Source organism: Marinomonas sp. G8-14 (genome assembly GCF_055808935.1).
This window is the reverse complement of sequence record NZ_CM147891.1, coordinates 57,672-173,014: the sequence shown is the minus strand read 5'-3', so window position 1 is coordinate 173,014 and position 115,343 is coordinate 57,672. Positions and strand designations below refer to the sequence as shown.

The following is a 115,343-nucleotide window of genomic DNA, read 5'->3' as shown; positions in this document are numbered from 1 at the left end:
AATCGCAGCCGAGGTTGATATACTTAAAAAATATGCCATCAAACTAAGCAGTGGACTGGTTTAACCTTCCTCTAACAAGCTATTAAAAAAGGCAATATGACTGAAAACCATACTGCCTTTGCTTCATAGATATAATGTGAATGCCTCTAATACTATTGTTTTACCTCAATAGCATTAGATGTAACAACATCTTTCTCTTCGTCTTTCTTATCAGAGAAACCGGCACCTGCTCCAATAGCGATTTGCAGCGACGCCCACTCTTTTATCGCTGAATTATGAACGGATGCGGCATTAATTTGTGCGGACGCTTCAGAACGAACAGTGTCCAACAAGTCTAAAAGTGTCATCGCACCATTGCGGTAGTTATTACGACCTAAGGCTAACGCTCTCCCGTAAGAAGCGGCTGCTTTATTTAATAGCTCTGTCTGTTCTTGGTATAAAGTGAAATTCGATTGAGCAACCTGCACATCTTCTACTGCTCCTATAACACTTGCCCGCCAGTCAATTTCAGCTTGTTTTGCCACTGACACTTGGGCGTCACGCTGTGCATGAAGTGCGCCACGATTGAATATGCCTAGTGAAATAGATGGACCAAAGCTCCAGCCATTCACTGAGTCTGTATTAGAAACCGTACCGTTCAGGCTTATCGATGGGTAAAGTGATGATTCATCAACACCAACCGTTGCAACCTGTTGATGAAGAATAGCTTCGTAATATCGAACGTCTGGTCGATTTCGTAATAAATCGGCAGGTACACCTATGTTAATGCCAGTGGGCATGACCAACTTCTGAGAGGTTTGTTGCATTTCTGCCATCAAGGGTCCCGCAGGTTCATCCAATAACGTCGCGATAGCAAACACTGTCGCTTTAAACTGAGCCTGATAACTTGGTAGCTCAGCCTGCGCAGCTTGCAATGCCGCTTCAGCTTGCGCTAATTCATACTGAGTAGAAGCCCCTGCAGCCACTTCCTTTTTAGTAATGTCAAGCGTCTCTTTGCGTGTTGCAATGGTATCGCGAGTCAGTTCTAACGCTTGCTGGTAATAGCGGGCATTAGAGTAATCTGCAACTAACTCCGCAAGCCAAGCTAGCCGCTCAGTTCCGACATTCGATTGAATAGCAGCAAGGTTTGCAACTGCAGCCTCACGCTCTCGACGAATGCCACCAAATAAGTCAATAACAAAACTTGCGCCTAAACTACTTTCTGAACTAATGGTTGAGCCTTGTCCTTCGGTTCCCGAACGTAGTCGTTCAAAACTCGCAGAGCCACTTAAAGCAGAGTTAATACCTTTCCCCCTAAGCTTTGCATTGGCTTCATTGATGCGCTCTTTTGCTTGCAAAATACTAAGGTTTTGCTCGAATCCTCGTTCGACTAATTTCGTTAAAAGTGGATCATTAAAATCGCGCCACCAAGCTCGATAAGCGACATCATCAATATGAGCTACATTTCCATCTGTAAATGTGGCGGGAAGAGGCGTTGTTGGCACTTCCCAATCTGGCCCTACCGCAGCACAACCTGCTAATAATAAAAAAGGCGCCATTTTTAATAATTTTATCATTCAGATATCTCCTTACGGCTCAGTTTTTTAGAAAACTGAACTGCTTTCAATACAGCTACATACAAAACGGGCACCATTAATATTCCAAAAACAGCGGAGAAAGCGATCCCTCCAAGCATACCTGTACCAATAGAATTTTGTGCATTAGCACCTGTGCCACTTGCCAGTGCTAAAGGTAAAACACCAAACGCAAACGCAAAGGTGGTCATTAAAATTGGACGAAGACGCATTTTGGCCGCCGCAATAACCGATTCGAGCAGGTCATTTCCTTGCTTCCTCAAGCTTTCTGCAAACTCTACAATCAGTATGGCGTTCCGAGCAGCAAGACCGATAGTAGTTAACATACCGACTTTAAAGTACACATCATTTGATTGACCAAATACCCATGCCGTTAACAATGCACCCAGCAAGCTAATAGGAACCGCTAGCATGACGGCAAGGGGCACCATCCAACTTTCATAAAGCGCTGCAAGCGCAAGAAATACAACAACCACGGAAAGGATATACAGCAACATTTCTTGGTTTCCTGAAAGTTTTTCCTGATAGGAAAGCCCAGTCCAAGCAAGATCGTAACCCCCACCCATGTTTCTAACCTGCTCTTCCATCACATTCATAGCATCTCCTGAGCTAACGCCTTCAGCAGCAGAGCCTTGCAACTCAATCGCGTTTTCCCCGCCATAATGCGTAATAGAAGTAGCAGCCTCTTCCCAAACTTGTTTACTAAATGCCGTCATTGGCACCATGTCGCCATTACTATTGCGCATATACCAATCATTAATGTCTGACGGCTGCATACGATAAGGTTGATCACCCATTACTCGCACATCACGCAATTTGCCATCCAGTATGAAGTCGTTAACGTAATCGCCAGCAAAAATAGTCGTTAGATTACTATTAATATCGGATAGCGTTAGACCTGTTGCCTGTGCTTTTTGTGAATCTATATCAATGGAAAGCTGTGTTTGAGTGTTAGACTCATAACCCCGAATGGAGGTTACCTTACCTGTCTGTTGTGCCGACATAGCAAGCATTTGAGCTTGCTTTTGTAGCTCCACAAGCCCCTTGCCACTAGAGTCAGTTAAATACATATTAAAGCCGTTCGATGTCCCCATACCCTGTATAGCAGGAGGCTGAAGAAAGAAAACCTGACCATATCGCCCGCCGAAAAAGTGCATGTTGGCTTGGTTGGCAATCTGCTCAGCAGAGACACCATTTCGTTCATCCAAATCCTTTAAACTAATAAACATCATGGCAGTATTCTGGCCAGATCCACCAAAACCATATCCAATAGCAGCAAAGGCACTATTAACGTATTGCCCTTGGTCTTTAAGAAGATAATTTTCTATTGCGGTCACAGTCTTTTCTGTCTGACTACGTGTAGCATTATTTGGCAGCGAAACCGATGCCATCAGTATGCCTTGGTCCTCCACTGGAACAAAACTTGTAGGAAGACGATCGTACACAAAGACAATGGCGACCCCAACCGCGACAACCATAGCAACCATTCGAAAAGGTCGACGCAGCAGTTTACCCACAGTCCCCGTGTAACCTAAATTTAACTTATCAAGACCCGCGTTAAACTTACGTGCAGGCCAAGCATTAGATTGGCCATGAGAAGGCTTCAATAACGAAGCACACATAGCTGGCGTTAATATTAAAGCGACAAAAAGAGACAATACCATCGCAGAAACGATCGTAATGGAAAACTGTCTATATATGATCCCTGTAGAACCGCTCATAAATGCCATAGGCAAAAATACAGAAGTCAACACAACGACGATACCAATCAAAGCAGGAGAGATTTCCCTCATACTTTTCTCTGTCGCTGCCATTGGGCTTAAACCTTCTTCTTCCATCACCCTTTCAACGTTTTCTACAACAACGATGGCATCATCAACCAGCAAGCCAATGGCAAGTACTAAGGCAAACATAGTTAATGTATTTAAGGAGAAACCTGTAATAGCCAGTACACCAAAAGTACCAAGCAACACAATGGGAACCACAAGCGTTGGTATGAGAGTCGCTCGCCAGCTTTGTAAAAAAACCAATATCACGATAAAAACCAGTGCGATGGCTTCAATTAATGTGTGGAAAATTTGCGTTATAGACTCTTGAATAAAAGGCGTCGTGTCATAGGGATAAACAACACTTATGCCTTCTGGAAGCTTCTTCGCTTGAGCATCAATAGCAGCATGAATTAACGTAGAGGTATCAACGGCATTGGCTCCCGTCGCTAAATTAACACTAAAGCCAACTGCATTTTTCCCATTGTATTTTGAAAATACAGAATAGTCGTCACTGTCTAACTCGACACGTGCAACATCTGCAAGAAACACAGATGAACCATCATCATTGGTAGAAATAACAATCTTTCTAAAGTCATCAACAGACGTAAGTTGTGATTGTGCCTTAAGAAGAATTTTTACTTGTTGACCCTTTTCGTTTGGAATTGCACCAAGCGATCCAACCGTTACATTGGTATTTTGTGCCGAAATAGCACTTGTTACATCACTGGGTGTTAACGAGTATTTATAAAGCTTGTTAGGATCAAGCCAAATACGCATCGCGTATTCTGAGCCAAACGTGTTTACTTGACCCACACCTTCTACACGCTGAAGCCTCTTCTTCATCTGCTGAGAAAATAAATTCCCCAATTCAACACCAGAGTATCGGCCATCTTCAGACACCAAGCCACCCACTAATAAGATTGAACTAGTAGAACGGGTAACAGTGACGCCAGTTTGAGTAACGACAGAAGGTAAAGAGCTTTCTACGACTTTTAGTTTGTTTTGGACTTGTACTTGAGCAGTATCTGGATCAACGCTACTGTCAAAAACAAGCGATATGCTAGAGCTACCTTCACTGGACGTGGACGTCATATAAAGAAAACCGTCCAAGTCTGTCATGCCATCCTCAATGACAGAAGTCACAGAATCGGCAACGATTTGTGCTGATGCTCCAGTGTATGTGGCACTAATTTGAATAGTTGTTGGAGCGACTTCGGGATACTGAGAAATTGCCAAACTTTTTAGACCAAAAGCGCCCCCTATCATCAGCGCAATGGCAAGTACCCAAGCAAACACCGGACGATGTATAAAAAACTGTGTCATAGGGTATTACTCCGACAGAGACGTTTGTGAATGGCTAGGAGACAGTTTCATATCGTTAGCTTGAGATGGCGCAATGTCTTGAGTTGTACCATCACTATTAATGGAGACTTCTACAGGAGTAACTGCAACGCCCTCTGACAAATTCTTCTGCCCATCAACAATCACTTGTTCGTTAGCAGAAATCCCTGAACGTACAATCCAATTATTCTGATAACTACCATAGGTTTTTAAGCTAACTTTTTTAGATTTGCCGTCGCTATCAACGACGAAAGCGGAAAATAAACCATCGGCGCCATGAGACCCTGCTCTTTGAGGAATAAGAAAGGCTTTCTGACTACCAAGTTGCAATATTCCACGTACAAACATCCCAGGCAGAATGATATGATCGGGATTATCAAACTGGAAACGGACGGTTACCGAACCAGTGGAAGTAGAAACCGTTGGTGAATAAGTAACCAGTGCACCAGAACCTTCTAAAATATCATTGTCGCCGACCTGTAACTGAGCAGAAAGTTTCTCTCCAGTCTGTACGGCACCTTGCTCGATCTGACGACGAAAACTCAACATATCTTCTACAGGAGCAACCATATCAATAAAAATAGGATTTAGTGTCGTCACTGTTGTAAGGGAATCAGTTTGTCCTGAAGAAACCAAATCACCAAGAGAAACATTGGAGACGTCTACAATCCCGTCAATAGGCGAAACAATAGTCGTCCAGCCCAATTGTATTCTTGAATATTTCAAAGCTGCTTCTGCAGACAATAGCGTCGCTTTAGCGGAAGCGAGCCTCAGATTCTGCCGTATCAACATCAGCAGCTGTATAGCCTGAGCCTTCTAGTTTTTTAGCTCTATTATAAGCGGACTGTTTAACTGGTAAATTTGCCTGAGCCTCCGCAACAGTGGCCTCATCGGCTGCCACTGTTGCTTGATAACTTGAATCATCTAATCGAAAAAGCGGGTCACCTTTTTTAACTTCGGCACCCGCTTTATATAATTTATCAATGACAATACCAGTCACTCGAGGTCGAATATCAGCTTTTTCATAAGCAACAGCCCGACCTGGAAGCTCAACGATAATTGGCACTTCCTGTTGCTTCACTGTTATCACGCCTACTTGCTGGGGAGGTAAAGAAGGTGGTTGTTGAGCCAATGCACTAAGAGGTAGCGCTGCAAACAAAAAATTTACTAACAAGTGATATGGTTTAATTTGTTTCATACAAATTCCCTAAGTTAAAAAGGATCTATAGCTACCAACAACATAAATTAATGAGTCATAGATGATTAAGAAGATCATACGGAAAAGAAAAATATTGCACAATGCGCAACATTTTCATTGCAGGCAATAATTGTCATTTATATTTTTAATTCCTTAAAATATGCACTTTTTTTTATTTTTTAAAATAACCTAGAGAGCTGTTAACATAACGTTATTTACTATTTGGCGTACATTAAGAGAGATAGCGATGTTAGGTCTTAGAGAGCGTAGGCGTATTGAGATGGCTCGCGATATACATAAAGCAACACTTAAGCTCGCTTGCAAAGATGGCTTTAGTGCTGTTACAACCCAGGCCATAAGTAAATATGTTGGTATTAGCCATAGAACTTTTTTCAATTATTACGAAAATAAAGAGTCCGCTCTGATGAGTGGAGTACCTGACATATCAGAGGAATCGATTGAACGTTTCTTGAAAAGTGAACTTCCTATAAAAGAAAACCTTCGTCTATTAATGTTTGATTTCATGCAAGCTGCAACAACAAATAAAGAGGAACTACTTATTGTATTAGAAATTGTTCGTACCCATCCCAAGGCAGGACAAATTCAGTTAGCCAGAATGTCAGAAGCAAGGAGTCATTTAAGCCAACTACTCGCGATGAAGATCGAAAACAGCTCGGCATTGGTACTCGATATCTTAGCTGAAATGCTTTTATTCAGCGGATGGACTGGTATTTTACGTTGGTTAAAGGAGCCAATAGAGCTCGAAGAAGCATTTGATGTTTCTTGGGAAGCGCTAGGAGAAGTCACCAAGATTTTAACCGTTTAATTATCTAAAGAACTTGAAGGTGTTAAAAAAATTGACGACTTTCGTTCATGAAGCAATTGTCTTTATTCGCTATCTGCATGCTTTAACCACCCTCACTAATCACAATAACACCATCTACAACAATATTTAGCCCAAAAATAAAGCCACTCACTAGTCACACTGGCGAGGGGCTCCAGCTCTGGTAGTCAAGTAAAACATTGATTACAAAACATAAAGAGCCTCAGGTGAGACTCTTTAAACTTCACAGATTAATATAACAGGATGCAGGTGATTACCTTACACACTATTCTTGGCCGATCGTATTGATGAGCGTACCCATAGGACCAATTTCAACCTCAATTATATCTCCAGGTTTCATCCAGACTGGAGGTGTACGTTTTGCGCCAACGCCACCGGGTGTGCCACTGACAATGACATCTCCAGGGGATAATGGAGTAAAGGCTGAGACATACGCAATAATCTGAGCAATAGGGAAAATCATGTCGCCAATCGGTTGATCTTGCATGACTTCACCGTTTAAGCGTGTAATAACATGGACGTGTTCTAGGTTGCCTGCCTCATCTGGAGTCACCATGTAAGGGCCAAATGGCCCAGTTGTTGGGAAGTTTTTTCCTGGTGTGAACTGTCTTGTATGCCATTGCCAATCTCGTATAGAGGCATCGTTAAAACAGGCATATCCTGCCACATGATTCATTGCTTCCGCTTCGGCAATGGCGCGACCACCTTTGCCAATGATCACGGCAAGTTCTCCTTCATAGTCTAAGCTTGTGGATACGTTAGGCATCAGAATTTCTGATTTATGAGCCGTTAAACTGTCGGCAAAGCGTATAAATATAGATGGATTAGCCACTTCATCGCGTCCGGTTTCTTTGCGATGTGATTCATAATTATGGCCAACACAAAATATTTTATTCGGATTGGGAATCACAGGAAGTAAGGTGACTTGTGAATAGGCAAACGTTTCGTGTGTTTCTAGCGTTGTCAGTGCATTGTTGGCTATCGCTGTTTTCAGATCCGTGGGAGCTGACGCAGTTTTTAGGTCGTATACGATATCGTTTTCTAAACGACCATAACTTGCGGTGCCATTTGGACGTAAAAAGCTGAGATATTTCATATTATTGGCTCTCTTTATTTGTGTTTTTTATCCGTTGTTCGGGTTCCCATTGGCGGCGAAATCTGAAGTTCTCTTCTGCTTGTCTCAAGCCTTGGAAGTCTTTGTCAGATGTTCCCCATTGGTCGATTCGGTTTGCCGGCCATGTCCAATCTTCAGGCGCTCCCACAGGGTAGTCTTCGGTTATTTTTTCAACGGCAGTGGAAAACTCAATAACAGCGCCAAATGGTGCAATAAAATAAGCAAATACATTGGCACCAGGGCCGTGGCGACCAGGTCCCCAAGCGGGTGTCATTTGGTGATCTCTGAGTCGGCCAATGCCGCGCATGACGCCATCTAGGTCCGCCATTTCAAAAGCAATATGGTTTAGTGAACTAAAGCCTGCTCGAGCAAAAGCGGTGCTGTGATGTGAGTCGTTACAGCGTACAAACACCATGCCTTTGGTACGGTCTGAAACACGGAAGTTAAGTACTTCCTCTGCAATGTCTGCGGTTTTTTCTGCATCTGTTGAATTGAACACCACATGGGTTAATTTGACGGGAAGATCCTGCCCTTGCATGGCTGGAACATCCGTTGCCCCAACGAGAAAGCGAAATAATTCCCCCTCTGGCAGTTCGACAATGACACCTTCACCACCGCCTAGGTCAGCTGATACTTCACGTTTTGCCTTCAAACCACGCTCATGAGACTTTGTCACAATGTGCTGCAGTTCTTCTTCATTACAAACAAAGGTCGTTGAGCGTACAAAGCGATCTTCACCTTCTTCTAAGGCGACCAAGTACGGGAAGGTGCCAGCGCCCCGAATATAATAGGTGTTGCCTTTTTGGCCTCCAGAAGCAGCACCCCAGATGTCTATTAGAAAGTCATGGGCCTCTTTGGCTTTGGGTAAAACGAGTTCAACACTGCGTAATTTCATGCGCTTTTCTCCAAGTTAACATTCATCTGCATATGGTCTAATAAAGAAGTGAGCAAACCCGATACGTCATTCAGTGCCGTTCCGTAAACATAGAAATCAGGGCGAATAAGTACGCTATCGACTTCCGCTTCTTTCAACCAATTTAAAATGGCGCCCTTGTCGTCCAGTGTAGTGACGTCAGTAATGCTAATGTCATAACGGGGCATGTTTTGGTCTATGAAGTGCTTGGCGGCCTTTACTGCTTTTTTGCCTGTCACAAATAACCGCCATTTTTCTTTGATCACGTTGTCCATTAAATTCCCATTAATGTGAGGCTGGATAAAACGTACTCCGGCTTTCGTCGTTTCTGTTGCAATCACTCCTGACTGAATCGCTGGTATTAACTCTGCCGCGGTATTGGGGAGTTCGTTTTGCGCTGCTTTTCTTCGCACTGTGGCGTCACGTTCAGAGGCTTTTTGAGGATCCAAAATGCAGATATATTTTCCTGCCTCTATGGCAGAGGAGATAACAGATCGAACGTGAGGATCCCGCTCTATTTGGTAGGTATCCAATAAGGCTTCGTGACTTAATCCCTGCGTAATCGCTGACATTTTCCAGGCCAGATTAGCGACATCTCGCAATCCATGGCACATTCCTTGACCGAAGAAAGGCGGAGTTTGATGGGCTGCGTCACCCGCCAAAAATACCTGACCAAGCCTCCATTGTTCTGCAATCAGACCATGAAAACGATAGGTTGCGGCACGAACAATCTTATGCGGCACACCGTTTAAATACGGTCCTACGAGCTCTAGAACTTTATCTGGCTGCATCATTGATTGATCATTTTCCCCAGGCAGCAGCATCATTTCCCAGCGGCGATGATTACCACGACCTGGGACAATCGTGATAGGGCGTTTGGGATCACACAACATGACTGAAAGTTGTTGTAAATCTGCTTCGTCTGGCACGCCAGTAAAGTTGGGAAACTGCACGTCTCCGTCTACTTGCGCATCCACCACTAACCAAGGCTCTTCGAATTGCAAATCCTCAAGTTTGATGCCTAAGGATTTGCGCACCTTACTGCTTGCTCCATCACAGGCAATCACCCAGCGCGTTTTTTCGCTTGTGACTCCGCTTGATGTTTTTATATTTAGCGTTACGCTTGAATCTGTCTGTGTCAGGCTGTCAAATTCAGAGCCTAACCGTAAAGCAACATTAGAGTATTGCTTAAGCGCTTGACGCAGATGATTTTCAAGCTCTGGCTGGTAGAAAAAATAATCATTAGACCAACCATATGGACGAGGTTTACCCACCGTCCCCATATAACGCATGACGCCGTAGTCTGCACCAATATGTAAATGACCCTGAGTGTCACGCATGTCATTTAGCACATCGTTGATGACTCCCGCGGACTGAAATAAACGCATCATTTCATGGTCAAGATGTACTGCTCGAGGTAAAGGAAATGGATTAATTTCTTTTTCCAGAACCAAGACTTTTAATCCAGATTTGCCAAGTAAATTGGCAGCCAAAGCACCTACTGGTCCACAACCAATAATCGCTACATCGAACATGGAGTAACCTCATAAGACAATAAAAAATGAAACAAAAGAACGTGTGTACCCGATCATGAATCACTAGGTATCACGCATACCAACGCTTCAACTGACAATACCGTTGGCAGCGATAAATCCGTTTTCCTCAATACCTGAGATGGCACATATTTCGTCGTTCTCACCGATATCACCGGAAATGCCAATCGCGCCGATAATGGCTTTTTCATGATCCAGAATTAAAACCCCGCCAGGGGAAGGCACCATTCGGCCCTGACTGATGGTGGTTAATGTATTGATGAACTGAGGGTTCTTCTGGCTGCGTCTGGTTAATTCACTAGAACCGAACCCCATTCCAAGGGATCCCCATGCTTTACCAAAGGCAATATCAAATCTCGCAATCCCGGCACCATCTTCGCGTTTAAAAGCAATTAAATGTCCACCTGGGTCTAAAACGGCTATGGCGAGCGGGGAAAAGTTGTTTTTCCTCGCTGCTTTTAAAGCGGAATCTATAATGTTTGAAGCATTAATTAGTGTCAGTGAACTCATTTTGGGGCCTCTACTTAATAGAAAAGTAAACGTTTTAATAGAAAAGTAAGCGTTCTAATTTCAAGTCACACAAACATGGCAAGCATGCCTAAGTGGGAGTCAGGACGAGGGATGGTAAAACTAACGTGTTTCCAATCGTCCGCAGCGGGGCGTTCTAGGCATTTGTGTAGCCAAGCTTGCATATTGGGCCAAGCAGAAATATCAATATTGGCCGTAGGAACTAAGGTCATTACTGCCGCGACATTTAAATCCGCTGCACTAAAGCGATCGCCTAGTATGTATTCTTTATTTTCTAGGTGTTTGTTTAACACATCCCAGGGACGCGATAGCTTTTTCACGGCTAGGTTAAACTCTTCAACATTGCGTGATTCTGGCGCAAACAGTAAATTATTGGCCGACGCCAGTAACAAAGGTTTTTCTATTTCGGTGATGGCCCAAATGGTCCACTGCATCATCAATGCGTCTTCTTGCAAACTTTGGGGCGCTAGCTCACCGCCGACTTTTTTGGCCAAATATAAATTGATAGCCAGCGATTCGAATAAGGTAAGACCACCGTCTTCAAGAGCGGGAATACGGCCATTGGGATTTATCTTTAAAAATTCAGGACTATGGGTGCTGCCATCTAAGAAATTAGTTGGCTCATGATGAAAATCTATTCCCAGCTCTTTTAGCATCCAAGCGCAACGGTTGGCTCTTGAATGCAGGGATCCATATAACGTTGTCATAAGAAACTCCTTAATGATGGCGTTATTGCGTCCTTAACGTAGAGGCAATAACGCTGTTAATTGTTGTTTTTATTTCTGTGTGGACGGAACCCAAATGCCATGGAAGCCTTCGTGCACACGACAGGGAAATTTCACGATGGCAACAGGGCCTTGGCTGAGATTTCGAGCGTCTAAAATCACCAAATCAGTACGGTTTTCATCCCGTCGGCCAACCATAGATAACAGCCAACCATCACCTTCTTCAGCATCTGGGCTGCGCGGAACGAAGCAGGGTTCTTCTGGGGAAGAGTTTGGCCCGGCATAGTAAAAGTCGAGCTTGTTTTCTTGCTCGTCGAAATGGCCAAGACAGGTAAATGGAGGCCCCTTCGGACCAGGTTCTAGCATTGGTCCTAATTCTGTATTATTGGTGCCAAACCAAAAATGACGCGTTCTGCGCATGGCAAAACGGGCATCGATAACGGGCATTTCGCCAATGTGATTAATGAAGCGTTTGATTTCAACGGAATCGCTATCATTACTAAGGTCTACAGTCCAGCGTTCACCGAAAGGAGGTAATTCATGAGCATCTGGATTATGAATGTCAGGAAATTGGCTTAACCAGCCGGACTCGGTGACAAATTGATCCAGTATCAGTTTAGAACCGTCTTCCCAAGCATTAAATGTGTGGGTTTGCATGACAGACTTATTGACGTTAAACCAGCGAATTGCTTTTACACCACGGTCTCGAGGGATCACTCCGACATGGGTTGTCTTGCTGCTATCCCAATGCCAGTAAGGTTCACCTTGTTTTACTCTGTCCCAATCACATACCATCGGGCAAATGACGAAAGCGATATAGTTTTCTGAGACTAAGAAGTCGTGCACCATGGAACAGTAAGGCGCTTTGAATCTTTCAGAGCGAGTGAATTTGCCTTCTTTGTTGATGATGTAAATTTCTATTTCATCACTGGCTACCCCTTCGCAGTTATAAGCAAAGGCAATGCATTCTCCGGTTTTTGGATCAAATTTTGGGTGCGCAGTGAAGGTTTGGCTAGTGAGCTGCCCATCAAAATCGGTTTCACCTAGGGTAGTTAAATCATCTGGATGAATTTCATAAGGACGCCCCGACTCTTTCAGTGCGTACAATTTTTTGTTAAGCAACATCACTGACGTATTAGCCGTATTGTGGTCTTCTTCTCTCACCGCGTCTGAGCTGGTAAAAGGGTTACGGTATGAACCAAAAAGTGCGCGACGGGCTTGTCTTTCAAGCTCAAACTTTTTGGTGCGAACAAACCTAGTGGTTAAGTCTGCATGGCCTTGCTCAAATCTCACCATATGTACCATACCATCCCCATTTAAGAAGATGTCATTAGGGTGGCGTGGTCTATATGTGTGATCAGCACTGTTTCGGTAATAGGTTCCCTCTAATTCAGCAGGGATACTACCTATGACTTCAAGGTCATGCACATGTCCTTCTATACGAACAGGAGCTGCGTAACCTTTAAAAGTCAACTCATCAGGAAATTGCATTCCAACGTTATTGTGACTCATGATTTTACTTCCTACTTCAATTACCATTGTTATTCATGACTTTTATATTTGCGTAAACTTGGCCTGCTTGATCTACACCATGCTTGGTATACTTACCGTAACATCCGCTTTTTTTAATAGGCTCTGAGCCTTTATCACTAAGGTCACTGCGATGGCGCTAATGATGACAGTTGCCCAAGCTAGTCCCTGATAGCCAACCGTCGCAACGATAACGCCGCCCAGTAGAGGCCCTATTGCGGACCCAATCATCATCATGGCTGGTGTAGCCGCTACTGCGCGACCAGTTGGATCTATTCTGGCCAATAGGCCAAACACAAAAGTGTGGGTAAAAATTACGAGCGTGACGTAAAACGCGACGGGAATGGCATACAACAAAAAATTGGATGATGCATGCGTAATAGACAAGGCAAACAGGGCTTGTAAACAAGGGCCAGCAATAGCAACCTTGATAGGTGATAACCTCTTTTGCAGTAATGAGGCAACTATCCCAGGGGTTAAGTTGATGAAACTCATGACAATTAAAACGGTTTCCACTTGCTTTCTATCAAAATTGTGCAAGTCGCCAATCCTGTCAACAAATGAAAACACCATTGCTTGATTCAATGTTAGACAGCTAACAACACAAATAAACATCCATACTGCGGGTTTGGATAAAATTTTTGCGGTGACTTTATTCGCTTGATTTTCATCTTTATTATGATTTGTTGTTTCATCAGAAACCTTAGGAAAAAAGAAAAACATAACGATAGCGGCGCATGCCATTAGGGCAAAAAAGGCAATAAAAATAGCTATGCCACCAATTTGTTTTGTTGCCTGAGGAAGCAGTGCAAATAGCACAATGGCTAAAACCCCTAAAGCAACATTTACTAAGCCAAATAAGCGATGAGGATTCTCTGTTTTTCCTATGGTTCCATGAACGGATGAAAGGGCTGCCCCCGCCCCCAACCCCGCAATGACATGTAATATTATGAGCATCGAAAAGCTTTCTGAAACTACAGACAGTTTTGATGCCGTAAAGAATGAAGCCGATGCAACTGCAAAACCAAAGGCTGCAACATAGCGATGGTTGAGCCGAGTATATTTAGGCGATAAAATAATACTTGAGATCACGATACCGACAAGAAACAAAGTCACAGTAAGCCCAGCTTGCTGTGGAAGTAAGTGGTAATCTTGCATTAACACACTTATCCAAAGGGGAGCGCGGCTAAATCCACCATACCAGCCATATGGCCTATCCCCAGTACTATTTTGCTTTGTGTACTATTTAATTTGATCATTTTTATTCTCTCTTATTATTGTTATTTGAAGTGTTAAATCATTGCCGCACCTAGCTTATAAATTCCAAGTGGCTGTTAAGACAACGGCTTCAATTGAGCGGTTTTGTTTAAGACCTTGATGACGTAAATAAGACAATTCATATCGATTGCCAGATTGTTGCATGATGGATATCCCCCCACCGAAGACGGCGTATGTTGGTTCATCAACGTATTCGTCTAAGTCGTTGACGTATTCTTGCTCTATGCCGATAACAACACTTGGCGATAAGGTGTTTGGTCGAGCTTCTTTTTCAAAACGTAAATGCCCCCAAACCGTGCCATAATTTTCAGTACTACCCACTTCACCGGAAGAGACCGTGCCAAAACTGTCCGCTGTTGCTTCAAGGAAATTGCGTTGGAATTGCATGCCTAAAACAGGATGTAATACCCAGCCTTCTGGGATTTTGTCGAAATCATTATTGTGGTAATTACCAACGAGTTCCGACTGTAGATAAAAGTGATCATCGCCAGGTTTATGTGTCCGTATGAATGGGCCAGCGGCCACCTTCAGTTCTTGTTTCCCCCAAGAATATTCTGTACGTAATGTGGCCCCCCAGTGATCGCTGAACTTATTGATCACATCAAAACGTAAACCAGCACCATGTCGCTTAATGGTTCCCGCGTCCACAATATCTAAATCCGTTTGTTCACCAAATACACCAAAGCTCAACATGGTATTGACATCAAGAAAGCGTATGTACTGAGCATCCATCCTTCCAATATCACCATCTAGTTGCACTTCATTATCGCCACCATTGGATAAAGTGCCGGTAACATTGAAACGCAGAAGAGATCTTCCATCCGACAACATGTGTTGAACAGTAAGAGGCGCTACAATGTCAGAGGTATCATCTTTATAGTCTGCACTAGATGAAGCGGATTTGGCTTTGCCTATAGTTGTTCTCGCTTGCCCTATACGCCACTGCACGCCACCAAAGGTATCGCCATTGCTAAAAGAGCCTCATCAGTCCAGCTTGTCCAAGGTTCATTTGCGCTTGTATAGAAAGAGGGAGTGAGTGTGTATCACGGGATGTCTCTTCACCAATCGCATGAGGCATGATGAACATTGCTGAAGTTGCACTAGTGTAAAGAGCTAGTAACTTATATTTCATTTTCATAATTTCACCTGCATTTTTATTTTTATTATTTGAGTTGTGATTAGTTATTAATCACAGCGCCACTATAATGCGTCTGAATTAAAGTGATGAAACAGATTGTATTAATGATTTCCATTGATATTATTAATACCTATAGTTGGAAGTTAAGGAGCTCCTATGCGTCTAGATAAATTTGACTTGAATTTATTGATTGTGCTTGATGTATTGCTTGAGAAGCGCAATGTCACGAGAGCAAGCGAGCACTTGCATATTGGGCAGTCTGCTACGAGTGCCGCATTGGGGCGATTACGAGAGTATTTTGATGACAGCTTACTGGTGCCCGTTGGACGCACGATGGAACTCACACCACTAGCAAAAAGCTTGGTAGTACCTGTTCGAGATACCTTGATGCGAGCAAGGGCAACCATTTCTTTACGCCCCGTTTTCGAACCAGAAAACATTGTGCGTAATTTTACCGTGGCTGCATCAGACTACATGATCGATATATTGATCGCTCAGTCTTCTAGAGAGCTTGCTAAGAGTGCGCCTAGTATGCGGCTGGATATGATCATCCCACCAAAGGATGTATTTGATGCATTTGAGCGAGGTGAAATTGATTTATTATTTTTACCAAAGCAGTATTCAGATCGATTTCAACACCCTCAAACAGAAGTATTAACCGATATTCAAACATGCATGGTGTGTGAACACAGTGAACTCAATGAACTTAGCATGGAACAATATTTGGATATGGGGCATGTTGCCATTCGTTTAGGTGATGAACACAGTATTACCCATGAAGAATGGTTTTTACCGCGTTATGGTAAACAGCGTAGAATAGAATGTACGGTAGACCATTTTAGTTCCGTTCCTTTATTAGTAATAGGAACAAATCGCATTGTGACCTTACATAGACTTATTGCTGAAGAAATGGCTCAACGCTTCCCAGTTAAATTGCTGCCAGCGCCATTTGAAATGGAACCTGTGACTGAAATTATGATATGGCCACGTTACCTCAACGACGATCCAGCACATATGTGGCTAAGAAATACGGTTTTAGCACAAGCAAAGAAAATGCTAAACAAACCAGTCGATACTAGTAATGAAACTGTCGGAACTAATAAATAACACAATAAATGATTTGATTGCTTATTTTTCCCAAACGAAGAGCTATACCTAAAATAGATAGTTCTACCTGATCATTCACTAGATATCGACAGACTTTGTCAGACTAGCCTCCATCACTAATCACAGTACCACCATCTACAACGATATTTTGCCCAGAAATAAAGCCACCCGCCCTACTTGCCAGCATCACCGCGACACCGGCAATTTCCTCTGGTTCCCCCACTCTACGAAGTGGAGTGGCGAGTAATCGGCGTTGCATAAACTGCTCGTTTTCAAGTAATTCTGTGGCTAACGGTGTTCGGATCAATCCGGGAGAAATGGCGTTCACTCGCACGCCTTTAGGCCCCCATTCGACGGCTAGATTGCGCGCTAGCTGCGCCAATCCGGCTTTAGATAAACCATACAGGCCAATGGCTTTATTGCCTCTTAGTCCAGCAATACTAGACATTAAAATCACCGATCCTTGACCTCGTTCCGCCATATCAGGAATCAGTGCAGAGCAAAGTCGTAATGCACTTTTTAAATTGATTGACATGACCAAATCCCAGTCATCATCAGTGATTAACTCTATTGGCCCAGCCGGCCCTTGTACGCCAGCATTCGACACAAAAACATCAATACGACCGTAAACCGCTTTGGCTTGTTCAACCAGCTTATCTATGTCCTCGTTACAACTTAGATCACAGGCAATAAAAAACGCCCCACTTTTTTCGGTATTCGAATCCGTTCTATCTGATGCAATTACCTTGGCGCCATGAGCGATCATGGTATCGACAATAGCCGAACCTAGTCCACCGTACGCGCCTGTAACCAGTACCACCTTATCTTGTAGCGAAAATAGTGAACTCATTGTAATAAAGCCCGCTCTACTAACTGATGTAAACTCCCATCATGTTGAAAACCCACTTCATCGGCAGCAGGAGTTTCTAGCGGTGGAAAGCGTCCAAACAAGTTTTCGATCATGGAATTTGGCTCATAGCTCACCAGTTCTTTCGCGTTCTGCTGATAAACCGAGCCGATAGCATCGACCATGTCTGCCATGCTGAAACAGAGTGTCGGTAAGGTAAAAGTCCGATTCTCTTTTAATTTGCTCTCTTCTACCGCTGCGCCATGGATAAGGTTTTCGACTATATTTGGCAAAGACGATGCCCATGTTTTTGCTTGTGGAGACATGGGGCAAACGAAAGTATGCCCCTGAGAGACTTCACGAATAATATCGCTCAAAAAAGCCGACAATTGACCCGTTTCTGCTGGCGGGCGAGCCAACACTCCGGGTAAACGTAATGAACGCCCATCGACCCAGCCTCGGCGACTAAAGTCGTTGATCATCACCTCGCCCACGACTTTGTGCGCGCCATAACTCATCTGAGGTTTCAGTGGCGTATCATCGGTGACCAAATCTGGCATGGTGCCGAAAACCGCAATGCTACTAGCGAATACCAATACAGGTTTGTGCCCTGTCGACTCGGTTTGTGCTTTGCAGATTTCCAGCAAGGTCATGGTGGCATCAATATTGACACGACGACCGAGCTGATCATTTTTTTCCGCCATGCCACCGGGAATACTGGCCAGATGGTAAATAACATCCATGGGGAAACGCCCTAGAGTGTCTTTCAACCATTGATCGTCTGCAAGATCGCCGCTCTGTTGCTCAACCACTAAATCCAGTGATGAACTATCCACAACAGGCTCATCAAACTGGCGATCTAATAAGGTCAAACGCGAGACCTTGCTTTCTCCAACTCGGCCTTGTGAAAGAATATGGTTTGTCAGTGCTTGTCCAACAAAGCCATTTGCGCCCGTAATTAATACATGCATCTGACAACCCTTATTTATTTGTTCGCGATGACTTTTTGCGCGATCACTCCGAAAGGACCATCACGGCCATCATCAAATTTGGCTTGCATACGGACAGTGTCACCAAAACGCATATACTGAGTTTTGATTTCACCAAGATCAATTTTCTCAATCACTCTTCGCTCTGCTATACACGCTGATCCAGCATCACGGGATTTATTAGAAACCGTGCCAGATCCGATCACACAACCTGCGCTTAATTTGCGCGTTCGTGCTGCATGAGCAATCAATTGCGGAAAAGAAAAGTTCATTTCGCTGCCATGAGGCTCGCCAAAGCGCTCACCATTCCAGGTGACATTAAGATGCATATTAAAACGGCCATTTTTCCAAGCCTCACCCAATTCATCTGGGGTAACAGCAACTGGCGCAAAACTGGATGACGGCTTGGCTTGTATAAAACCAAATCCCGTTGCCATTTCACGAGGTCCAAATGAGCGTAAACTCCAGTCATTAATCTGCACCAACAAACAAATCGCCTGAGCCGCTTCGTCCAGAGTCGCCGCCATAGGAACTGGCCCAGTAATCACCCCAAACTCGCCTTCAAAATCGATACCATCCTCTTCACTGGGCATAAGAATGTCAGCGGTTGGCCCTTGAAAATCATCGCTCGCCCCTTGGTACATCACCGGAATCGTGTCGAAATCGGGAATAGGTTTGGTATTAAACGCCTCTTCCATCAATTTACCGTGATTGATAAACGCAGAACCGTCTAACCATTGCGGGCTTCTTGGCAAGGGTGCAAGGCAAACAGACGAATCGAAATCAAAGGCTGTATCTACTTTGTCTGCATTTAATAAATCGTACAAAGCCTGAAGATCCGCTACTTTTTCTTGCCAGTTTTGTACCGCTGACAATAAGTTAGGCGCGATAGCCGTGGCATCCACCGCTTTGGTTAAATCTTTTGAAACAACAACAAGACGACCATCTAAGGTGCCATTGGGTAAGGCTGCGAATTTCATTATATGACTCCTTATTTAGCCAAGGCGTTAGCCAATTGATCGTCGTACTGCCCACCGACGAGAATAAATAACATGCGACACATTTTCCCAGAACGATTCGCCCACGCATGGTTGGTACCACGCTGAACAACCACACTACCGGGTTTTAAAATGGCTTCGCCTTTGTCCACAATTAGGGTCAACTCACCCTCAATAACAATGCCGTAATCCACTGACTCAGTACGATGCATCAAAGGATGAGGCGAATCCTCTTTGACGGTAGAGGCATCTTCATCACCGACTTTGGAAAACATATCTTTCATCTTGCCTTTGCCCTGAGCCAAAAACTCCTCAGTGTCTGGCGGAATATCAACAAATCGAATTCGAGTGCCAGATTTCATTGGCGGCAAAACAACTGGCCCAAGAGTTGGGTCTGATTGTGTGTGAGTAATCTGAGCCGGAGTCTCGCTGGTATTCCATACTTCATGAAATCGAGTGCCCGGCACCGCTTCTAAATCCATTACAGTATTAAGTGGGCCATTTTCTAAAATAATCGCGTTACCCTGTTCATCATGTCCCGTGACCACACGGTAAATATCGGGAAAACTCATGGAAAAAACCTCTCTCATTATTAAAAGGTACATACGGAACAAATAAAAAAATGGCAGTGAACACAAGCGCATTACACTGCCCAAGGGAGTTTTAAATAGGCTGGCTTAACGCTATTAGAGACTGTCCCATAATTTTTGAGTGTTCAGCTTTATCGCCACCATTGATCTCGATATGGCACAAGCGAGCTGAGTTTTCGACCACCATGCGGCAACGATCCCAACGGCGATCATGAAATTTGTCCAACGCAGCTTGAAGGTCATCGTTCGCGGCTAATTCATCAGCCAAGACGATACCGCTTTCAATACCAATTCCTGCGCCGGAGGCAAGATGAGGGGTGGTCGCCGCAACCGTATCACCTATCATCACGAGACGACCTCTGTTCCAAGGGGCTGGAACCAACAAATTCGCAAGCGGACGGTAATCAATATTCGCTTCCGCCTTTAAGGCATGAGGAATCAATGCCTTAATGATTGGATTAGGAAACTGCGCCATCAAACCTGCAAAAACTTGTGGCCAAGTCTCTTTGTCGATGTGTTCTTTCGTCGGACGATCTTCGGTAATAAACATGTACATGTGAGTGTCGGATACTGGGTTTACACCAAGCTTAAGGTGATCTCCCATCCACATGGTCACGCGATTGATCTCTGCGGGACGAGGCATAATGGCACGCCATACCCCTTGCCCTATGTATTCTGGATCAGGCACTTCTGGGAAGAATTCTTTGCGTAGTTTAGAGTGTACGCCATCTGCACCAACAACAAGATCATAGTCGTGTGTACTTCCATCGGTAAAAGTGACAACGGCACCAGATTCAGTCTGTTGAATATCTGTATAGGTGCAGCCTAGGCGAACATTGACACCCGATTCAAGGGTTGCATTCGACATAATGCGAGCAAGAGTAGGACGGAAAATACCACCACTGCCGCCCACTGAAGAGCCAACAGGGCTTGGTGTTGGCAATTCCATAATTAAAGGGCCATGAGCTAAGTGAATCGCAACGCCATCGGTCACACACCCTTGTTCAACCACTTGCTGATAAATCCCAAGGCTTTCTAATGCACGCATAGACGCGCCATTGATGCTGATACCCGCACCCAACTCACACCACTCCGGATCAATCTCAACAAGATCAACTTGAATGCCATGACTGCGCATTCTGATTGCTGTGGCCATACCGGAGAAACCACCACCAATGACCAATACTTTGTTTACTGCAGCCATTTAATGACTCCTTATTTTTGTTGTTAGTAGAATGAATTAATGTCTGTTAATAAAATTGAAACCATGCCCATCGAATTAACAAAAACGGGGACTTTTTCTAATGTCTTACCAAGGCAAGGCCCCTGAATACACAACCCCGTGTCAGGTTCAAATAAAGCGCCATGAGCATGACAAGCCACATGTTGCTTTTTAGCATCCATGTAAGCATCTTTACGCCATGCCATGGGTGCGTTACGCACATGAGGACATGCATTGCGCCAACCATAAAATTCATTGTTAAATTTCACCACGAACAGTAAATCTTGCCCGGCTTCGTTTTCTAAAAAGCCTCTCGTTTCGCCTTCTTTAAGATCATCAACGTGACAAAGCTCAACGGTGTTTTCAGTCAACATCATCACAACACCTCATTTTTAACGTCGTCACTATTCGCGTATTTTGGCTTAAGCAGAAAATGCGCAAGAGCAGGTAACAAAACCAGCGCTCCTAACATGTTCCAAATGAACATAAACGCCAGTAATAACCCCATATCTGCTTGAAACTTAATCGGGCTAGCAATCCAAGTAATGACCCCAACAGCCAAGGTTACACCGGTTAACATCACCACTTTACCGGTGAAATTTAGCGCTCTTAAATAGGATTGAGATAAGCTGGTACCTTGACGTAATCCCACCAAGGTAATAGACAAAATATACAAGGCGTAGTCGATACCAATGCCAACACCTAGAGCAATAACGGGTAAGGTAGCGACTTTCACACCCATGCCTAATTGCACCATCAAGGCTTCGACCATAATAGAGGTCAACATCAAAGGCAGAAGCGCCACAACAACTGCTTTAAAAGAGCGGAAAGTAATAAGAGAGAGTAAAGCCACTGCACCATACACCAAGAACAGCATTTGATACCAAGCCGCTTTTACCGAGATATTAGTGGCCGCTTGAATACCAGCACTCCCTGCCGCCAATAAAAACTGAACATCGTCGGTATTATTGTCTTTAGCAAAAGCTTCCACATGATTAACAATGTTACTCAAGGTATCTGCTTTGTGATCTTGCAGATAGACATAAACCGTCAATAGATTACAGCTGCTGTTGTACAAACCTCTTGGTGCGCCCGCCGTGATGTAATTCAACATACTTTGATTAGGTAAAAATTCGTACCATTTAGGATTACCTTCATTTAAGCCAGACAACACACGACGAGATAATAGAGCCAAAGAATTTGTCGATTCCACACCAGGAAGCTGGCGTAATTGCCATTCAAGTGCGTCTATTTTCTTCAGAGTTTCGTATTGAGAACACTGACCGTCAGGGGTTTTTACCATGATCGCCATGACATCACTGGATGCACCATAATGCTGATTCATAAAAGCAATATCTTGATTATAACGACTGTCTTGACGTAACTCAGGCGCCCCTTGATCGAGATCACCGATCTTCAATTGGGTACTTAAAGAAAACGCCCCAACGGCCAGCACAGCACCTGCTATCAAGGCGCCAGTTGCCCATTTACGCTGGGTGAACTTATCTAAGAACAACCATAATGCTGGTATCTTTTTCGTACTGGTTTGATCAATATCATTCACCACACTACGTTGTGCGGCTTTTTTACCGACCCCAACATAAGACAGCATAATGGGCAAAAGAATAAGGTTAGTGAAGATCAGTACAGCAACCCCGATAGAGGCTGCAATCGCCAATTCTTGAATGACCTTAATATCGATCACTAACAACACAGCAAAGCCAACGGCATCGGCTAACAAGGCCGTCAACCCTGCAAGAAATAAACGTCTAAAGGTAAAACGTGCCGCCACTAGCTTGTCAAAGCCACGGCCAACATCCTGCATAATGCCATTCATTTTCTGCGCGCCATGGCTCATACCAATCGCGAAGACCAGAAAAGGCACTAAGATAGAGTACGGATCTAAGACATAACCTAGCGTAGGCAAAATACCCAACTGCCATACCACCGCTAATAAAGAAGCAAATACCACTAAGAAGGTTGAGCGTACACAACGGGTATACCAAAACACCATGATAGTCGCGATCACCACCGCCAATGCGAAGAACCACAAAACCGCTTGAACACCTTCAATCAAGTCCCCCATTACCTTGGTAAAACCGGTAATATGGATTTCCAAACCTTCTGCTTGATACTTAGCCCGTAGATCTTCAAGCACCTTGGAATACTTTGCGTAATCTAAGGCTTCGCCAGTGGCATCTTGATTTAATAATGGCATGTAGATGATAGTGGATTCTTCATCCGCGGCAATCAATTGACCAATTTGCCCAGAACGCGCTACGTTAGCTTTTAGAATTTGCAAACTAGCAGGAGAGCCATCATAACCTTCCGGAATGACAGGACCGCCATCCAAGCCTTCTTCAGTAACACCAATCCAGCGTGTTGACGGTGTCCACAGCGATGCCATTTGCACCCGATCCACACCAGGAAGGAGAAATATTTCATCACTAAATTGACGCAATAACTCTAAGTAATGAGCGTCATAAATACTGCCATTAGGATTCACTACGGCAATCCGTAACGCATTACCCAGACCCGTTAACTCATTTTCATATTTCAAATAGTTTTGAATATACTCTTGATGAGTAGGTAAGGTTTTTTCAAAGCTCGCATTAATAGTTAATTTGGTTGCTTGCCAGCCTAATATCCCCGTCACTAGAGCACAAATAATCATAACGACGAAACGATGATTGAATAACACTCGCTCAATAAAAGAGCCAGATCTAGGATCAAAGATCTCTTCAGGTGAGGCTAAATTAGTAGACTGTTGTTTCATTTGAAATCTCCAACATCAATGGAGACAGGTCCATGGATGCTTAAAGCAAGTACACTTCCATTTGCTTTTTCTAGCATATTAGTTAAAGGTGGGAGGCGCTTACGAGTAAGTGGAACCAATCGATTTTCTCTCAAGCCCAGCAATATTCCGGCTTGATTCGCCATGATGACCTGGCCATCAGAATGGATAAAAGAAGCCATAATCGACGAACTGATAGGGTTTTTAATCTCTTTCCAATCCTGACCATTATCATTGGATAACAAGGTATTACCGCGTAATCCAGCCAGTACTATCTCACGCTCCCCCAGTAACTGAGCGGTAAAAAAGCTACCCTCATAGGACGTTTCGATGGTTTCAAACGACGCTCCATCGTCCATTGAAAGCGTGGCAAAGCCTTGTTCTCCGACAATTAAAATACGCTCTCCAGATTGGCGTATACTGTATAGATGTAAGCCAAAAAGATTATTAATACGATCCATCCAAGATTCCCAAGTCTGGCCACCATCAATACTTTCAAAGGCAAAACCATAAGCACCAACCACCACAAGGTGATCTCTTCCAAGTACCAACAAATCTAGAAAAGGTTTGTCTGGGCCATCTGCAATCAGCAATTTGGCCTGACGAATTGATTCTTCGTCTTGAGATGTCTCAGCTTCTTGTAATAGCGTTTCTGCTAACTGACGACCATTTAGCTGTACTTTCCAATCCTTGCCCCCATTTGTCGTACGTAACACAATGCCACCATGACCAATGACGTAGCCATTTTGATCATCAAAAAACTTACTCCCGTCAACGTCACGCTGACGGGGGAAGACAACTGACGCCAGCTTTTGCCATCATCATCGGAGCGCAAAATCAAACCTCGCTCACCAACAGCAATAAAATGATCTCCGACAGATGTCACTGACAATAAAACAGAATGCGCTCCCAGATCAGAGACAATAGCAGGACGATCGATAGCATCGGCAACGGCTGCAATAACGCCTTCAATTCTAAAAAGTAAAAAAGCCATCAGAGTGAGCACCGTGAACTTAGGTAAAAAACTCACTATGCTCGGTCTCTCTTTCTTCTGCTTAGACATTATCCACCTCACGCCACAGACTCAGATTGAATAACATCTGCTCTGCGCTGAAAGACACGTATAAAACACACAAGTGAAATCGTACCGAACACCAAAGCGGCGATACCAATACCTTGATAACCAACAAATTTAATAATGGTACCACCCAAGATTGGACCAACTGCCGCTCCAATCATTAACATTGCAGGGGTTGCCGCCATGGCACGACCAGACTCATCTAAACGAGCTAATAAGCCAAAAACAAAGGTATGAGTGAATATCATCAAGGAGACAAAACAAGATGCTGAAGCGGCATAAAAAGCAAAGCTACTTGCATTCATCATAATATTAGACAAGATAATTTGTAGAACAGGGCCTGTGCATAAAACCACACGGGCAGAAAGACGTTTTTCAAAAATACCAGCGGACGCCGCTGCGACAATGTTAATCACTGTAAGTACGATTAAAACTAACGTCACAGAATCGGCGGAAAATCCTCTATCGTTTCCTACTCGTTCCATAAAGCTAAACGTCATGGCTTGAGTCACTGCCATTAAGCTAATGCCCACAATACCATACCAAACGCTAGACGGAATTTTCGTTACTACCTGTTTGGCATTCTCACTGTCTTCTTCATCAGGAACCAAAGAAGGAAAGGCAACAGCACAAACAAAAGCAGCAAACGCCATAATGCCACCAAAGATAATGAACAATGAATGTCCACCCACTGCCTTGGTAATATTGGGTGTTGCGCCCATAAAGACGAACGCCATAATACCTAAAGTGAGTCCGGCAATAGCAAACAATCTGTGCGGATTTGCTCCTCGAGCAAAGGTTCCATGGGCCATACTTAGCGCAGCACTTGAGCTAATACCCGCTAAAAGATGCAAAATAGCTAATTGCACATAGTCATTGGTTTGAGAAGCCGCAAAGAAACATAAGCCAGAGGTAAGAAAACCAACACTGGTAACCATACGTCGATTTAATGTTTTAAAACGAGGAGCGATTAATACACTTGCGCAAACAGCACCAATTAAAAATAACGTGACTAGGCCGCCCGCTTGCTGACTATCAAATTGATAAGAAGCAACTAAAATCCCTACCCACAAAGGTAACGCCACTAGGTCTAGCATGCCGGCACAATGGGAAACCATCAAAGCAAAATTGCCTTTAAATCCAAAACGATGGCTCATCGTACACCTCCCATATGAAAGGTCGCTTCTCTTCGATCCGTAAAGCAAAAAATCCCGTATCTCACAGATATCATCAACATACTATTACCATCCACTTTGTTTATTGTTATTTCGTGGTAGCGGCATAACACCACTTTCCAGCTTACTATGGCGCTGCGGTAAAACATTCTGCAACAGCGCCAAAAAAGCTTTTTCTATTATAAAATTACTCGTAATCGCCATTTTGAGGCGTGTCTTTTCCAGGAGACCATTTATTTCTGTAACGTAGTAAAAAAGCTTGAGAGTTATCTGCCCCCATCGGGAACGCACGAGGACTCCAGTTTTTATCATGCAAATCCATGTCGGCATCCATCTCGATATGGCATGCAAACGGACTGTTGAAATACCAGAACCAGTTTGATCCCATAATATGGCGACCTGGCCCCCAAAAAGCCTGATAGCCCTTTTCAATAAACTGAGAGCCGTTTTGCATTACTTCAGTGGGACCAGCAAAATGGAAGGTGAAATGTTCGACACCTTGCATAAACGCTGGCGCACCAATCAAGAAATGTGTGTGGTGATCTAATGTGCCTGCTGGCTGTAAAAACGGACCCGCCCCTTCGAATCTATCTGTGCAACGGAAGCCTAAACGCTCAACATAAAATGCTTCAGCTTTAACGGGATCAGGTACAAAATACACAATATGAGACAAGGTTCTAGGACGAATTGGACCCGCATCTAATTGCACCGCTCGATGATTAACAGGTCGTTGAAATGGAGAACCTGGAACATTGGAGATTTCACCTGCCAAGTTCAACTCTTTACGAGTCGTCACCTGAAAGCCAATCACAAAACCGGAATCATCCGTAGACTCAATAGAACCATCCGCCAGTGTACGAACTTTTCGATCTTTGCTCAGCTCTGCACGAATCGCGTCGATCGTCTCTTGATCAGCAACTCCCATTACGGTTTTGCGCATCATGCAGCCATTACCAATACTGGCAGGAATACTTTCATCCGAGACATGAGCCAAAACAACAGCGGTGCCATCTAATGCTTCAAAACGCCCGCCTGTTTCAGTTACATCAACAGGAAACAAACCGTAATCCGTTAAAAAAGTCGCACAAGAAGCAACATCCTCAACACCAAAAATGATGGTTTCTAAACCGACTATCTTCATTATCTATTACCTCTTTACGATTAGGCCGTATGACCATTCAGTGTTTCTGCTACCCAATCGGCGATATAAGCCCCAGCATTGGCAGAGTTATCAAAACTAGAATGCTGAACCCCTCCTTCACGGTCTGTGAAAATTTTCAGCTCTTTGTTAGGGCTATTAACCAATTGCTCGTAGGTTCGATGCGCCCATTTCAACGGGATTTGAGAATCTTTTTCGCCATGCGTCACAAGAAATGGCACCTTGATGCGATCTAACACGCCATCTAGATGAACGTTTTCTGCAATCGCCATGAACTCATCCATATCTTTTGCACCCCATACCCAACGCACGTGCTCCCAATAATGAGGAACTGGAAAGCTACCTTCTTTTTCTCGGCGGCGTTTTTGTACATCTCGCCAATCATGATTCGCTCCCCATACCACACCACAAGCAAATCTAGGCTCAAACGCCACCGCACGAGGACAGTAATAACCGCCTAAAGAAACGCCTTCCATACCAATGCGTTTGGCATCGATTTCTTCACGAGTTTCTAACCAATCAACAATACGGCTTGCCCAATGCTCGCTATCAAAACGCGCCGTAAAACCTTGTAAACGAAGTGCTTCACCGGTGCCTGGCTGATCAACAATAAGAGAAGAAACGCCTCGTTTAGCTAACCACGCGGGTAAACCAACGCGATACTTCATCTCCTTTGTGGAGTCCAAGCCGTTGACTTGAACCAAAATTGGCGCTTTACCGTCAACGCCTTCTGCACGAACATACAAAGCTGCAAGGTGTTTACCTTCGTATGGAATCTCTACTCGCTCACAATTTTCTTTTGCTAGCTCTAAACCACGAGCAAATATTTCTTGAAAACGCTGATACAAGGCTTCTCGACCTTGTGATCCATGCGCTTGCAAACGCTCAGCTGTTAAATAATACGTCGCCGCGCGACCATATTTGTCACCGGCAGAAATCAAACGACCACGCTCTTCATCCTCTTTAGCCAATTCACACAACTTATCTGCCATGCGCTCCCAGCTGTCACGAAAAGCCTTGGAGCCAGCAGCGTCTTTTGCTTTAGCAGCTTCCTGAAGAGGCGCACACATTTCTTCAATCTCACCAATACGCGCGCCCATTTCCAAGGCAAGATTGATAGAAAGATCCCATGGATAATTAGTGGGAAAATAACGAAACATAAATACTCCAACGTCTTTTATTTGAAAGCTTACAAACTATTTGGTTTGTAAAACAAAGCCCTCTCAAGCAAACCAAAACCTGTATCAAAGGACGAGCGAAGCCAAAAGGGGTAAGGCTACGCCCTCCCTTTGATACAAAGGTAATCGGATTAACTGAGTATTAAATAAAGCTATCGTGTGCCTTGACGCGCTAAGCCTTGACCAGTAAAAGTACTGGTAGGAAAACGCTCTACAGGCCTATTTTGGGAAGGCTTATCATTCATGACATTGGCCACATAAGCCTCACTTGATAGCAAGTTATAAAAACCAAAGGTTTGCGGAATCGTTCCTGGGAACTCAGGCATGATGTAGTTAAACTGCCATAGTGTTTTCCATAACTCACCATTCGAGTCCCAACGATCAGCCAAAGATGCCTGCCAAGTATCTTCATCTAGATAGTATTTACTGCGTACTGCTTGATGGCGTTTGCCCTCTGCAAGCGTTGCTTCAACAACCCAAACGCGATGTAATTCCCAACGTACAGCATCTGGATTCAAGTGATTTCCAGTAATGGCTTGTGCATCGCTGTATTGTAAAAAGCGGTTTTCGTTATAAGGAATGAGTATTTCTTTTTTACCTAACAATTTCCAATCAAACACTTCAGTAGTACCAGAAAATACGCTCAACTCATCGAAAGACATTAAACCAGCCGTCGCAGGAGTTGGCGTGTCACAGCAAGCATTTGGAAGTTTACGTACACGACGCTGACCCGTTAAATACACATAAGATTGAGTTTTATCTTCATCGACGTTGTTTCTCCCAGCAATACGTTCTCCCGCACGAATTGGCGGTCCGTAGTTTTCAAGGTTTACTTCCCAGAAATAGCCATCAAACTCTTCGCTTGAGCCTTCCTGAAAGTAATAAGGCATTTGGTTCTTCAATAGACCATCCGTTGTCAAAACAACTTTGCCACTTGATGTAATTTGATACTGGTTGATATCCGCTTCCCAGCTCACACCACGCCAAGACAAACGGTGATTGTTAATAGCTTCTAGACCATTTTGAGGAATCGGAAATGGGATACCTGCATAAGCACCACTAATCTTGTGACCATCCATTTTTGCCTTCAGAGCATTTTGTACTGTGTAGTTGTATACCCACTCTGGTGCTGTCGCCGTTCTATGAGTTTGGTAAACATCTAGACGATAAGTATCTGGATACTTTTGTAGCATCGCCTTTACACCATCGGTTAACTTATCAGCATATTTATCCATATTCGCTGCAGTAACTGTATATAACGGCTTCTCACTAGCGAAAGGATCTAAGCGCTTGCCACCCAATATTTCACCTTTTATTGGATCATTAAAACCGCCGGTCCAAGCAGGGATAGAGCCATCACTGTTGCCTGCTTTTTCACCACCAAAAGGGGTCAAATCGGCACCCAATCGAGCGGCTTGCTCTGGGCTAACAGCGGCATAAGAAGCCAGTGAAAAACAACCTAGTACTGCAGAGGTAACTAAAATACTAAGAGAGTGTTTTTTATTGTTATACATCATCATTCTCCAAAAAATTAAAAGGTGGTGCTTACAGAAGCAGAGATAAAATCTCGATCTTTTTGCGACTGCTTGTACGTTGCGTTATTTGAACTATCATTGAATAGCCCTTCATCTCCTAAATATTTGATATAGCTCAAAGAGGCATTCCAACGATTTAAATAAACAGCATTAACGCCAACGTTAATATCACCACCATCATCAACACCAAAAGACGAACCTAACGCTGAAGATTTACCCCAAGTATGGCCAATACCAATAGAAGGACTTAGATCAACTCCATCGAAAGCTTGACGATACATCGGCGAATAAACCATTTTTATGCCAACAGCAGATTTGTCGGCGTTAGGGTTTAACTTGTCTTCATTTTGAGTAGTTTTTACGCGAGTGTTCCAAGCAATTTCACCAACAAAACTGGACTCTTTAGATAGGAAATTCGACCCTAAACTCGCCAACCAAGAGAATTGAGCATGAGCTGTCTCACCGATGGCATATCCAGGATTTTTATCGTTGTCGTATTGCACACCTGACGTTGTTATCGATGTAGAAGCACTCGCAAGAGGTGCATTTACACGATATGAAATTTCACCGGCCAAGCTCCAAATCCCAACGGTTTTTGCCATACTGGCACCATAGGCTTCAATGCCTTTGGCATAAGCCCATTTGTATTGACTAGGATGGAAAGAAGCATCCAAAATGGTATACATATTACTTGGGGAGCTAGAATCAAAACGAATTGCGTACAAACCAAAGTCCGCATCAAGGTCATAATCACTCCATTTAAGTTGTAGACCGTATTGACCGGAGTCAGAACCTTCATCATCAGAGGTGTGTGTTGCTGTGTATGGTCCCGCAAGTAGTTTTTCACCTTCTAATGTATCTCCAGTAGAAAGATAAGAACCTGCGGGAAGGAAGCGAGATTTCTCCCACTCATAACCCACATAAGCACCTAAAGAGGCCGTTTCAGAAATAGGAATATCAATCGAAACCTTGCCTGTCGGTCTCATTGTTTCTTTAAAAGTAGAGTTAGGCACAGATGATAACTTCACCACATCAACAGGCCCTTGACCTCCAGCAATACCGTTAGAGCCAAAAAACAAACTTTCGCCCCACAACAAGCTATGGCGCCCAACACGAATCGTGCCTTCCATTCCATTCATCACAGGGAATCGTGAATAAACAAAAGCATCAAGGATTTCGGCATCTCCACCCATGGTTTTTTTGGTGGTGTCTGAGAATTCACTGGCAGGGGTGTGGTTTGAACTTGTGCTGGTATTGTCTGTATCTTGATGATAAACATCGTCGTACCAAGCAGCACCACTAATACGAACACCGGCATTTTTATAAGACAGGTCAAATTCGGAAAATAGATCTAAACGACTTGAAACCAACCCTTTATCAAAGTTGTTATCACCATCGTTATAATTAGCTGCACCACTTCCTTGAGTTAAACCTGAAGAGGCATCCTTGGTACGAAAAGCGGTACTGTATTTGACGGTATTACCTAGACTGACCCTTAAGTCAGAATTATCTGTTTCTATTTCAAATCCATAGGCAGTAGAAGTACTAGAAACAATGGCAATAGCCAATGCTTTTAGCCGAAATGGCGTCGAGTTGATTATTTTCACTTGTTCTTCCTCTCAAATTTTATTTTTATGTTTTTAAGAACAAGCTCAATGTAAATCACTAAAACCTTTCAGGAAAATCCTTTAAATTGAATCGACCGTTCGATACTATCGAATGATGAAAATAAAAATAACCAGTGATAAGAGATCTTAAAATGCGCTTTAAAAAACTTGATCTAAACTTACTTGTGGCATTAGACACTCTATTAACCGAACAGAGCATTACCAAAGGCGCAGAAAAGCTCAATATGAGTCCTTCAGCGCTAAGCAACTCTTTATCAAGATTAAGAGAGTATTTTGAAGATGATCTGCTAACACAAATCGGTCGAAGAATGGTCATTACTCCTCTAGGAGAAAACCTAAAAGTCAGTGTTCGTAACGCCTTAAACAACATCGAAAGTACGATTCTGGTACAACCGAGTTTTGACCCCAAAACCACGGATCGAATCTTTAGCATTTTCTGCTCAGATTACACCCAAACTGTACTGATTCCTCACGCATTAGAGATAGTAGGAAAGCAAAAAAGCACGGCTCGCTTTCAACTCTTAGCCCAAGTTGCAAACAACCCACACGAACAACTCGAACAAGGGAAAGCCGATTTGCTTATTATTCCGTCCGATTTTATGTCTACGGAACATCCTAGCGACATACTGTACGAAGAAGAATTTGTTTGTGTTGTATGGAAACATAGCAAGATTGCAGCAGGAGAATTGACTGCAGAAAAATACGCAGCGGCAGGCCACGTACTAATGCGACCAGAGGCAACTAAAAGAGATTTTTTTGGAACTTTATTTGCACAGAAATACGGTATTAAGCGCCACGTAATCGCCACAACCTTCAGCTTTGCTTCTCTACCTGCACTGGTGATAGGTTCAGAAAATATCGCCACTATTCACGCGAGATTAGCGAAAAAAATGGCTAAGGTTTGGCCACTTAAAATATTACCTTTACCTTTTGATGTTCCCCCAATGAAACAATGCGCACAATGGCATCAATACCGAAACAATGATGAAGGGCTAATTTGGTTACGAAATACACTAAAACAAGCGGCAATTAATATGGATATAGAGTAAACGACACTCTGTCGTTCGACAGAGCCTCTCGATTGGGACACCCTTTCACAATGCGCACTGACTGAACAGCAGTGCGCTACGTTTTGCGCTAGAGTGTTAGGCATTTTTCATGGATTAAATCTTGAAAAATGCCTACATCTCACAACATTCACTCAGTTATCAATAATGGCGACAGCACGAGTCCAGCCAGCGGAACCACCACGCACCTTATGAGGAAAACAGGACACGGTATAACCAAAAGCAGGCAAAGCTTCGAGGTTATGTAGTTTTTCCAAATGACAATAACCGATGTCTCTACCAGCTTTATGCCCTTCCCAGATAAGAGAGTTATCACCGGTTTCTGCAACGCGTTTAGCGGTATAGCTAAAAGGTGCATCCCATGACCAAGCATCAGTACCTGTGACTCTCACACCACGCTCTAGTAAATACATAGTAGCTTCATAGCCCATACCACAACCGATATTACAAAAATTGGGGTCCCCTACCGCCGTACCCGCTGCCGTATTAACCAACACAATATCCATAGGCTGCAGCTCATAGCCAATGCGTTTCAACTCTGCCTCGACATCCGCTGCGGTAACGACATAGCCGTCTTCAAAATGGCGAAAATCCAGTTTTACTCCAGGGCGAAAACACCAATCCAGCGGTACTTCATCAATGGTAATCGCCCTTTCGCCATTATTCATAGTAGGATGAAAATGCCAAGGAGCGTCCAAATGTGTACCATTATGGGTCGTGAGCTTTACAGTTTCAGCCGCAGCAAACCCGTGACCACCAGGAAACTCATTTGCTGCCACACCTGGAAAAAGTGATTCGCTTCTGGGACAGTTTCCTCATGCGTCTGATAAGTGATTTCTGGGCGCATAAACGGCGGATCGGTAATGACATCATTCTCAAGATAAATTGATAGATCAATAAATTGACGTGACATAGCGCTCTTACCCCTGTTTTCCGCCTAGTGTTTTAGCGAACCAATCTGCAATGTAATCACAACCGAAACTCATATTATCGGCACCAACATGCTCGACGCCGCCTTCTCGATCGGTAAAGATTTTAAATTCACGATTGGGTGAATTAACAAGCTGGTCATAGCTTTGATAAGCGTAATCAAGACTAATCTGACGATCTTTTTCACCATGCGTAACAAGGAAAGGAACCTTTATTTTTTCCATAACGCCATTCAGGTTCATACCTTCCGCTTTGGCAAAAAAATCGTCCATATCGGTCGCGCCAAATACCCACATAACATGCGCCCAGTAATGCGGAACAGGGTTTTCGCCCTCACGCTTCAGACGTTTCTGCTGCACTTCTGCCCAGTTGTGATTCGCTCCCCAGACTGCACCTGACGCAAATCTAGGTTCGAAAGCAACCGCTCGCGGCGCAAAATGCCCACCTAGTGATATACCCGTCATGCCAATACGAGCAGCATCAACATCATCTTGCTGTTCTAACCAATCAACGGCTTTTGACGCCCAAACTTCACTATTCGCTACCGCTGGCAGCCCATATGTACGCAAAGTTTCACCTGTTCCAGGCTGATCAACGCAAAGGGTTGATATGCCTCGTTTCGCCAATGCTTGCGGTAGGTTTGACCAATACAGCATCTCTTTACAGCTATCCAGACCGTTACAATAAACGACGGTTGGATGAGGACCTTCTCCAGGCGCTCGAACATACAAAGCCGGCATGGTTCCGCCATTTTCTAGAGGAACCTCTACGTATTCGCAATTATCCTGACTCAATAGAATACTTTTGCGGAAAGTAGACTGTGCCTTATTCCATGTCGCCATACGATTGGGATGGCCCTGCCCCTGCATTCTCTCTGCAACCATGAGATACAGAGCCGCTCTTTTTAATTTACTGCCCGCAGAAAAATAGCACCCCGCCGCCTCATCTTCATCGGCTAGACCAATTAGCTTGTCAGCCATTTTCACCCACTGCTTTAGAAACTCATCCGTACCTGCGTCATCCCCGTTCTCTGCGGCCTCGCGTAATGGTTTACACATATCAATGATTTCGCCAATCTTAGCTCCGCTTTCTACCGCAATAGAAACCGATAAGTTCCATACATAATTCGGAAAGTATTCAAATAACGCCATATTAAAACCTCTAATTTTTATAATAGTGCTAAATCATTTATTGACCCATAAAAGTCTTAAATATTGATATAAAGTAATTTCACAACCAATAGAACTCATCCAAATTCATTTAAAAAACCTTAAACCTACAGTAAAATCGGATAAATCAACAAAAACTCTCATAAAACTAGATCAATCGATATAAACAATGAATTATCAATTTAAAAACACATTCAATATAAACCACTTCATATTTTCACAAAAAACCTTTAAACAGAATCAACCTTTCGATTTGATCGAAAGGTCTTAAAAACCTCTTACACATTTATAAAAATAAGGTACTAGACCTCAATGCTTTAATACTATTTGGCATACTAATAACTTAAAATATCTTCAATATTGCTTTACGTTATGAGTAAAATCTTCGTCTTATCTCTTGCTTCACTTTTTTCATTGGCAATTGATGACTTAACAAGCCTATGGTTTCTGACATTTTCGGCACAGCATGAGAAAAGTGCGCTTTGAAACCATCACATAGATAGTTTCGGTTTAACAAGCCATCACTAGAAGACTCAAAGCGATGCTTTGGGCAGCCGCCATGACACACGGAGCGCACCTCACATTGATGACAATCAACACTGATATTGTTGAGTTTGTCTTGCCCAAATTTGAGATTCTGCGGAAGATTTACTAGATCAATTAGCGATGTTTCATTTACGTTGCCTAACTTATGCTCAGGGTAAACGTAGTGATCGCATGAATAGACATCACCATTTGATTCCATTGCTAAACCATTACCGCACGTTTCACTAAACACACACGCTCCTGGACGACCAACAAGCTGACTCATAGTTTGCTCAAAGTTCATCACAAAGACATCGCCCAAATCGTTTTGAATCCAATGGTCAAAAATCGTATTCAAAAACTTGCCATACGCTTTAGCTGGGACAGACCATTCAGCAAGGTTTGACTCACCAGAAAATGTCGGTTGAATCAAGGTTAAGCCATGGCTATCTGGGACAATGGCTTTACGCTCAACTAAGGGGATGAATTGCATATATCGACTGCCAATACGTTTTAGAAACGCATATACATTCAATGGCCGCTTAACGTTTTCTGCATTCACAACCGTTAACGTATTAAAGTCCACATTGTGTTTTTTGAGCAGCGCAACACCCTTCAATGTTTCGTCAAAGGTACTCTTACCTTTACGGGAAAGACGATAAGTATCGTTACTAATCCGATCCCCATCGATAGAAACACCAATTAAAAAATGGTGTTCTTTGAAAAATAAAGCCCATTCCTTATCAAGCAAAGTCGCATTGGTTTGCAAGGAATTAGTCACTGTTTTATAACCACGATAGTGCTCTTGAAAAGCTATTACCTGACGAAAGAAGTCCACCCCTAACAGCGTGGGTTCACCTCCCTGCCATACAAAATCAATAACCTCTCCTTGCTGAGACTGAATTTGCTCACGTATGTAATTTTCTAGTGTGGTATTGTTCATACGCCACTGTTTTTTTCTATCTGGGTAAAGATGCTCTTTCTCCAGGTAAAAACAGTAAGTACAGTCAATATTGCAGACCGAACTGCTTGGTTTGACCATGACACCGAAGTGGTTTATTCGATCTATTGCCTTGTGACTCACCATATCGCTAACAACCATCTTATCTGCCGTTATAAGAAGCAGCATGCTCCACGACGTTATTTTGGCGAATGTATTCGCGGAACTCTTCTTTCATATCAGCCAACAATTCGGGATATTGAGCTGACAAGTCATTAGTTTCCCCACGATCTTTAGAAATATCATACAAGGCAAAAGGAACATCCTTTGTGAGCACAGGTGTACCATTCAAAGGCGCTTGCTGACTCAACTTCCATTTCCCCCGAATGACATAACTCGCGCCCATTAACTCATCGGCTAACACAGTATCGTCAGAATGCACTTGAGTAAAAGCATCGGGGTGCTGCAAAGCCGATAAAAAAGAGGCCCCCATCGGTGCATATATGGACTTTCCTTTATAACGATCACCCGGCATATTCACACCAGCCGCTTCTAAAAAAGTAGGCAAAATATCTGTTACCTGCATTCGCGCAGATGACGTAGGTTTGCTTTCTGTCTGTCCAGCTAATTTAATGATCAGTGGTGAAGAAGTGCCGCCTTCTGCTCCAGTAAAGCCTTTAAATAAACGAAATGGAGCCGCACTCACTTCAGCCCAACGCGGCCCATATGCCACAGCGGATCCAGGCTTACCCATGTTTTCTAATGAATTATCGACGGCTGTATTAGGAATTTTTGGCAAATAAGCAGAAGCTCCTTCAGCGCCATTATCGGACATAAAAACAATGAGCGTATTTTCATACTCACCAATATCCTTCAAATGCGACACTAAACGACCAATGTGTCGATCTAGATTACTCACCATAGCAGCGTAAATTTCCATCGACTTCGCTTCTATCAACTTTTCTTCAGAACTTAACGCATTCCAACGCTTTGGACCAACAGACTCACTGGCCACTTGATTAACCGCAGCCATCAATCCCAAGGACTTCATTCTGGCAATACGCTTTTCTCTAATCACGTCATAGCCTTCATCATACCGACCTTTTTGAGCATCAATGTCCTCTTGAGGTGCTTGTAATGGCCAATGTGGAGCCGTATAGGCTGCGTAGGCAAAGAAAGGTTTACCATCGCCACGACTCGAATCAATATAATCAATTAGCTTATTGGTATAGAACTCCGTGGAATAAAAGTCTTTTGGCAGCATGTTAGCTGGAAACACACGATCGTCTTCGGCATACATGGTGATATCAAGCGGAGTGGGGGGCGTGGAAGGTGCAAAATGAGAGCCACCACCATTTATCAAGGTAAATGACCGGTCAAATCCCCGCGCAAATGGCAACGCTTGCTTGTTAATTCGATACCAAGTTTTATTATCTTGATCTGGGGCTTTAATATCGTATGCTAAATGCCACTTACCCACCATGTACGTATGATAACCAGCATCTGACAGTAGCTCAGGCATCGCTGCGGTCTTCTCACTTAAATGTCCACGATAGCCTTCTGGAATATTGTCAAAATCGTACGTATTGGATTTTCCCCATGGGGCATTAATTGACTTATTTTGAATGATATTGAGTCCTACCACCTCCCCCATATTACCAATGCCAGCCAGATGATGATCAACGCCTGTCATTAAGCTTGCCCGAGTAGGCGAACACACTGCAGCGGTATGAAAATTCGTCAGTATTCGCCCTTGTGTTGCTAACGCATCAATATTTGGCGTGTTAATTTCACTGCCAAAAGCACTTAAATCTGAATAACCCAAATCATCTGCCATAATCAACAATATATTAGGGCGACTAGGGCTAGAGGGTGCAGTGTCAGCCTGAATAGCAACCGACGTGGTTAATAAAGATACGGCAACAAGGCCAAGACGTAAGTGAGGAATTTTGAATTTCAACAAGGCATTCATGCCACTGTTTTGAAAGCGATCAATCATAGATATATCCACTAACTAGCTGTGTATTATTTTTATTAGAAACAAAACTACCAGTAATTAGACTCTGATCAAGCCCTTAAAATTGAATCCATGTATTGATGAAATCGAATAATAATGTTTTTGGATTCATCATCAAGTTTACACTTATTAGGCTTATGGTCACCTAAGCTCCCGTAAGCCTAAAGACTAAAATCAGACATGTAATTCTGTCATAGATAAACTCATCTTCTCAGCATCAGCAAGATAGTCTTTTGCTATCATTTTTTGCAAAACACTAGTGTGATTAAAGATAAAGTCACGTACTTTAGCCACAGGATAAGGCGCATGATGAAACCGCCGTCCTAATTCACGAGCAAATTCGACATGATGGTTAACATAATCTACCCTTTCAGCTTCAAATTTTTCAAAGCCGGTTGCAACCGCAGCATCATCGTTTAAATCAACACCACTCAGAAACTTCGCTAAAAAATAACCATCTTCTATCGCCATTCCCATGCCATAAGCGGCATAAGGAGATACTGGATGCACGGCATCCCCTAAACACACCACTCGGCCTTTGCTCCATTCTTTCATAGAAGGTCGGTTGTATATGTCCCAAGCAAATACTTGTTTATCAAAGTCCGTCACTTCGGGAAAGCGTGGTAATGGATCAAACCACCCCTTTAAAATACCAGTAATGTAGGCTTTAGGGTTTTCTGGATGCGGTTCATTTTCTTTAACTGGTTCCACAATCCACCACTCATAGCCGGGCTTGCCGTTGTGCATCATAGGAAAATAACTGGCTTGATATTTGTCAGAGTGAGAAATAACACCTTGCTGTTTGGGTACACCATCAATAGAGTTACACCAAGCTAACCAGACTCTCAAACCAACATGAAATAAATCAGGCTCACCAAAAACTTGAGTAGAGACTCGAGACCGAATTCCGTCTGCACCAATAAGAATATCGGCTTCGACACATTGACCATTGTTAAAATACACGGTGACTTGATCATTACTTTCTTCGTAACGATCAAAATCAGAATGTCCAACAATAATGCCTTCAGGCAAAAGCGCCATCATTTTCTCAAAGGCATTGGCTCGTAACATACCATAATGCCAACCCTTAATGCCAAACGACTCTTCTACCTTTTTATTAAAGGGCAGTTTTGCCCTGAGCTTACCTTTATGGTTACGAAATTCTGTCACGGTAAAAGAACCAAAATTATTCAGATCGACACCGTAATAACGTAATACAGCCAATACGGGCACACTCAGCAAAACAGCACCACCTAATGGTTTTGGCTTGGCACTTTTTTCAAAAACACGTACGTCATACCCTTGTCGCAACAAACCTAATGCTGCTGAAACACCACCAGGACCGGCGCCAATAATGGCAACTCGCTTACCCTTTTTCCAAGATAGCTCTTTCATGTCAGTCATCACACACCTTCTAGTTTATATTTATTGTTGGTTGACTAATCCATGCTAACCCAGTAAAAACGAGTTAAATACACCTTAAATAATCAAAAATCGGACAAATTATCCTAAATGACAGTGGATTTACTAAGTAACGTACTCTCTTCTCTAAAAATTGAATCCACCAGCATATCTCGCTGGACAATGTCTGCCCCATGGGGAGTTGATGTGCATGACTTTAATCTAGGCTACTGTTTAAGCTTGGTGTCAGGTCAATGTTGGGTAAGAACAAACGATAAATCACCGATACCCTCTCCTGCTATTCAATTACAAGCAGGAGATTCCATCATTGCACCGAGAGGCGCAAACATTGCGATTTTGTCCGATCCTGATGGCACAACCATACCGCTCGAAGCACTGCCATGGCATGGCGATACATTTCAAGGGCTTAGCTCATCTATACATCCCTCTTCGGCAATGCAAGTGAGTTGGCAAGGAGAGGGTCCTGAGACACAATTACTTGGAATGGCGTTCACTTTTCAGGATCAGCACAATAACTTTTTGTTATCCTCTTTTCCTGAGTTTTTTATTTTAAAACAACATGAATCTAGCTTTTTACAACTCATACATCCAGCGATGCAGTTTCTAATTCATGACCATAGCCCAGGCTATTTTGCGGTTGCCACACAATTTTCTGAACTAGTGATTATAGGCTCATTAAGAGCCTATATCTTATCCAATAAGACCGATTCAGTTGGTGTACTCAAGGGCATGCAAGATAAATCCATTGCGAAAGTATTAACGGCCATTCATCAAACACCGCAACATAATTGGACTCTTCCGCTACTAGCTGCGGAGGCAAATCTATCAAGGTCAGTCTTATCAAAACGCTTCCCAGAATATGTTGGCGTATCCCCCATTGACTATTTAAATCGCTGGCGCCTTCATCTGGCTGCCGAAAAATTAGTCCACACAAAAGAATCACTCGACAGCATTATAAAATCATTAGGCTTCGAAACCGATAGAACGTTTCGGCGACTCTTTAAACAACACAAAGGACTGTCTCCCTCTCAGTACAGAAAACAGTTCAACTGCATTTAAAAAAATATGTACAATGACATCAATAGATAAATAATGACGAAGGGGTTATTTGATTAAGAAACATACTAAAAGAAGCCGCCACTAATATGGATATTCAATAAGCAAAACCCAGCAATTGGAAAAGGTCCAACTTTGGACTTGAATTCAGGGATAAAAACTATTAGTAATTAGATTTTGATCAACTCCTTCAAAGTGAGTCAATACATTGATAAAACCAAATGATGGAATCAAAACTATCTATAACGAATGAATATCAACCTATTGCCTACCCTAAATAAAATATGAGCTAAACCATCACTAATGAATAGACAGTTTAACTCACACTTATAACTCTCTTAACTAAAAAAATTCATAAACAAAGTAATGATAAATGGGTTAAAAATATTGATAAAGATCACTGTAATAACGGGCAACATAACAGCAGCATTTGGCGCAGGTCCAAAACGATCTATAATAGTTGCCATGTTTGCAACGGCATTAGGCGTTTGACCTAAACCAACACCACAATGGCCAGCGGCCATAACCGCGGCTTCGTAATCTTTCCCCATCAAGCGGAAGGTAACGAAGTAGGCAAATAACACCATCAGCATCATCTGAGACACAAGAACGACAAGCATTGGTATCGCAAGGTCGAACAGCTGCCAAATTTTTAGCGACATAATAACAAGCACTAAAAATAAGCTAAGCGAGATACTACCAATCAGATCAATATGACTCATCTTAAGCTTGTAGTCATTGTGGTCACATACGTTTCTAACAATTGCCGCGGCGAAAACACCACCCACATAATATGGGAAAGTAATGCCAGTTTTATTAAGTAATAAGACAAGGACTGAGCCAAAAGACATAGTCAATAACACAACAGAAACGGTACCCAGTGGCGTACGTTTATGAAAATCACCATCTTCAAGATCTACTACTTCATTGTTATTAGCACTACTTTTTAAATCAAACCTTTCGATCAAACGCTTTGCTACAGGCCCACCAACAAGACTTCCCATCACTAAACCAAATGTTGCAGCTGCGATGCCAGTAACAGTAGCGGATTGAACACCTAATGCTTCAAATGATGGACCAAATGCAGCAGCAGAACCAATACCACCAGACATAGCAACAGAGCCCATGCTTACCCCAAGTAATGCATGAATACCCAGTAGTTTGGATAAACCTATGCCAAGCAAGTTTTGTAGGAATAGTAAGGAAACCGCCGCCACAGCCAGAATTACCCCTTGTTTACCGCTGCGTTTAATCACGTGCAGACTGGCCATAAAACCAGTACAAGTAAAGAATAGGACTAACAGAAAATCAGTAAGCCCTTGATTAAGAGTCACTGTATATAAGCCAGTTTGTTTGCCTATTAGCATCAAAATGGCGTAAAACAAACCACCAATGACAGGAGCTGGAATAAAGTATTTTTGAAATATAGGCGCTTTACCTTTGAGATAACGGCCTAAGAAAAGAACGACGACAGCCAAACCCATGGTTTGAACTAGATCAAGCGTAATGTTCATTTGTAGATTCCTTTATTATTTTTTTAGGAAAGTTTATTTAGATCGTTATAAAAATTTACTTTCTAACCCTAATAGCTCTAACGTGGTTTTACCCGCTCTTATCTGCTCTCTAAAAACAGCTTCTTTTGATTCTCTCAACTCAGCCATTTCTAAAACACTCTGCGCTTTATTAGGGTTAACAATAACAAGACCATCTTGGTCTCCAATAACGATATCTCCAGGGCAAATCTGAACATCACCAATACAAATCGGAACATTCACCTCACCAGGCTGATTTTTTCCAGTACCCTTGATGCTTATTCCTCTGCAGAAAACAGGAAATCCCATTTCGATAATGGTTTTTGCATCTCGAACAGACCCATTGATTACCAAACCTGCTAAACCGATCGCCAATGCCTGCTCAGTTAGAACATCCCCCCAAGGTCCGGCTTCTAAAAAGCCTTTTGCATCAACTACCAACACATCACCAGGCTTTGCTTGCAATAAGGCATAATGAATCATCAGGTTATCAGCAGGTTTACAATCTAATGTTAAAGCTGGACCTGCTAGAGTCATGCTGCTACTCAACGGTTTCATTCCGCTATCAAGAGCGCCTTTTGCTCCTTGAGCTTCATAGACAGTTGCCGTACCAAGCTCTTTAAGGCGTTTCAGTAACTCGTCATTTTTTATTGTTTGTTTAGTCATACAGCTCTCCTTTGAACTTAATTCCAATTTAAGCTAAAGTAAAAACTTAAACAAACATGCTTTTTTGAACTTAAGATAAGAAAAAATGAACTTAAAACAGCTCAGATATTTTTGTGAAGTCGTTAGTTGTGGCAGCGCCACTCAAGCTGCGAAGCATCTTTTTATTGCCCCAACAGCAATTAGCATGCAAATCAGCCAGCTAGAAAACCATTTAGGGGGAGAGCTTTTTGATCGGTCCACTCGTCCGATGGAATTGACCGCATTAGGAAAATACTTTTATCCAAGAGCAAAAGATCTGTTAGCTCAGATGACAAAACTGGATGAGGAAACACATGATATCGCGACAGGCAAGAGCGGCTGCTTAAGTATTGGCGTGGTGAGATCAACGCTATTTACCATCATGCCTCAGGCAATAAGAGCATTTCGCGAAGCTTATCCAAGCGTTCATTTAGACTTATTAGAAGTGTTATCTGAATATCAACCAGACCTTTTAGTTGATAGGCGCATCCACATTGGTATTTCGCGATTTATTGGCGAGTTTTCACCACCAGATCATCAAACACATACCTTAATTATGGAAGACCCCTTTGTTGTCGCGATACCGGCTCACCACCCGCTAGCTGAAAAAACATCATTAGTACCGGAAGATATCGACAAGGAGCCTTTTATTATCTACCCGAAAGATCCAGTAACCAGCTACGGTAAAAAAATCTTAGACGCTTTAGCTAAAAAAGGCTCTAAGCCAGAAGTGTCTTATGAAGCCATTGAAATACATACCGCTTTATCACTCGTATCAGCAGGATTAGGTGTAACTCTTGTCGCGCAATCCATATCAAAAAATCACTTTAAAGATGTGGTATTTATTCCAATAGAAGGTTTAGAAACAAGCACATCAATCGTTGCGGTCACCAATACCAGAGAGCACAACATACACGTTGATGCTTTTTTATCTTTTCTGAAAACATAGACATCACCTCTTAAGAGCCGCCTATTAGAACTCTATCAAAATCACAAGTTTCAGCCGCATAGCAGGTCACATCGCTATATAACCTTGAATCTCTATCTGCACGGTATAGCGCAGCATATCTTACTTCAGGGAGTTGAGGAGTAACATGGAGTATTTTTAAAAGCCCACTATCTAGATACTTTTTCATTGCCGCGATAGGTAAATAACTCACTCCTATTCCTGATAACGTCAAACCTATTTGCGCAACTAGACTATTGCTCAGTAGCGTCCGTGATATTTTCAGATTGTTTTGTGCAAACCAACGTTCATAAATAACTCCTGTACCTGAGAGGTTACTCTGCGTAAGCACATTAAGCTGGGATAAACGTTGAAAATCCAGGACATCATCTGCTAATACATAATCAGGTGTACACATCCAAGCATTTTTAACCGTTTTCAGCCGACACACTTTATAGGCAGCATCATCATAAACATCAGGCACAATAATCATATCCAATGAATCATTGCCTAATTTCTCAAGCAAAGTAGAACTTAGCTCGACTTGAGGCTCAATTATTAACTTAGGATAACTTTGCGAAATCATCTTCACTAACGTTGGTAGCCATGTGAGTGCAGTCAATTCCGTCACTCCAATTCTAAAACGTTTATGGAGTGTTTCGGGGCTGCTCATTCGCTCCAAAACGTGATCTCTCATATCGAGCATATCTTTCGATAAGGCTAACAGCTCAGCACCTTTTTCAGTCAGCTTTGCATTTCTTCTCGAACGATCAAATACTTCCATGTCAAAGACAGATTCGAGCTCGTTAATCCGTTTAGAAATAGCAGATTGTGTCGTATTAAGTTTATCAGCGGCTAACGCGAAATTGCCTAACTCCGCAATCCAATATAAAGCCTCTATCTGTTTGAACGTAATCACCCTTGCTCTCCAACGTATACCATTTTAGCGAAACGACACATCTAAATATTTTTCAATACTTAATTACCAAGAAGTACTTTTACCTTATTTTAATAACAACGTTAAATAGCCAAAATAAAAAAACCACTGAAAACACTTCAGTGGCTGATTATTGACGGTCATATAATCAAAATGGGAGGACGCTATTGCCCAGATTGTAAGGTGCTCAATGCATCAACAATGGATTGGCAACCTTTTTCAATTTGCTCGATAGAGCAGGCAAATGAGATACGTAAATACGGCGACATACCGTAGGCACTACCTGATACCGTTGCGACATTAGCTTCTTCCAATAAAAAATTAACAATGTCGTTATCTGTAGCCAATGTTTGCCCTGCCGCCGTTTTATTGCCGATGATCTTCTCTAAGTTAAGGAACAGGTAAAAAGCCCCTTCAGGCTTATGTATCTCACTTAGAAAGCTAGATGAAGATAGAATAGCAACAGCGGTGTCTCTTCTAATCTGAAAACTATCACGCATTACAATGGAAGACTGACTGTCACCAAAAGCAACTTTTGCCGCCTCTTGGCTTATAGAGCTTGGGCAGGTAGTTGTTTGTGATATGAGCTTCTTGATCGCTGAAACCAGTGTCTTCGACCCAGCACCAAACCCTATACGCCACCCGGTCATAGCGTAGCCTTTAGATGCCCCATTCACTATCAAGGTTCGTTCTTTTAAATCAGGAGCAACATTAATGAGGGAAATATGCTTCGCAGGTGGATAAACAAATTTTTCGTAAATTTCATCCGACAAAATTAGTACGCTTGTATGCCTCCTTAGTACATTGGCGATCGACTGTAACTCTGCTTCTGTATAGACAGCTCCCGTTGGATTTGAAGGTGAGTTCAAAACAACCCATTTGGTTTTCTGAGTTATATTTTTTTCTAGTTCTGTCGATGTTAACTTCAAACTAACAGGGTCTGGTTGAACGATAATTGGCTCGCCACCGCAAAGCGATGCAATATCTGGATAAGATACCCAATAAGGTGCTGGAACAATCACCTGATCACCAGGATCAATTGTTGCTAAAAAAGTGTGGTAGATAATATGTTTACCGCCACTTCCGACGATCACCTCGTCTGTGCTGTAGGCTAATTCGTTGTCTCGTTGTAACTTTTCACATATCGCCTCACGAAGATCAAGGTTTCCTTGAGGATTTGAGTAATGGGTTTTTCCCATTGTTATCGCTTTAATAGCTTCCAGAGAGGCGGCATCAGGGGTGTTAAAGTCAGGCTCGCCAATTGAAAAATTGACGATATCTCTCCCTTCTGAGATCAGCTTTTGGGCAAGTGCAGCTGTATTTAAGCTTGCCGATTCATTAAGGTTATTTACTCTTTGAGATAACACGTTCGATACCATTTTATATTCCTGCTTTATCTAGAATCAAATCAACCCAATCCATTCTGTTCGTATTGATTTGATCAATAATCCCTTCTTCTTTCTTAAGAATCTCTAGAGACTTTTGTATGATTTCATCTACTTGTTCAGGCGAAAAAGACACAACACCATCATCATCAGCAACAATAAAATCGCCATTACAAACAACATGACCACCAATAGAAACGGGAACACCTATTTCACCCGGTCCATTTTTAAAAGGACCAAAATGGGTTGTATCGCGGGCGTAAACAGGAGTATTCCTAAAGGCTTCCACATCTCTAATCGCACCATCGATAACGAAACCTTCACAGCCATTTTTAAGCCCTTGGAGCATAATCAACTCGCCCATCAGAGCGTTATTTACTGCGCCTCGACCATCAACAACAAGCACATCTCCTTTTTGCACAAGTTTGAGTGCTTTATAAACATACAAGTTATCACCTGGACTACACTTTATCGTTAATGCTCGGCCAACTAACTTCAAACTATGTTGGTGATATTTTTTCAATCCACTAATGCCGCGATTTATTCCCAAAGCATCACTAATAACCGTAGTCGATATGCTCTTAAGTTGATCAATGGCTGACGGTATATTGTTTTCCGTATTCATAATGTCATTCTCTATAGATTGCGATGAATCGAGTCAGAGTCACATTTTTTGCGCATCAAAAAAAGGGAGTTTTTCGCATTCTAAATAGTGATAAAAAGGAATATTAAAAACAAAAATAACATTCTAAAAACTACTGTTAATAGATCTATTTAAATCGTTTTTCTTAGCATGAAAATACTGCTTGAATCGAATACAGCTCTAAAAAGCTACACACGATAACTACAAAGTAGGTACTGACATGAAAAACATCAGCAAATATCTATCAGGAACAATATTAGGACTCAGCATTGCCGCTACATCTGGAACAGCCAGTGCAGAAAGCTACGTAACGATAGGAACAGGTGGACAAACAGGCACCTATTACGTCGTAGGACAAACGATTTGTCGATTGGTGAACAACTTAAAAGACTCAGATATAAAATGTAATGCGCCATCTACTGGAGGGTCCGTTGCAAACATTAACGGTATTCGCTCTGGAGATTTAGATCTTGGTGTCGCGCAATCAGATGTTGGTTTTAACGCTATGCTCGGCTTAAGCCAGTTTGATACTAAATTTGACGACTTACGATCAGTGTTTTCCATGCATGGCGAACCATTGACCATAGTCGCAAGCACAAAGTCCGGTATCAAAAGCTTTGATGACTTAAAAGGTAAAAGAGTAAACGTAGGTAATCCTGGTTCAGGGCAACGAGCCACAATGGACACTCTTATGTCTTTTAAAGGATTGGACTTCAATTACTTTTCTCTTGCCTCAGAACTAACCAGCACAGAACAAAGCTCAGCATTAAGTGACAACAACATTGATGCTTTCACGATCGTGACGGGGCATCCTTCTGGCCTAATTCAAGAGGCAACCACAGTAACGGATGCAAAAATCATCCCAGTAGAAGGAGATGATATTGATCAACTGATCAAAAAATACCCATACTATGCAAAAGCAACTATTCCTGGTGGACTATATAAAGGAAATCCAAATGACATAAACACCTATGGTGTTGTGGCTACCATAGTTACCGACAAAGATACTCCTGATGACGTCATATACGCCATCACGAAAGCGGTTTTCACCAATTTAGACCGTATTAAAAAAATTCACCCAGCATTCGCTCATTTAGCGGAGGCGAATATGGTTGATGACGGTCTATCGGCTCCATTACATGAGGGAGCCAAACGTTACTATAGAGAACGCGGTTGGATAGAATAATTAATCAAGCAACACTGATGGCCCTATGTGCATCCATGATGCACATAGTTCTTTTTTAAAATCGGATTGTCTTATGAGTAATGTAGAAAACGCTTCTATCAATGAACTTGTCGAATCGGTCGATGTTGGAGCAAGATGTCTGGAAGGCGCAGAAAAAAACTTTTAATCACACTCGCTGTTAGTTGGGCTCTTTTCCAATTATGGATAGCCTCGCCTCTTCCTTTCATACTTAACTTTGGTATTTTTAGCGGTGTAGAAGCCCGATATATTCATTTTACTTTTGCGCTGTTTCTCGTTTTTATTGCTTTTCCTGCTACTGACAAATCAAACAAGTTCCGCGTTTCAGGGTTAGATTGGCTATTTGCCTTAGTAGCCAGTTCAACAGGGGCTTATTTATATGTATTTTATGACCAATTAGCACAACGTCCAGGCAGTCCAATACTAGAAGATGTAATCGTTGGCGGAATTGGATTGTTATTAGTCCTAGAAGCAACAAGGCGCTCACTCGGACTACCTTTAGCAAGCATAGCCCTAATTTTTATACTTTATTCCGTGTTAGGCCCTTATATGCCAAGCATGATTGCGCATAAAGGAGTCAGTTTAAATTCATTAATCAATCACCAATGGCTGACAACACAAGGCGTTTTTGGCATTGCCTTAGGAGTATCCACTAGCTTTGTTTTTCTCTTTGTATTATTCGGTGCGCTATTAGAAAAAGGCGGAGCAGGTAATTTTTTCATTAAAACGGCTTTCTCAGTGCTAGGTAAATACTCAGGAGGCCCAGCAAAAGCCGCTGTAGTAGCATCCGGTCTGACTGGCCTTGTATCTGGATCCTCTATCGCTAACGTTGTTACAACAGGGACATTTACCATTCCAATGATGCGTAAAGTTGGCTTCTCTGCAGAAAAGGCAGGGGCGGTAGAAGTCGCCTCGTCCGTTAACGGTCAGATAATGCCGCCTGTCATGGGCGCCGCCGCATTTTTGATGGTTGAGTACATAGGAATCCCATACAGCGAAGTAATTAAAAGTGCTTTTTTACCGGCGTTAATATCCTATATATCATTAATTTTTATTGTCCACCTAGAAGCACAAAAAATGGGCGCAGTAGGAATAAAAGATAACGCTAAATCTGTGAGTCTACTAATAAAAGCCAGTAAATTCCTATTTGGCTTCCTAGCAATGTCGGCATTGTCTTATCTTATTTATTTTAGTGTGTCTTGGGTAAAAGATCTTTTCCATGACAGTGCCATATATATCATCCTATTAAGTATCTCAGCATCGTATTTCTACATTATTAACGTCGTCTCTAAGTATCCGGATTTAGAAGAAGACGATTCCGATCTAAACGTACTGCCTGACTTCAAACAAACACTAATGAGCGGATTGCATTACTTATTACCCGTAGTGATTTTAATTTGGTGCTTAATGGTAGAACAAATGTCGCCTAGCCTTTCTTCTTTCTGGGCATCAAGCGCTATGATCTTTATCTTATTAACTCAAAAACCCCTAAAGGCGGTATTCAGAAAAGAAAAAACAGAATCGATCTTACAAAGTGTTCATTCAGGTACAAAAGATCTTTTTGAAGCTCTTGAGGCTGGCTCAAGAAACATGATAGGTATTGCCGTAGCAACAGCAGCAGCAGGCATTGTAGTTGGTGCAGTTGCACAAACAGGAATTGGCTTAGTTCTAGCTGATCTCGTAGAGTATTTTTCCATGGGAAATATACTTATTATGCTGATATTAACCGCTCTATTATGCTTAATTCTTGGCATGGGATTACCGACTACAGCGAACTACATCGTTGTATCAGCCTTGCTGGCACCAGTAATAGTCTCTTTAGGTGAACAGAATGGACTCATTGTACCACTAATTGCCGTGCATTTATTTGTGTTTTACTTCGGCATAATGGCAGACGTAACCCCTCCTGTGGGGTTAGCCTCTTTTGCGGCCGCTGCCGTTGCAAAAGGAGACCCAATAAAGACAGGCTTACAAGCTTTCAAGTACAGCCTTAGAACCGCTTTATTACCATTCATCTTTATTTACAATACCGATCTTTTGTTAATCGATGTCACTTGGTATTGGGGAATCATCATCTTTTGCGTTTCAACTATTGCAATGATGGCCTTTTCCTCTGGTATGCAAAGCTATTTAATCGTAAAAAACAAATGGTATGAAAACCTTGCTTTCCTACTCATTGCATTCACGTTACTACGTCCTGGATTTTGGCTTGATCTAGTATATCCACCGTTTCAATCAGTACCGCTTCAAAACATAGAGAGTACTTATGATTCAATGGATCGCGACCACTATCTAAAGTTGCAAATAGATGGTTTTGATAAGGTTGGTGAGAAAGTAACCTTCTTCACATTGCTACCAAAAGAAATAGATAAGGTAGGTAAAGTCGAACACTTTGAGGATTTAGGATTAAACCTAATATCCAAGGATGATGGGCTATTGATTGACACTGTCAGTTTCGCCTCCCCTGCTGAGAAACTAGGTTTTGAGTTTGACCAAAAAATCATATCGGTCGGTATTAATTCCGAACGACCAAGCAAAGAACTTTTTTGGATTCCAGCATTCTTGATGTGTATTTTTATTTATTACAATCAATTAAGGAGAAAAAGGTCTAGTAACTCCAAATAGTCTATTACAGGAATGACCGAATTCATCAGGGGTAAACATGTTGTGGAAGGACGTCACTGAACACATTATTTGATGGAAGAGAATTAGGAATTAGCCCAGTCCGAACTAGCAGACACCAACTAAAATAAGGAGTCTGTCAGATCAAGGCAGAAACTAGTTCAACGATAAGGTAGTGGCCCGTTTTACTAGGCCACTACAGTTGGATCCATTCAGCGAACTCGCTTTGAGTATGGAATAACTTGTTCGTTGATATTGATATCGCGAACATCATTCACCCCAACAAGTGCCATATTACGCATCATTTCGGTTTTCAATATACCAAGTGCGTGTTTTACACCAGCTTCGCCAGCAACAGAAGAAGCATAGGCAAACGGGCGGCCAGCAAAAACGAAAGACGCCCCAAGAGCCAACGCTTTGATAACATCCCCACCGCGACGAATACCGCTATCCATCATAACAGGAATGTTAGGGCAGGCTTGAACAATAGCAGGCAATGCATGAAGAGGAGCGATTGCACCATCCAGTTGGCGCCCGCCATGATTGGAAACAATGATACCGTCTGCGCCTATTTCAACTGCTTTCCGGGCATCTTCTGGATTGAGAATACCTTTAATCACAAATGTCCCTTTCCATAACTTACGAATTCTTTCTACATGAGACCAGTTTAGATGGTCACGAAATGAAAAGTCACGCTCGACAGTAGGAGATAAAATAGGCACACCACGATGAGCGTAACTGTTCTCAAAATGTGGAATACCGTAAAAAGTTATTGTTTTTAAGAAGGTCCCAATAGACCATCGCGGATGAAGTATTCCGTCAAGCAAGAGGCGAAAGCTAGGCTTTAGTGGAGTGCTGAAGCCTGCACGGACATTATTCTCTCTATTGGCTGGAACACAAGTATCGACAGTCAAGACTAATGTTTTAAAGTTAGCGTTTTCAACACGTTGCAGTAGAGCATCGATATTTGCATCATCACCGGGCAAGTAGGCTTGAAACCAAGCGTCTGGATTGACTTTAATTACCTCTTCTAAGCGAATGAGAGAAGTGCCGCTCAATATCATAGGTACGTTTTCTTGCGCAGCTCCTTTCGCTAACACAATATCACCTCGATAAGCATAGAGAGCACTTAAGCCAATCGGCGCTATACCGAAAGGTGCCGCATAGGTCTTTCCAAATAACTCGGTTGTCGTTGTTCTTTTAGAAACATCATTTAGTACACGAGGTAAAAACTCGTAATCATCAAAGGACTCTCGGTTGCGTTTTCGAGAAACATTGTTCTCTGCCGCACCAGAAATATAACCAAATATAGGGCGTGGTAGCAGTTTTTTTGCTTCAATTTCAAAATCGTCCAAGCTTAATACACGAGAAAGTAACCGAGTTGTTCTTTTGGAGGTACTCCAGAATAAACTGTATTAATCGTGGTTTTATTTGTTTTTATAGACTCATTGCTGGACATCTTAATCTCCGAACTTCATTGATGGGCTTGATCAGAACTGATGAAAGTATTTAGGCTTTAGTCGATTCACTGCTTCATCGTGCCAAGGATGTTTTTTAAGCATCGCATTGAGTACATCGATGGTTCGATGCTGAGGAATGCTAATCGAAAGAGCAGACTTTGGCTGATCTGCCCTTTCAATCATTAAGCCTTAGATAGTTATTCTTTAAAAAACTATCCATTTAAAATACCAAGAAAAATCACACTTCCTTAAAGTGAATTGCGCTTAAGAAATACTTCCCATACTTCAGGATTAATTAATCGGGATGGCTTGTTTCCGTCCAGTATTTCTCTAATTTGTAACGCTCCTTGTGATGCAACATTATAGCGACCTTCATGAGAGACACCTGCCGTATGATAGGTCGCAACTACATTAGGTAGAGATAATAAAGGATGATCCAACGCTGGAGGCTCCTCTTCCCATACATCTAATCCTGCGCCACTTAAATGCTCAGTACTTAATGCTTGGTATAAGGCAGATTCATCATGAATTCCTCCACGGGCAGTAGTGACAAACTGAGCGCCTTTTTTCATCTTTGAGAATGCCTCTGCATTGAACATATTTCGTGTTGAGCTGTCTCTTGGACAATGCAGTGAAATGATGTCTGACTCTTTTAGTAGTTCCTCCCAACCTACTGAAATAGCCCCTCGTGATGCCATTTCCTCGGAGGTAAGGTACGGATCAAAAGCAATGACTTTCATACCAAATGCGTTAGCCAGTTTCGCGGTAGCCGATCCCGCATACCCTAAACCAACAATCCCTAAAACACGTCCACAAAGGTCATGTCCCATCAGCTCTTCGCGACTAAACCCTCGTCGATTTTTTAGAACTCTATCAGATTCGGTTATTCGTCGTGACACAGAAAGCATCAAGCCAACAGCCATTTCAGCTACTGAAGTAGCATTGATCCCCATTTGCCCAACGACAGCCACGCCAGCTTTGGTGCAAGCTTCAACATCGATAGTGTCATAACCCGCTCCAGTAGAAGAGACGCACACTAGGTTTGGACATTTAGCCAATAATTCCTTACTGACTCGCCACTTGGGAGGAACCTCATCCAACGTCGGGCGTAAATGCAATACATCCACTGTTTTTAGTTTAGCCCACACACTTTCTTCGCTGTCGTTAAAGTCAATAACTTCAAGTCTTGTATCAGAACGTTCGTTTATGATTTTGTCGAATATTGGATTAATCCATGCCTCAAATCTGGCAACTACTCTTTCTTGGCGCATTTTTAATACCCTCATAACTTATTGTTTTTATTCGAAAACGCAGCCACGAGCTTTCAAGGCATTGACGACCCAACTGCGATCAACGCTTCCGTTTTCTATCGCTGCGATTTCAACTTGTTCTGCAGCATATTTCGCTTGAGCAGCAGCCAAAATAGCTTCAGCATGATCAATACTTACAGACAGTACGCCATCTCCATCGGCTAAAATTAGATCGCCAGCTTCGATAACCATCCCGTCAATGCATATAGGTGTATTTATCTCTCCCGGACCATCTTTGTAAGGACCTCGATGAGAAATACCTGTTGCAAAAACAGGTAGCCCCATTCTTCGAATTTCAGCCGCATCACGAATCGCGCCATTGATAATGATTCCAGCAACCCCCTTTTTAATAGCAAGAGCAGCCATAATTTCTCCCATCAATGCATTTGTCTGATCGCCGCCAGCATCAACAACAATGATGTCTCCCGGTTCAGCGATATCAATCGCATGGTGTAATACCAAATTGTCGCCAGGACGAGTACGAACGGTTAAAGCAGCGCCTGCGATAACCTCTGTTGAATCATGAATAGGGCGAATATTGGATCCACCAGCGAATAAGCGGTTCATGCAATCACTAACGTTAGCAACAGGAAGACTTTTAAAGCTGGCTACGATGCAGCTATCAATTCTTCTTTTGCGATTTTTGATTTGGAAACCAATGTTGTTCATTTTTCAATTCCTATGTGGTGTTTTTATTTTAAGACTCGTCAACATATCTCAGCGAGCTACGTCATGTTTTCATTACTCGACTACTCACCAACAATAATTACCGGAAAGCCTTGTTGGTAAGAATGAATGCATACAACATCAAAAAAAGTACTAAAAAAATACAAACAAAATACATTTATCGCAATCTATTTATAATAAAGAGATATAAAAAATACAAAAATAATAAACAAGTTATTGAATTATAAGAAAAAAATAAATAATCCTTTATTTTTGTCATTTCTATTTACTTCGTTCACCGCACGGAACTATACTAAAACTGTATACAGAAACACATTTATTAGAGAACCTAAGCATCTTTAATAAATTGTTTTTTTGTATTGCCTAAACTAAAAAAACGATAGGAAACAAAGATGAAAATAATAAAACCTAGAGTTGGTATGTTTTTGAAAACACTTAGCCTGACTATGCTGTGTAGCGCCTCTATCTCAGCAATGGCTGATTATCCTGAACGCTCAATTAAAATGATCGTTGCCTACGGTGCAGGTGGCGGAACGGATATTGCGGCTAGAACACTGGCACCCTATATCGAAAAATACATGGGTGAAAACGTCTCTATAGTGATCGAGAATAAACCCGGTGCTGGCGGAGAGATTGGCTTTACTGAACTAGCAAAAGCCTCTCCCGATGGGTATACGATAGGCTTTGTTAATACACCTAACCTCATTACAATCCCTATTCAACGTAAAGCCAGATACAGCCTCGCAGACTTTACGCCAATAGGTAATGTCGTTGACGATCCAGGTGCTTTCAGCGTATCTATCAACAGCCAAATAAAATCATTAGGTGATTTAGTTAGTTATGCAAATGAACATCCAGGCAAACTTACCTATGGAACAACAGGTATTGGTGGGGATGATCATTTAGCGGCATTGGCTTTTGAAAAACAAACAAATATTAAAATGAAGCATATTCCATTCAAAGGATCAGCTGATGTAAGAACAGCGGCACTCGGTGAACATATTGACTTGGCAAATATGAATATGAGTGAAGCCATTGCAGATGGCCAAGAAGGAAACTTACTAATTTTAGGACAAATGGGAGAATCCCGTTGGAGCGAGGCACCAAATGTACCTACTTTTATGGAACAGGGATATGACGTCGTTTCAGGATCAATGCGCGGTTTAGCAGCCCCAGCAGGGTTACCAAGTGACATTCAAAAGAAACTAGAAAAAGCATTGGAACAGGCTGTCAGTGACCCAGAATTTGTTAGTAAAGCAAAAGAGCAAAACCTTCCCCTATCTTATATGAACAGCAAAGACTTTGGCGCCACATTGCAGCGTTTACATGATACCTACAATGCTATTTGGACGGCAGAACCTTGGATTAAGGGTTAAAAGCTAAAGCATTCAATAAAAAGAGATATCGTGGGCAACGATATCTCTTTATTTTTTGTGGGGAAATATATGAATAAAGCAAAAATTGAACTTCTGTCTAGCACATTAGTAACGATCTTTTCAATTTTCGGAGCTCATAGAAGCATGGGGCTATAGTGCAACATCAGGATTCTTACCCAGAATAGTACTGTTCATCATGTTGGCATTATCTTTAATTTGGATTGCTCAGTCCTTAAAGTCGATCTTTCAACTCAAGAATCAAGAAAAAACAGCAGACTTCGAATGGGGGAAGTTTTTCCTAATCATTTCCTCTAGTTCCTTATTTGTATTAGGCATTAGTTATCTTGGAGTCATTACGAGTTCTGTCATATTTACTCCATTACTGGCTCTTGGGCTTGGCTATCGAAATGTAAAAAACGTAATCATTGCGGCACTCGTTTTTTGCACCTTAATTTATGTGGTCTTTAGGGTTGTGTTGAGAATACCTCTGCCACCTGAAGCTATTTCAGCTCTATTAATGGGATAATGGTTATGGAATCTTTCACTCACATATATGACGCATTCTTTATTGTATTTACTATTCCAGTAATGATTTCAATGATAATTGGGACGGCTGTGGGGATCGCAATTGGCGCCCTACCAGGACTAAGTGCAACGATGGGGATTGCTGTTCTTATACCTTTGACATTTACGATGGAGCCGCTTGTCGCGTTAGGTATGATTGCAGGCATTTATAATGGAGCAATGTACGGCGGTTCGATTCCGGCTATTCTATTAAGAATTCCTGGGACGCCTGCAGGTATTGCAACAGTTTTTGATGGATATCCCATGGCACAACAAGGAAAGGCAAAGCTGGCATTGCGGATCTCATTGACGTCTTCCTCTATTGGTAGCGCTGTTAGCGCTCTCGCATTACTATTATTGGCGCCACCACTAGCAAAAATCGCGCTTCAATTTAGTCCTGCAAATTATTTCTGGCTATCTGCATTCGGGCTGACTTCAATAGCCGTGCTCTTATCTAAGAATCCAATTAAAGGTTTAATTGCGGCATGCTTAGGTCTATTAATAGGTATGGTAGGCATTGACACCATGACAGGTGCAGAGCGATTTGCCTTTGATTCATTGGACTTGCTTAGCGGCATTAATATCATCGTTTTGTTAACTGGTTTATATGCTATTCCACCAGCAATCGAGTTGGCTTTCAGCTCAATGAAAAATATCAAACCTATCATTCAACAAAATGAACAAAGCGACAACTTTCGTTGGAGCAAACTCATTCCAGTGTGGTTTAAATCGTCCATTATTGGTGTTATCGCGGGGATTATACCTGCGGTTGGGGGAAATATTGCAGCGTTACTTGCTTGGAACGAACAACGGAGATCTGACCCTGAAAAAGACAAATATGGCAAAGGAGCACCTGAAGGAGTTGCCGCAGCAGAATGCGCTAATAATGCCGATACAGCAGCGACTTTAATTCCAGCCCTTACTTTGGGGATACCTGGCAGTGCGGTTGCCGCAGTTATTTTAGGAGCATTATTAGTACATGGTTTATTGCCTGGCCCTCAACTCTTTAGAGAGAATGCTGAAATAACCTATGGGTTCATGATTACTATGCTTGTTACATCGGGACTGATGTATGTACTGGGACGTTTTGGTTCAAGAGCATTTATTCATATACTAAAACTACCCGCTAGCCTATTAGCCCCAATGATAATTTCGTTGTCTGTTCTTGGTATCTACGCCTTACATAATAGCTTCTTTGAAGTTTGGTTGATGTTATGTTTCGGGGTGCTTGGATTAGTAATGGAACGTCTTGAAATACCAACAGCTCCTACCGTCTTAGCCGTTATTTTAGGCCCTATGGCCGAAGAGTCGTTAAGACGAAGCATATTAATGTCAGATGGCCAGTATAATGTATTGTTTGAAGGTGGAATCTCCTGGATTTTGATCGGACTAATCGCAATGACGTCACTAACGCCTGTCATTAAAAAGATGCTGGTTCGGTTTAGAGGCTCGCGCGATGAAGCAACAATAAAGTAATATAAGACTTACTTTACTGTTTTTTTTGGATATCTATGAAAGTAAGTGAATCTATATACATTGCCCTTCGTGATCGATTAATGTCTGGTTTTTATGAACCTGGAACGCGACTTGTTGAGGAAGCGCTAGCTTCTGAATTAGATGCTAGTAGAACGCCAGTTCGTGCCGCTATTCAAAAATTGATTGCGGATGGTTTCCTTGAGCAGGCGCCTAAAAGGGGCGCCGTTGTTTCGATGGTAGGAAAATCTGAAATTGTAGATATCTACAACCTTCGAGTCGTTTTGGAAGGGCATGCGGTTTGCTTGGCCTCAGAGAGAATTAATGAAAGCTCATTGAATGCCATGAAAGAAACTGTAAATCGTATGGAAGATGCTATTGATAACAAAAAAAGCGGATACCAAGAGGCACTTAAAGAAGCCAACCGTGATTTTCATTATTTGATTTATGAATCCTCTTTAAATCCAATGATCCGGAGTTTTGGATCTCGTTTGCTTGAGTTTCCGCTGGTCATTGGTAGATATTATATTTATACGGACGAACAAGTCCGCAACAGTATCAGGGAGCACCGTCAAATTATTAAAGCCATCGAAACGGGTGATGCTAATTGGGCAAAATCAAGTATAGAAAGCCACCTTATGGGTGCGTTAAATAGTTTTAAAAGAAAACCAACGTAATATTAAGCAACAACAATATTGGCACAAAGCATATGCAGACAGCTCTCATTCAAATCTACTAGCAAAAGCTCATTTTTTAAGCAACACAAAAGAGAATGTCTAATAAAGACACTCTCTTTACAGATTTTTTTGATTTCCTTCTTTACGAAAATATCGCTACCGCACGGACAAAACCTGCGGTGCCATTTTTTATTTTGTAGGGAAAGTAAGACACTAGGAAGCCACTGGCAGGCAAACTTTCAAGATTAGACAGTTTTTCCATTTGACCATAGCCGATATCTCTGCCCGCTTTATGACCTTCCCATATAATAGAGGCATCACCTGATTCAGCGAACTTTTCACGCGTGTATTTGAATGGTGCATCCCTGCTGGTGATAGGTATAATCAATTTTGGGTAATAATGGCAGTGGATCGGTATAAGGATTGTTGTCCAATTTGACGGGGCAAATCGATGATACGTCTTGTCTTGGAGGGCCTCATTTATTATTCCTCTTATTATTTTTTATAGTACCTTAGTCCCTTTCTTGATGGGGTTTAAGCTATTACATGTATTTACCGCGCGACACGTCGACAATTGGACCGCCATCAAACAACTCCATTTGCCCTGGCATAAGAGCCGACGCATGAATTAGCTTGTTCTCTAAATCCAAAATCAAACTGACATGGCCAATTCTTCCTGGCACCAACCAATGCACTAAAAACATATCCTTACCAATTTTCTTCGCTCGATAAGGCACCGTTAGCGTCGGGATGTGCCCTGCATCAAGTTGTGTAAAAGAGACACGATCATCATAAAACTTTAATTTATAGGCACGACCTGAACTGTAAGTGTATTGCACCTCAAGCTCTTCTAAATTAACGGCATTAGACAAGTCAACTTCATCAGGAATCACCCCAGCTGGAATATTAGGGGCCTGAGTTAACATACTGGGTTTTTCCATCTTCTTCTCCATACTTTCTGCTGATGCTTCATCAACGGCATTCGCTGTGACATACCCTGACATCATGGTCAAAGCCAGCACAACCGCAGACATTTTGAGTTTTTTCATTCACTTATTCCCATATAAAGTTAATACTGATACTAAGAATGGGTCTTAATTTTTCCTTTACACACTCTTAAAACAGAATGGCGACGGATTTGAGAATAAGCGAAAACACACCTTCCATTAAGTTGATAATAGTTAATCCACCCCTTGATATTATCAACTTGATTTTTCACCGCCATTACGAGCAAAGCTTGTGATAAAATAATTTACCTCCTCTATCCTTCATTTTGATCGGGTATTTTTCGAGCATAAAAAAGAATAAAACGGTCAACCGCATCTGTGACCAACTCTTTGATGCGGTCTTCGCTTGGTAAAGGCTCAATTCCCCAAATTAACTTTTCAAACATTGCTCCTTCACACAAGGCTTTAAAGTGAATAGCCATTTTATTCGCATCTTGATCAACTAACGCGCCTCTCACTACAAGAGAATCAACAGCCAAGATCAAATTGGCAAGTGTCCTTTTTGGGCCAACAGCATAAAAACGCTGAGCGAGCTGTGGAAACCGCTCCACCTCGCCAATGATGAGTCGATTTATTGAGATAACCTCTTGCTTTGTAATTAGCTTTAGATAAGCAATGCCAACCCGTAACAGTACATCACGAGGACTCATATTTTCATCAACAGCAGCAACAAGTTGCTCAAATGCTCCTTCCCCAGCTTCAAAAGCCCAAGCCTCAAATAACTCTTCTTTAGAAGAAAAGTAGTTATAAAGCGTTACTTTAGAGCCTCTTTGCTGCGGCAGCAATAGACTCCATCGTAACCGCTGAAAATCCATAATTAAGAAATAGGCTACCTGCAGCCTTTATAAACACCAATCGTTTTGCTGCTGTTTTTCGTCTCATACCAACCTCGCCCATAACTGTACTTCATAGTACAAAAAAGTTGACCTTTGATCTAGATCAAGCCTAAACTGTACTTAGTCGTTCATTTATAAAAATTATTACGTGGCGCTTTAATAGGAAGTTACAAACTTTGCCTAGGCTCATCCTCTTCTAGGGTGAAAAAACGACAGCCTCAGTCGCTGCTATAGGAGATGAATTCTTTTCAGATTTCCTATTACAAGCGAATTGCTTAGAACATCACGTAAACTTTCTATTATGAAACCTCATTAAGGAGGCTTATATGAGCTTTACATTCCCTAATACACCAGAATTTACTGGTCTTTATAAACCCAGTCGAATAGAAGCAGAGGTGAAAGACCTCGAAATTGAAGGCGAGTTACCAAAAGAAATTAATGGGACTTTTTACCAAGTCGCTCCTGATCCTCAATATCCTCCTATGTTAGGTACTGATATGTTTTTCAATGGCGATGGTATGGTGAGCGCCTTTCGATTCAATTCGGGAACAGTGAGCCTTACTCGCCGCTACGTAAAAACAGATCGTCTGATGGCACAACGTCGTGAACAACGCTCATTAAATGGTATTTATCGAAATCCATACACAAATGATCCTCTTGCTGCGGACAATAACACCACAGCAAATACCACAGTCATTGAGCACAACGGTGTACTTCTAGCGCTTAAAGAAGACGCATTACCTTGGGCAATGGATTTAAAGACGCTTGAAACGCTTGGCGAATGGAATTTCGATAACCAAATAAAGTCTGTAACCTTCACTGCACATCCTAAAATAGATGCAGATAATGGTTCATTGCTTTGTTTTGCTTATGAGGCCAAAGGAGACGGAACACCAGATATAGCCTATTTCGAAATTTCAAAGGACGGAAAACTAACCAAGGAAATTTGGTTTCAAGCACCTTATGCCGCTATGATCCACGACTTCGCCGTCACTGATAACTATGTCATCTTCCCTGTGATCCCCCTCACCGTTGATGTAGAGCGTATGAAAGCAGGCGGCAAACACTTTCAATGGCAACCCGACCTTCCACAGCTCTTTGGTGTTTTGCCACGCAATGGTTCAGCAGAAGATGTACGTTGGTTTTATGGTCCAATCAATGGTTTTCAGGGGCATACCGTTAACTCTTATGAAGAAGATGGCAAATTAATTGTTGATATGCCAGTCACTTCTGGAAACGTCTTCTACTTTTTCCCTCAAGCCGATGGTTATGTTCCTTCTCCACAATCATTACGCTCAGCTTTAATGCGCTGGGTATTTGACTTAGAATCAGAAGAATCTCAAATAGAGCCTATGATGATCACAGAAACACCATTTCCGTGTGAATTTCCACGTTGTGATGCTCGCTATAGTGGTAAAAAATATTCTTGGTGTTTCATGCTCGCTTTTGACCCAAGTTTAGCATTTGACGTCGAATCTCTAGGCGAACCGCCATTCCAGTTCTTCAATCAATTAGCACGCATCAACGTCAATACCGGCAAAAGTGAAACTTGGTACCCTGGCGATGCACATTGTTTTCAAGAGCCTATCTTCATCCCACGATCAGCGACTGCAGATGAAGGTGATGGCTGGGTTGTTAGCGTACTGAATGACTTACGGAAAGAAAGTTCAGAATTAGTTGTTCTCGATACGGCTTGCTGGAGTAATGGCCCAATCGCCAGAGTAAAAGTGCCTTTCAGACTAAGAATGTCACTACATGGCAACTGGTCTGGAGCCAAATAGCATTTAATGATGAGTAGCCTATGAGCTTCATTGGCTACCCATCTCTATTTATCTCAATACACTAGTCCTAATAACCAAACCAATTAAAGTACATAGTAACCAGAATTTTGTTCATTGGCATAAAACACCACTATTCCTCATAATATCGGCTTCTCACAAAACAAAAGTCGATCATTATGAAGATCACACCAGAAGAGCGCAACGCGGTTTACAAAACCATATTTTCCCGTCGTGATGTACGACGAGAATTCAAACCCGCTCCTATTCCAAAGGATGTTTTAGAACGAGTCTTATTAGCGGCGCATCATGCGCCAAGCGTAGGCTTTATGCAGCCTTGGGATTTCGTTCTTGTTACTAAACCAGACTCTAAAAGACAAATTAAACAAGGCTTTCTACAAGCACACGCCGAAGCCGCCGAACGGTTCGAAGGTGAACGCAAAGAGCAATACAAACGCCTGAAATTAGAAGGAATCGAAGAAGCGCCTTTGGGGATTTGTGTAACCTGCGATCGTAATCGAACAGGGCCTGTTGTGCTAGGACGCACCGCGAAGCCAGAAATGGATTTATTCAGTTCTGTCTGCGCGGTACAAAACTTATGGCTGGCCGCAAGAGCCGAAAACCTCGGCGTTGGCTGGGTCAGCATTGTTCATGACAAGGTGATACGCGATACGCTCAATATTCCAGAATCCATCGATATCATTGCCTATTTGTGCGTGGGCTATGTAGAAGCGTTCCATGACACCCCAGACCTAGAAAGAGCCGGTTGGTTACCAAGACGAGACGCCAGCTCGGCGATTCATTACGAGTTTTGGTCTGAGCCAACAGCAGAATAATCTGAACCAACAGCAGAATAATCTGAACCAAGACAACTCTCTGAAATAAGACAACAGAAGAGGCAGACATTCTATCTGCCTTTCTCAGTGACTATGCAAGCGCTTTTTCTAATGCTGCGATAAGCTGATCCATTTCTGCTTCATTGGTATAATGGACAAAAGACAATCGCACCACGCCGGTATGAGTGTCCACTCCCATGGCTTCCAACAGTCGCACTGCATAGAAATGTCCCGCACCACAAATAATACCCTGATCAACTAGCTTCTGCGCTAGCTGTTGAGGCGTTTGTCCTTTCGGAATAACCGACACTGTCGCGGCTCTCCTAGCAGGATCAGCAGGTCCCAATAGAATCAATTTAGGATGTTGATCCACAAACCTAAGTAATTTAGACAATAAAACCTGTTCAGCATCATGCATTAAGCAGCGTACTCGTTTAACCTTATCCGCTACGGAATCTGTCGCCTCAAAATGATGATCGTACAAGGCATCAAAGTAATCCAGCACACCACGGCTCGCCGCGACCTGAGCATGATCGGGACCAGCTGGTACAAACCATTTTTGACGATACGCTTTATTAAAATAATGCGCCTGATTACCTAATTTATCCGCCATGGCATCACGAATGACCATGACCCCTAGGTGCGTTCCGTAGGCTTTATAAAGCGAAAACAAATAAATATCTGCTCCCAATGCATCCACATCTGGCAAGCCATGACCAGCAAAAGACACACCATCCACAATCGTTGCCACACCCGCCGTTTTTGCTCGTGTGCAAATATCCGCTACAGGATTGATTTCAGCGACGATATTTGAACAATGTGTAAAAGCTAAAAGCTTGGTTCGTTCAGTAAAAAGTGTCTCTAAATCATTTATATTTAACGACCCTGTCTGTGCATCAACTTGCCATTCTTTAATCACAATCCCGCGTGCTTCTAATGCCCGCCAAACACCGATATTAGCTTCATGATCTTGATTGGTCACAATAATCTCGTCACCCGCTTTTAGAATCTTGCCAAAAGCTTGTGCTAACACATAAGTATTTTGAGACGTAGAAGGCCCAAGATGCACTTCGCAGGTATTCACATTCAAATAAGAAGCCAAACGCTCATGCGCCAAGTCCATCTGAGCGCCCGCTTTTTGCGCTGCTGGATGCAGGTGATAAGGCTGCAATTTGGTTTCTCGATAATACTGATTTAAGTGATCAATCACCGCCTGACAAGCATAAGAACCACCCGCATTATCAAAAAACGCCTGCCCCGCCAAAGATGGCTCTTTAAAAGCGGGAAATTGAGAACGAACAAACGCCAAATCTAATGACACAGCCATAACCTTATCTCCTAAGCGACAGTAATCCAAAGTATAAAGAATAAGGCACACAAGTTGTTTGCTATTTAAAAGAAGAATTCATAACCTAATACAAGATTTTTGTTTAAATTGAGCCTTTTATGAAAGAAATCACCCTAGATCGCACCGACTACAAAATCATTCAAGCATTAGAGAAAGACGGTCGCCTTAGCAATACACAGCTAGCAGACATCATCAACCTATCTCAATCGCAATGCCTAAGACGCCTACGCCATTTAGAAGAAATGGACATCATTAGTGGCTATCGAGCGCAAGTAAACTACCAGAAACTGGGCTACAGCGTCGTGGCATGGACCTTAGTCACTGTAAGCAAAGATAAAAATAACGCGCGTGAAAATGTAATGCATTTTTTGCAACAACAAAGTGCCGCGCTGAGCGTGCATGGTGTTACTGGAGATGTAGACTTAATGGTAGAAATTTGCGCCAAAGACATGGCGCAATTCACAGATCTGGTGGTCAAGCAACTTTATGCCCATGCAGATGTTGTTAGCACAAAATCCTACATACGCCTAGACACAGCAAAGCAAAACGGCAGCCCGTTAGCTAACACATAAAAACACGTGACGCCTTACTGTGTCTGCCTTTTAATTATTCAAAAACCATTAGTTAAACGATTGATTAGTTTTTTTCAGGTATCGGTGTATTTTTTATCGTTTGTCTTATTTAGCCAAAGTTTCTAATATAAAGTCATCAAAACGGAACGAGTTTTGATGACATTTTGAAACAACCATAAACGAGGAAATAGATCATGAAAAACAACCAATCTATCGCAGAATTATTGAAAAATGTTAACACTTCATACCTAACAGACGCAGAAAAATACGAAGCGATTGCTCGTGCTGAACGCGCTGAATACATTGTTGCTAGTATTGCTTCTGCCATCAAAGCGGTTAAAAACCTAGCGATGAAAGTTAAATCAGCATTGGTTTCTTCTCCAGCTCAACACGCTTAATCGATACGTTATTTAAAAAAGTTATTGGGTAAGCGTCTACTTTTCATAAGCAGATTTTTTGGCTTACTCCAACAGGCTTATAAGGAAATGGCGCTAAAATAAAAACATTAAGCGCTTCCCTACTCTCTGCTATATAATCCATGCCATTTTAAATCACTTTTTATTCATCGCATTATTTTTGCCGAGACAGTATTGTTCTATTGTTGTTTTCCAATCTCGTTTTAATCCAAGTAAGAATAAAAGCTCAACAAAGACAAACAAAGGACCTATAATTAGCCCTATAACATCGTCCAAGAAGGCGGGTTTTTTCCCTTCAAAATAATGCCCGACAAATTGAAACACCCAACCCACTACAAACAAACCTACTCCTGTGATGAACCATATGGATGTACTTTGTGCCGCCACTAACTCGGCAAACCAAATGGCCAACGCCAACAACATTGTCATCACAACACCAATCAATTTGTCTAAACGAATATAGAAAACACTGCTAGCAAGAGCAACAATAAGAGCAGGTGTAAAAACAATCTCTAGCAAGGTAAAATGGGGACGAGACAACAAAACAGCAATCCCGACAACAATCAGCGGGATACCAACAAAGTGTGTGGCAACGTTACGCCTATCTTGATGATAAAACGCATATTGAGATAAGTGTTCGACTATCGTTTTCATATTACTGATCCTATTATTATTGTATTTGGTATCAGTAAAACGCATTTCATTAAGAATTAAAAGATACTTATTGATATATCAAAGACAGCTTTTTATCTAGTGGCTTCTAAAACCACTGCCGTCATCTTGGCTTATATTGCGCCCGACAATAACCTCGACTTACCGCTGGATCGCGAAGTTGTAAATGCTTAGTCTGGCGACCATTAACACGCTCTCGCCACAGTCTAAAGCTACTTGGCTTGAGATTGCTTCTCATAAAACGAATAACTTGCGGCTCGCTCATTCCAAATTGTGTTTCGATCGCTTCAAATGGCGTTCTGTCTTCCCATGCCATTTCAATTAGTCTTGATGCTTCGCTTGAAGATAGTGTCATAACATTCATGATCCTTACTAAAATAGGTCGCAACTAATACGCAACAACTCACCAAACAGATGACTCAAATTGTGTTTATCGATAATTTATGAGTAACACTTAAACAATGGGGACTTTATCGTTAGAATGGCGACCATCAAATAGCAAGACTCAATAGTAAAAGCGAGCTCCCAATATGAAATTGTTTATTAAACTGATTCGAAACCTTTTAGGTCTCATCATTGCAACCGCAGACGTTCTAACGCGCGGAACCAAGCTTAAAAGAACACCTGAAATACAACAACAAATCAATACAGAAGTACAAGACCTAACACTTTATCAATTCTTCGCATGCCCGTTTTGCATTAAAACTCGCAGAGCCATGTACAAACTCAATCTGCCAATCGAAAAACGCAGTGCTTCCGAAGGCTCTCCTCATCGTGAAACATTGTTGCAAGGTGGCGGTAAAATCAAAGTGCCATGCTTGCGTATTGAGCAAGACGGTAAAGTGGAATGGATGTATGAGTCTTCACAGATCATTCGTTATCTCGAAAATCGCTTTGCTTAATATCTTTGTTGATCGAGAAAACAAACACACATGGAAAATAACATGATCTGGCATTGTAAACCTTTTAGTGAATTGTCTACTCACACGCTCTATCAGCTGCTAAAACTGCGCTGTGATGTGTTTGTGGTAGAGCAAAATTGCCCCTATCCAGAGCTTGACGGTTTAGATATATTGCCTGAAACACGACATCTGTATGCCATTCATGATAACACTATCGTCGCCTATGCTCGTCTCTTAGCAAAAGACGATAGCTATGAAGACCATACCAGTATTGGTCGCGTGGTCGTGGCTGCTCAATATCGAAAAGAAAAGATAGGACATGCACTCATAGACCAAGCCATTAAGCAAACATTTGATCTCTGGCCGAGCACAAATATCAAAATTGGCGCTCAGTTCCATCTTAAAAAGGTCTACCAGTCCCATGGTTTTGAAGTAGTATCCGAGCCATATATGGAAGATGGCATTGAGCATTGCCTTATGAGACTGGCTTACTGATAAGAGCTTTTACACGGGCTTTTAATTCAGGCAACACCTCGGCTTCAAACCATGGATTTTGCTTCAGCCAACGATTATTCCTTGGACTGGGGTGAGGCAAGACCAACTTGCCCTGCTCCAACCAATAAGCCCATTGCATGACCAGCTCCGTTACATTACCAGATTGATCCAAATGGTAGGCTTGCGCATAAGCCCCTAACACAATCGTTAATTCAATATTAGGCAACTGGCTCAATACCGCTTCTCGCCATTTTATCGCGCACTCTGGACGAGGCGGTAGATCGCCTGACGGCTTACCAGCTGACGGACCATTTTTATGAAAAGTATTGCCGGGAAAGCAAAAACCCATTGGCACTATAGCGACTTGATGCTCATCGTAGAATTCGTCCTTTGTTATGCCAAGCCAGTCTCGTAAACGATCTCCGCTTAGATCATCAAATGGCCGACCAATATCATGCGTCTTTTTTCCAGGCGCTTGACCAGCAATCAATAATTTCGCGTCAGGATGGATTTGAATAATGGGTTTGGGGGGATAAGGCAGAGTATCCGCACAAGAATGACAAGTGAGAATCGCCTGTTTAATATCATTAAAAGTCTCTGCCATTGTGCGTTGTCCCTGATACCCCTAATCTGAAATCAAATCCCCAATGAGATTAATCTTCTCTTCTAGTTTATCATCGAGCGTTAATTTTTGTTTTTGAGTAAACGTGCTGCTCAGCTCTGCCAGCATTTGAGCATACAAGCGTGCGTTGCGATCTAAAATAGCCTGATATTGTGGTGTTTTGTATTGGTCTGGATGACGGATAAGATCAGCAAGTTGCTGTTCAAATTCAAATGTATCTCGATTGGCAAAAATATCTCTTATCACATTTTGTAAAGAGGTGTGATATGCCGTTCGCTCATTGTTCGTTGATAGAAATCTCGGTGCGTAGGTGTTAATAATACTGCTCTGTAGTTTGGTTAACTCACCCACATTATCTTCAACAAATTCCGTCAAACGCTCTTCTTGGCGAATTAACCGCTCTGCTTCTGTTCGTTTTTCGAACTCAGACTGACGCTCGTGTCTTTTTTTACTCCATGCAGATAACGCCCCTTCCACCTGAGCGACAGACAATTGTTGAGCAATACCAGCCAGCTCTGGCGCAATTTTACTACGAAAACGATGAAGATGTTGCTGCGCTTCCTCGAACTCGCTCAACCATTGCTCCTCAGAGAGAGCGCCAGATGCGAATTTCACTCTCAACCGTTTGAGTTGAGCTTGATACTTTTCAAGCTCCGTAGAGCGATGCCAGCTTTGCCATGCGACAACACGTTCATCCAACACCGCCTTCTGATCTAGCGATAAATCGACATAGTCGCCTAGATACCAATAGAGTAACCAATCAATGTTGTTATAGACAAATGATGACGAACAGGCGCTCAAAAGAAAACTAAGCACTATCACTAGAGGTAACCTAGCCTTCTTCATGTGTGATCCTATCCCTTAAGCTATGCATTATAAATGGATTATATATTTATTCTGTACGAGCGGATCGATCAAGTGGATTACTTTGGTTTCTGAGGCATAAAAAAACGGCTTCTGCTTGTCATTAAAACAAGTCAGAAGCCGCTTACTTTACATTCGGCTATTTACTAAGAAATAGGATTAGTGGTGATGACCACCAGCACCGTGAACATGACCGTGCTCTAGTTCTTCTGCCAATGCTGCGCGCACCTCAATGATTTCAACATCAAAGTTCAATGTTTTGCCAGCTAATGGGTGGTTACCATCGAGCATGATACCGTCGTCTTCTACAGCAATAACAGTCACGGGCTGTTGACCACCAGGTGTTTGCGCCATGAACTGCATGCCAACTTGGATTTCGTCAACGCCTTGGAAGTTTTCAGTGGGCACTTTTTGGATCAACTCTTGATGAACCGCGCCGTACCCATCTTCAGGGGCAACAGATACAGAAAGCTTGTCACCAGCGGCTTTGCCTTGTAGGGCTTTGTCCAATCCATCAATGATGTTTTGCGCGCCACTTAAAAATACTAAAGGCTCTTGTCCAACAGAAGAGTCAAGTTGTTGCCCTTGTTCGTCAGTCAAGGTGTAGTGCATGCTAACAACGGTGTTTTCTGTAATTTGCATTGTATTCTCCTAATGAATAAATAATGAATAACAAGGGAACGAGCGCTTGATACAAGCAAATCTTAACTTTCAACAATAAGCGTTACACCGCCACAACACGAACCCAAACAATAGTTTGTGGCATTATGATAACGTCCCATAAGCTCAATAACTACCGTACAAACCTAAAAGTTTGGTACGTTCGACGATTTTTAAAGGGATCTTGCACAAATATTTTAAAAAAATCAAAAAAACCAAGTTGTTCTGACCTTAGGTAAGGTTTAATTGTCAATTTGAAAGACAGATTGCGTTTTTGTGATGGAAAACCCTAGTGCAGTATAAAACTTTTTTGCACCATCACGAATATCATTAGTACGCACTCGTAATGTTATCTTTTCACTTAAAGCCCACGCTTTCGCTTGTTCGACCAAAGCTCGCCCCGCACCTTTTAATCTGGCTTGATCCGATACAGACAAACCAAGGATTTCAATAAAGTCTGCTGAAGCCGCTCGAAAAGCATGCTGAGCATGCAGCCAGCCGATAAGTTGACCATTAAGTTCAGCAACCCAAACTTTGTCATTACTAGAGGCAAGCAATCGCTCAAGGCGTTTTATGGCAAGCTCTTCTGATACCGTGTTTTGATAACCTAATGCTGAAGCAACTTCAGCAATGGTCTTGGCGTCTTTCAATATAGCTAATCGAATATCCATTACTTCTTACTACGCCATTTATTCATCAGTTTGCACAAAACTTATTCACTCGGCGGCATGAACTGAGAGACATCAAGTTCATAAGATTTACCTAACCAGCTAACCCCTTGTGTGTGATCCACGTATTCGTTGCCTGTTAACGGATGCACAAACACATCTAACGATTGCCGGTTTAACATCAACCAGGGAATTATTTGACCAAACGTTTCTGCAGCAAAAGATAACTGACAGCTCCAAACCGGATGAGGTCCTACGGGCTGTTGATGGAAACGTCCTACGCGAATATCGAATAATTCAGCGGCTTGCTCCGCCAAATTCTTAGCCATTTTCATCCCCTCCTCATCAATATAATAAAGATGCGCATGAAAGGCTTTGATGTCATTGTGCAACGGAAAATGGCCCATAATGCCTCCTACCTTGTTTTTCCAAAATCAGTATCAAGCAGTGTAACATTACTTATCACGTGACCTTAGCCTCTTATTCAAAAGGCAGTATTACCAAGTAAGAAACAATCGCAACCTAAGCTACACGACCTAAGTCGTAGAGGATTATTGAATCGACTGTGTTACATTTAACGCAAACAACACTGACGCACCAGTCTAAATTCAGGTAATGTATGCAATGACGGTTTTCTGGATTCTGTTAGCCATCCTTTATGTTCTGGGCCTGTTCTGGATTGCCATCTGGGGCGATAAAGAAAGCCCGACAGCGAAAAAACTGACGCGGCATCCTCTAGTCTACAGCTTGTCTTTGGCGATCTATTGTACCGCTTGGACATTTTACGGTGCCATTGGCGAAGCGTCGCGCTCTGGTTGGAGCTATTTGCCCATTCTGTTGGGCTCTATTCTTTTGTACTTGTTTGCTTTCCCCTTATTACGCAAAATGATTACCGTTAGCCGCAAACAGAACATCACCTCCATTGCCGACTTTATTTCTTCTCGCTATGGCAAACGTCCAATGACTGCGCCATTGGTGATACTCATTAGTATGCTGGCAGTCATCCCTTATATTGCCTTGCAATTAAAGGCCATTGGCTCCAACTTTGCACTTTTTGTTAATCAAGACGAATCATCGACTAGTGTCGTGGTACTGATTGCCACTATTTTAATGGGCATATTTGCCATGTTATTTGGCACTCGAAAGGTAGAAGTTACGGAATATCGTTCGGGCATGATGTTGGCAATCGGCGCGGAGTCTTTGTTTAAAATCATCGCCATTGTTGCTGTCGGTTTGGTGGCCATCATGATGACGCAAGAATTGAATATCGATGAATTAGGCAAAAATGTCGATTTTTCAGTCTGGGGATCCGAACAATTTTTGTCCTTCCCCTTCTTGATGCAAACCTTCATGTCAGCAGCTGCGGTCATTTGTCTACCACGACAATTTCACGTTACAGTTGTCGACCATCAAAATAACCAACAGTCCAACACAGCACGCTGGTTATTCCCTCTGTATTTGTTAATTTTTGCCGTCATCATCCCGCCCATAGCTATTGCAGGGCAGAGCTTGTTTTCTGCTGACATTAATCCAGATACTTACGTTATTCAGTTCGCTTTAGTCTCAGACAACCTCCCTCTGCAAATGTTGATCTTTCTTGGCGGTATGTCAGCTACCACAGCAATGATCATCATTGCCACGTTTGCCCTTAGCATCATGATCAGTAACGATGTTATCTTGCCACTGATGCTGGCTCGCGCCAGTGCCCAGCAACAAGCTTTGCCCCTTTATCGACGACGCATATTAATGATTCGCCGCTTTGCCATGGTAGGAATTCTTGTTCTCTCCTTTCTGTATTACCAAAAAATGGCCAACAATGAATCTTTGGCAGGCACGGGTATCTTGGCCTTCTCATTGGTCTTACAACTAATGCCTGCAGTATTAGGTGGCTTATATTGGAAGCGCGCTCACGCACATGGTGTGTATGCAGGTTTAACACTGGGCTTCTTGGCATGGATGCTTTTAATGATGTTGCCATTGGCAGGCAACATGGACTGGGCGTTGTATAGCGCTCAATCTCGTTCTGAATTAATCAGTTATGGGGCTTTTATTAGTCTATTGGCAAATATTTTTGGTTACGTCGTGGAGCTCGTTACTGGCTACTGAACGTTTAATTGATCGAATTCAAGCAACGGCTTTTGTCAGCCCAACTACCGAACTGGAAAAAGGCTTTTTCAAGCCCAAAAGCAAAGCCACCAATGGCGATTTCTTCGTGCTACTGGAAACCTTTTTGGGCAAACAAAAAAGCCAGCAAGTCCTATCAAGTTTTGAGCAAGATTATAGTCAGGGTATACCCTCTAACGCGGCACCAAATCGTTTATTTGTTGATTATTGTGAACGTATATTAGGTGGCGTCTTGGGAGGCTCATCGGCCCGCACCATTATCAATTCCATCTTGATCGATAAACAAATCAAGGTAGAAGAAATGGTCACCTACTTGGATGAGACCACCCAGGCTATCCAATTTAGCCAGAATCTATTGTTCGTTTCCATGGACAATCTAGATCAAGGCATTAGCGTGGTTGATAAAGAACTAAGAATCGTTGCGTGGAACAAAACGTATCTTTCTCTCTACCCTTATCCAGAAGGCATGCTAAAAGTCGGTTTACCCGTTGAAGACCTAATTCGCTTCAATGCAGAACGCGGTGAATGCGGTGTCGGTGATATCGAAGAACTGGTTAATAAGCGTTTAGAACACCTAAGGAAAGGCACAACTCACCGTTTTCTGCGCCGCAGAGCAAGTGGTCGCGTCATCGAAATGGTCGGCAACCCGCTACCTGATGGCGGTTTCGTTACCAGTTTCACTGATGTGACGGAGCACATTGAAAGTCAACAAGCGCTAAAAGAAGCCAACATAGATCTAGAAAAGCGGGTTGAAGCTCGTACCGTAGAAGTGCAAGGTGTAAACAATGAACTGATGCAGGAGATCGAACGTCGTAATCAAGCAGAAAAAGCACTTATTAGTGCCAAAGCAGAAGCAGAACAAGCCAATGCTTCTAAGACTGAATTTCTTGCCTTAGCCAGCCATGATATTTTACAGCCACTTAACGCTGCCAAACTTTATATGGGCATTTTGCAATCAACCGAACTCCCCCATGATACCAATCAAGTCATCGGGAAACTGTCCGATTCATTAGAATCCACCGAAGCTCTTATCTCAACATTGCTTGAAATTGCACGTCTAGATCAAGGGGCGATTCAACCTAAATTAGTCGACTGTAACTTACTCGATATTCTAGCCCCGATCGTAGCGGAATTTGGTGTCATCGCTGAGAGTAAAAACATCAGATTAACGACCCATTTACGACCTTTTAGAGTGCACACAGACCCTATTTACCTGCGTAGAATCATACAAAATTTTGTCTCAAACGCCGTAAAATATACACAAAAAGGACGAGTATTATTAAGTGTTAGACCACGTTCAGGTGTCGTTTATTTACAGGTATGGGACACAGGTGTTGGCATTCCTGCAAGCGAGCAAAAGAAAATCTTTGACGACTTTTACCGTTGGGAAAACACCCAAGAGCCGGGCATGGGGTTAGGGTTAGGCTTGGTTCGCCGTATGCAAAAACAACTCGGATTAGCCACGGAAATACACTCTGTTCCCGGCAAAGGAAGCTGCTTCAGTATTGGTATACCCTTAGCTCAAAGTAACCATGTTACACATATACAAGCCCCGCAAGTCACAAAAACGTCCCATGAAAAGCTAGCGCATTGTTATGTCTGGTGCATCGATGATGAGAAAAACAACCTTATCGCCATGCATACACTACTCACCCATTGGCAATGCGATTGTCGTACCTTTAACCGCTATCACGATGCGCTAGAAGCCGAGGGCGAAGCAGAATTACTCTTGGTTGACTACCACCTTGATGATAACAAGGACGGTTTATCTTTGATCAAAGAGCTGCGCACACGAGCTGGAAAAACCATCCCTGCCGTCTTGATTACAGCCTTGCGCGACCCAGAACTGGTCGAGCTATGTAAGCAGCAACAAATCACTTATATGGCCAAACCTGCAAAACCCGCAAAATTACGGGCTTTGGTTCAACATATTCATCAACTAAGAGAGAGTACAAATAACAAACGTTAATCTTTAGCAGGCAGAGTTAAACCACAACCAGCGAGAATAATACTACTCACCGTATCACCAATACGCTGTAGATCTTCGTCTCCAAGCGACTCAATACCGCTTAAGGCCAGCACTTGGGCTTCAAAGTCAGCGTAATGTTGAGTTGTTGCCCATATCATATAAATCACACTAGCTGGATCACATTGACGCATTTTACCCGCATCCATCCAAGCTTGAAGCAATTCAACTCGAGACGAAAACCAAGGCCTAAGCTCTTCTTTTAAATAATCACCAATATGTAATGCGCCACTAATCACCTCCATGGCAAATAACCTTGAGGCGCCACCTTTCTCAAAGCTTTGCTTAAGTTTTACACGAATAAAGCTGTCTAACACCACAGCTGGATCGTCCTCTAGCGTCGCCTTATCAAACAAATCATTCCAGCCCATTAATGTCTGATCAAGTACCTGTTTGTACAGATTGGCTTTGGACTGAAAGTAATAAATGATGTTAGGTTTAGGCAACCCAGCACGTTCAGCGATATGCTGAAGACTTGCACCATTGTAGCCCTTCAAACCAAACTCGACTTCCGCGGCATCGAGTATTTTAACAAAGACTTCTTCACGATGATTTTGACGTTTGCTCATGGGGGAGTTAAGTCCTTATTTGTATTTTTGTGAACAGTACTAAAGCAAGACGCCCCCTCCCAACCTCCCCTTTAGCAGGGATAGTTTTGTCTCATTCCCTTATCCTTATGTCTTTGAAGGGAGGGTTAGGAAGGGGTTATTTCTATATTAAGCCAGTAAATCCGTTAACTCTTGTGCTGTTGATAGCTTGCCTTCATCTTCAATATTTGGAAAAACCGCAATAGTGACCTTAGCTGCCATCAACTTTGGCAACCAAATATCTTTAAACTCATCTAGTGTTATTGATACAGGATCACACTCTTCCCAATCTTCGGTCGCCCATTGTGCTGCAAATGCTTCATCTGGCCATACCATAACAAAGTTTCCCTCATCGGTTTCCCCCATGACGAAATCTTCTTCGATACTTAAACTCCATACCCCCCGTGGCTTTCGCTTGCTCAACAAAATACGCTAATCGTTCGCTATCAGGCGCGACCAATAATTGAACACGTTCATCCATCGATAATTCTTTCATTATTCAATCTCTTAATTAAAACGTTGTTTAAAAGTAAAGCACTTCATCTTCTGTTAAGGCACGGAACTCACCTGCTTGCATATCAGCATCCAGTGATAACGGTCCTATTTGATCGCGGTGAAGCTCTTCAACTTTATTACCGACGGCTGCCAACATACGTTTTACTTGATGATATTTACCTTCTTGAATCGTCAAGTAAATATCGCAATCGCTAATACGTTCAGCGACTGCTGGCAATGTTGGCTGCGATTCACCATTAAGCATCACACCGTCTTCCAGTCGTTTAAGATCGGCATCACTGATCGGGTCCGCTAACATCATACGATAGCGCTTGTTACAAGCATTACGTGGAGAGGTAATTCGATGTAGCCATTGACCGTCTGTTGTCAGTAGCAAAAGCCCCGTGGTGTCTTTATCAAGACGGCCAACAATTTTTAACTCTTGTCCTAGATGAGAAGGCAAAAGATCCAACACGGTTGGATGGTCTGAATCTTGGGTAGCACAAACATAACCCGCAGGTTTATGCAATAAATAGTACCCCTCAGACGGCCATGCTAACAGCTCATCATCAAGGCAAATTTGATCCCCTTCTTGCACAGTATAATTAGCTTTTTTAACCACAATACCATTCACCGTAACACGGCCTTTTGATGCCGCAATTTTGGCTGCTTTACGTGCCAAATCGGTCACGTGGGATAAATAAAAATCAAGTCTCAAGGGAATCGCCTATGGCTTTGTTTAAATTAAGAAAATACTTCGTGAGTGGTTTCAATTTCTTTATAGAAGAAGGTCGCGTTATGCAGCATACCATTCGCACTGCGCGTGTACCCAGGCACTTCACCAAACGGAATATAGCCCATATTAACGTACATGTCGTGAGCTATATCGTCGCTTCTCACTTCCAATATCAGTAGCTGACGCTGCAAAGAGGCGGCAACACGTTCAACCCCCTGCATCAACATACTACCGAGTCCATGCTCTCGCGCTTGCGTATGCACCATGAGTTTTTCCACATCACAGCGATGCAATGCATTGGCTTTAGGCGACATGGCAATTTGCACACTACCAACTACTTTATTGTCTTCACGAATCAATAAGACTTGACGAGCATTAGCTTGCAAATCATCGTTAACGCTTAACCAATAGGCTTTGGCTTCAGACTCGCTCATAGGTGGCAAAAAACCAATTGGCGCACCGGAATCAACCGCATCACAAAGTAATTCGATAAGATCATCTAGGTAAGGGTTAAGGTTGTCTACTTTGAGTAATTCCAAACTCTTTTCCTCGTCTTTTAGATAGATACAATAATACCTTAGCGAGGCTCCGTTAGGAAACGTCAACACGAATTAGGCAAACTAAAGCCATAAAAAAGGCGACTTACGCCGCCTTCCTAGATTCATAACGTGCTTTTTAAACATTTCCCATATAGCGCCCTGGCTTATGATTGACCGCAATAATCATATTTAATGCCACCGCGCCAATAACCGAAATAATAATCAAAGTGAAGTCCACCACGAACACAGACAACAGCACAATAGTACAATCAACGGCCATTTGGAATTTCCCCATGGAAATACCATATTTTTCAGCCAGATAACGCGCCAAGATATTCAGCCCACCCAAACTGGCATTATGACGAAACAGCATTAAAAAACCGACGCCCATCAAAAACCCACCAGCTACGCTGGCATAAAAAGGGTTCACCTGATCAAAGCTCACCAGCATAGGTGTAATATCCGCAAAAACAGACAGAGAAAATACCGATAAAAAGGTTTTGATGGTGAATTCCCAACCAAAATGCATAATCGCCAAAATATAGAAAGGAAGATTAATTAAGAAAAATGCTTGGCCAAAAGTTAAAGGTGTTGAATACTTCATCAAAAAAGCCAATCCTGCCGAGCCCCCCGTTAACAAACCTGTATGGGTGTAAAGGTTAACGCCCAAGGCGATAATCAAGGTACCAAGAAGCACTGCTTGGGCATCTTCAAGACGTGTGTGTTTTTGTACCTTAGGAAGTTCGACTGCTGACATGAATTCTCTCTAACCCGATAATAAAGTAAAAATAACGAGCATGGATTTTAGAGAAAAACCTTAATCAGACCAACATCAGCAACCAAAGCATTTTTCGCCCGTTTTTTATAAAGTGTCTTGTTTTTTGTACACTGGATTGGCACGAATTCGACCGATCACTTTCCCAACCACACGCCGTGGTGATACCCAGCCAATACGCTCTGATTGTAGGCTTTTATTACTTTCGCCCCCTAACCAAAGCTGACCATCTGGCGCAATATGCAGCACTTTTTTTACCATAAGACCATATAAAGCATGATCAACGACGACAAGATGACCCATTTTTAACTTACGGTACCAACGACTCGTAAAAACAAAATCCCCATTATGCAAGCTTGGCGACATGCTTTCGCCTTGTACTTTAATGAGACGAAACATATACCCTCCTTTTTAAATTTTAACCTTGTCGCAATATACTTTAACGGCATTCACACTAGGCATACGCCACGTCAAACCCAATCCATTTATCAAGACAGGTAATCACGCTATGTATCATGATCGCTATTCTCCTTCTTCATCTGTTTGCGCCAGCGCGCACACTGCTTATAAATAAAACCCCCAATAATGACGCCAGCAACCATCACCATAGCCAAAAGGTTCATAGGCTCACTCGACCAATCACCTGCTGAGTTCTGATGTGCTAGCGTAAAATGACTCATAAACAGACCCAAACCGCCCCATACAACTAAAAAAATAGGCCGCATTTTATCTCTCTTAGGCAAGTCATTAGTGACGCACAGCATTCTTAGGTACAGACACAACATTGGACAAGGCTTGCATCAACGCTTTACTTTGTGCCGAAACATGCTTGCTATGACTTTGAGTGAACAACTCCCATTCGAATCGAATATGCGTCGCGGTTCTCATGATTAAATTACGCTGCTCATCGCTCATATCAGGTCGAACAATGATAGTTTGTAAAAAGCTCACGGCGTTTTCATATTGAGTATTGGCCGACATAAAATCGCCTAATGCGGTATAGGACTCAGCAATGTTCAAAAAACTCACCGCCGCAGCGGCAACCGCCGATTCCGCATCTCGATAAAAATCTTCATCAAATGAGCGCTCGGCTTGCATCAATGCTTGTCGATTTAAATCCACAGCCTCTGAAAAAGCATGGTTTGAATAAGCTTTATTCGCTTGTCTTGTTAAACGTTCCCAGTCTTGCATAGTTCTCTCCACGATTGATGATGACACTGCAAATTAATTAATGAGAATCATTATCGTAAAAGAAACAAAATAAGTCCAGAAAATTTGAGAATGAATCTCATTTAAAATTGTTATCTTAAGAGAAACGAACTCATGGCTGTGACGACAGGGCGTAATCGAATGGGGAATTTAGACAAGAAACCGCCATCCGGAAGGATGGCTATTTCATAATAAGCGCTATTTCATGAAGAATAGCTATCAAGACTCACTGACAAAAACACCAGTACTACCACTCAATGCCAACTTGTGCTTTAACACCATTGGCAAACGCATGACGCTCATTGGCAATTTTACTGTGAGTATCGACACTGTCTAATAAAACCCGCGGAGCGGTACGTCCTGTCATCATCACGTTCTGATGAATGGGGCGCGCAGCCAAAGCAGCAATCAAATCCGCTTCATTTAAATAGCCATATTTGTACATATAAGTGATTTCATCCAACAAGACAAAATGCACACTTGGATCCGATAAAACGTCCTTGGCTAACGACCAAGCTTGCTCTGCCGCTTCTTGCTCTAATTCAGGATTACGTGTCTCCCACGTAAAGCCGTGACCCATAACATGAAAATCAACCAATGGATGCGAACCAAAAAACAACTGCTCCCCCGTGGCTTTGCGACCTTTAATAAATTGAATAACGGCACATCTTTGACCATGTCCCAAGGCGCGAGCCATGGTGCCAAACGCACTCGAGCTTTTGCCCTTACCATTCCCTGTAAGCAAAATAGTAACACCGCGCTCTTGCGTTGCAGCCGCTATACGTTGATCGACAACCGCTTTTTTCTTCAATAAACGCGCTTCATTTTTTGCACTTTGTTCTGCTTCTTGCTCTGAGCTTTTTTTCTCATCCGTCATACTGTATCTCTTTTTTATGCTATTTCTTCTTGTACTATTTTTTCTTGTACAACAACCAACTTGGATAATACAAATCTTTATGTATCGCAAAGACCCTTAGTATAAAGACCAAAGCCACGGCGTAAATCGAGTTAAACTCATGTGTCGGTATGTTTTTTTCAAGTAACACTAACAGCAGAGCGCCCAAAAACGCTGGCGTAGCATAAAACTCTCGCCCTAAAACCAATGGTGGACGATGACTTAACACATCACGAATAATGCCCCCCGCCACACCGGTGATAATCCCCATGGTAATGGCAATAGTGGGTGGAAAACCAAGCAGCAAAACTTTCTCTGTTGCCACCACAGTAAACAACGCCAAGCCAAAGGAATCAGCGTAATGGAAAACCGTTTGCCTGTCCTCAATAAAGCGCACGGTAAAAAACGCCAGCGTTGAAGACAAAAACGCCACCCATAAATAGGACGTGTCCTTCACCCAATAAACCGTTTCAACCGATAAGACCGTGTCTCGAATCGTACCGCCCCCTAGGGACGTTACCATACCAAGAAACACAACACTAAAAAGGTCCATGTCTTTTTTACCAGACGAAATAACCCCTGTTATTGCAAACGCAGCAATCCCAAACATACCCAACAGATACAGTAACATCTTGAATTTTTTCTCAATCGAACTTAAGACGATTTGGCGAACACCAAACCCAACATCTAAACAGCACCCATCACTGATTAGATACCCAATCTCCCGCACCTAAGCGCTTTAACACCACAAAATCACCTTGAATAGACAACTCCGTTACACTGCTAAACCCTACATCAATTCGATGGCATTGCTCTAAAGGCCAATGGCAGAGCATACTAACGAAAACCTTAATGACACCAGAATGAGCCACCAACACACAGTTCTCCATCGGCAAATCTTTCACCGATAACCACCAGCTCCACACACGATCCGCCACAACTTGCAGTGACTCGCCATGATACGGCGCAGCATGCACAATGTCCTCAGCCCAAATATCAATGTCCTGTTTTGGAATGTCTTGCCAACACAAGCCCTCCCAATGACCAAAATCCAGCTCCCTTAATGCCTCAACAACCTGTGATCTACCCTCGCCAATATACTCGGCTAATCGTGATGCTCGGCTTAATGGGCTGTGAAAACACCGATTCGACTCACCATCAAACTCAATGGGCAAGGCTTGTTTTAAAGCTTGCGCTCCCACTTCCCAACCCGCAGCCAATGGCACATCCATATCGCCATAACACAAGCCCTTCTTAACATCAGGCTTTGGATGACGAATCAAATACAGTTTCATGAGTAGGACACCAGCAAACACAGAATAACGAAAATCTCGCCAATTTGCTCACTGGCCCCCAACGTGTCGCCATTAAAACCAGCGATTTTTTTACGCAAATAAAGTCGCATCAAAAAAATTAACACGGCAGTAAAAATGAACATCACGATCATATCAAGTAAGCTAAAGGCCAATACACCAACTAGCACACAAGGCGCTAAAGCAAGCAGCCACTGACCTGACTCTAACTTAGCAATCATACTCGATGCCTTACTTTGCCCCATGCTCACATACGCTAACGTATTCATGAGCACGATAGGGATAAATCGAGCGATGACATGCACAGCGCACCAACCACTTAGGGTATAAATAAACCCCAAAAAGGAACTGGGAATAACATTCAACAACTCACTGAGTAGCGCCCACTTCAAAGACAAAGAAAACCAAATAGACAAAGCGGCATAACTCCCGATACGAGAATCCTTCATGATCGCTAAGCGCTGCTCTTTGTCCCAACCACCGACTAAACCATCACAGCTGTCCATCAAGCCATCTTCATGAAAGCCCCCCGTCAGCAACACCGCCGTCAGCAACATCAATAACGCCTGTAATGAAGCTGACCAATCAAACCATAATGGCCAAGCACTCAAGAGCCCCAACCAATAATCCAATCCACGGCAAAAAGCACACCGCTGGGATGTGCTTTATATTGTCATCCCAATCAACTTTTAATGGAATGCGAGTATAGGTAACAACACTACGTTTAAAGCCCTGCCAATAAGGACCAATAATCATGCCTTTCATGTCTGTTTATTTTAACCTAGTTATTGCTGATTCAGCCCTATGCCGATGATTTATTGCTCAGAACCGCTAACGCCTGCGCTTTCAAAACTTGCCATGTTTTTTAAAAACAAGCAGGCGCTCTGGATTAAAGGATACGCCAAAATGGCACCAGAGCCCTCTCCCAAACGCAGATCCAACGATAAAATTGGCTCTGCTTGTAAATGATCAAGCAGCAGCTTGTGGGCTTTTTCATTGGATTGATGGGCAAAAATCGCATAGTCACGCACATGCGGCGCGATCTTCTGAGCAAACAATAACGCCACAGAGCAAATAAACCCATCTACCACAAAGGCGGTTTGACGCTGAGCCGATTGCAACATAGCGCCCGCCATAGCAAGAATTTCAAAGCCGCCGACTTGCTCCGCAAGAGTTTGCGCACTCCATGCGGATCGTTTTTGACCAGTGACCTGTTCCGCTCGAGTCAAAGATTGCTCAATAACCTGTGCTTTATGGGAAACACCCGCAGAATCCAACCCCGTTCCACGACCCGCGCAGTCTATCGCACTCACGCCTATCAACGCCGTCATCATACAAGAAGACACACAAGTATTACCGATGCCCATTTCGCCGAACATCAACAAATTCACACCATCATCAATAGCAAGATTGGCTTCATCAACACCTGCCTGAATGGCTTTTTCCAACTCATGACTTGTCATCGCGGCTTGTTGACTGAAATCTTTCGAAGAAAATGCCACTTTACGTATGCCCAACAGCGGGTGTTCATTCAGTTGTGCATTCACACCCACATCGACAACACGTAACGGCACATTGTGTTGAGCACAAAACACGCTCACCGCCGCACCGCCCATTAAGAAGTTCATCACCATTTGCGGGGTAACTTCTTGAGGAAACAGACTAATGCCCTGCGCCACCACACCATGATCCGCGGCAAAGACGATCATTTTTGGCTTAGAGACATTGGGAATCAATGTTTGCTGGATTTTACCAAGCTGAAAAGCAATGCTTTCTAAATCCCCTAATGCCCCTAATGGCTTCGTTTTATTGTCGATCTTGTGCTGTAACTCGGTTTCAATCACCGCAGAAGGCGCTTGGATACTAAACTGTTTAAACACGCTTTGTGTCCTCTAGACTTTGGCTTTAACAGCACGTTGACGCACGACTTCGTAGAGACAAACGCCAGTCGCAACAGACACATTCAAACTAGAAACCACACCCGCCATCGGCAGCTTCACCAAATAGTCACATTGTTCACGAGTCAAACGACGCATGCCATCCCCTTCTGCGCCCATAACAATGGCCGTCGGTATGGTTAAGTCTTGCTCGTAAATGGTTTGTGTCGCTTCCCCCGCGGTGCCGAAAATCCATACACCTTGGTCTTGTAACTTTTTCATAGTGCGAGCTAAGTTGGTCACCGCATAAACCGGTATACTTTCAGCGGCGCCGCAAGCTACCTTGCTTACCGTTGCATTCAATGGCGCAGAATTGTCCTTTGGCATCACAACCGCATGGGCACCAGCGGCATCAGCACTACGCAAACAGGCCCCCAAGTTATGCGGGTCTGTTACGCCGTCAAGAATAATGATCAATGGGTTCTCATCTAAACCTGCCACTAACGTGTGCAAATCCGCCTCGTTACCGGCTTTGTTCATCGTGGTATAAGCGACGACACCCTGGTGAACCACTCGATCTTTGGTGGCCGTAAATAATTGATCTAGGTCGCGACGAGGCACCACACTGTGGCGCACTTTTGCGGTTTTACACAACTGCATTAAACGCTGAGTTTTCTTATCATCACGGCCTTCTTGAAAACGCACCTCTTTGATACGTTCTGGCTGCTGATTCAACGCATTTTCCACGGCATGTATGCCGTATATCCATTCTAAATCTGACATTGTTTTCTCTATCAATTAGGGGGACTGAATCCCCCTATTATTCCAATCAATCTTTCGCGCGTGGCTTGGCGTTATTCTTTTTCGGCTTCTTTGGTTTCTTTGGTTTTTTCGGCTTTTTCACCGCTGACGCTGGCTTACCACTCGCAGCTGCAGCAGTAGACGATTTTTTCTGTCTAACACGTTTGCCTTTAGAAACTGGTGAACGACGCTTTTTCTTCGCTTTTCCGTCTGATTCTTTGCCTTCTTGTGCCGCTTTGCCCTCTTTGGACTTAGTGCTTTGAGCTTTATCGACAGACTTAGGCTTAGGGCGGCCACCCAGCTCAATAGGCGGTAACTGAGCTAGTTGCATTTCCAGCTCGGACATTTCATTACGTTCTACTTTTTTACGTGGTTGACGAGTGGTATTCTCATCCAAACTCAAATCAATTTTACGCTGTTCTAAATTGACACTCGCCACACGTACTTTCAAGGTGTCGCCAAGACGGAAAACTCGACCAGTGCGTTCACCGATAATCGCCTGATGCTCTATGTCATGAACAAAATAATCTTGTCCAAGCCCTGATATATGCACCAAACCATCAACGAACAAACCTTGCAGTTCAACAAACAAACCAAACGACGTTACCGCCGTGACAACCCCCTCAAAGGCTTCACCCAAATGCTGTTCAACGTATTGGCATTTCAGCCAAGCCTCTACGTCACGAGTAGCCTCATCGGCACGACGCTCGGTCAGAGAACAAGATTCACCTAAGCTGTCCATATCGGCATCGGTATAGCCATAAATTTTACGCGCTTTAATTTCTAAACTGCCCGCCACACGATGCGCCTGACGCACCGCGGGTCGACCTTCGCCACGAATCAAATACCGAATCGCACGGTGCACCAACAAATCAGGATAACGACGAATAGGCGATGTAAAATGCGTATAAGCTTCATAATTCAGACCAAAGTGACCCAAATTATCCGGCTGATACACGGCCTGTGACATAGAACGCAGCATCATAGTTTGAATACTGCGGGCGTCTGCACGGTCTTTTATCGCTTCCGATAACGCTGCGTAATCGGCCGGAGTCGGCTTGGTGCCACCGGTTAACTCCAATCCCAGCAAACCCAAATAAGTACGAAGGGTCAACAAACGATCGTCTTTTGGCCCTTCATGAACACGATACAAGGCAGGCAGATTGGCTTTCATAAGAAGCTCAGCGGTCGCCACGTTGGCACACAACATACACTCTTCAATCAGTTTGTGTGCATCATTACGTTCGACCGGAATAATGTGCTCAATCTTCGAGTTTTCATCGAACACCATGCGCGTTTCAACGGTATCAAACTCCATCGCACCGCGTTCATCACGAGCACTTCTCAGTGTTTGGTACAAACCATTTAAATCATCAATATGCGACACAATAGACGCGTAACGCTCACGCAATTCAATGCCTTGTTCTTCTGGCTCAGCAGCGATCATTTTCGCCACTTTTGAATAGGTCAAACGGGCATGGGAACGAATCACACCTTCATAAAATTTGTAGCCGCGCATCTTGCCTTTGGTGGTTAACGAAATCTCTGCCACCATGACCAAACGATCTACATCAGGGTTTAAAGAGCACAAACCATTCGACAATACCTCTGGCAGCATAGGAATAACGCGACCAGGGAAATACACAGAGTTACCGCGCACAATCGCTTCTTCATCTAAAGCAGTGTCTTTCTTCACATAATGAGACACATCGGCAATCGCCACGAACAGCTTCCAACCACCCGGTGTTTTTTCACAATACACAGCATCATCAAAGTCACGAGCGTCTTCACCATCGATCGTCACAAAAGGCGTATCGCGCAAATCAATACGATGCGCTTTATCTTCTTCTGCCACTTCGGTGCTTAAATTCTTGATTTGTTTTTCAACCGCAGCGGGCCATTCATGAGGGATCTCATAACGGTGCATAGCCACTTCGATTTCAACACCTGGCGCCATAAAGTCGCCAAGCACTTTTTTTACTAGACCTTGAGCTGGCTTACCACGTTCCGCATAGGAGACGATTTCAGCCAACACATATTGCCCGTGTTTCGGCGACAAACCGGAATCGGTAGTAATCAAGATATCTTGGGCGATACGAGGATTTTCTGGCGTAACGAAAGCCGCACTGCTGCCGTCGCGATGGGTTTCTTGATAAAAACGCCCTACTAACTGGCTGTGCTTGCGTTCTATAACTTCAACCACGACACCATCTAAGCGACCTTTAACGCTGCGACCAGACAGTCGCACTTTTACTTTATCGCCGTCCATCACATTTTGCATTTGACGGGCCGATAGAAAAATATCGTCATCACTCTGACGCAACAAGAAGCCATGGCCTTCTTTATTACCTTGAACGTAACCCTCAATTAGATCACTTTCTAAAATCGGCGAGTATTCGTCATTTTGATTGCTGGTCATTTGATTGTCTCGGCACATGGCGATGAGACGACGACGGAGGGCTTCAATTTCGTCTTCGCCAGTCAGCGAAAACTCTTTGCATAACTCTAAATGCCCCATGCTTTTATTCTGGGTGGCAAGAAATTCTAAAATGAATTCGCGGCTTGGTACGGGGTTATCGTACTTAGACGCTTCTCGCTGCATATGTGGATCGTTAATTTTATTATTACTCAATGTATTTTTATCCTTGGTTTTATCAATAAGACGCCCTTTTATAAAATAGAAATATGAACATCTCACTATTCAGAGCATTTGTCGTACTTAGCTATCAACTCTAGCCTGCCACTGACGCGCTCAATTAATGGTCATTATAGAGCATATTCACCAAATACTCTTCAAGTTCGCGCTGCTCTTAGCATTATCTGCACACTCTATCGGGATAAATTTGGTAATAACACAACAAACCTGTCTTATAACTCGTTATTGGAGTATTTTTTTCCACTGTTCCTTAAGTCATTTTCGACTAAACGAAATATTTTGATGAATTATTTGTCTAAATTTCAAGCAAAAACCATGGACCCATCGAATTATTCGATCACTTCATGGCGCTTTTCTTACTGCCTATGACGCACCAAATTCATCTCCGCCATGACTTTGGTGGAAATTTCTTCCACAGAGAGTTTGGTCGAATTCAAAAAAGGAATGCGCTCTTGTCGATACAAGGACTCCACTTCATCCACTTCGTAGCGACATTGGCGAGCGGAAGCGTATTTACTCGCGGCCATCCGACCTGTACGAATTTCATGCAAACGCTGGGCGTCTATGGTCAAACCAAACAGCTTTTTCTTATGATCCTTTAACACCTTAGGCAAACCTGGCGTGGAAAAATCATCTTCAGTAATGGGATAATTTGCCGCCTTGATACCGTACTGCATCGCCAAGTACAAACTGGTTGGCGTTTTTCCTGAACGCGATACACCCAACAAAATAATATCGGCTTCAGCAAAATTCTTCACCGACGCGCCATCGTCATTGGCCAGCGCATAGTTGATCGCGTCTATCCGAGCATCATAAACGCCCTCTTTCATACCATGGGCTTTTTGCGCTGTTGGCTGCGCTTTCACGCCCAAAGCTTGCTCAATCGGTGACAACAAATCCCCAAATAAGTTATAACAATGACAATCACACGAATCGATAATATCGCGGATAGCCGCATCGGAAATGGTATAAAACACCAGCAAGGCAATGCCTTGTTGCATTTCCATATTAATTTGTTGCTTCAAGCCTTCCGCCTGATCTTTGGTAGCCAAAAAAGGCACACTTTTGGTTTCTACCGCCACATCAAAAAATGACAACATGGCCGATCCAAACACCTCTGCGGTGATCGCGGTCCCATCTGATACAAAGTACACTTTCATGCGTTTTTTCCCATTTTTGTTGTTATCTAACAACATTAATTTTTTCGATTGAAATAAAACAACATCGAATAATCGATTTTATTCAAAGCAACCAGCCTACATACAATGAACTCAGACTCAGCGCTTTGACAAGAGCCCATAGCGATTTGATTAATGCCTGATGTCCGCTTGGCAACCCTGCCATATTTTGGCCAACCAGCCATATTCTTTTAATAAGAAAAAATAACTGGAGTCCCTTGTGAGCAAATTTATTAAGTGGTTTAAAGATCTTCATATGGAAGATGTCGGTGAAGTAGGCGGCAAAAACGCCTCTTTAGGTGAAATGATTTCCAACCTGACAGACCTAGGTATTCAAGTACCAAACGGTTTCGCAACTACTTCCTATGCTTATCAAAGCTTCATTACAGAAAGTGGCCTAAACGATAAAATCCATCGAGCACTAGACGCATTGGACGTGGACGATGTTCATGCCCTTGCAGAAACAGGCGTACAAATTCGCCAATGGATTGAAGACGCCACGTTCTCAGCTGAGTTTGACCAAGAGATCGAAACGGCTTTCGCCATGCTTTGTGATGACAACGCAGACGATACCTCATTTGCTGTACGCTCTTCTGCCACAGCGGAAGATTTGCCGGATGCGTCTTTTGCTGGCCAACAAGAAACTTTCCTAAACGTGAAAGGCTTGGCAGACATCAAAGCCTCTATCAAACGCGTGTTTGCTTCTCTATTTAACGACCGCGCGATTTCCTACCGCGTACACCAAGGCTTTGAACACCAAGGCGTGTCTCTATCCGCTGGCATTCAAAAAATGGTACGCAGTGATATCGGTGCATCTGGTGTGCTATTCACCCTCGACACAGAATCAGGCTTTGACGAAGTCGTCTTCATCACCGCCGCTTACGGCCTTGGTGAAATGGTGGTGCAAGGCACCGTCAACCCAGACGAATACTACGTTCACAAGCCAACACTGGCAGCCAACCGCCCAGCGGTGGTTCGCAAAAGCCTAGGCAGCAAAGCGCAAAAAATGGAATACGCCGAAGCGGGCAGCGAAGAATTCGTTAAAATCGTTCCCGTTGCTTTGGATGACCAAAACCGTTTCGCCCTAACCAACGACGAAATTGAAGACCTTGCTCGCCAAGCGTGCATTATTGAAAAACACTACAAACGCCCTATGGACATCGAGTGGGCAAAAGACGGCATCGACGGCAAGATATACATTGTCCAAGCGCGTCCAGAAACCGTTCGTAGCCAAGCCAACGCGCAAAGCATGGAACGTTACAACCTAAAGAAAACCTCTCAAGTGATGATTACCGGCCGCGCCATTGGTCACAAAATTGGCACCGGCGCGGTGAAAGTATTATCGTCCATTACTGAAATGGATCGCATTCAACCAGGCGACGTTCTGGTAACCGACATTACCGATCCAGATTGGGAACCCATCATGAAGCGCGCTTCGGCGATTGTCACCAACCGCGGTGGTCGCACCTGTCACGCAGCGATTATTGCGCGTGAACTGGGCATTCCAGCCGTCGTTGGCTGTGGCGATGCCACAGAGGTATTGAAAGATGGTCAAATCGTCACCGTATCTTGCTCTCAAGGCGACATGGGCTTCGTCTACAAGGGTGAACTGCCATTCGACGTGATCACGTCTGAAGTGGGCAACATGCCTGAATTACCCGTAAAAATCATGATGAACGTAGGAAACCCAAACCGCGCCTTCGACTTCGCCATGCTACCAAACGCCGGCATCGGCTTGGCGCGCTTAGAGTTCATTATCAACCGTATGATCGGCATTCACCCGAAGGCCTTATTGAATTACGCTGACATGACGCCAGCCTTGCAAGAAGAAATCAACCACCGCATCGCCGGCTACAACAGCCCTGTGGAATTCTACGTCGACAAACTGGTCGAAGGCGTTGCAACACTGGCGTGTTCTTTCTCTAAAAAGCCCGTGATTGTTCGCTTGTCCGACTTCAAATCAAACGAATACCACAATCTTGTTGGTGGTCCGTTGTTTGAACCAGACGAAGAAAACCCCATGCTTGGCTTCCGTGGTGCGGCGCGTTACATCGACGACTCGTTCCGTGATTGCTTCGCCCTAGAATGTGAAGCCATCCGCCGCGTTCGTAACGACATGGGCTTAACCAACGTACAAATCATGATACCGTTTGTACGCACCTTAGAAGAAGCGCAACAAGTCACCGAACTGCTTGCCGAACAAGGCTTAGCTCGAGGTCAAAACGGTCTGAAAGTCATCATGATGTGCGAACTGCCGTCTAACGCCCTACTGGCTGACGAGTTCCTTGAATTCTTCGACGGCTTCTCCATTGGCTCTAACGACTTAACCCAGCTAACACTCGGACTTGACCGCGACTCAGGATTGATCGCCGACAAATTCGACGAACGTAACCCAGCGGTTAAAAAATTGCTCAAAATGGCGATCACAGCCTGTCGTGAACAAGGTAAATACGTTGGCATCTGTGGCCAAGGCCCATCCGACCACGCCGACTTCGCCGACTGGCTCGTCGCCCAAGGCATCGAAAGCATGTCTCTTAACCCAGACACCGTCATCGAAACTTGGCTACACCTTGATGAAGTACTGAAAAACAACGAACTGAACCACAAAGCTATTTAAAGAAATCTTCCCGTTACGTCGCCGTAATACCAGACATGGCGTAACGGGGAACCAGTCTGCGTTTGGTGTTGTGTTTTTTAATACAGCACCAGATCAGAATGCTGTGTAAAAGCAGCGTGTGACCTTATCGTAGTCACTCCCTAGTTTGATAGCCCCGCTCTGCGGGGCTTTTTTTGAGTCCTTTCCCTCTTCAAATATATTTGTTACTTCTCAACGCTTCCTAGTTTGCAAACTGGGTTCCGCTCTGCTGAGCGGGTAACTTTTGCCCCCTGTTTAATTCAGAAAAGTACAAAAGTAACCAAAAGGTCTCTTTAAGATCTTTAATGCCTGATTTTCGTCATAGGCACATGACTGTTCCCCTACGCTCGTTATATCGTAAGGCATAGATTGTTTTGCAGGCTGGAGAGAAGATATTTTTAACTGACTCTGAAACGCCATAAAGTCGCACAACTTCGTCGCGTCGAACTGACTTCATCTGTGATGCTGGTTTTTTTCAGGGCATCATAAGCGCAGCGTCATGTGCCGCTGAAAGCGAAGCTTTCACTGTAGGTCGCGGCTTTAGCCTTAAGGATCCCCACAAATATAGAGTGATGCCCACTTGTTGGTTAAACTATTTTCGCCAAAAAATAAGCCAGACAAGGGGCATCACATTGTTATTATCAAGTTTACTTCCTGACAATTCAATCTCCATTGATAAGCGAACCTATACAGCTTTATCAGATGCAGTATCCTCCGTTAAAGAAGGCGCCAGATTAAGCCTAACGGCAATTGGTAGAAAACTAGGAGAAGACGCTAACGTCATTGAAAAATATTGCATTAAACGAGTTGATCGACTGTTAGGAAACATCCAATTACACCAATGCCGAAATCAATTTTATAAGACCCTTGCCTCTCACTTTTCTTCACAAGAGTTCTTGCCCATCATTGTTGATTGGTCAAGTGTTTATGATTTTAGCTTTGTTTTACTGCGCGCCTCAGTGGCCTTTCAGGGAAGAGCTTTCACTTTATATGAAGAAGTACACCCTGAAGGAGCTATGAATAATCATAAAAGACATGTCGACTTCTTAAATAATTTAAAGCAAATACTTCCCTCTGACTGTACCCCTATTATCTGCACGGACGCAGGATTTAAGGTTCCGTGGTTCAAAGCAATAGAGCAATTAGATTGGTATTGGCTTGCACGTACACGTGGAACGGTAAAATGCCAAACGGATAAACGACCACAATGGACTCTCGTTGACGGTTATCATCATCAAGCCACCACAAAACCAATGGAGTTGTCCGGCTTGCGTCTATCAAAACAACAACAATGGCCTTGTCGTGGTGTTTTGTATAAAAGTCCACGCCCTACAAAGAAAAAAGCAAACCCGTTAAAAGACCAAACTGTAACAATTATAAGAAGTGCTCTAAAGCAAACAGAGAGCCTTGGTTTCTAGTCAGTAACTTGCCAAAAGGCGAGTTTCCTCCTCTTGCTCTAGTCAATATTTATAAGCGCAGAATGACTATCGAAGAAGCATTCCGAGACACGAAGAACGAATATTATGGGCTAGGACTAAAACGTAGCCGAAGCCAATCTATTGAGCGATTACAAACCCTTCTGTTAATTGCCTTACTTGCTCAATGGTGCCTTTACGTCATTGGGAAAGCGGCAGAGATGCAAGGTTATCATCGTCATTTCCAATCAAATACGATAACAACGAGGCGAGTATTGTCTTATTGCTATTTAGCCAAAAGGATCCTGAAAACCTCTCGTTATGAAATAACAGAAAAAATGTTATTTGAGGCGTTAGACCTTCTTCTATTGGAAACCAAGTGCTAGAAATAAATGTGGGGATCCTTAAGGCTTTAGCCCGACGCGGAATTCATGTTCCATTCAAACGCTTTGCATTCCCAACCTTTATTACGCTCCTTAATTCAGGAAAAAGCTGGACGTGTAACTTTTGCCCCCTGTTTAATTCAGAAAAGTACAAAAGTAACCAAAAGGTCTCTTTAAGATCTTTAATGCCTGACTTTCGTCATAGGCGCATGATTGTTCCCCTACGCTCGTTATATCGTAAGGCATAGATTGTTTATTCGGTGGGAGATAGCTCATCAAACAATGACTCTGAAACGCCATAAAGTCGCGCAACTTCGTCGCGTCGAACTGACTTTATCGGTATTTCAAAGATAAAAGGTAATGGTTACAAATCAACAAGTCCCTTCCCCTTTTGTCTTCAAGGGGAAGGCGGAGGATGGGGTGTTCTTTGGATCTTCAAGTATATTTGTTGCTTATCAACGCTTCCTAGTTTGCAAACTGGGTTCCGCTCTGCTGAGCGTGTAACTTTTGCCCAGATCCGCAAAAGTAACCAAAAGGTCTCTTTAAGATCTTTAATGCCTGATTTTCGTCATAGGCACATAACTGTTCCCTTATGCTCTTTATATCGTAAGGCATAGATTGTTTTTGCAGGCTGGAGAGAAGATATTTTTAACTGACTCTGAAACTCCATAGAGTCGCGCAATCGGGATTGCGTCGAACTGACTTCATCGGGATTTCAAGCGCAGAAGGTAATGTCTACTGATCACCAAGTCCCTTCCCCTTTTATCTTCAAGGGGAAGGCGGAGGATGGGGTTAATCTCTTTTCGACTATAATCCCACCTACCCGTAGGGCATCATGAGCGCAGCGTAATATGCCGCTGAAAGCGAAGCTTTCATTATTCCCACTAAAAATAAGTCATTTCCGCGAAAGCGGGAATCGATCTCTTATGGGCTAGGATAAGAAACTACCTTTTTGAGCCGAAATTTAAAACGCAATTTATGGGTGCATATACAGTTTATTTTTATAGTTGCCAAATTTTGGCTCGGTTTGCCAGTTTTAAATAGTCGTTTTTTGCGTATTTGTACTGGCAGGAAGCAAGAAAGTCCCCTAATATCAATGAATAAGGATCTACAGCACAGAAATAACGCGCTGTGGATAAAAAAATAACGCGCACGCTCAGTTTTCCAGTTTTAACTTCTGTTAATATTTTTATAAAATCCAATTTATTCAGGCTCCTACAAAGATATTGAAAGATTTTTAAATTGTCTAAACGCGCATGCGCATTAACAAAATGTTAAGCCCTATCAATAAGGATGTTCCCATGAAACTATCTGCATTACTTATCTCAAACTTTAAGGGCATTAAGGACGAGATAAAAATACTCATCGACAATATTGTTGTTTTGGTCGGCCCGAATAACAGCTGCAAGTCTACAATTTTAGATGCATACGAAGCCTATGTATCAATGGGAAGCGCGTTAAGCTTGGATCATTTTCACGGTCGAAATGCCAATACACCCGTGATAATTACAGGAGTATTTAATGATGTTACGCAGGACGACATCGAAACTTTAGGGCAGGAATGGCATTTGCAAAATGATCCTGAGTTTGGGGAGTGCGCAAAATTTCAAATTCGTTGGGAAACTCCCGATGAAAGCGGTGTTAAATATAGTTTCAGCAACAAAACAAATGACTGGAAGAAAGGCGGAGCTGGCGGCTGGAATACTTTACTACAAAGCAGGTTGCCAACCCCTATAAGATTAAACCCAAATGATGGTTACGATGCGCTGGAGAAAGTTGTAAAGGACTTGGCATCAAAGAATGCCGCAAAAAAATTAAAAGATGACAAGAGTAAAGTTGCTGGAATTGTAGCTGAAATCGAAAAACTTGCTCAAGAAGTTGATAAAGAGGCTCTCGGGGAGTATTGGACAGCTAAGCAACAAAATAGAGGTTGAGCTAAATAAGCTTTTTCAAGGTGCTACCGTAAGCTTTGAGACTGGTGTTGGTAAGTTTAAGGCAGAAGATGCCATTAAAGATGGCAGTAAGTTTTTTGTTAAAACAAGTAACCACCCATCATCGCTAGAACACCAAGGTACTGGATTAAAAAGAGCTTTTTTGTGGTCTGCTGTGAACGCTTTATGTAGCGAAGGAATGTACAAAAAAGGAACAAAAGTAATACAAGATGAAACTCCTAAAGTGCTACTGATTGATGAGCCAGAAATTAATCTTCACCCATCAATAATAAGAGCTGCTAGGAAAGCCATTTATGCACTCGCAGATCTAGAAGGATGGCAAGTCATCTGCACCACACATTCACCAGTATTCATCGACCTGACTCAAGATCACACAACGCTAATAAAAGTATCAAATAACCAGCAGGGAGTTTTCTACTTTCAGACGGATAAAGCTCATTTTAGTCCTGACGAACGAGATAATCTCAAGATGCTTAATCGTTGTTGCCCAACTGTGAATGAGTTCTTTTTTTATCCAAATGCAATATTAGTCGAGGGCGATACTGAATATTTGGCGTATCAGTACATCATTGAAAAGAGTGGAATGGAGGGAAGTTATTGCGTAATCAACTGTAGAGGTAAGGCAAATATACCGACATTCATCAAGATTTTTAATCAGTTCAATGCTAATGCCATTGCCGTCCATGACTTAGATACCAAACTCAGAAAAGATGGTGTAGCAAATGCCATGTGGACAATTAACATAAATATTCGAGCGTTAGCTGACTCTACAAATGGACGAGTCAAAACTGTTGTTCACAACCCTGATTTTGAAGGCTTCTATCTCAACGAATCTCCGACTAAAGATAAGCCATACAATTTATTTACTCACTTAACGTCAAATGATTTTGAAACAAATGCCAGATATAAAGAGTTAAGGGAATCTCTAAGTTCAATTATTGATGGAACTCATAAAGGCTTATATAACACGCAGGCTGAGTTAGATGCCATGGCTTAACAAGGCGCTGCACACGGATAAATTAATCGCTGCGCTCATAATTTACCGGTGAGCGCGGCGTTATGAGCCATTAGGGATAACCTCGTGAATTTCTTCAAAAGATGGATATTAAAATCACTTCTAAAGAAACTAGCTCCTGATCGTATTCCAAGATCCGGAGAGAAAGCCAAAGATGTAAATTGTAATGTCGTTTATATCCGAGCAAAGGATGAATCTTGGACGATTCTTTGTAACAAAATCGATTCTAAAGGTGTCACTGGTAAGGTTTGGCTTAATCAAGAAGAGTTTGAAGAGCTTTCTATACCTTGGCCTTGGTTAAGTGATTATGAGTTAGATATTACCCACTTTTACGGTGTATACGACTTATGTTACTCTTCGATCCCACAATATTTCTTTGAAGGAATATTACCATGGAATAAGTTAAAAATTGTGCTTGGTAAAATTCAACAGTTTCTTTTCAATCGCAAAGAATTAGTTCGTTCGGAAAGAATCGAGACGCTTAAAATCATTCTCGAGGAAACAATCGAGAATAGAAATTTTACTGTAAGTTCGGTTTCTTTATCTGGCATGTTGTATACGCAAAGGTGGGTATTTCATCCAGATAAAACCAGACAGTTGGCCTACAACGACTTACTTCTGAAATCACTCGAAGAAAGTGGAGAATTACAAGCTATACAATATGGCTACAAGCTATCACCAAAAGCGTTAGTCACAATCTCTGCTTATGAAGAAGATCAAAAAAGACATAGGGATAACTTAGCACAATCCAATGCGACTAAATGGCTAACCTTTGCATTAATTATTGTGGGTCTTATACAAGCTGGCGTAACCTATTATGGTGTTTATAACAATGGCTCATAACAAACAGCTCAATCCGACCTTCACTGCGTTGCTCGTTTTGTGCTTTTCCACCTCGCTCGCATCAAACAATCAACGTCGTTCCGGCTCCATAGGCAAGCGTTAACACATTAGGAGTTAATTTTGGAATTTGATTATATGCTGAAAGTCGGTGAGGAAATTGGAATTGTCAAAGACAATCCTCGCTTGCTTGTAATAGTTTCTCATTCGTTCGTAGAAATGATGGTAAAAAACCTGCTAGATCATCATGTTCCGAGTATGCAGCTAAAAAATCATAATCAACGGCTAGAGAAACTTAAAAAGGAATCGGTTATAGATGATTTTCAGTTTAAGCTATATGACTGGTTTCGTGAATTAAGAAATGATGCTGTGCATAATCCAATATTTCGCCTGAAAGAGTCAGACTTTGAAAAACTGCAAGGTCTAGTCAAAAAAGAACAATTGGGCGTTAATAACTTTCATAGTTTTTCTATAAAGCTCATCTCCGAGCTTTGGAATAAAAATTTAGAAGTTCTTGGAGCGGCATATCTTGGTAAGCATTGCTAACAAGACGGTCAACGGCGCATCACGCTTCGCTGATGACGCCCTACGTTTTTGTTCTCCATCATTGGATATTAGGGTCAGATGAAAATTAAACACATTACTCAATTTACTGGCGCTGTCTTTATAGAAGCTAATACATTTATTCTCAAAATTAAGCAATAATATCGAGTTTGACTGTTTAAAAAACGTTCACGCTCTCGCCTTGGTTATGGGGTGAGTCTATCGTGCCAGTAACCGGGTTTTCTAGAATGATGGGCGAAAGCAACGACCGTAATTGTTTGACTACTTGCTATAGTCACCAAGGAGAAAGGGAACCTTTGAAGAATCAATTTTTTGGCTCCAAGCTTGGCAGCTTTACCAATGACCGGTACGAGCGGTGGGTTTGGTTTGCTGAGCTTTGCCGTAGCCTGCTCAAAACTAGTAATGAGCTGCTCTCCTAGACCGGGTATCTCAAGTTCGTACCAAGCAGCGGCCTCGGTCAATTCTACGCTAGCTTCCGTGCTAATCTTTACCTTCAAGATCAGCCCCTAATCCGAGGCTCTGGCGCGTGAAATGGCTTCATCAACATCAAGAAGTTCAGTTTTGCCTGATTCAATGTCATTGATTCTGCGGCAGATTTCAATGTCCCAAGCCTCTGCAACACTAATATCGGCTGGACCATCTAAACTGGCAACCAGATCATGTGCAAGTTTAGCACGCTCTTTCTCAGGCAAATTCATAGCGGCACTAGTAATACTTTCAAGTTGTGCTGTTTCCATTGCATCACCTAAAACTTTTCAAATGATAATGAACAAATGATGCACCAAAATGTACTCCATCACAAGGCACTCTACCGGATTACATAGTCTGGTAAGCTTAGCGTTATACATGAAAATAGTAAGCGAAATGTTTTGTGGTTTGGTTGCTCAAAATTGAATTACTTTTCGAGAACTCATGCGAAGAACAATTGCGAGTTTCGAGTTTTGTAACAATTAGGATTAGGCTTTTTTCCAAATCTAAGAAATTGGAGCTGGCTTAACCATTATGATCAATATCCGCTCAGACGATATTTTTCACATCACGGTAAAAATTTTCATGACTACCTAATGCCATGAGTTCGAGTGTAAGGGTGCCATCTTCATAGCTGTAACCAAGTAATGTAAGTTGCTTCACCATGTTAAATTTATACACACGAAGAAAAGATAGATCGCCTTTCTTCTGTTGCCCTAGAAGCAGATCTTCAATCAATTCTCTGATCGCGTTATCTAAATCCGCTTTTTGATTTTTATGCAGTTTTTTGACCGCTTTTTTAAATGTGGTTGTTTGAAGAACTTGAGTAATGTTAGCCAAAGCTGTAGGCCTCAAGTTTTCCGGCTTCTTTTTCCGCTTGGGCAATGATAGCTTGTTTTACGAACTCATAGGGTAAATCGGGGTTATCTTCCATCATTTCGCCGATTTTCGCCCAGTGTTCAATTTGCTTAGGTGTTGTACGGTTTAAGGCTTTCGCCATGATGGCCGCTTTATCAACCAGTTCTTGGTCAAGTCGGATACTTGCTGTAGACATAATAAAATCTCCTTAGTGTTGTATAAGAAATGTAGCAAAATACCACATTTGTAGCAATGCGCATCACAACAACACCCCCAATACTTCACATATCTGCCCTTCCATTAAAAAGAGGAAGAAACTACCCCCCGCGTTATCACGACTACCCTCATTGACCGACGACCTATTTAAAGACTATATTTGGTCATAACGAAGAGGTATTTATGAAGTTATCAGATCAAATCAAACCTATTAGCTATTTGAAAGCTCATGCTGCTGAGGTCGTGCGTAACCTGTCTACTAACATGCAGCCGATGGTGATCACTCAAAACGGTGAGGCTAAGGCTGTTATACAAGACATCAAAAGCTATGAGCAAACTCAAGAGACTATGGCGCTACTTAAGATATTGGCTCTGGGTCAACGTCAGATAGAAGAAGGTAAAGTTCAGCCTGCTGGTGACGTTGTCGCCAAGCTTCGTAACCGGAGTAAAAGCCGCTAATGAGCTATCGGTTTTTTCTCACTGATGATGCTGCTTACGATCTTGAGGCTCTATACGAGTATATCGAAACTCATGATGCACCAGAGAAAGCAGATTACGTTCTAGACAAAATTGAAGAGGCATTTTTAAGCCTTGCCGATAATCCCGAGCGCGGGACTTATCCAAATGAGTTGCTAGCAATCGGCCTACGGGAGTATCGAGAAATCTATTTCAAACCCTACCGTATTATTTATCGAATCATTTCGCAGTCTGTTTATGTCATGGTGATCACTGATGGTCATCGTGATATGCAGTCTCTTATCGAACGCCGCTTGTTCAAAGCCTAAGGGAATAAAGGGTCGGAATAAAGGGTCAGATGAAAAATTAAAAAAATCAGCCATCTAGTTGTGATTTCTCTGACGTGTGATGACAAATCCGCTCCTGTAGAAACACCACCACTAAACAGAGCGTCATAGCTGTGGCGACACCACTATGTGACCCTTAACTATTCAATGTTTAATCGAGTTTGATCATGAATATCGAAACCGTAGAAAAAGCAGACTATCTCAAGCTAATAGAAATCTGGGAGTCTTCGGTCAGGGCCACTCATGATTTTTTGGTCGAAGAGGATCTCCAAGCGTTAAAGCCGTTAATTTTAGAGCAGTATTTTGATGCCGTTGAGTTGAGGTGTGCTAAAAATGCGCAAGGTGAAATTCAAGGGTTTTGTGGTGTTCATGACGGTAATATTGAGATGCTGTTTATCTCGCCTGCTGCTCGCGGAAAAGGCATTGGTACCATGTTGACGGCCAATGCTATCCATGAGCTGGGCGCTTCAAAGGTCGATGTAAACGAACAAAATGAGCAAGCACTGGGTTTTTATCTGCATATTGGCTTTAAAGTGATAGGCCGGTCACCAGTAGATGGTCAGGGTAAGCCATATCCGCTGTTGCATATGGCGCTATAAACATTCTGCGAAACAGCGCATCCCCTCAGTTTTTCAAAGCACTTCCCTCCTCAGATTTATTATTTTTAATTTTTTTCACATTACTTTGATCCGCTTTTTTATTAGCGCCGTAAATATTCATGTTGAACACAAACTGAAACACCAAACTATTATTTAACCTTAAAGGACATTATTATGTTAAAAAAATTAGTTGCAACATTACCTATTATCGCTGCTAGCGTTATGTTTATGCCAGCTGCCCATGCGGATCACCATGGTATGAAAAAAGATATTGTTGACGTAGCAGTTGAAAATGGTTCCTTTAATACGCTTGTAGCTGCGGTGCAAGCGGGTGGCCTTGTTGACACTCTAAAAAGTGAAGGCCCATTTACTGTTTTTGCACCAACCGATGAAGCCTTTGCAAAATTGCCTTCTGGTACAGTAGAAATGCTGTTAAAGCCTGAAAACAAAGACAAACTCGTTGCTGTTTTAACTTATCACGTAGTCGCTGGCAAAGTCACTGCAGCAGATGTGGTAAAACTTGACAGTGCAACTACCGTTCAAGGTCAGACTGTGACGGTTAAAGCGAGCGGTGATAATGTGATGATTAATGATGCCAAAGTCGTTATTGCTGATGTTGAAGCAAGCAATGGTGTAATTCATGTAATCGATACCGTATTACTGCCTAAATAATAGGTCCTAAGTAATAGTAAATATTTAATACCATTTAAAAACGCAGAGGGATATTCTTTATTCCTTCTGTGTTTTTGGTATTTTAATACCAAGCACCCATCCCTTATAAAACCATTAAAGATAATAGAACTTTCTTTAAATAAAATAGTAAAAAGAAAACATTTTTATTTTTTCATTTACTCAATGCCCTCTCCACACATATGGCAGCATGAGCATCATTCGCCGCATACAGAATCTGATTTTCTTTCAGTGGATAAGCGCCCCAGTTGGATTTCTGGGCGCCTTTGCCAAGACGTTTCCCCAGTACCATGGCGACAGCAGCACGGGCACCAATGCTGTTTTTTTCTCCAGCAAGACGTTTCAAAGTCATCGATAAGTCTTGCGTATTGACTATGTCGATGTTGAGCTTGTTTCGCAGTTCTTTGTTATCGTCTTTGATACCAAAACCGATCTTCTTGATGTTTGGGTTGGTTAAAATTTCCTTGGCCGCTGCAACGGCGACAGCAAATCGAACCGGAAAGAGAAACGCCTTGGACTCTGTCGCCAGTTGAATAAGCGATGGGCCAGGGCTGACCTCTCCTTTTTGAAAGATCGGTTTGCTTTCGGTATCGAATCCTAGGCTGGTTTCGTTTTTTAGGACTTCTATGGCTTGTGCTGCGTCAAGTTCGTTCTCAACGATGTAAATATCGGAAAGACCAAGACCAATGTACAAGGGTAATTCGCTGATTTGTTCCTTGCTGGGACGTTCCATTTCTTATCTCTTTTTTTAGACGCCTTTGAGTGCTTTTAATAAATCATGGATGTCCGCTTTGAGGCTCTTTGTCGATGATTTTATTGCTGTGAATTTTAGCTTGTTCTAGGTATGCAATAGCACCAGCGTTATCGCCTAGCTCTACTTTTAGTTGAGCGACAGAAAAGCCGATGGAAGAGAGATAATCTTTGGCGTTGATTGCGGTGGCTTTTGCTAGGGCTTTGTCATAGAGAGCAATGGCCTGCTCCAAGTCATCGGTAAAATCGGCAAGGGTTTCCCATTGAACCGGATGGTCTTTGTCAGTACCGTCGTTCTCTTCGCAGAGTCTCAGCAACGTTTGATAAGATGCATCAAAGCCAACTTGGTCTTTTTTGTTGGCGCAAGTCATAAGCACTTTCGCAAGAGAAAGCACTTCTTTGTATATTTTGGTGTTCATATTTCACTCTGTTTGCTGCATTCGATTATGTCATGGCGAGTATGGTAATTTTAATAGAGAATTTATGACAGCTTTTCACTGGGATCTTGAAAAATAATGGGAGTTATCTCGATGCAAGTTCATGAATGTGTGTCTTTTATATTACTAAAAGACAATCAGGTGTTGTTAGAAAAACGCGCCCAAGACAAAGAGTACGATCCCAATTTGATCGCGATTCCTGGTGGTCATATGGAACACGGTGAAACAAGAGAACAAGCCCTATTTCGAGAGCTAAAAGAAGAGCTGGATATCGTTCCAACGTCTTATGTGTATTTATGTTCTCTGTATCACCCAACAGGAGAGCTTCAACTCATCCATTATTATGTCATTACACAATGGACAGGCACGATCGTTTCGCTAGAAGCGGACGAAGTCGCTTGGCATTCGCTTGAAGCAAACCCACTTGATATCGAGGCGGATAAAGTGGCACTGGCAGAGTATCGAAGACTCAGCTTGTCATTAATAATCCTGTAAATTCATACGACGACGTAAAATAAGACCCTTTCGAGTGAATGCTGAACCTAAGGGATTAATTACGGGGATATTTCGCTTATCGCAAAAATCAATATCATTTATCGATTAAACAATTACAAAGACAAACATCATACCTCTATTCTCAAAATGCTTTTTTTATAAAAGCAGTGCTTAGATTACAAAGGCAATAACAATAAAAATGGAGAACAAGTATGTTTAAAATCATGAACAACATAGCGATGTGTTCAATCTTTTTACTAAGCAGTGTTGCTGCATCAGCCGCCGATGAAAACCCGAATAGAGACGACCGTTTTACAACAAAATTTGTCTACGAGTCTCGCGTGACGATAGATAAAGAACGCGTCACCGTTGGACAAAGCAAATATGGTGAACGAGGTATTGTTTGGATAACAGGTGGCGAATTTGCAGGGCCATCGATGAAAGGCAAAATCATACCAGGCGGCGGTGACTGGCAGCTTGGCCGACCTGACGGAAGCAGAGAGCTAGATGCAAAATACGCACTAAAAACCGACGATGGCTTTGTAATCTTAGTTCAAAACAAGGTAACCATTAGCCCAGAACCCACTAAAGAAGACCCAAATAATCGTTATGCCCGAAGCGTATTAAGTTTCGAAGCACCGATCGGCAGCCCCTATGAATGGATGAATAAATCTGTTTTTCTAGGCACGTTAGACAGAGCAGATAACTACAACGAAAATCCAGCGGTAATCATTCGAGTGTGGCAACTTCTCTAAATTTTTTCTTAAGCTCCGATGCTTAAACGTTATCGGAGCTTAGCTCGTTTACAACTCTTTTTTGTCGAACCAAGCTGACTTCAGCCAAAACAACAATCCCCAACACTAACCAAGATGCCATGATGACGCCCGTCCAACCATCCGCTTGCCAGAAAGGATCAAGATAAAACCCACCAAGACTGGCACCTAAATAATAAAACACCAAGTATAAGGAAGAAGCACTGGCTTTAGCGTGTTTGGCATTACGACTCACAAAGCTGCTCGCCGTTGAGTGGCATAAAAAGAAACCAAAGCTGTTTATCAATAAGCCCGCGATGATCGCCAATAAAGACCCCCCTAATGTGACGAGTGAACCAAACATGAAAATACAAGTGCCTAGTACCATGATGTTTGGCTGGCTCCAGCGTTTGGCAAGTTTACCCGAAATAGCTGAACCCAATGTACCAGACAAATAGGTAAGGAAAAGCAGGCCAACGTATTTAGCGGTTAAGTTATAAGGCGCGGCTTCCAAAACGAAGGTCACGTAGCTGTATTGGTTGATAAAAATGAAGAAGCTAAAACCGCCAATGAAATAACTAGTTAGTAAGCGACGATTCTGCAGATGGCTTTTCATGTTCATCAGGATATGACCAACACGCAGAGGCTTGGGACCGAAGTGTTGGGATTTTGGTAATAGGACAAAAAAGGCCAATAAACAAATTAAGCTAATCACACTCATGACGCCAAACGTTGCCGAGCGTCCTAGCCATTCGCCAACAAAACCGCCAATCAGACGACCACCAATGCCGCCCAGTGTGTTGCCGCTAATGTATAAACCAACGGCCACCATTAAGGCTTCCGGTGTGTATTCATCACCCAAATACGCCACGGCAATAGCTGGCAAACCCGCTAGAAAAAATCCTTGTAAAGCACGTAAAGCTAATAACGATTCGTAGCTTTGTACAAGAGAAAGGCAAAACGTCGTTAACGTAATGCCTATCATGGTCATCACCATAATGCCTTTGCGACCTAAGGCATCTGAAATTGGGCCGTAGAAAAGCAAAGATATACCCAAGGTCAGTGTCGTAATGGTAAAGCTACCACTGGCTTGCAGTGGGGTAATGGCAAACTCATTGGCAATCATAGGCAACAAGGGTTGTGTCACATACACATTGGCAAAAATCATAAAAGAACCAATGATAAGCGCCACGGTGCCTCGCCAAAATACGGAACTGCCCACTTCAATCACAACCACTCTCCACGAATCACAGTAACACACCACGGGACGCAGCCCGATGATGAACCCAACAAAAAATGCTTTTTTATAGTTACACTATACGCCCAGCCAAATAATCAATAAAATATATCCATCTTATCCAATCCATAAAGGTTATTGATGGACATTAAACCTCTGCGTTATTTTATTGCGATAGCCAAGACAGAGAGCTTTACCAAAGCCGCCCAACAGCTAGGCGTAGCACAGCCGGCGGTCAGCATGGCCATCAAAAAGCTAGAAGCGGATTTGGACTTAACCTTAATTCATCGAGCAGATCGAAATATCGGACTCACCGACGAAGGCAAAAAACTGCTGATTCATGCTGAAAAAATCATTCAAGCCACAGACGATGCCTTGTTAGAAATGAGTGAGCTAAAAGGGTTGAGCCAAGGTGAGGTTCGTGTGGGCATTCCCAGCATGCTGGGGCTCTTATTACTTTCCACCGATTCTGATGGCATTTCGCCATAAATACCCCACTATTACCTTAAGAGTCATCGAAGGGGGAACTTGGCAATTGCAAAAAATGCTCGAAAGTGGCGAATTGGACCTGAGCGTTATCGTTGCTGAAACACTTCCCGATAGTCTACAAACTCAAGCCCTCATTCGAGAAGAAATGCTGGTGACTGTGGCGACCGATCACCCTTTTAGCCAGCTAACGAAAATTTCCCCTGAAGCATTTTTCGAAGAAGAATTAGTCATGTTCAAAGAAGGGTATTTTCATCGGCGCATTGTCGATAAGCTGGCCAAAGCCTGTAACAGGACACCTAAGATTGGTTTCGAAACCAACTTAATTCCGCTTATCAAATCCATCACTCAACAAGGTTTTGGTATTTCTACCCTACTCGCCATGGTTATCGAAGAAGACGATGAACTGATCACTCGTTCTTTTGATCCACCAATCTGGCTAGATCTAGGTATTGCTTGGCGCAAAGACAGTTATCTATCAAAAGCCAATCGTGCTTTCCTAGAGTTTGTTAGTGAACATGGTCGATATAAACGCAAAACATAAAAAATGCCCACTCTGCTTACGGTATTATCAGTGAACAGAGTAGGCATTTAGAACTACGCTTTCTAACTAGTTAAATAAACGCGCTTCAAACAAAGACGAGTTCTTAAAGCGATGCAGGCTTTTCGCACCCGCTAATACAGCAAGATCTAAAACAGGTTCAATCAGCACAACGCTTAAATACGCAATACCAAAGGTCGCCACGGCCGCGGTGTTCTCGGCACCGAAACCTTGTCCATAAAACGCCCAAAAAGCCACCCAAGCGACAATACCGCCTTGGTAAGTTAGGGACAGTTTCAATGCTTGTTTATAGCTAATATCGACATAAGCCGTATTCTCAGCAATGGTTCGGCGCGCAACGGCCGACATAGCAAACAGAGGTAATAACAAGGTTGTGACATTCATGCCGTATTGAGGTAGATCAAATTGGGCAAAGAAAACACCTTGCGTTAATAAGCCTAACATCAAACCAATAGAAGCAGCCGCAGGACCAAAGATAAGAAACAGCGTTGAGCCTAAGATAAGATGCACTTCCGATACACCAACCGCGTGATGAGGAAAGAGTTCAAAGAAGGCAAAGACAAGCAGTGTGGTTAATGCGCTGCGACCGATCAAAGACATGAGACCCTCTTTTTTGATCATCTCAATAGATGCTTTCGCAGAAAAGCCAAACGCCGCCAAAGCGGTAGCATAACTCAAAACAATTTTTGCGCCATCAACGACGCCAGGTTCAATATGCACTATGTGCCTCCAAAATATGCTTCATACTCACCCGTATGATTCAAATTGATGGTTTTTCTGCTTAGAAAAACCGGATTAATGAAGGCCGGTCTCCGGACTGATAAGTGTTTGGAAGAGCTGTATTTCGAAGACTCTCATTCCTTCCCGTCTATAAAGACAGTGGAAGTAAGAAGAAACACACCACTTATTTACCGTTGCGGGGGCAGTACAGGGATTGCTTACAAGAATTAAACGCACCTGTTTCCCGTTTCACCCTTTAGGGCACCTTCACAAGAACTGATTATCACGGCTTTACAGCGTGCTATCAGAATCTCGAAGCCTACGTTTTAACAAGCTTTTACGCAACAGACAGGCGATAAATAAAAGTAGATAAAAAAATACCTTTCATCCAAAGAAGAAAGGTATTCATAGTAAACAGCGACATTAAAAAATATTAAGAAGGTCGTCGACCCGATAAGGAGCTACGCGCATTCATTCTTGATTCAATATGTTTAAGGAGAGAAGTGCGATGGAAAATAGTCCCGCCGACAATACCAATAACACTGCCAATAGAAATATCCACTAATCTATGCAGCAACAACACATCTGTGCTCATATTCGCACTGGTAAACTCCGCCATAATCACGGTCAATGGTGTAACAAAAATAACAGCCGCACCGTAGTTCTTCACAATCAACAATTCCACTAAGAATTGGAAAAGAATCATACTAAGGGCCAATACCCAATAATTTGGCTGCAGAGAGAACAAACACCAAGCGACCCCCATACCAATTGCGGTTCCAACAATACGATGAACATTTCGGTGCCAAATCATACGATAAGTCGCGCCTTGTAAAATGGCGGCGCAGGAAATCGGCACCCAAAGAGCATTAGGTAATGCTAACCATAGAGCGAACAAATAAGAAAAAGCGATAAAAAAAGCCACTAACGCCCCTTCTAAGATAATCGCATTAACCTGAGGATCGGTTTCGACTGTTGTTGCTGGCAAATCATTCGCGCCAGTCATTAAGCTATAAACAAAGGCTAAAGCACAGGATAAGATCCCACCTAAAGCCACCATGCCAATATTCGATGCCCATTTACCTAAGTCAAAAGGCAGGTAAATTGCTAAAGCAGAAACGAGAATAAAGAAAAAACTACCCGGAGGCGGCAAACGGTAATAACGCGTAATAACAATTGCGCCGAAGGACAACAACCCAAGAGCTAAAGCCGCTAAATATGGATTAAAGCTAGAAAGCGATCCAATGGTAAAGCAGACCATAAAGCCAAATGAACACATGGCCAGCGTCACCATACGATGCGCTGTTCGCGTTTTAGGCAAGTACAAAATAACCATTGTCCCTAGGCTTGATAGCGTTGCTATCGCAAACTGATCTGTGGCCGCGCCTATCAATGCTGGGATACCAACGCATAGGGCAGCAAGCACAGCCAAATGCCAAGGGCGTTTAATGTCACTCCACGAGAAAAGGTCTCTTAACTGAATCAATAAGGCTTTTATCAAGTAGATACTCCGTAAAAATCTGTTTAATAGATAAACATTTTACCATCATTCCTGACTATCAATAATGAAAAAAACACACAAAACAGCAAGGTTACTCACCACTTAACAGGATAAATATTGTTTCGAAACTAAAAAAAGTGCGCTTGCGAACAAAACTATAAATTTTTTTATATTTTCACATAAAAAAACATTATAGTGTCTTTCATAATATTTTGTTGCTCGATGTTGTTACTACCAATTTTCTGAAGGACACAGATTATGAACCTCATTCGCACGCTCTTATCTTTTTTAATGAAGGACAAAATTGTTGCTTCAACTAACTTTAACCGCTGGTTAGTTCCCCCGCTTCTATTGCCATTCATTTATGTATTGGTTCTGTCTATGCTTGGAGTATTTTTAACCCAGCTTTAACCAAAGAGTTTGGTGTGGTTAGCAGCGCAGCAGAAGACTGGAGTCTCAGCAGTGTAGTATGGATTTTCTCTGTAGCCATTGTCTTTCTTGGTTTATCTGCTGCTGTTGCTGGCAAATGGTTAGAAGAAGTCGGCCCACGCTGCGTTGGCGTAACCGCAGCCTTTCTCTGGGGCGGTGGCTTTATTATCGGCAGCGTAGGGATATCAACACATCAGTTATGGCTAGTCTATTTGGGATATGGTGTATTAGGCGGCTGTGGCTTAGGGCTTGGCTATGTTTCTCCCGTATCGACTCTACTTCGTTGGTTCCCAGACAAACGCGGTATGGCAACAGGTATGGCGATCATGGGGTTCGGCGGAGGCGCCATGATTGGCGCCCCATTAAAAACGTTTTTACTAGAGAAATTTGCCATCGCACCGACCTATCTTGGGCCAGAATCGGCGGTAAATCTTATTACCGAAGGTGGAAGACGCTTCGCTGAAATGGCAAATGGTAAGCTTGAAGTCGTCGTGGCCAGTGCTTCCGAAGCCTCAAAACTCCCTATTCCAGGGGAAGCTGGTGTGTATGTTGTAGGCACGGGGAATACAGGTGCCGCTAGCGTCTTCCTCACCCTTGGGATCGTGTATTTCGTTATTATGATGGTCGCGGCATTTGCTTATCGGGTCCCCCCTAAAGATTGGCAGCCTGAAGGTTGGACACCGCCAGCCAAAGATAAAACAAATAGCATGATTAGCCGTAATCACGTGCACATTGATCAAGCCTTAAAAACGCCGCAATTTTGGCTGTTGTGGATTGTGCTCTGTTTCAATGTGACCGCTGGTATTGGTGTGATCGGTATCGCAAAAACCATGATGACAGAAATATTTGGTACCACATTACCAACCATTGCCACAGCCAGCTTTGCAGGCACCTATGTCTTGATGATTTCGGTTTTTAATATGTGTGGTCGGTTCTTTTGGGCGTCAACCTCGGACTTCATCGGTCGGAAAAACACTTATCATTGTTTTTTTGTACTTGGCACACTTTTATACCTTTCCATTCCGTTCGCTGCCTCAGCGGTCAGCGCTGATCCCTCGATCACTTGGTTAATCATGTTTTATGGGGCTAGCATGATAATTTTCACCATGTATGGCGGTGGATTCGCCACTATTCCTGCGTATTTGGCGGATATTTTTGGCACCCTACACGTTGGTGGCATACATGGTCGATTGCTTACCGCTTGGGCAACAGCCGGAGTCTTAGGGCCATTTGTTATTACTTACTTAAGAAACATGTCTGTGGAAAGTGCCATTCACGATTTAGCCAGTAAAATTGACCCAGCAGCCTTTGAAGCTAAATTCAACGCATCTATCTCACAATTAAACGAGTTAATTGCAGCAAAAACTGTCACGGTAAGCAACCTGATGGACATTGCGCCTGTAGGTACCATAGATCCCACATCTGGCCTTTATAATACCACCATGTATGCCATGGCGGGTTTGTTGGTTATTGGCTTTTTTGCAAATCTCATGATACGTCCAGTAAATGAAAAGCATCATGTGGAAAAAACACATCCAAATTTATAACTATTGACCTAAATTCACTATTTGTTACAAAAATAAGAACAACAAAACAAAAATTATCTTGTTGTTCTTTATATAAGGCGATTAGATCAATCTTAGAATAAGCCCGTTTTTCTTCGATTGCTAAAATCTTCTAAAACTTATTTTCAGTCACTATTTAGCAATAAACATAAAAACAATTACAATAATAATAGCTTTATTTGCAGCTGTATTGACTTGATTACAAAGCACACCTTTAAACAGAGGAACACGCCATGATACAGCTTATTAGAACCATGCCAATCACTCGACAATTAGCCATCGTCGTATTTTTAGTCTCTATTACCTGCTTTGGAATACTCACTTGGCTAACATCAAGTAAATCTTACAATGGTTTTATAGAAAGCATAGAGCACGAATTACAAACCAGTTCTGGTCAAGGCAGTATGTTGCTCGATTTTTATAACGAGAACTTAGAAAGTAGTACGGATAGATTAGCCGACATATTTTTCACACTGTTCCCTAACGGCATCACAGTCAGTGATTCAGAAACCGTTAAAATTGGTGAATATGACAGCCCTTTAGCCACCAATTCGGGCGAAGTAATCAACCTAAATTTTGATAAACCAGATCAATTCACCAAGATGACGGGCGGCACCGCGACGGTGTTTATTCGGTATGGTGATGACTTTTTACGTATCAGTACTTCTCTCAAAAAAGCCGATGGCACTCGAGCCTACGGCACCTTGTTAGGTAAAGGACATCCCGCTTATCAAACACTGATTAACGGTGAGATCTATTCTGGCCCTGCGGCCTTATTTGGTCGTAACTACATGACAAAATACGTTCCCTTTAAAGATTCAACAGGAAAAGTCATCGGTATACTTTACATCGGCTTTGATTACACAGAAGGACTAAAAAACTTAGAAAAAGAAATAAATAGCCTATCATTTGGCGAAACAGGAAAAGCCACCGTCATTAATCTTCAAGATGGCAAAGACTTTGGTAGAATTGTCGTTGACTCGCAGAATAAAGACAAACTCTTCTCTGAGATTAATGTGCAAGAGGCTGAAAAATATTTAGAACTGATAAAACAGCAAAAGAATGGCGTATTTCAAACCAAACAAACAATCAATGGAAAAGAACAAGACATCGTCATGGCATTTAGTCGCGCCGAAAAATGGAACTGGGCGATCCTTACTGGTGGCCCTGTAAAAGAATTCACTGTGGTTGCTAAGTCTGTTCAAAACAGCCTAATCCTTGTTTCTATTCTTTGCGCTATCCTCTTAGTCATCATGATTTCTTTCATTACACAACGCGTACTTTCCCCACTAAAACAAGCAGGGCAAGATTTGCAAGCCTTGGGTAATGGCGATCTCTCTACCAATTTATTTCATCGTCATTCACATCACCAAACAGAAAGCCAAAACGAAATCGATGTGCTATTTAAACATGGTCGAAATACCATTACTCAACTAAGATCCATGCAATTAGAGGTCAGATCTTGCATGGAGCTCCTTACGGACGCGAGTTTAAAAGTACAGTCAACCGCCAATCTCGCGTCTAAAAGCATGAGCAAACAACAGGGAGAAACAGACTTAGTGGCGACCGCGATGAGTCAGATGGTTATCGCTGTAGAGAACGTCTCGCAGAATGTCAACGACACCACCAACGAAACTCAGAAAGCGGACAAAGAAACGAAATCCGGCACCCAAGTCGTCGACAACGTCGCCTCGGATATGCAAGGTCTGGCCAATGTCATTGGGCATGCTTCTACAGTGATGCAAGAGGTTGAGAAGGAAAGTATTAGCATAGGTTCCGTGCTAGACGTAATTCGCAGTATTGCTGAGCAAACTAACCTGCTTGCGCTTAATGCTGCGATTGAAGCGGCGCGAGCTGGAGAACAAGGCCGTGGCTTTGCGGTGGTGGCGGATGAAGTCAGAACACTGGCAACTCGAACCCAAGACGCTACTGCAGAAATTGAAGGCATGATAGCCCAACTGCAGAAACTGTCGAAAACAGCGTCTATGGAAGTGATCAATGGTCGAGATCAAGCTGCCGGCAATGCGGAGAAAGCCATCGCGGCAAGCAAAGGATTAATGAAGGTAACCCAGTCAGTCAGCCTGATTAACTCCATGTCGATTAACATTGCCAGTTCCATCACAGAACAGTCTGCCGTTGCTGCGAGCGTGAATGAAAATCTCGAAAATATACGCGACCTTTCTAATCAAACAGCCGATGGTGTCAACGACATGATGGCAACCACTAAAACACTGTCAGAGGTATTAACCAAATTGAAGTCGTCCATTGATCGCTTCTCTCTGTAATACGCTATCCAGCGAGCCAACCTTGTTGGCTCGCTTTCTTTTTATCTAAAAATACGCTCTGACCAGACCGTTAATCCTGCCGCCACACTACCAAAGTGATCCCCATCTAACACAGGGATATCACCAAGCCGATGTTGAATTGCCTCGCGAATCACTGGTGACTTGGCTGATCCACCGGTGATGTAGATCAAATCCGGTTTCTCGCCTGCTTGCTCTATGGCCAACGTCATCAAATTCAACATTTTTTCTAAGGGTGAAAAAATTGACTGAGTCAGTTCTTCACGGCTAATGGAAGCACTTAGCTCTGCTTCAATATAGTCCAATGAGGCAAGATACTGCTGCGTATCGGACAAGGCAATCTTAGCCTCTTCCGCACTGCGTACTATGTGATAATTATGCTTTTCTTCTCGCATACGTAAGAATCGTTCGATCAATTTGGGTTGTGCTGCATCCAAACGCAACTGATTGATCTGATGCCTAGTTTCCATACTATTAAATGTCGCAATAGCAGACACATCATTCGTTGTAATCGCATTCCAATACAACTGAGTCGGCATCGGTAACCCTGTTTTCAATAAAGAATCCATGCCAAATAGTGGCATAAAATGCTTACCCGCAATTTGTATGTCTAAATCATTACCGCCGACTCGTTCTCCAGTATGTGCCAAGAAATCGTTTCGTCTGTCTTCTTTTGTTAAATACTCAGGCCCCATACGAACCATCGCGCAGTCAGTCGTACCACCACCAATATCCACAACTAACACGGTTTTATTATCTGCTAAGGATTTTTCAAAATCTAAACCTGCAGCAATTGGCTCATAAAGAAATTCAATTTCTTTAAAACCAGCCCTTTTGCCAGCTGTTGTCAATATATCTAACGCTTGTCGATTACTTGCATCAGCATCTAAACCTTGGAAATTCACAGGACGGCCAATTACCGTATGGGTAATCTCTTCGCCCAAACTTTTTTCAGCACGCTGCTTGATATTCTGCATCATCACGGTGACCACATCTTCAAAAAAATGAATATGTTCTGCACGTAACCCAGCGCCACCTAGAAAAGATTTTGGGGATTTAACAAAATAGCCTTCTTCCGGCCACTGGAAGTATTCATTAAACGCTGCGCGTCCAAAAAATAACGTTTGATCTTCATCCGCAATGTCTTCTTCATAACGAGCACGTTTGGCTCGCGTTAAGGCATTTTGACGTAGCTCAGAGAACGCTTGTCGTGAAGGAATATCTCGCATTCCCCTTATAACAGATTCAGTAATTAAGTCTCGATCTAGCGCATACAAAGTGGAAGGGAGAAAAGCATGGTTTTCTTCTAAATTAACCAAGCGTACAAGCGAGTTTTGCACTATACCTAATGCACAATTCGATGTTCCGTAATCAAATCCACAAATCATTTATTCTATACCTAATATCGATAATCAAAGGGGCGCGGACGATAACAGAAAGATTCAAAAGTATCAAAACTATTCCCCCTTAGTATTGTCCTAGAAATCTTACGCTCAATAACTGAAAATTGCAGAATAACTACATACTTAGACAAGAATATAAATAAGACTCTCTTATATAAAATACCCAGGAGAAAAAAGATGCACTTCTCGTTGCAAACCAAAATAACCCTTCAGTCAATCATTGTGGCGATTATTGTTGCCATCAGTGTCGGCAGTGTGTCTTTTTATGCCTTTAAAACAGACAGTGATACACGTATACAATCCGAAGCCCGTTCGCAAGCCGCGGCCATTTCAACCTACATTAATAGTTGGTCAACAGATCGAATCAGCACCATGCAAGCGGTGAAGCAGAAAATCGAAGCCTCCTTACAAGAAAACCCCGATGTGAATGAAAAAGACATTCTCAATATTCTTCAACAAGCCCAAACTGGCTTAAATTTTGGTATGACTTTTTTAGGATTAGAAAATGGCGCCATGTATCGGCACGATCCTTCTTTGAACAGCGCAGATTATGATCCACGAACTCGTAGCTGGTACATTGATGCAAAAGCAAAAAACAACGCGTATGTGACGGCCCCTTATGTTTCAGCGTCCACACAACAGCTTTCCATGACATTTGTTGAACCTATTATCGTCAATGGCAAATTTATTGGTGCCATTGGTGGATTGGTATTTCTAGACAATCTTATGGAAACCATCATGGCTATGAACGTGGCTGGCGAAGGTTACAGCACCCTATTTGACGGCGATGGTAAAATCATTGCTCACCCAGATAGAAAACTGATTTTGAAAGACGCCTCTGAACTATCGCCAGCGTTAAATAAAAACTTCTTTTCTACAACACAACGTCAAGCCAGTTTTACTCAGCTCAAACTGGATGGCAAGAACATCAATATGTACGCCAGCAACATTCAAGGAAACCCTTGGGTATTAGGTCTAATGATGGATCAGGATGTATTAAATGCGCCACTTGTTAATTTAGGCACTGGCTTAATCATTGGTGTGTTCATTTTATTACTGATTGCATCTGTGATTGTGATTCAAGTGACTCGTTTTCTATTACGAGATTTACGTCGAGTATCGGACAGTATGGCGCAAATTGCATTGGGAGACGGCGATTTAACGCAACGTTTAGCCGCCAGTTCCAAAGACGAAATTGCTGTTTTAGTCGGCAATTTCAACCAATTTGTCGCCTTGTTGCACAACACAGTGTCCCATTTGAAAAAAATTGGTCATGAATTAGCAGGACAAGCGAGCGATGCCTACGATTCCTCGCAAAACAGCGCCCAAAAACTAGAAGAACAGCAGCAGAACATTGCCATGGTGGCGACTGCCATTCATCAGATGTCTCAGGCTACTCAAGAAATTGCTGGCAACGCAACTAATACGGCTGCGAATGCGGACGAAGCCGTTGCGGCTAGTAATGTTGGTCAAAAACAAGCTCTAAAAAGCCAAGACAGTATTAGAGCCCTTGCTGATGACATCCAAGAAGTGGCCTATGTCATCAATGATCTGAGCAAAAATGCCGATGGTATTAACACCATTTTAACGACCATCTCTGGCATCGCCGAGCAGACCAACCTATTGGCATTAAACGCTGCTATTGAAGCCGCGCGGGCCGGTGAACAAGGACGTGGTTTTGCTGTGGTCGCAGATGAAGTTCGAGTGTTATCACAACGAACTTACAGCTCGATAGAAGAAATTCAAAAAATGATCGAATCTTTGCAATCCATCACCAAAGATGCGGTTGCCAAAATCCAGTTAAGCCATAACAGAGCAAATAATAGTGTAGAGGACGTTAATCAAGCGAAAGACAGCTTGGATAAAATCCAACAATCGGTCACCACGATCAATGATCGAGCGGCACAAATTGCCACAGCAACCGAAGAGCAAACCAGTGTCACTGCAGAGGTCAATAAGAACACTTCTGATATTCAGCAAGGCTCGACTGAATTAGTCGTTCTGGCAACAGAAAGTGCGTCACGAGCAGAAGAATTAAAACGCTTGGCAGAAGATTTGACACAAAACATTAATCACTTTAGAACCTAAGTACTTCAAAACGTAGACGCTTTACGTACCATAAAAAATGCCCTGCTAGCTAATGCTAACAGGGCATTTTCTTTTGTTTAACATTAAACCAAGGGGGAAACCCCGATAATAGCCTCATGGAGATAAAACACCATGATAAACCAAGACACCATGGCAAACGTAAAAGCCGCTAGGTCAAACTGCACACCGGATTCTTGATCACGAACCACGCCTGCTTTTCGATCACGACGACGATAAATAGCAAAACTGACAATAGACCAAATCAAAAAGCTACCGAATACAATAATATCCGCCAAATTACCATTGCTGATCAAATGCGAAAACGCCCAAATTTTTACGGCGATGAGCATTGGATAACCAACTTTCTTTTTCATGGTTGTATTCGGCACCAAAGCCGATCCTACAAAAAACAAGGCAACCAACATCAGCAAACCCGCTAGATGACGAGTCCAAACGGGGGAAACCATAACCAAACCGGTGCCATTCGCATTTGCATATAGCCCATAATAATAAAAGCGGTGGCTAATAAAGTAATCATCCCAAAACGTATACGCCAACGCATAGCACCGTTTTGTCGCATATTTGACGCACGCCACTCTGGCGCGACTAAACGCACAGAATGCACACAAAAGAAAATCACCAACCCCATTATTAAAATCAACATACCAAGATGTTCCTCATACACTTAAAAAAATTCACTCACAATCTATACGCAGATAGTCATATTGCTCTGCTTCAATGGTTGCGGATTATAGTGCCAAATCACCAAGAGACCTATTATTCATTACTGATCATTGATCTTAATTCAAATACATACACAACAGGTTTTCCCTAACCCGCTAGAAAGCTTGAAAAAGAG

The 115,343-nt window shown here is 42.7% G+C and carries 116 protein-coding genes, 2 pseudogenes and 1 riboswitch (1 of these 119 only partly in view); of the genes and pseudogenes, 37 read left to right on the top strand and 81 right to left on the bottom strand.

Going from position 1 to position 115,343, the window contains the following annotated elements; all coding sequences use genetic code 11:
- Nucleotides 1-64 carry the final stretch of an IclR family transcriptional regulator gene (locus AC0L6V_RS00880; RefSeq protein ID WP_265216853.1) on the top strand. 716 nt of this gene lie to the left of the window's left edge, so the window shows 64 of its 780 coding nt (coding positions 717-780); the start codon falls outside the window, past its left edge; its stop codon occupies nucleotides 62-64.
- 88 nt (nucleotides 65-152) lie between these two features.
- Here AC0L6V_RS00880 and AC0L6V_RS00875 read toward each other — a convergent pair whose 3' ends face one another.
- The 4 genes from AC0L6V_RS00875 to AC0L6V_RS00860 are packed head-to-tail and all read right to left on the bottom strand — an operon-like array spanning nucleotide 153 to nucleotide 5,882.
- The gene (locus AC0L6V_RS00875) at nucleotides 153-1,556 is read right to left on the bottom strand and encodes an efflux transporter outer membrane subunit (protein WP_265216852.1); all 1,404 of its coding nucleotides are present in this window, start codon (nucleotides 1,554-1,556) and stop codon (nucleotides 153-155) included.
- Nucleotides 1,553-4,666 carry an efflux RND transporter permease subunit gene (locus AC0L6V_RS00870; protein WP_265216851.1) on the bottom strand — a complete coding sequence of 1,038 codons (3,114 nt, stop codon included), beginning with the start codon at nucleotides 4,664-4,666 and terminating at the stop codon, nucleotides 1,553-1,555. Before AC0L6V_RS00870 ends, AC0L6V_RS00875 begins: the two co-directional genes overlap by 4 nt.
- Nucleotides 4,667-4,672: 6 nt before the next feature.
- Nucleotides 4,673-5,410: an efflux RND transporter periplasmic adaptor subunit gene (locus AC0L6V_RS00865; protein ID WP_418138676.1), complete on the bottom strand. Its 738-nt coding sequence runs from the start codon at nucleotides 5,408-5,410 to the stop codon at nucleotides 4,673-4,675.
- 28 nt (nucleotides 5,411-5,438) lie between these two features.
- Complete coding sequence (locus AC0L6V_RS00860) at nucleotides 5,439-5,882, bottom strand: efflux RND transporter periplasmic adaptor subunit (RefSeq protein ID WP_265216849.1); 444 nt, start codon at nucleotides 5,880-5,882, stop codon at nucleotides 5,439-5,441.
- Between the two features lie 280 nt (nucleotides 5,883-6,162).
- Between AC0L6V_RS00860 and AC0L6V_RS00855 the strand changes: the two genes are divergently transcribed.
- The gene (locus tag AC0L6V_RS00855) at nucleotides 6,163-6,708 is read left to right on the top strand and encodes a TetR/AcrR family transcriptional regulator (RefSeq protein WP_409419211.1); all 546 of its coding nucleotides are present in this window, start codon (nucleotides 6,163-6,165) and stop codon (nucleotides 6,706-6,708) included.
- Nucleotides 6,709-6,991: 283 nt separating this feature from the next.
- Here the strand turns inward: AC0L6V_RS00855 and AC0L6V_RS00850 are convergent, their stop codons facing one another.
- From AC0L6V_RS00850 to AC0L6V_RS00815, 8 genes are all read right to left on the bottom strand, one after another.
- The gene (locus tag AC0L6V_RS00850; RefSeq protein WP_265216847.1) at nucleotides 6,992-7,822 is read right to left on the bottom strand and encodes a fumarylacetoacetate hydrolase family protein; all 831 of its coding nucleotides are present in this window, start codon (nucleotides 7,820-7,822) and stop codon (nucleotides 6,992-6,994) included.
- A 1-nt stretch (nucleotide 7,823) separates the two neighbouring features.
- A complete protein-coding gene (locus AC0L6V_RS00845) occupies nucleotides 7,824-8,735 on the bottom strand; it encodes a VOC family protein (protein WP_265216845.1) in 912 nt (303 codons plus the stop codon).
- Entirely contained in the window at nucleotides 8,732-10,288 is a 1,557-nt protein-coding gene (locus tag AC0L6V_RS00840) for a bifunctional 3-(3-hydroxy-phenyl)propionate/3-hydroxycinnamic acid hydroxylase (RefSeq protein ID WP_409419210.1), read from the bottom strand. Before AC0L6V_RS00840 ends, AC0L6V_RS00845 begins: the two co-directional genes overlap by 4 nt.
- 87 nt (nucleotides 10,289-10,375) lie before the next feature.
- A complete protein-coding gene (locus AC0L6V_RS00835) occupies nucleotides 10,376-10,816 on the bottom strand; it encodes a GlcG/HbpS family heme-binding protein (protein WP_265216842.1) in 441 nt (146 codons plus the stop codon).
- A 65-nt stretch (nucleotides 10,817-10,881) separates the two neighbouring features.
- A complete protein-coding gene (locus tag AC0L6V_RS00830; RefSeq protein WP_265216841.1) occupies nucleotides 10,882-11,541 on the bottom strand; it encodes a glutathione S-transferase family protein in 660 nt (219 codons plus the stop codon).
- A gap of 69 nt (nucleotides 11,542-11,610) precedes the next feature.
- The gene (locus AC0L6V_RS00825; protein WP_265216840.1) at nucleotides 11,611-13,071 is read right to left on the bottom strand and encodes a carotenoid oxygenase family protein; all 1,461 of its coding nucleotides are present in this window, start codon (nucleotides 13,069-13,071) and stop codon (nucleotides 11,611-11,613) included.
- Nucleotides 13,072-13,143: 72 nt separating this feature from the next.
- Nucleotides 13,144-14,253 (bottom strand): MFS transporter, encoded by a 1,110-nt coding sequence (locus AC0L6V_RS00820; RefSeq protein ID WP_346433221.1) that lies wholly within the window; start codon nucleotides 14,251-14,253, stop codon nucleotides 13,144-13,146.
- Nucleotides 14,254-14,403: 150 nt separating this feature from the next.
- Nucleotides 14,404-15,315 (bottom strand): hypothetical protein, encoded by a 912-nt coding sequence (locus tag AC0L6V_RS00815; RefSeq protein ID WP_265216838.1) that lies wholly within the window; start codon nucleotides 15,313-15,315, stop codon nucleotides 14,404-14,406.
- Between the two features lie 346 nt (nucleotides 15,316-15,661).
- Between AC0L6V_RS00815 and AC0L6V_RS00810 the strand changes: the two genes are divergently transcribed.
- On the top strand, nucleotides 15,662-16,612 hold the full coding sequence (locus AC0L6V_RS00810) for a LysR family transcriptional regulator (protein WP_265216837.1): 951 nt from the start codon (nucleotides 15,662-15,664) through the stop codon (nucleotides 16,610-16,612).
- 103 nt (nucleotides 16,613-16,715) lie between these two features.
- Here AC0L6V_RS00810 and AC0L6V_RS00805 read toward each other — a convergent pair whose 3' ends face one another.
- From AC0L6V_RS00805 to AC0L6V_RS00740, 14 genes are all read right to left on the bottom strand, one after another.
- Nucleotides 16,716-17,462: an SDR family NAD(P)-dependent oxidoreductase gene (locus AC0L6V_RS00805; protein ID WP_265216836.1), complete on the bottom strand. Its 747-nt coding sequence runs from the start codon at nucleotides 17,460-17,462 to the stop codon at nucleotides 16,716-16,718.
- Nucleotides 17,459-18,430, bottom strand: a complete 972-nt coding sequence (locus AC0L6V_RS00800) for an NAD-dependent epimerase/dehydratase family protein (protein WP_265216835.1) — start codon at nucleotides 18,428-18,430, stop codon at nucleotides 17,459-17,461. The genes AC0L6V_RS00805 and AC0L6V_RS00800 overlap by 4 nt, the downstream gene beginning before the upstream one ends.
- 14 nt (nucleotides 18,431-18,444) lie before the next feature.
- Entirely contained in the window at nucleotides 18,445-19,428 is a 984-nt protein-coding gene (locus AC0L6V_RS00795) for a fumarylacetoacetate hydrolase family protein (RefSeq protein ID WP_265216834.1), read from the bottom strand.
- Between the two features lie 11 nt (nucleotides 19,429-19,439).
- Nucleotides 19,440-20,018, bottom strand: a complete 579-nt coding sequence (locus tag AC0L6V_RS00790; protein ID WP_265216833.1) for a cupin domain-containing protein — start codon at nucleotides 20,016-20,018, stop codon at nucleotides 19,440-19,442.
- Nucleotides 20,019-20,109: 91 nt separating this feature from the next.
- The gene (locus AC0L6V_RS00785) at nucleotides 20,110-21,240 is read right to left on the bottom strand and encodes an FAD-dependent oxidoreductase (RefSeq protein ID WP_265216832.1); all 1,131 of its coding nucleotides are present in this window, start codon (nucleotides 21,238-21,240) and stop codon (nucleotides 20,110-20,112) included.
- Nucleotides 21,241-21,263: 23 nt separating this feature from the next.
- Nucleotides 21,264-21,635, bottom strand: coding sequence for a Rieske (2Fe-2S) protein (locus AC0L6V_RS00780; RefSeq protein ID WP_265216831.1), 372 nt, complete (start codon nucleotides 21,633-21,635; stop codon nucleotides 21,264-21,266).
- Complete coding sequence (locus AC0L6V_RS00775) at nucleotides 21,635-24,034, bottom strand: efflux RND transporter permease subunit (protein WP_265216830.1); 2,400 nt, start codon at nucleotides 24,032-24,034, stop codon at nucleotides 21,635-21,637. Before AC0L6V_RS00775 ends, AC0L6V_RS00780 begins: the two co-directional genes overlap by 1 nt.
- Nucleotides 24,031-24,768 (bottom strand): WD40/YVTN/BNR-like repeat-containing protein, encoded by a 738-nt coding sequence (locus tag AC0L6V_RS00770; RefSeq protein ID WP_265216829.1) that lies wholly within the window; start codon nucleotides 24,766-24,768, stop codon nucleotides 24,031-24,033. Before AC0L6V_RS00770 ends, AC0L6V_RS00775 begins: the two co-directional genes overlap by 4 nt.
- A complete protein-coding gene (locus tag AC0L6V_RS00765) occupies nucleotides 24,723-25,115 on the bottom strand; it encodes a beta propeller repeat protein (RefSeq protein WP_265216828.1) in 393 nt (130 codons plus the stop codon). Before AC0L6V_RS00765 ends, AC0L6V_RS00770 begins: the two co-directional genes overlap by 46 nt.
- 8 nt (nucleotides 25,116-25,123) lie before the next feature.
- Entirely contained in the window at nucleotides 25,124-26,287 is a 1,164-nt protein-coding gene (locus tag AC0L6V_RS00760) for an MFS transporter (protein ID WP_265216827.1), read from the bottom strand.
- Nucleotides 26,288-26,492: 205 nt separating this feature from the next.
- Entirely contained in the window at nucleotides 26,493-27,446 is a 954-nt protein-coding gene (locus tag AC0L6V_RS00755; protein WP_265216826.1) for a VOC family protein, read from the bottom strand.
- Nucleotides 27,447-27,466: 20 nt separating this feature from the next.
- Complete coding sequence (locus AC0L6V_RS00750) at nucleotides 27,467-28,624, bottom strand: alpha/beta hydrolase family protein (RefSeq protein ID WP_409419206.1); 1,158 nt, start codon at nucleotides 28,622-28,624, stop codon at nucleotides 27,467-27,469.
- Nucleotides 28,625-28,794: 170 nt separating this feature from the next.
- Entirely contained in the window at nucleotides 28,795-30,156 is a 1,362-nt protein-coding gene (locus tag AC0L6V_RS00745; protein WP_100186996.1) for a DUF1329 domain-containing protein, read from the bottom strand.
- A gap of 17 nt (nucleotides 30,157-30,173) precedes the next feature.
- A complete protein-coding gene (locus AC0L6V_RS00740; RefSeq protein ID WP_100636380.1) occupies nucleotides 30,174-31,784 on the bottom strand; it encodes a DUF1302 domain-containing protein in 1,611 nt (536 codons plus the stop codon).
- Between the two features lie 152 nt (nucleotides 31,785-31,936).
- On the opposite strand from AC0L6V_RS00740, the gene AC0L6V_RS00735 reads away from it, so the two are divergent.
- Nucleotides 31,937-32,854 (top strand): LysR family transcriptional regulator, encoded by a 918-nt coding sequence (locus AC0L6V_RS00735; RefSeq protein ID WP_265216822.1) that lies wholly within the window; start codon nucleotides 31,937-31,939, stop codon nucleotides 32,852-32,854.
- Between the two features lie 152 nt (nucleotides 32,855-33,006).
- Here the strand turns inward: AC0L6V_RS00735 and AC0L6V_RS00730 are convergent, their stop codons facing one another.
- The 6 genes from AC0L6V_RS00730 to AC0L6V_RS00705 all read right to left on the bottom strand — a co-directional run bounded on the left by AC0L6V_RS00730 (nucleotide 33,007) and on the right by AC0L6V_RS00705 (nucleotide 39,857).
- Entirely contained in the window at nucleotides 33,007-33,570 is a 564-nt protein-coding gene (locus AC0L6V_RS00730) for a cyclase family protein (protein ID WP_418138675.1), read from the bottom strand.
- A 26-nt stretch (nucleotides 33,571-33,596) separates the two neighbouring features.
- Nucleotides 33,597-33,785: a hypothetical protein gene (locus tag AC0L6V_RS00725; RefSeq protein WP_418138674.1), complete on the bottom strand. Its 189-nt coding sequence runs from the start codon at nucleotides 33,783-33,785 to the stop codon at nucleotides 33,597-33,599.
- A 7-nt stretch (nucleotides 33,786-33,792) separates the two neighbouring features.
- Entirely contained in the window at nucleotides 33,793-34,953 is a 1,161-nt protein-coding gene (locus AC0L6V_RS00720; RefSeq protein ID WP_265216819.1) for an alpha/beta hydrolase family protein, read from the bottom strand.
- A gap of 388 nt (nucleotides 34,954-35,341) precedes the next feature.
- Nucleotides 35,342-36,625 carry an anaerobic sulfatase maturase gene (locus tag AC0L6V_RS00715; protein WP_265216818.1) on the bottom strand — a complete coding sequence of 428 codons (1,284 nt, stop codon included), beginning with the start codon at nucleotides 36,623-36,625 and terminating at the stop codon, nucleotides 35,342-35,344.
- Nucleotides 36,600-38,435 carry an arylsulfatase gene (locus AC0L6V_RS00710; RefSeq protein ID WP_265216817.1) on the bottom strand — a complete coding sequence of 612 codons (1,836 nt, stop codon included), beginning with the start codon at nucleotides 38,433-38,435 and terminating at the stop codon, nucleotides 36,600-36,602. The genes AC0L6V_RS00715 and AC0L6V_RS00710 overlap by 26 nt, the downstream gene beginning before the upstream one ends.
- A gap of 192 nt (nucleotides 38,436-38,627) precedes the next feature.
- The gene (locus AC0L6V_RS00705) at nucleotides 38,628-39,857 is read right to left on the bottom strand and encodes an FAD-dependent oxidoreductase (protein ID WP_265216816.1); all 1,230 of its coding nucleotides are present in this window, start codon (nucleotides 39,855-39,857) and stop codon (nucleotides 38,628-38,630) included.
- A 108-nt stretch (nucleotides 39,858-39,965) separates the two neighbouring features.
- On the opposite strand from AC0L6V_RS00705, the gene AC0L6V_RS00700 reads away from it, so the two are divergent.
- Nucleotides 39,966-40,934 (top strand): AraC family transcriptional regulator, encoded by a 969-nt coding sequence (locus AC0L6V_RS00700; protein WP_265216815.1) that lies wholly within the window; start codon nucleotides 39,966-39,968, stop codon nucleotides 40,932-40,934.
- A gap of 335 nt (nucleotides 40,935-41,269) precedes the next feature.
- Here the strand turns inward: AC0L6V_RS00700 and gltS are convergent, their stop codons facing one another.
- Together gltS and AC0L6V_RS00690 are read right to left on the bottom strand one after the other, a co-directional pair.
- Complete coding sequence (gltS, locus tag AC0L6V_RS00695; protein WP_409419205.1) at nucleotides 41,270-42,445, bottom strand: sodium/glutamate symporter; 1,176 nt, start codon at nucleotides 42,443-42,445, stop codon at nucleotides 41,270-41,272.
- Between the two features lie 45 nt (nucleotides 42,446-42,490).
- Nucleotides 42,491-43,129 carry a 4-carboxy-4-hydroxy-2-oxoadipate aldolase/oxaloacetate decarboxylase gene (locus AC0L6V_RS00690; protein ID WP_265216811.1) on the bottom strand — a complete coding sequence of 213 codons (639 nt, stop codon included), beginning with the start codon at nucleotides 43,127-43,129 and terminating at the stop codon, nucleotides 42,491-42,493.
- A gap of 85 nt (nucleotides 43,130-43,214) precedes the next feature.
- Here AC0L6V_RS00690 and AC0L6V_RS00685 point away from each other — a divergent pair, with 85 nt between their 5' ends.
- The gene (locus AC0L6V_RS00685; RefSeq protein WP_265216810.1) at nucleotides 43,215-44,096 is read left to right on the top strand and encodes a LysR family transcriptional regulator; all 882 of its coding nucleotides are present in this window, start codon (nucleotides 43,215-43,217) and stop codon (nucleotides 44,094-44,096) included.
- Nucleotides 44,097-44,106: 10 nt separating this feature from the next.
- Here the strand turns inward: AC0L6V_RS00685 and AC0L6V_RS00680 are convergent, their stop codons facing one another.
- The 3 genes from AC0L6V_RS00680 to AC0L6V_RS00670 all read right to left on the bottom strand — a co-directional run bounded on the left by AC0L6V_RS00680 (nucleotide 44,107) and on the right by AC0L6V_RS00670 (nucleotide 47,040).
- On the bottom strand, nucleotides 44,107-45,012 hold the full coding sequence (locus tag AC0L6V_RS00680; protein ID WP_265216809.1) for a LysR family transcriptional regulator: 906 nt from the start codon (nucleotides 45,010-45,012) through the stop codon (nucleotides 44,107-44,109).
- Between the two features lie 182 nt (nucleotides 45,013-45,194).
- Nucleotides 45,195-46,409, bottom strand: coding sequence for a pyridoxal phosphate-dependent aminotransferase (locus AC0L6V_RS00675; RefSeq protein ID WP_409419204.1), 1,215 nt, complete (start codon nucleotides 46,407-46,409; stop codon nucleotides 45,195-45,197).
- Nucleotide 46,410: 1 nt separating this feature from the next.
- Complete coding sequence (locus AC0L6V_RS00670; RefSeq protein WP_265216806.1) at nucleotides 46,411-47,040, bottom strand: RraA family protein; 630 nt, start codon at nucleotides 47,038-47,040, stop codon at nucleotides 46,411-46,413.
- 238 nt (nucleotides 47,041-47,278) lie between these two features.
- Between AC0L6V_RS00670 and AC0L6V_RS00665 the strand changes: the two genes are divergently transcribed.
- A complete protein-coding gene (locus tag AC0L6V_RS00665) occupies nucleotides 47,279-48,244 on the top strand; it encodes a TAXI family TRAP transporter solute-binding subunit (RefSeq protein ID WP_265216805.1) in 966 nt (321 codons plus the stop codon).
- A 135-nt stretch (nucleotides 48,245-48,379) separates the two neighbouring features.
- On the top strand, nucleotides 48,380-50,887 hold the full coding sequence (locus tag AC0L6V_RS00660; protein WP_418138673.1) for a TRAP transporter permease: 2,508 nt from the start codon (nucleotides 48,380-48,382) through the stop codon (nucleotides 50,885-50,887).
- 209 nt (nucleotides 50,888-51,096) lie between these two features.
- Here AC0L6V_RS00660 and AC0L6V_RS00655 read toward each other — a convergent pair whose 3' ends face one another.
- From AC0L6V_RS00655 to AC0L6V_RS00645, 3 genes are all read right to left on the bottom strand, one after another.
- Complete coding sequence (locus AC0L6V_RS00655) at nucleotides 51,097-52,239, bottom strand: alpha-hydroxy acid oxidase (protein ID WP_265216804.1); 1,143 nt, start codon at nucleotides 52,237-52,239, stop codon at nucleotides 51,097-51,099.
- Between the two features lie 353 nt (nucleotides 52,240-52,592).
- Nucleotides 52,593-53,615, bottom strand: a complete 1,023-nt coding sequence (locus tag AC0L6V_RS00650) for a hydroxyacid dehydrogenase (protein WP_265216803.1) — start codon at nucleotides 53,613-53,615, stop codon at nucleotides 52,593-52,595.
- A gap of 27 nt (nucleotides 53,616-53,642) precedes the next feature.
- A complete protein-coding gene (locus AC0L6V_RS00645; RefSeq protein WP_265216802.1) occupies nucleotides 53,643-54,323 on the bottom strand; it encodes an RraA family protein in 681 nt (226 codons plus the stop codon).
- A 410-nt stretch (nucleotides 54,324-54,733) separates the two neighbouring features.
- Between AC0L6V_RS00645 and AC0L6V_RS00640 the strand changes: the two genes are divergently transcribed.
- The 4 genes from AC0L6V_RS00640 to AC0L6V_RS00625 all read left to right on the top strand — a co-directional run bounded on the left by AC0L6V_RS00640 (nucleotide 54,734) and on the right by AC0L6V_RS00625 (nucleotide 58,431).
- Complete coding sequence (locus AC0L6V_RS00640; protein WP_265216800.1) at nucleotides 54,734-55,717, top strand: tripartite tricarboxylate transporter substrate binding protein; 984 nt, start codon at nucleotides 54,734-54,736, stop codon at nucleotides 55,715-55,717.
- A 136-nt stretch (nucleotides 55,718-55,853) separates the two neighbouring features.
- Nucleotides 55,854-56,243, top strand: a complete 390-nt coding sequence (locus tag AC0L6V_RS00635) for a tripartite tricarboxylate transporter TctB family protein (RefSeq protein WP_418139058.1) — start codon at nucleotides 55,854-55,856, stop codon at nucleotides 56,241-56,243.
- A gap of 5 nt (nucleotides 56,244-56,248) precedes the next feature.
- Nucleotides 56,249-57,757, top strand: a complete 1,509-nt coding sequence (locus AC0L6V_RS00630) for a tripartite tricarboxylate transporter permease (protein ID WP_265216798.1) — start codon at nucleotides 56,249-56,251, stop codon at nucleotides 57,755-57,757.
- Between the two features lie 35 nt (nucleotides 57,758-57,792).
- A complete protein-coding gene (locus AC0L6V_RS00625; RefSeq protein ID WP_265216797.1) occupies nucleotides 57,793-58,431 on the top strand; it encodes a GntR family transcriptional regulator in 639 nt (212 codons plus the stop codon).
- 142 nt (nucleotides 58,432-58,573) lie between these two features.
- On the opposite strand, the gene AC0L6V_RS00620 is transcribed toward AC0L6V_RS00625, so the two are convergent.
- The 3 genes from AC0L6V_RS00620 to AC0L6V_RS00610 form a co-directional block, all read right to left on the bottom strand.
- Nucleotides 58,574-58,819 carry a cyclase family protein gene (locus AC0L6V_RS00620; protein ID WP_265216795.1) on the bottom strand — a complete coding sequence of 82 codons (246 nt, stop codon included), beginning with the start codon at nucleotides 58,817-58,819 and terminating at the stop codon, nucleotides 58,574-58,576.
- A gap of 154 nt (nucleotides 58,820-58,973) precedes the next feature.
- Nucleotides 58,974-59,480, bottom strand: a complete 507-nt coding sequence (locus AC0L6V_RS00615; RefSeq protein ID WP_265216794.1) for a hypothetical protein — start codon at nucleotides 59,478-59,480, stop codon at nucleotides 58,974-58,976.
- Between the two features lie 212 nt (nucleotides 59,481-59,692).
- Nucleotides 59,693-60,223 carry a TetR/AcrR family transcriptional regulator C-terminal domain-containing protein gene (locus tag AC0L6V_RS00610; RefSeq protein WP_418138672.1) on the bottom strand — a complete coding sequence of 177 codons (531 nt, stop codon included), beginning with the start codon at nucleotides 60,221-60,223 and terminating at the stop codon, nucleotides 59,693-59,695.
- A 377-nt stretch (nucleotides 60,224-60,600) separates the two neighbouring features.
- Here AC0L6V_RS00610 and AC0L6V_RS00605 point away from each other — a divergent pair, with 377 nt between their 5' ends.
- Nucleotides 60,601-62,055, top strand: a complete 1,455-nt coding sequence (locus AC0L6V_RS00605; RefSeq protein ID WP_265216792.1) for a carotenoid oxygenase family protein — start codon at nucleotides 60,601-60,603, stop codon at nucleotides 62,053-62,055.
- A gap of 176 nt (nucleotides 62,056-62,231) precedes the next feature.
- Nucleotides 62,232-62,888 carry a 5,6-dimethylbenzimidazole synthase gene (gene bluB, locus AC0L6V_RS00600; RefSeq protein WP_265216791.1) on the top strand — a complete coding sequence of 219 codons (657 nt, stop codon included), beginning with the start codon at nucleotides 62,232-62,234 and terminating at the stop codon, nucleotides 62,886-62,888.
- 91 nt (nucleotides 62,889-62,979) lie between these two features.
- Here bluB and AC0L6V_RS00595 read toward each other — a convergent pair whose 3' ends face one another.
- The gene (locus AC0L6V_RS00595; RefSeq protein ID WP_265216790.1) at nucleotides 62,980-64,215 is read right to left on the bottom strand and encodes an aminotransferase class V-fold PLP-dependent enzyme; all 1,236 of its coding nucleotides are present in this window, start codon (nucleotides 64,213-64,215) and stop codon (nucleotides 62,980-62,982) included.
- A 119-nt stretch (nucleotides 64,216-64,334) separates the two neighbouring features.
- On the opposite strand from AC0L6V_RS00595, the gene AC0L6V_RS00590 reads away from it, so the two are divergent.
- Both AC0L6V_RS00590 and AC0L6V_RS00585 read left to right on the top strand, forming a co-directional pair.
- Nucleotides 64,335-64,808 (top strand): Lrp/AsnC family transcriptional regulator, encoded by a 474-nt coding sequence (locus tag AC0L6V_RS00590; RefSeq protein WP_409419199.1) that lies wholly within the window; start codon nucleotides 64,335-64,337, stop codon nucleotides 64,806-64,808.
- Nucleotides 64,809-65,002: 194 nt separating this feature from the next.
- Nucleotides 65,003-65,206: an RSP_7527 family protein gene (locus tag AC0L6V_RS00585; RefSeq protein WP_265216788.1), complete on the top strand. Its 204-nt coding sequence runs from the start codon at nucleotides 65,003-65,005 to the stop codon at nucleotides 65,204-65,206.
- Nucleotides 65,207-65,359: 153 nt separating this feature from the next.
- On the opposite strand, the gene AC0L6V_RS00580 is transcribed toward AC0L6V_RS00585, so the two are convergent.
- A complete protein-coding gene (locus AC0L6V_RS00580) occupies nucleotides 65,360-65,878 on the bottom strand; it encodes an Mpo1 family 2-hydroxy fatty acid dioxygenase (RefSeq protein WP_265216787.1) in 519 nt (172 codons plus the stop codon).
- 121 nt (nucleotides 65,879-65,999) lie between these two features.
- Nucleotides 66,000-66,251, bottom strand: coding sequence for a TIGR03643 family protein (locus AC0L6V_RS00575; RefSeq protein WP_265216785.1), 252 nt, complete (start codon nucleotides 66,249-66,251; stop codon nucleotides 66,000-66,002).
- 175 nt (nucleotides 66,252-66,426) lie between these two features.
- On the opposite strand from AC0L6V_RS00575, the gene AC0L6V_RS00570 reads away from it, so the two are divergent.
- Both AC0L6V_RS00570 and AC0L6V_RS00565 read left to right on the top strand, forming a co-directional pair.
- A complete protein-coding gene (locus tag AC0L6V_RS00570; protein WP_265216784.1) occupies nucleotides 66,427-66,798 on the top strand; it encodes a glutathione S-transferase N-terminal domain-containing protein in 372 nt (123 codons plus the stop codon).
- 42 nt (nucleotides 66,799-66,840) lie between these two features.
- Nucleotides 66,841-67,293, top strand: coding sequence for a GNAT family N-acetyltransferase (locus AC0L6V_RS00565; RefSeq protein ID WP_265216783.1), 453 nt, complete (start codon nucleotides 66,841-66,843; stop codon nucleotides 67,291-67,293).
- Here AC0L6V_RS00565 and AC0L6V_RS00560 read toward each other — a convergent pair.
- From AC0L6V_RS00560 to AC0L6V_RS00540, 5 genes are all read right to left on the bottom strand, one after another.
- Nucleotides 67,274-67,897: a uracil-DNA glycosylase family protein gene (locus AC0L6V_RS00560; RefSeq protein WP_265216782.1), complete on the bottom strand. Its 624-nt coding sequence runs from the start codon at nucleotides 67,895-67,897 to the stop codon at nucleotides 67,274-67,276. The two genes, AC0L6V_RS00565 and AC0L6V_RS00560, sit on opposite strands and share 20 nt — an antisense overlap.
- 21 nt (nucleotides 67,898-67,918) lie before the next feature.
- Entirely contained in the window at nucleotides 67,919-68,761 is an 843-nt protein-coding gene (locus AC0L6V_RS00555; RefSeq protein WP_265216781.1) for a DUF6279 family lipoprotein, read from the bottom strand.
- 177 nt (nucleotides 68,762-68,938) lie between these two features.
- Nucleotides 68,939-69,421, bottom strand: a complete 483-nt coding sequence (locus tag AC0L6V_RS00550; RefSeq protein ID WP_111606349.1) for an FKBP-type peptidyl-prolyl cis-trans isomerase — start codon at nucleotides 69,419-69,421, stop codon at nucleotides 68,939-68,941.
- Nucleotides 69,422-69,681: 260 nt separating this feature from the next.
- On the bottom strand, nucleotides 69,682-70,110 hold the full coding sequence (locus AC0L6V_RS00545; RefSeq protein ID WP_265216779.1) for a GNAT family N-acetyltransferase: 429 nt from the start codon (nucleotides 70,108-70,110) through the stop codon (nucleotides 69,682-69,684).
- 41 nt (nucleotides 70,111-70,151) lie between these two features.
- Nucleotides 70,152-70,514 (bottom strand): DOPA 4,5-dioxygenase family protein, encoded by a 363-nt coding sequence (locus AC0L6V_RS00540; RefSeq protein WP_265216778.1) that lies wholly within the window; start codon nucleotides 70,512-70,514, stop codon nucleotides 70,152-70,154.
- Nucleotides 70,515-70,731: 217 nt separating this feature from the next.
- On the opposite strand from AC0L6V_RS00540, the gene AC0L6V_RS00535 reads away from it, so the two are divergent.
- On the top strand, nucleotides 70,732-72,213 hold the full coding sequence (locus AC0L6V_RS00535; RefSeq protein ID WP_418138671.1) for an SLC5/6 family protein: 1,482 nt from the start codon (nucleotides 70,732-70,734) through the stop codon (nucleotides 72,211-72,213).
- A complete protein-coding gene (locus tag AC0L6V_RS00530; RefSeq protein ID WP_418138670.1) occupies nucleotides 72,179-74,200 on the top strand; it encodes a hybrid sensor histidine kinase/response regulator in 2,022 nt (673 codons plus the stop codon). Before AC0L6V_RS00535 ends, AC0L6V_RS00530 begins: the two co-directional genes overlap by 35 nt.
- Here the strand turns inward: AC0L6V_RS00530 and AC0L6V_RS00525 are convergent.
- The 18 genes from AC0L6V_RS00525 to ppsR form a co-directional block, all read right to left on the bottom strand.
- Nucleotides 74,197-74,826 carry a TetR/AcrR family transcriptional regulator gene (locus tag AC0L6V_RS00525; RefSeq protein ID WP_265216774.1) on the bottom strand — a complete coding sequence of 210 codons (630 nt, stop codon included), beginning with the start codon at nucleotides 74,824-74,826 and terminating at the stop codon, nucleotides 74,197-74,199. The two genes, AC0L6V_RS00530 and AC0L6V_RS00525, sit on opposite strands and share 4 nt — an antisense overlap.
- 147 nt (nucleotides 74,827-74,973) lie before the next feature.
- Nucleotides 74,974-75,210 carry a DUF2750 domain-containing protein gene (locus AC0L6V_RS00520; protein ID WP_265216773.1) on the bottom strand — a complete coding sequence of 79 codons (237 nt, stop codon included), beginning with the start codon at nucleotides 75,208-75,210 and terminating at the stop codon, nucleotides 74,974-74,976.
- Nucleotides 75,194-75,340: a hypothetical protein gene (locus tag AC0L6V_RS00515; RefSeq protein ID WP_265216771.1), complete on the bottom strand. Its 147-nt coding sequence runs from the start codon at nucleotides 75,338-75,340 to the stop codon at nucleotides 75,194-75,196. Before AC0L6V_RS00515 ends, AC0L6V_RS00520 begins: the two co-directional genes overlap by 17 nt.
- Nucleotides 75,341-75,367: 27 nt before the next feature.
- Complete coding sequence (locus tag AC0L6V_RS00510) at nucleotides 75,368-76,057, bottom strand: pseudouridine synthase (RefSeq protein ID WP_265216770.1); 690 nt, start codon at nucleotides 76,055-76,057, stop codon at nucleotides 75,368-75,370.
- Nucleotides 76,058-76,083: 26 nt separating this feature from the next.
- The gene (locus AC0L6V_RS00505) at nucleotides 76,084-76,614 is read right to left on the bottom strand and encodes a GNAT family N-acetyltransferase (RefSeq protein ID WP_265216769.1); all 531 of its coding nucleotides are present in this window, start codon (nucleotides 76,612-76,614) and stop codon (nucleotides 76,084-76,086) included.
- Between the two features lie 136 nt (nucleotides 76,615-76,750).
- On the bottom strand, nucleotides 76,751-77,371 hold the full coding sequence (locus AC0L6V_RS00500; protein WP_409419196.1) for a YitT family protein: 621 nt from the start codon (nucleotides 77,369-77,371) through the stop codon (nucleotides 76,751-76,753).
- 105 nt (nucleotides 77,372-77,476) lie between these two features.
- The gene (locus AC0L6V_RS00495) at nucleotides 77,477-77,788 is read right to left on the bottom strand and encodes a S24/S26 family peptidase (protein ID WP_265216768.1); all 312 of its coding nucleotides are present in this window, start codon (nucleotides 77,786-77,788) and stop codon (nucleotides 77,477-77,479) included.
- 107 nt (nucleotides 77,789-77,895) lie between these two features.
- Nucleotides 77,896-78,114 carry a hypothetical protein gene (locus AC0L6V_RS00490; protein WP_265216767.1) on the bottom strand — a complete coding sequence of 73 codons (219 nt, stop codon included), beginning with the start codon at nucleotides 78,112-78,114 and terminating at the stop codon, nucleotides 77,896-77,898.
- 22 nt (nucleotides 78,115-78,136) lie between these two features.
- Nucleotides 78,137-78,580, bottom strand: a complete 444-nt coding sequence (locus AC0L6V_RS00485) for a tetratricopeptide repeat protein (RefSeq protein WP_111606359.1) — start codon at nucleotides 78,578-78,580, stop codon at nucleotides 78,137-78,139.
- A gap of 265 nt (nucleotides 78,581-78,845) precedes the next feature.
- The gene (gene cobO / locus AC0L6V_RS00480) at nucleotides 78,846-79,475 is read right to left on the bottom strand and encodes a cob(I)yrinic acid a,c-diamide adenosyltransferase (RefSeq protein ID WP_265216766.1); all 630 of its coding nucleotides are present in this window, start codon (nucleotides 79,473-79,475) and stop codon (nucleotides 78,846-78,848) included.
- Between the two features lie 34 nt (nucleotides 79,476-79,509).
- Nucleotides 79,510-80,124: a trimeric intracellular cation channel family protein gene (locus AC0L6V_RS00475; protein ID WP_111606361.1), complete on the bottom strand. Its 615-nt coding sequence runs from the start codon at nucleotides 80,122-80,124 to the stop codon at nucleotides 79,510-79,512.
- A 70-nt stretch (nucleotides 80,125-80,194) separates the two neighbouring features.
- Nucleotides 80,195-80,788: a histidine phosphatase family protein gene (locus tag AC0L6V_RS00470; RefSeq protein WP_265216764.1), complete on the bottom strand. Its 594-nt coding sequence runs from the start codon at nucleotides 80,786-80,788 to the stop codon at nucleotides 80,195-80,197.
- The gene (locus AC0L6V_RS00465; protein ID WP_418138669.1) at nucleotides 80,785-81,417 is read right to left on the bottom strand and encodes an adenosylcobinamide-GDP ribazoletransferase; all 633 of its coding nucleotides are present in this window, start codon (nucleotides 81,415-81,417) and stop codon (nucleotides 80,785-80,787) included. The genes AC0L6V_RS00470 and AC0L6V_RS00465 overlap by 4 nt, the downstream gene beginning before the upstream one ends.
- The gene (locus tag AC0L6V_RS00460) at nucleotides 81,392-81,571 is read right to left on the bottom strand and encodes a hypothetical protein (protein ID WP_418138668.1); all 180 of its coding nucleotides are present in this window, start codon (nucleotides 81,569-81,571) and stop codon (nucleotides 81,392-81,394) included. Before AC0L6V_RS00460 ends, AC0L6V_RS00465 begins: the two co-directional genes overlap by 26 nt.
- Nucleotides 81,572-81,621: 50 nt before the next feature.
- Complete coding sequence (gene cobT, locus AC0L6V_RS00455) at nucleotides 81,622-82,686, bottom strand: nicotinate-nucleotide--dimethylbenzimidazole phosphoribosyltransferase (RefSeq protein ID WP_265216761.1); 1,065 nt, start codon at nucleotides 82,684-82,686, stop codon at nucleotides 81,622-81,624.
- 12 nt (nucleotides 82,687-82,698) lie between these two features.
- Nucleotides 82,699-83,466 (bottom strand): 23S rRNA (guanosine(2251)-2'-O)-methyltransferase RlmB, encoded by a 768-nt coding sequence (gene rlmB / locus AC0L6V_RS00450; RefSeq protein ID WP_111606365.1) that lies wholly within the window; start codon nucleotides 83,464-83,466, stop codon nucleotides 82,699-82,701.
- Nucleotides 83,467-83,512: 46 nt separating this feature from the next.
- Nucleotides 83,513-86,086, bottom strand: coding sequence for a ribonuclease R (rnr, locus tag AC0L6V_RS00445; RefSeq protein ID WP_418139057.1), 2,574 nt, complete (start codon nucleotides 86,084-86,086; stop codon nucleotides 83,513-83,515).
- 410 nt (nucleotides 86,087-86,496) lie between these two features.
- Nucleotides 86,497-87,300 (bottom strand): posphoenolpyruvate synthetase regulatory kinase/phosphorylase PpsR, encoded by an 804-nt coding sequence (ppsR, locus tag AC0L6V_RS00440; RefSeq protein ID WP_111606367.1) that lies wholly within the window; start codon nucleotides 87,298-87,300, stop codon nucleotides 86,497-86,499.
- 238 nt (nucleotides 87,301-87,538) lie between these two features.
- Between ppsR and ppsA the strand changes: the two genes are divergently transcribed.
- The 7 genes from ppsA (at nucleotide 87,539) to AC0L6V_RS00405 (ending at nucleotide 96,104) form a co-directional block, all read left to right on the top strand.
- Nucleotides 87,539-89,935 carry a phosphoenolpyruvate synthase gene (ppsA, locus tag AC0L6V_RS00435; RefSeq protein WP_265216758.1) on the top strand — a complete coding sequence of 799 codons (2,397 nt, stop codon included), beginning with the start codon at nucleotides 87,539-87,541 and terminating at the stop codon, nucleotides 89,933-89,935.
- 650 nt (nucleotides 89,936-90,585) lie between these two features.
- Complete coding sequence (locus tag AC0L6V_RS00430) at nucleotides 90,586-91,371, top strand: IS4 family transposase (protein WP_409419169.1); 786 nt, start codon at nucleotides 90,586-90,588, stop codon at nucleotides 91,369-91,371.
- Nucleotides 91,372-91,379: 8 nt separating this feature from the next.
- A complete protein-coding gene (locus tag AC0L6V_RS00425) occupies nucleotides 91,380-91,754 on the top strand; it encodes a transposase (protein WP_188322931.1) in 375 nt (124 codons plus the stop codon).
- 1,298 nt (nucleotides 91,755-93,052) lie between these two features.
- Nucleotides 93,053-93,685, top strand: coding sequence for an AAA family ATPase (locus tag AC0L6V_RS00420; RefSeq protein WP_418138667.1), 633 nt, complete (start codon nucleotides 93,053-93,055; stop codon nucleotides 93,683-93,685).
- Entirely contained in the window at nucleotides 93,618-94,700 is a 1,083-nt protein-coding gene (locus AC0L6V_RS00415) for an ATP-dependent nuclease (RefSeq protein ID WP_418138666.1), read from the top strand. The genes AC0L6V_RS00420 and AC0L6V_RS00415 overlap by 68 nt, the downstream gene beginning before the upstream one ends.
- An 84-nt stretch (nucleotides 94,701-94,784) precedes the next feature.
- Nucleotides 94,785-95,561 carry a hypothetical protein gene (locus tag AC0L6V_RS00410; RefSeq protein WP_265216755.1) on the top strand — a complete coding sequence of 259 codons (777 nt, stop codon included), beginning with the start codon at nucleotides 94,785-94,787 and terminating at the stop codon, nucleotides 95,559-95,561.
- Between the two features lie 120 nt (nucleotides 95,562-95,681).
- Complete coding sequence (locus tag AC0L6V_RS00405) at nucleotides 95,682-96,104, top strand: DUF4145 domain-containing protein (protein WP_265216754.1); 423 nt, start codon at nucleotides 95,682-95,684, stop codon at nucleotides 96,102-96,104.
- A 203-nt stretch (nucleotides 96,105-96,307) separates the two neighbouring features.
- On the opposite strand, the gene AC0L6V_RS00400 is transcribed toward AC0L6V_RS00405, so the two are convergent.
- The 4 genes from AC0L6V_RS00400 to AC0L6V_RS00385 all read right to left on the bottom strand — a co-directional run bounded on the left by AC0L6V_RS00400 (nucleotide 96,308) and on the right by AC0L6V_RS00385 (nucleotide 97,644).
- Entirely contained in the window at nucleotides 96,308-96,619 is a 312-nt protein-coding gene (locus AC0L6V_RS00400; protein WP_110573988.1) for a hypothetical protein, read from the bottom strand.
- Between the two features lie 9 nt (nucleotides 96,620-96,628).
- On the bottom strand, nucleotides 96,629-96,859 hold the full coding sequence (locus tag AC0L6V_RS00395; protein WP_418138665.1) for an addiction module protein: 231 nt from the start codon (nucleotides 96,857-96,859) through the stop codon (nucleotides 96,629-96,631).
- A 280-nt stretch (nucleotides 96,860-97,139) separates the two neighbouring features.
- Complete coding sequence (locus tag AC0L6V_RS00390) at nucleotides 97,140-97,430, bottom strand: type II toxin-antitoxin system RelE/ParE family toxin (protein ID WP_265216751.1); 291 nt, start codon at nucleotides 97,428-97,430, stop codon at nucleotides 97,140-97,142.
- Nucleotides 97,423-97,644 (bottom strand): TA system antitoxin ParD family protein, encoded by a 222-nt coding sequence (locus AC0L6V_RS00385; protein WP_111606388.1) that lies wholly within the window; start codon nucleotides 97,642-97,644, stop codon nucleotides 97,423-97,425. The genes AC0L6V_RS00390 and AC0L6V_RS00385 overlap by 8 nt, the downstream gene beginning before the upstream one ends.
- A gap of 203 nt (nucleotides 97,645-97,847) precedes the next feature.
- Here AC0L6V_RS00385 and AC0L6V_RS00380 point away from each other — a divergent pair, with 203 nt between their 5' ends.
- The 4 genes from AC0L6V_RS00380 (at nucleotide 97,848) to AC0L6V_RS00365 (ending at nucleotide 99,738) form a co-directional block, all read left to right on the top strand.
- The gene (locus AC0L6V_RS00380; RefSeq protein WP_111606389.1) at nucleotides 97,848-98,123 is read left to right on the top strand and encodes a type II toxin-antitoxin system Phd/YefM family antitoxin; all 276 of its coding nucleotides are present in this window, start codon (nucleotides 97,848-97,850) and stop codon (nucleotides 98,121-98,123) included.
- Nucleotides 98,123-98,449, top strand: coding sequence for a type II toxin-antitoxin system RelE/ParE family toxin (locus AC0L6V_RS00375; RefSeq protein WP_111606390.1), 327 nt, complete (start codon nucleotides 98,123-98,125; stop codon nucleotides 98,447-98,449). Before AC0L6V_RS00380 ends, AC0L6V_RS00375 begins: the two co-directional genes overlap by 1 nt.
- 185 nt (nucleotides 98,450-98,634) lie before the next feature.
- On the top strand, nucleotides 98,635-99,066 hold the full coding sequence (locus tag AC0L6V_RS00370) for an acetyltransferase (RefSeq protein ID WP_111606391.1): 432 nt from the start codon (nucleotides 98,635-98,637) through the stop codon (nucleotides 99,064-99,066).
- Nucleotides 99,067-99,240: 174 nt separating this feature from the next.
- On the top strand, nucleotides 99,241-99,738 hold the full coding sequence (locus AC0L6V_RS00365) for a fasciclin domain-containing protein (RefSeq protein WP_265216749.1): 498 nt from the start codon (nucleotides 99,241-99,243) through the stop codon (nucleotides 99,736-99,738).
- Between the two features lie 172 nt (nucleotides 99,739-99,910).
- On the opposite strand, the gene AC0L6V_RS00360 is transcribed toward AC0L6V_RS00365, so the two are convergent.
- Both AC0L6V_RS00360 and AC0L6V_RS00355 read right to left on the bottom strand, forming a co-directional pair.
- Nucleotides 99,911-100,489 (bottom strand): 3'-5' exonuclease, encoded by a 579-nt coding sequence (locus tag AC0L6V_RS00360; RefSeq protein WP_409419193.1) that lies wholly within the window; start codon nucleotides 100,487-100,489, stop codon nucleotides 99,911-99,913.
- A 43-nt stretch (nucleotides 100,490-100,532) separates the two neighbouring features.
- Nucleotides 100,533-100,925: a tetratricopeptide repeat protein gene (locus AC0L6V_RS00355; RefSeq protein WP_321160226.1), complete on the bottom strand. Its 393-nt coding sequence runs from the start codon at nucleotides 100,923-100,925 to the stop codon at nucleotides 100,533-100,535.
- Between the two features lie 111 nt (nucleotides 100,926-101,036).
- Between AC0L6V_RS00355 and AC0L6V_RS00350 the strand changes: the two genes are divergently transcribed.
- Both AC0L6V_RS00350 and AC0L6V_RS00345 read left to right on the top strand, forming a co-directional pair.
- Nucleotides 101,037-101,438: an NUDIX domain-containing protein gene (locus AC0L6V_RS00350; RefSeq protein WP_265216747.1), complete on the top strand. Its 402-nt coding sequence runs from the start codon at nucleotides 101,037-101,039 to the stop codon at nucleotides 101,436-101,438.
- Between the two features lie 212 nt (nucleotides 101,439-101,650).
- Nucleotides 101,651-102,193: a DUF3237 domain-containing protein gene (locus tag AC0L6V_RS00345; protein ID WP_111606396.1), complete on the top strand. Its 543-nt coding sequence runs from the start codon at nucleotides 101,651-101,653 to the stop codon at nucleotides 102,191-102,193.
- Nucleotides 102,194-102,215: 22 nt separating this feature from the next.
- Here AC0L6V_RS00345 and AC0L6V_RS00340 read toward each other — a convergent pair whose 3' ends face one another.
- On the bottom strand, nucleotides 102,216-103,421 hold the full coding sequence (locus tag AC0L6V_RS00340; protein ID WP_418138664.1) for an MFS transporter: 1,206 nt from the start codon (nucleotides 103,419-103,421) through the stop codon (nucleotides 102,216-102,218).
- 147 nt (nucleotides 103,422-103,568) lie between these two features.
- On the opposite strand from AC0L6V_RS00340, the pseudogene AC0L6V_RS00335 reads away from it, so the two are divergent.
- Nucleotides 103,569-104,457, top strand: a pseudogene (locus tag AC0L6V_RS00335) (LysR family transcriptional regulator).
- A 66-nt stretch (nucleotides 104,458-104,523) separates the two neighbouring features.
- Here the strand turns inward: AC0L6V_RS00335 and AC0L6V_RS00330 are convergent.
- Nucleotides 104,524-105,195, bottom strand: a complete 672-nt coding sequence (locus tag AC0L6V_RS00330; protein ID WP_111606399.1) for an energy-coupling factor ABC transporter permease — start codon at nucleotides 105,193-105,195, stop codon at nucleotides 104,524-104,526.
- 66 nt (nucleotides 105,196-105,261) lie between these two features.
- Nucleotides 105,262-105,479: riboswitch (cobalamin riboswitch) on the bottom strand.
- A gap of 149 nt (nucleotides 105,480-105,628) precedes the next feature.
- Nucleotides 105,629-106,696 carry an FUSC family protein gene (locus tag AC0L6V_RS00325; RefSeq protein ID WP_265216745.1) on the bottom strand — a complete coding sequence of 356 codons (1,068 nt, stop codon included), beginning with the start codon at nucleotides 106,694-106,696 and terminating at the stop codon, nucleotides 105,629-105,631.
- Between the two features lie 425 nt (nucleotides 106,697-107,121).
- Here AC0L6V_RS00325 and AC0L6V_RS00320 point away from each other — a divergent pair, with 425 nt between their 5' ends.
- Both AC0L6V_RS00320 and AC0L6V_RS00315 read left to right on the top strand, forming a co-directional pair.
- Nucleotides 107,122-108,672, top strand: coding sequence for an OFA family MFS transporter (locus AC0L6V_RS00320; protein WP_265216743.1), 1,551 nt, complete (start codon nucleotides 107,122-107,124; stop codon nucleotides 108,670-108,672).
- Between the two features lie 251 nt (nucleotides 108,673-108,923).
- Nucleotides 108,924-110,975: a methyl-accepting chemotaxis protein gene (locus AC0L6V_RS00315; protein WP_111606402.1), complete on the top strand. Its 2,052-nt coding sequence runs from the start codon at nucleotides 108,924-108,926 to the stop codon at nucleotides 110,973-110,975.
- A 41-nt stretch (nucleotides 110,976-111,016) separates the two neighbouring features.
- On the opposite strand, the gene yegD is transcribed toward AC0L6V_RS00315, so the two are convergent.
- The gene (gene yegD / locus AC0L6V_RS00310; RefSeq protein WP_265216740.1) at nucleotides 111,017-112,381 is read right to left on the bottom strand and encodes a molecular chaperone; all 1,365 of its coding nucleotides are present in this window, start codon (nucleotides 112,379-112,381) and stop codon (nucleotides 111,017-111,019) included.
- Nucleotides 112,382-112,573: 192 nt separating this feature from the next.
- Between yegD and AC0L6V_RS00305 the strand changes: the two genes are divergently transcribed.
- Nucleotides 112,574-114,484, top strand: coding sequence for a methyl-accepting chemotaxis protein (locus AC0L6V_RS00305; protein ID WP_265216739.1), 1,911 nt, complete (start codon nucleotides 112,574-112,576; stop codon nucleotides 114,482-114,484).
- 83 nt (nucleotides 114,485-114,567) lie between these two features.
- Here AC0L6V_RS00305 and AC0L6V_RS00300 read toward each other — a convergent pair whose 3' ends face one another.
- Nucleotides 114,568-115,041 carry an NnrU family protein gene (locus tag AC0L6V_RS00300; protein ID WP_265216738.1) on the bottom strand — a complete coding sequence of 158 codons (474 nt, stop codon included), beginning with the start codon at nucleotides 115,039-115,041 and terminating at the stop codon, nucleotides 114,568-114,570.
- Nucleotides 114,990-115,133, bottom strand: a pseudogene (locus AC0L6V_RS00295) (NnrU family protein); the annotation flags it as partial. The pseudogene AC0L6V_RS00295 and the gene AC0L6V_RS00300, both read right to left, overlap by 52 nt.
- Nucleotides 115,134-115,343: the final 210 nt, after the last annotated feature.

Coding starts and splice junctions, on each gene's coding strand:
- AC0L6V_RS00810 (WP_265216837.1), top strand. CDS start 15,662: ATGCGTCTAGATAAATTTGACTTGAATTTATTGATTGTGCTTGATGTA.
- AC0L6V_RS00700 (WP_265216815.1), top strand. CDS start 39,966: ATGACAGTGGATTTACTAAGTAACGTACTCTCTTCTCTAAAAATTGAA.
- AC0L6V_RS00805 (WP_265216836.1), bottom strand. CDS start 17,462: ATGAGTTCACTATTTTCGCTACAAGATAAGGTGGTACTGGTTACAGGC.
- rlmB (WP_111606365.1), bottom strand. CDS start 83,466: ATGTCAGATTTAGAATGGATATACGGCATACATGCCGTGGAAAATGCG.
- AC0L6V_RS00630 (WP_265216798.1), top strand. CDS start 56,249: ATGGAATCTTTCACTCACATATATGACGCATTCTTTATTGTATTTACT.
- yegD (WP_265216740.1), bottom strand. CDS start 112,381: ATGATTTGTGGATTTGATTACGGAACATCGAATTGTGCATTAGGTATA.
- AC0L6V_RS00545 (WP_265216779.1), bottom strand. CDS start 70,110: ATGGATATTCGATTAGCTATATTGAAAGACGCCAAGACCATTGCTGAA.
- AC0L6V_RS00535 (WP_418138671.1), top strand. CDS start 70,732: ATGACGGTTTTCTGGATTCTGTTAGCCATCCTTTATGTTCTGGGCCTG.
- AC0L6V_RS00395 (WP_418138665.1), bottom strand. CDS start 96,859: ATGGAAACAGCACAACTTGAAAGTATTACTAGTGCCGCTATGAATTTG.
- AC0L6V_RS00795 (WP_265216834.1), bottom strand. CDS start 19,428: ATGAAATTCGCAGCCTTACCCAATGGCACCTTAGATGGTCGTCTTGTT.
- AC0L6V_RS00605 (WP_265216792.1), top strand. CDS start 60,601: ATGAGCTTTACATTCCCTAATACACCAGAATTTACTGGTCTTTATAAA.
- AC0L6V_RS00835 (WP_265216842.1), bottom strand. CDS start 10,816: ATGAGTTCACTGACACTAATTAATGCTTCAAACATTATAGATTCCGCT.
- AC0L6V_RS00490 (WP_265216767.1), bottom strand. CDS start 78,114: ATGCGGCCTATTTTTTTAGTTGTATGGGGCGGTTTGGGTCTGTTTATG.
- AC0L6V_RS00355 (WP_321160226.1), bottom strand. CDS start 100,925: ATGAACACCAAAATATACAAAGAAGTGCTTTCTCTTGCGAAAGTGCTT.
- AC0L6V_RS00520 (WP_265216773.1), bottom strand. CDS start 75,210: ATGGGGGAAACCGATGAGGGAAACTTTGTTATGGTATGGCCAGATGAA.
- AC0L6V_RS00305 (WP_265216739.1), top strand. CDS start 112,574: ATGCACTTCTCGTTGCAAACCAAAATAACCCTTCAGTCAATCATTGTG.
- cobO (WP_265216766.1), bottom strand. CDS start 79,475: ATGACGGATGAGAAAAAAAGCTCAGAGCAAGAAGCAGAACAAAGTGCA.
- AC0L6V_RS00830 (WP_265216841.1), bottom strand. CDS start 11,541: ATGACAACGTTATATGGATCCCTGCATTCAAGAGCCAACCGTTGCGCT.
- AC0L6V_RS00595 (WP_265216790.1), bottom strand. CDS start 64,215: ATGGCTGTGTCATTAGATTTGGCGTTTGTTCGTTCTCAATTTCCCGCT.
- AC0L6V_RS00650 (WP_265216803.1), bottom strand. CDS start 53,615: ATGCGCCAAGAAAGAGTAGTTGCCAGATTTGAGGCATGGATTAATCCA.
- gltS (WP_409419205.1), bottom strand. CDS start 42,445: ATGAACATTACGCTTGATCTAGTTCAAACCATGGGTTTGGCTGTCGTC.
- AC0L6V_RS00575 (WP_265216785.1), bottom strand. CDS start 66,251: ATGACACTATCTTCAAGCGAAGCATCAAGACTAATTGAAATGGCATGG.
- AC0L6V_RS00850 (WP_265216847.1), bottom strand. CDS start 7,822: ATGAAATATCTCAGCTTTTTACGTCCAAATGGCACCGCAAGTTATGGT.
- AC0L6V_RS00825 (WP_265216840.1), bottom strand. CDS start 13,071: ATGAGTCACAATAACGTTGGAATGCAATTTCCTGATGAGTTGACTTTT.
- AC0L6V_RS00360 (WP_409419193.1), bottom strand. CDS start 100,489: ATGGAACGTCCCAGCAAGGAACAAATCAGCGAATTACCCTTGTACATT.
- AC0L6V_RS00720 (WP_265216819.1), bottom strand. CDS start 34,953: ATGGCGTTATTTGAATACTTTCCGAATTATGTATGGAACTTATCGGTT.
- AC0L6V_RS00590 (WP_409419199.1), top strand. CDS start 64,335: ATGAAAGAAATCACCCTAGATCGCACCGACTACAAAATCATTCAAGCA.
- AC0L6V_RS00370 (WP_111606391.1), top strand. CDS start 98,635: ATGAATATCGAAACCGTAGAAAAAGCAGACTATCTCAAGCTAATAGAA.
- AC0L6V_RS00780 (WP_265216831.1), bottom strand. CDS start 21,635: ATGATGTTGACTGAAAACACCGTTGAGCTTTGTCACGTTGATGATCTT.
- AC0L6V_RS00685 (WP_265216810.1), top strand. CDS start 43,215: ATGAACTTAAAACAGCTCAGATATTTTTGTGAAGTCGTTAGTTGTGGC.
- AC0L6V_RS00715 (WP_265216818.1), bottom strand. CDS start 36,625: ATGCTGCTTCTTATAACGGCAGATAAGATGGTTGTTAGCGATATGGTG.
- AC0L6V_RS00485 (WP_111606359.1), bottom strand. CDS start 78,580: ATGCAAGACTGGGAACGTTTAACAAGACAAGCGAATAAAGCTTATTCA.
- AC0L6V_RS00540 (WP_265216778.1), bottom strand. CDS start 70,514: ATGGGCCATTTTCCGTTGCACAATGACATCAAAGCCTTTCATGCGCAT.
- ppsR (WP_111606367.1), bottom strand. CDS start 87,300: ATGAAAGTGTACTTTGTATCAGATGGGACCGCGATCACCGCAGAGGTG.
- AC0L6V_RS00745 (WP_100186996.1), bottom strand. CDS start 30,156: ATGTATAACAATAAAAAACACTCTCTTAGTATTTTAGTTACCTCTGCA.
- AC0L6V_RS00725 (WP_418138674.1), bottom strand. CDS start 33,785: ATGTCACGTCAATTTATTGATCTATCAATTTATCTTGAGAATGATGTC.
- AC0L6V_RS00860 (WP_265216849.1), bottom strand. CDS start 5,882: ATGAAACAAATTAAACCATATCACTTGTTAGTAAATTTTTTGTTTGCA.
- AC0L6V_RS00845 (WP_265216845.1), bottom strand. CDS start 8,735: ATGAAATTACGCAGTGTTGAACTCGTTTTACCCAAAGCCAAAGAGGCC.
- AC0L6V_RS00570 (WP_265216784.1), top strand. CDS start 66,427: ATGAAATTGTTTATTAAACTGATTCGAAACCTTTTAGGTCTCATCATT.
- AC0L6V_RS00670 (WP_265216806.1), bottom strand. CDS start 47,040: ATGAATACGGAAAACAATATACCGTCAGCCATTGATCAACTTAAGAGC.
- AC0L6V_RS00380 (WP_111606389.1), top strand. CDS start 97,848: ATGAAGTTATCAGATCAAATCAAACCTATTAGCTATTTGAAAGCTCAT.
- AC0L6V_RS00475 (WP_111606361.1), bottom strand. CDS start 80,124: ATGTTACTGTATCTGTTGGGTATGTTTGGGATTGCTGCGTTTGCAATA.
- AC0L6V_RS00495 (WP_265216768.1), bottom strand. CDS start 77,788: ATGTTTCGTCTCATTAAAGTACAAGGCGAAAGCATGTCGCCAAGCTTG.
- AC0L6V_RS00710 (WP_265216817.1), bottom strand. CDS start 38,435: ATGATTGATCGCTTTCAAAACAGTGGCATGAATGCCTTGTTGAAATTC.
- AC0L6V_RS00315 (WP_111606402.1), top strand. CDS start 108,924: ATGATACAGCTTATTAGAACCATGCCAATCACTCGACAATTAGCCATC.
- AC0L6V_RS00690 (WP_265216811.1), bottom strand. CDS start 43,129: ATGACTAAACAAACAATAAAAAATGACGAGTTACTGAAACGCCTTAAA.
- AC0L6V_RS00565 (WP_265216783.1), top strand. CDS start 66,841: ATGATCTGGCATTGTAAACCTTTTAGTGAATTGTCTACTCACACGCTC.
- AC0L6V_RS00560 (WP_265216782.1), bottom strand. CDS start 67,897: ATGGCAGAGACTTTTAATGATATTAAACAGGCGATTCTCACTTGTCAT.
- AC0L6V_RS00615 (WP_265216794.1), bottom strand. CDS start 59,480: ATGAAAAAACTCAAAATGTCTGCGGTTGTGCTGGCTTTGACCATGATG.
- AC0L6V_RS00350 (WP_265216747.1), top strand. CDS start 101,037: ATGCAAGTTCATGAATGTGTGTCTTTTATATTACTAAAAGACAATCAG.
- AC0L6V_RS00705 (WP_265216816.1), bottom strand. CDS start 39,857: ATGACTGACATGAAAGAGCTATCTTGGAAAAAGGGTAAGCGAGTTGCC.
- AC0L6V_RS00765 (WP_265216828.1), bottom strand. CDS start 25,115: ATGTCTAAGCAGAAGAAAGAGAGACCGAGCATAGTGAGTTTTTTACCT.
- AC0L6V_RS00515 (WP_265216771.1), bottom strand. CDS start 75,340: ATGAAAGAATTATCGATGGATGAACGTGTTCAATTATTGGTCGCGCCT.
- AC0L6V_RS00525 (WP_265216774.1), bottom strand. CDS start 74,826: ATGAGCAAACGTCAAAATCATCGTGAAGAAGTCTTTGTTAAAATACTC.
- AC0L6V_RS00375 (WP_111606390.1), top strand. CDS start 98,123: ATGAGCTATCGGTTTTTTCTCACTGATGATGCTGCTTACGATCTTGAG.
- AC0L6V_RS00750 (WP_409419206.1), bottom strand. CDS start 28,624: ATGTTTCGTTATTTTCCCACTAATTATCCATGGGATCTTTCTATCAAT.
- AC0L6V_RS00585 (WP_265216788.1), top strand. CDS start 65,003: ATGAAAAACAACCAATCTATCGCAGAATTATTGAAAAATGTTAACACT.
- AC0L6V_RS00735 (WP_265216822.1), top strand. CDS start 31,937: ATGCGCTTTAAAAAACTTGATCTAAACTTACTTGTGGCATTAGACACT.
- AC0L6V_RS00470 (WP_265216764.1), bottom strand. CDS start 80,788: ATGAAACTGTATTTGATTCGTCATCCAAAGCCTGATGTTAAGAAGGGC.
- AC0L6V_RS00855 (WP_409419211.1), top strand. CDS start 6,163: ATGGCTCGCGATATACATAAAGCAACACTTAAGCTCGCTTGCAAAGAT.
- AC0L6V_RS00345 (WP_111606396.1), top strand. CDS start 101,651: ATGTTTAAAATCATGAACAACATAGCGATGTGTTCAATCTTTTTACTA.
- AC0L6V_RS00625 (WP_265216797.1), top strand. CDS start 57,793: ATGAAAGTAAGTGAATCTATATACATTGCCCTTCGTGATCGATTAATG.
- AC0L6V_RS00365 (WP_265216749.1), top strand. CDS start 99,241: ATGTTAAAAAAATTAGTTGCAACATTACCTATTATCGCTGCTAGCGTT.
- AC0L6V_RS00790 (WP_265216833.1), bottom strand. CDS start 20,018: ATGAGTTTTCCCGATATTTACCGTGTGGTCACGGGACATGATGAACAG.
- AC0L6V_RS00550 (WP_111606349.1), bottom strand. CDS start 69,421: ATGCAAATTACAGAAAACACCGTTGTTAGCATGCACTACACCTTGACT.
- AC0L6V_RS00675 (WP_409419204.1), bottom strand. CDS start 46,409: ATGGTATCGAACGTGTTATCTCAAAGAGTAAATAACCTTAATGAATCG.
- AC0L6V_RS00775 (WP_265216830.1), bottom strand. CDS start 24,034: ATGAAACAACAGTCTACTAATTTAGCCTCACCTGAAGAGATCTTTGAT.
- AC0L6V_RS00665 (WP_265216805.1), top strand. CDS start 47,279: ATGAAAAACATCAGCAAATATCTATCAGGAACAATATTAGGACTCAGC.
- AC0L6V_RS00840 (WP_409419210.1), bottom strand. CDS start 10,288: ATGTTCGATGTAGCGATTATTGGTTGTGGACCAGTAGGTGCTTTGGCT.
- AC0L6V_RS00800 (WP_265216835.1), bottom strand. CDS start 18,430: ATGCATGTATTAATTACGGGCGCAAATGGCTTTGTTGGACAAGCACTG.
- AC0L6V_RS00645 (WP_265216802.1), bottom strand. CDS start 54,323: ATGAACAACATTGGTTTCCAAATCAAAAATCGCAAAAGAAGAATTGAT.
- AC0L6V_RS00500 (WP_409419196.1), bottom strand. CDS start 77,371: ATGTCAGCAGTCGAACTTCCTAAGGTACAAAAACACACACGTCTTGAA.
- AC0L6V_RS00460 (WP_418138668.1), bottom strand. CDS start 81,571: ATGAAAGGCATGATTATTGGTCCTTATTGGCAGGGCTTTAAACGTAGT.
- rnr (WP_418139057.1), bottom strand. CDS start 86,086: ATGCAGCGAGAAGCGTCTAAGTACGATAACCCCGTACCAAGCCGCGAA.
- AC0L6V_RS00875 (WP_265216852.1), bottom strand. CDS start 1,556: ATGATAAAATTATTAAAAATGGCGCCTTTTTTATTATTAGCAGGTTGT.
- AC0L6V_RS00580 (WP_265216787.1), bottom strand. CDS start 65,878: ATGAAAACGATAGTCGAACACTTATCTCAATATGCGTTTTATCATCAA.
- AC0L6V_RS00420 (WP_418138667.1), top strand. CDS start 93,053: ATGAAACTATCTGCATTACTTATCTCAAACTTTAAGGGCATTAAGGAC.
- AC0L6V_RS00640 (WP_265216800.1), top strand. CDS start 54,734: ATGAAAATAATAAAACCTAGAGTTGGTATGTTTTTGAAAACACTTAGC.
- bluB (WP_265216791.1), top strand. CDS start 62,232: ATGAAGATCACACCAGAAGAGCGCAACGCGGTTTACAAAACCATATTT.
- AC0L6V_RS00760 (WP_265216827.1), bottom strand. CDS start 26,287: ATGAGCCATCGTTTTGGATTTAAAGGCAATTTTGCTTTGATGGTTTCC.
- AC0L6V_RS00870 (WP_265216851.1), bottom strand. CDS start 4,666: ATGACACAGTTTTTTATACATCGTCCGGTGTTTGCTTGGGTACTTGCC.
- AC0L6V_RS00785 (WP_265216832.1), bottom strand. CDS start 21,240: ATGGCTGCAGTAAACAAAGTATTGGTCATTGGTGGTGGTTTCTCCGGT.
- AC0L6V_RS00755 (WP_265216826.1), bottom strand. CDS start 27,446: ATGAAGATAGTCGGTTTAGAAACCATCATTTTTGGTGTTGAGGATGTT.
- AC0L6V_RS00660 (WP_418138673.1), top strand. CDS start 48,380: ATGTCTGGAAGGCGCAGAAAAAAACTTTTAATCACACTCGCTGTTAGT.
- AC0L6V_RS00385 (WP_111606388.1), bottom strand. CDS start 97,644: ATGTCTACAGCAAGTATCCGACTTGACCAAGAACTGGTTGATAAAGCG.
- AC0L6V_RS00555 (WP_265216781.1), bottom strand. CDS start 68,761: ATGAAGAAGGCTAGGTTACCTCTAGTGATAGTGCTTAGTTTTCTTTTG.